Origin of the sequence: Chryseobacterium taiwanense (assembly GCF_000813825.1) — a bacterium.
Lineage (GTDB): Bacteria > Bacteroidota > Bacteroidia > Flavobacteriales > Weeksellaceae > Chryseobacterium > Chryseobacterium taiwanense.
In genome coordinates this window covers 173,015-259,513 of the sequence record NZ_JWTA01000008.1, presented here as the reverse complement: position 1 = coordinate 259,513, position 86,499 = coordinate 173,015, and the positions used below count along the sequence as shown (strand labels likewise).

65 protein-coding genes, 1 tRNA gene and 2 pseudogenes (1 of these 68 running past the window's edge) are annotated in these 86,499 nt (G+C 34.6%); 19 read left to right on the top strand and 49 right to left on the bottom strand.

What is annotated here, in order from left to right:
- Both RM51_RS11720 and RM51_RS11715 read right to left on the bottom strand, forming a co-directional pair.
- Window positions 1-705: M56 family metallopeptidase (locus tag RM51_RS11720; protein WP_039369501.1), on the bottom strand; the 705-nt coding region annotated here is incomplete at its 3' end.
- A 238-nt stretch (window positions 706-943) separates the two neighbouring features.
- Complete coding sequence (locus tag RM51_RS11715; protein ID WP_039369404.1) at window positions 944-1,309, bottom strand: BlaI/MecI/CopY family transcriptional regulator; 366 nt, start codon at window positions 1,307-1,309, stop codon at window positions 944-946.
- Window positions 1,310-1,639: 330 nt separating this feature from the next.
- Between RM51_RS11715 and RM51_RS11710 the strand changes: the two genes are divergently transcribed.
- Window positions 1,640-2,218: a hypothetical protein gene (locus RM51_RS11710; RefSeq protein ID WP_039369401.1), complete on the top strand. Its 579-nt coding sequence runs from the start codon at window positions 1,640-1,642 to the stop codon at window positions 2,216-2,218.
- Between the two features lie 107 nt (window positions 2,219-2,325).
- Here RM51_RS11710 and RM51_RS11705 read toward each other — a convergent pair.
- Window positions 2,326-2,398, bottom strand: a tRNA-Met gene (locus RM51_RS11705).
- 101 nt (window positions 2,399-2,499) lie between these two features.
- Here RM51_RS11705 and RM51_RS11700 point away from each other — a divergent pair.
- The 4 genes from RM51_RS11700 (at window position 2,500) to RM51_RS11685 (ending at window position 7,659) form a co-directional block, all read left to right on the top strand.
- Complete coding sequence (locus tag RM51_RS11700) at window positions 2,500-3,111, top strand: L-threonylcarbamoyladenylate synthase (RefSeq protein WP_039369399.1); 612 nt, start codon at window positions 2,500-2,502, stop codon at window positions 3,109-3,111.
- A 53-nt stretch (window positions 3,112-3,164) separates the two neighbouring features.
- Window positions 3,165-3,923: a peroxide stress protein YaaA gene (yaaA, locus tag RM51_RS11695; protein ID WP_039369499.1), complete on the top strand. Its 759-nt coding sequence runs from the start codon at window positions 3,165-3,167 to the stop codon at window positions 3,921-3,923.
- Window positions 3,924-4,853, top strand: a complete 930-nt coding sequence (gene prmC / locus RM51_RS11690) for a peptide chain release factor N(5)-glutamine methyltransferase (RefSeq protein ID WP_039369396.1) — start codon at window positions 3,924-3,926, stop codon at window positions 4,851-4,853.
- A gap of 304 nt (window positions 4,854-5,157) precedes the next feature.
- Entirely contained in the window at window positions 5,158-7,659 is a 2,502-nt protein-coding gene (locus RM51_RS11685) for a pectate lyase family protein (RefSeq protein WP_039369393.1), read from the top strand.
- Window positions 7,660-7,778: 119 nt separating this feature from the next.
- On the opposite strand, the gene RM51_RS11680 is transcribed toward RM51_RS11685, so the two are convergent.
- The 4 genes from RM51_RS11680 to RM51_RS11665 form a co-directional block, all read right to left on the bottom strand.
- Window positions 7,779-8,432, bottom strand: a complete 654-nt coding sequence (locus RM51_RS11680) for a rhomboid family intramembrane serine protease (protein WP_039369390.1) — start codon at window positions 8,430-8,432, stop codon at window positions 7,779-7,781.
- 11 nt (window positions 8,433-8,443) lie between these two features.
- Window positions 8,444-11,029, bottom strand: coding sequence for a DNA gyrase/topoisomerase IV subunit A (locus tag RM51_RS11675; protein WP_185095006.1), 2,586 nt, complete (start codon window positions 11,027-11,029; stop codon window positions 8,444-8,446).
- Window positions 11,026-11,460, bottom strand: a complete 435-nt coding sequence (locus tag RM51_RS11670; RefSeq protein WP_228375811.1) for a hypothetical protein — start codon at window positions 11,458-11,460, stop codon at window positions 11,026-11,028. The genes RM51_RS11675 and RM51_RS11670 overlap by 4 nt, the downstream gene beginning before the upstream one ends.
- Before the next feature lie 74 nt (window positions 11,461-11,534).
- Window positions 11,535-13,412: a DNA topoisomerase IV subunit B gene (locus RM51_RS11665; RefSeq protein ID WP_039369384.1), complete on the bottom strand. Its 1,878-nt coding sequence runs from the start codon at window positions 13,410-13,412 to the stop codon at window positions 11,535-11,537.
- Between the two features lie 125 nt (window positions 13,413-13,537).
- On the opposite strand from RM51_RS11665, the gene RM51_RS11660 reads away from it, so the two are divergent.
- Both RM51_RS11660 and RM51_RS11655 read left to right on the top strand, forming a co-directional pair.
- A complete protein-coding gene (locus RM51_RS11660; RefSeq protein WP_039369382.1) occupies window positions 13,538-16,480 on the top strand; it encodes a sensor histidine kinase in 2,943 nt (980 codons plus the stop codon).
- Complete coding sequence (locus RM51_RS11655) at window positions 16,449-17,189, top strand: LytR/AlgR family response regulator transcription factor (RefSeq protein WP_039369379.1); 741 nt, start codon at window positions 16,449-16,451, stop codon at window positions 17,187-17,189. The genes RM51_RS11660 and RM51_RS11655 overlap by 32 nt, the downstream gene beginning before the upstream one ends.
- Before the next feature lie 99 nt (window positions 17,190-17,288).
- Here the strand turns inward: RM51_RS11655 and RM51_RS11650 are convergent, their stop codons facing one another.
- Window positions 17,289-18,071: a TIGR00266 family protein gene (locus RM51_RS11650; protein WP_039369376.1), complete on the bottom strand. Its 783-nt coding sequence runs from the start codon at window positions 18,069-18,071 to the stop codon at window positions 17,289-17,291.
- A 103-nt stretch (window positions 18,072-18,174) separates the two neighbouring features.
- Here RM51_RS11650 and RM51_RS11645 point away from each other — a divergent pair, with 103 nt between their 5' ends.
- On the top strand, window positions 18,175-19,323 hold the full coding sequence (locus tag RM51_RS11645) for a methionine aminotransferase (RefSeq protein ID WP_039369493.1): 1,149 nt from the start codon (window positions 18,175-18,177) through the stop codon (window positions 19,321-19,323).
- Window positions 19,324-19,328: 5 nt separating this feature from the next.
- On the opposite strand, the gene cls is transcribed toward RM51_RS11645, so the two are convergent.
- The 11 genes from cls to RM51_RS11590 all read right to left on the bottom strand — a co-directional run bounded on the left by cls (window position 19,329) and on the right by RM51_RS11590 (window position 31,681).
- Entirely contained in the window at window positions 19,329-20,792 is a 1,464-nt protein-coding gene (gene cls / locus RM51_RS11640) for a cardiolipin synthase (RefSeq protein WP_039369491.1), read from the bottom strand.
- Window positions 20,793-20,871: 79 nt separating this feature from the next.
- Window positions 20,872-21,636 (bottom strand): SDR family NAD(P)-dependent oxidoreductase, encoded by a 765-nt coding sequence (locus RM51_RS11635; RefSeq protein ID WP_039369371.1) that lies wholly within the window; start codon window positions 21,634-21,636, stop codon window positions 20,872-20,874.
- A gap of 87 nt (window positions 21,637-21,723) precedes the next feature.
- Window positions 21,724-22,671 carry a helix-turn-helix domain-containing protein gene (locus tag RM51_RS11630; protein WP_039369489.1) on the bottom strand — a complete coding sequence of 316 codons (948 nt, stop codon included), beginning with the start codon at window positions 22,669-22,671 and terminating at the stop codon, window positions 21,724-21,726.
- Between the two features lie 45 nt (window positions 22,672-22,716).
- Complete coding sequence (locus tag RM51_RS11625) at window positions 22,717-23,799, bottom strand: hypothetical protein (RefSeq protein WP_039369368.1); 1,083 nt, start codon at window positions 23,797-23,799, stop codon at window positions 22,717-22,719.
- An 87-nt stretch (window positions 23,800-23,886) separates the two neighbouring features.
- Entirely contained in the window at window positions 23,887-24,978 is a 1,092-nt protein-coding gene (gene ychF, locus RM51_RS11620) for a redox-regulated ATPase YchF (RefSeq protein WP_039369367.1), read from the bottom strand.
- Between the two features lie 238 nt (window positions 24,979-25,216).
- Window positions 25,217-26,815: a glycoside hydrolase family 10 protein gene (locus tag RM51_RS11615; protein ID WP_039369365.1), complete on the bottom strand. Its 1,599-nt coding sequence runs from the start codon at window positions 26,813-26,815 to the stop codon at window positions 25,217-25,219.
- 124 nt (window positions 26,816-26,939) lie between these two features.
- On the bottom strand, window positions 26,940-28,745 hold the full coding sequence (gene typA, locus RM51_RS11610) for a translational GTPase TypA (RefSeq protein ID WP_039369363.1): 1,806 nt from the start codon (window positions 28,743-28,745) through the stop codon (window positions 26,940-26,942).
- A gap of 187 nt (window positions 28,746-28,932) precedes the next feature.
- On the bottom strand, window positions 28,933-29,190 hold the full coding sequence (locus RM51_RS11605) for a DUF1294 domain-containing protein (RefSeq protein ID WP_039369360.1): 258 nt from the start codon (window positions 29,188-29,190) through the stop codon (window positions 28,933-28,935).
- A 54-nt stretch (window positions 29,191-29,244) separates the two neighbouring features.
- A complete protein-coding gene (locus RM51_RS11600; protein ID WP_039369357.1) occupies window positions 29,245-29,451 on the bottom strand; it encodes a bacteriocin-like protein in 207 nt (68 codons plus the stop codon).
- Between the two features lie 318 nt (window positions 29,452-29,769).
- Window positions 29,770-30,864 carry a hypothetical protein gene (locus RM51_RS11595; RefSeq protein ID WP_039369485.1) on the bottom strand — a complete coding sequence of 365 codons (1,095 nt, stop codon included), beginning with the start codon at window positions 30,862-30,864 and terminating at the stop codon, window positions 29,770-29,772.
- Between the two features lies 1 nt (window position 30,865).
- Window positions 30,866-31,681, bottom strand: a complete 816-nt coding sequence (locus RM51_RS11590; RefSeq protein ID WP_052248487.1) for an RNA polymerase sigma factor — start codon at window positions 31,679-31,681, stop codon at window positions 30,866-30,868.
- Window positions 31,682-32,075: 394 nt separating this feature from the next.
- On the opposite strand from RM51_RS11590, the gene RM51_RS11585 reads away from it, so the two are divergent.
- Entirely contained in the window at window positions 32,076-32,300 is a 225-nt protein-coding gene (locus tag RM51_RS11585) for a helix-turn-helix domain-containing protein (RefSeq protein WP_039369352.1), read from the top strand.
- 275 nt (window positions 32,301-32,575) lie between these two features.
- Here the strand turns inward: RM51_RS11585 and RM51_RS11580 are convergent, their stop codons facing one another.
- The 7 genes from RM51_RS11580 to RM51_RS11550 form a co-directional block, all read right to left on the bottom strand.
- Window positions 32,576-33,547: a hypothetical protein gene (locus RM51_RS11580; protein ID WP_039369349.1), complete on the bottom strand. Its 972-nt coding sequence runs from the start codon at window positions 33,545-33,547 to the stop codon at window positions 32,576-32,578.
- The gene (locus RM51_RS11575) at window positions 33,547-35,748 is read right to left on the bottom strand and encodes an AAA family ATPase (protein WP_165585003.1); all 2,202 of its coding nucleotides are present in this window, start codon (window positions 35,746-35,748) and stop codon (window positions 33,547-33,549) included. Before RM51_RS11575 ends, RM51_RS11580 begins: the two co-directional genes overlap by 1 nt.
- A 43-nt stretch (window positions 35,749-35,791) precedes the next feature.
- A complete protein-coding gene (locus RM51_RS11570; protein ID WP_039369343.1) occupies window positions 35,792-38,755 on the bottom strand; it encodes a TrlF family AAA-like ATPase in 2,964 nt (987 codons plus the stop codon).
- Window positions 38,756-38,806: 51 nt separating this feature from the next.
- Window positions 38,807-40,975 carry a DNA/RNA helicase domain-containing protein gene (locus RM51_RS11565; RefSeq protein WP_039369340.1) on the bottom strand — a complete coding sequence of 723 codons (2,169 nt, stop codon included), beginning with the start codon at window positions 40,973-40,975 and terminating at the stop codon, window positions 38,807-38,809.
- Window positions 40,976-40,991: 16 nt separating this feature from the next.
- Window positions 40,992-41,321, bottom strand: a complete 330-nt coding sequence (locus RM51_RS11560) for a nucleotide pyrophosphohydrolase (RefSeq protein ID WP_039369337.1) — start codon at window positions 41,319-41,321, stop codon at window positions 40,992-40,994.
- A gap of 309 nt (window positions 41,322-41,630) precedes the next feature.
- Entirely contained in the window at window positions 41,631-42,272 is a 642-nt protein-coding gene (locus RM51_RS11555) for a DUF6266 family protein (protein WP_039369334.1), read from the bottom strand.
- A gap of 659 nt (window positions 42,273-42,931) precedes the next feature.
- Window positions 42,932-43,195, bottom strand: a complete 264-nt coding sequence (locus RM51_RS11550; RefSeq protein ID WP_052248486.1) for a helix-turn-helix domain-containing protein — start codon at window positions 43,193-43,195, stop codon at window positions 42,932-42,934.
- A gap of 317 nt (window positions 43,196-43,512) precedes the next feature.
- On the opposite strand from RM51_RS11550, the gene RM51_RS11545 reads away from it, so the two are divergent.
- From RM51_RS11545 to RM51_RS11535, 3 genes are all read left to right on the top strand, one after another.
- Window positions 43,513-44,508, top strand: a complete 996-nt coding sequence (locus RM51_RS11545) for a lipase family protein (protein WP_039369331.1) — start codon at window positions 43,513-43,515, stop codon at window positions 44,506-44,508.
- 228 nt (window positions 44,509-44,736) lie between these two features.
- A complete protein-coding gene (locus tag RM51_RS11540) occupies window positions 44,737-45,300 on the top strand; it encodes a thioredoxin domain-containing protein (RefSeq protein WP_039369328.1) in 564 nt (187 codons plus the stop codon).
- Window positions 45,301-45,369: 69 nt separating this feature from the next.
- Entirely contained in the window at window positions 45,370-46,362 is a 993-nt protein-coding gene (locus tag RM51_RS11535) for a phosphotransferase enzyme family protein (protein ID WP_039369325.1), read from the top strand.
- Window positions 46,363-46,435: 73 nt separating this feature from the next.
- On the opposite strand, the gene RM51_RS11530 is transcribed toward RM51_RS11535, so the two are convergent.
- Window positions 46,436-46,978 carry a hypothetical protein gene (locus tag RM51_RS11530; protein ID WP_131667075.1) on the bottom strand — a complete coding sequence of 181 codons (543 nt, stop codon included), beginning with the start codon at window positions 46,976-46,978 and terminating at the stop codon, window positions 46,436-46,438.
- A 584-nt stretch (window positions 46,979-47,562) separates the two neighbouring features.
- Here RM51_RS11530 and RM51_RS11525 point away from each other — a divergent pair.
- Window positions 47,563-48,606, top strand: a complete 1,044-nt coding sequence (locus tag RM51_RS11525) for an alpha/beta fold hydrolase (RefSeq protein ID WP_039369319.1) — start codon at window positions 47,563-47,565, stop codon at window positions 48,604-48,606.
- A 66-nt stretch (window positions 48,607-48,672) separates the two neighbouring features.
- Here the strand turns inward: RM51_RS11525 and RM51_RS11520 are convergent, their stop codons facing one another.
- Entirely contained in the window at window positions 48,673-49,350 is a 678-nt protein-coding gene (locus tag RM51_RS11520; protein ID WP_039369316.1) for a YceI family protein, read from the bottom strand.
- A gap of 302 nt (window positions 49,351-49,652) precedes the next feature.
- Here RM51_RS11520 and RM51_RS11515 point away from each other — a divergent pair, with 302 nt between their 5' ends.
- Window positions 49,653-52,058, top strand: coding sequence for a hypothetical protein (locus RM51_RS11515; RefSeq protein WP_039369315.1), 2,406 nt, complete (start codon window positions 49,653-49,655; stop codon window positions 52,056-52,058).
- A 67-nt stretch (window positions 52,059-52,125) separates the two neighbouring features.
- Here the strand turns inward: RM51_RS11515 and RM51_RS11510 are convergent, their stop codons facing one another.
- The 12 genes and pseudogenes from RM51_RS11510 to RM51_RS11455 form a co-directional block, all read right to left on the bottom strand.
- Complete coding sequence (locus RM51_RS11510) at window positions 52,126-52,485, bottom strand: hypothetical protein (RefSeq protein ID WP_039369313.1); 360 nt, start codon at window positions 52,483-52,485, stop codon at window positions 52,126-52,128.
- A 311-nt stretch (window positions 52,486-52,796) separates the two neighbouring features.
- A complete protein-coding gene (locus RM51_RS11505; protein ID WP_039369310.1) occupies window positions 52,797-53,270 on the bottom strand; it encodes a hypothetical protein in 474 nt (157 codons plus the stop codon).
- A pseudogene (locus RM51_RS11500) lies at window positions 53,267-53,692 on the bottom strand (JAB-like toxin 1 domain-containing protein); the annotation flags it as partial. The gene RM51_RS11505 and the pseudogene RM51_RS11500, both read right to left, overlap by 4 nt.
- Window positions 53,693-53,964: 272 nt before the next feature.
- Entirely contained in the window at window positions 53,965-54,450 is a 486-nt protein-coding gene (locus RM51_RS11495; protein ID WP_039369304.1) for a hypothetical protein, read from the bottom strand.
- A gap of 115 nt (window positions 54,451-54,565) precedes the next feature.
- On the bottom strand, window positions 54,566-55,051 hold the full coding sequence (locus tag RM51_RS11490) for a hypothetical protein (protein WP_039369301.1): 486 nt from the start codon (window positions 55,049-55,051) through the stop codon (window positions 54,566-54,568).
- Window positions 55,052-55,055: 4 nt separating this feature from the next.
- A pseudogene (locus tag RM51_RS11485) lies at window positions 55,056-56,024 on the bottom strand (RHS repeat domain-containing protein); the annotation flags it as partial.
- 196 nt (window positions 56,025-56,220) lie between these two features.
- Complete coding sequence (locus RM51_RS11480; protein WP_039369295.1) at window positions 56,221-56,700, bottom strand: hypothetical protein; 480 nt, start codon at window positions 56,698-56,700, stop codon at window positions 56,221-56,223.
- Window positions 56,688-57,800 carry an RHS repeat-associated core domain-containing protein gene (locus tag RM51_RS19690; protein WP_084111095.1) on the bottom strand — a complete coding sequence of 371 codons (1,113 nt, stop codon included), beginning with the start codon at window positions 57,798-57,800 and terminating at the stop codon, window positions 56,688-56,690. The genes RM51_RS11480 and RM51_RS19690 overlap by 13 nt, the downstream gene beginning before the upstream one ends.
- Window positions 57,801-57,902: 102 nt before the next feature.
- On the bottom strand, window positions 57,903-58,322 hold the full coding sequence (locus RM51_RS11470) for a hypothetical protein (protein ID WP_039369289.1): 420 nt from the start codon (window positions 58,320-58,322) through the stop codon (window positions 57,903-57,905).
- Window positions 58,323-58,325: 3 nt separating this feature from the next.
- Window positions 58,326-61,910 carry a DUF6443 domain-containing protein gene (locus RM51_RS11465; RefSeq protein ID WP_052248485.1) on the bottom strand — a complete coding sequence of 1,195 codons (3,585 nt, stop codon included), beginning with the start codon at window positions 61,908-61,910 and terminating at the stop codon, window positions 58,326-58,328.
- Window positions 61,911-61,918: 8 nt separating this feature from the next.
- Window positions 61,919-64,720: a hypothetical protein gene (locus RM51_RS11460; RefSeq protein WP_165585002.1), complete on the bottom strand. Its 2,802-nt coding sequence runs from the start codon at window positions 64,718-64,720 to the stop codon at window positions 61,919-61,921.
- Between the two features lie 5 nt (window positions 64,721-64,725).
- Window positions 64,726-66,282 (bottom strand): T9SS type A sorting domain-containing protein, encoded by a 1,557-nt coding sequence (locus tag RM51_RS11455; protein ID WP_039369283.1) that lies wholly within the window; start codon window positions 66,280-66,282, stop codon window positions 64,726-64,728.
- Between the two features lie 386 nt (window positions 66,283-66,668).
- Between RM51_RS11455 and RM51_RS11450 the strand changes: the two genes are divergently transcribed.
- The 5 genes from RM51_RS11450 to RM51_RS11430 all read left to right on the top strand — a co-directional run bounded on the left by RM51_RS11450 (window position 66,669) and on the right by RM51_RS11430 (window position 75,231).
- Window positions 66,669-69,065 carry a hypothetical protein gene (locus tag RM51_RS11450; protein ID WP_131667073.1) on the top strand — a complete coding sequence of 799 codons (2,397 nt, stop codon included), beginning with the start codon at window positions 66,669-66,671 and terminating at the stop codon, window positions 69,063-69,065.
- A gap of 78 nt (window positions 69,066-69,143) precedes the next feature.
- Window positions 69,144-71,267: a Tex family protein gene (locus RM51_RS11445; protein ID WP_039369277.1), complete on the top strand. Its 2,124-nt coding sequence runs from the start codon at window positions 69,144-69,146 to the stop codon at window positions 71,265-71,267.
- Window positions 71,268-71,402: 135 nt separating this feature from the next.
- Complete coding sequence (locus tag RM51_RS11440) at window positions 71,403-71,747, top strand: hypothetical protein (protein ID WP_131667072.1); 345 nt, start codon at window positions 71,403-71,405, stop codon at window positions 71,745-71,747.
- Window positions 71,748-71,787: 40 nt separating this feature from the next.
- Window positions 71,788-73,026, top strand: coding sequence for a hypothetical protein (locus tag RM51_RS11435; RefSeq protein WP_039369271.1), 1,239 nt, complete (start codon window positions 71,788-71,790; stop codon window positions 73,024-73,026).
- 315 nt (window positions 73,027-73,341) lie between these two features.
- Window positions 73,342-75,231, top strand: coding sequence for a serine hydrolase (locus tag RM51_RS11430; protein ID WP_084111092.1), 1,890 nt, complete (start codon window positions 73,342-73,344; stop codon window positions 75,229-75,231).
- 97 nt (window positions 75,232-75,328) lie between these two features.
- Here the strand turns inward: RM51_RS11430 and RM51_RS11425 are convergent, their stop codons facing one another.
- The 9 genes from RM51_RS11425 to RM51_RS11385 all read right to left on the bottom strand — a co-directional run.
- A complete protein-coding gene (locus RM51_RS11425) occupies window positions 75,329-75,505 on the bottom strand; it encodes a histone H1 (RefSeq protein ID WP_039369265.1) in 177 nt (58 codons plus the stop codon).
- A 190-nt stretch (window positions 75,506-75,695) separates the two neighbouring features.
- A complete protein-coding gene (locus RM51_RS11420; protein WP_039369471.1) occupies window positions 75,696-77,210 on the bottom strand; it encodes a TSUP family transporter in 1,515 nt (504 codons plus the stop codon).
- Window positions 77,211-77,215: 5 nt separating this feature from the next.
- Complete coding sequence (locus RM51_RS11415) at window positions 77,216-80,092, bottom strand: TonB-dependent receptor (protein WP_052248483.1); 2,877 nt, start codon at window positions 80,090-80,092, stop codon at window positions 77,216-77,218.
- A 137-nt stretch (window positions 80,093-80,229) separates the two neighbouring features.
- A complete protein-coding gene (locus tag RM51_RS11410) occupies window positions 80,230-81,903 on the bottom strand; it encodes an NADPH-dependent assimilatory sulfite reductase hemoprotein subunit (protein WP_039369262.1) in 1,674 nt (557 codons plus the stop codon).
- A 29-nt stretch (window positions 81,904-81,932) separates the two neighbouring features.
- Window positions 81,933-83,645 (bottom strand): diflavin oxidoreductase, encoded by a 1,713-nt coding sequence (locus RM51_RS11405; protein ID WP_039369259.1) that lies wholly within the window; start codon window positions 83,643-83,645, stop codon window positions 81,933-81,935.
- Window positions 83,635-84,480 (bottom strand): uroporphyrinogen-III C-methyltransferase, encoded by an 846-nt coding sequence (gene cobA / locus RM51_RS11400; RefSeq protein ID WP_039369257.1) that lies wholly within the window; start codon window positions 84,478-84,480, stop codon window positions 83,635-83,637. The genes RM51_RS11405 and cobA overlap by 11 nt, the downstream gene beginning before the upstream one ends.
- Window positions 84,481-84,501: 21 nt before the next feature.
- On the bottom strand, window positions 84,502-85,413 hold the full coding sequence (cysK, locus tag RM51_RS11395; protein ID WP_039369255.1) for a cysteine synthase A: 912 nt from the start codon (window positions 85,411-85,413) through the stop codon (window positions 84,502-84,504).
- Window positions 85,414-85,446: 33 nt separating this feature from the next.
- Window positions 85,447-86,277, bottom strand: coding sequence for a serine O-acetyltransferase EpsC (epsC, locus tag RM51_RS11390; RefSeq protein WP_039369253.1), 831 nt, complete (start codon window positions 86,275-86,277; stop codon window positions 85,447-85,449).
- 3 nt (window positions 86,278-86,280) lie between these two features.
- Window positions 86,281-86,499: the end of a sulfate adenylyltransferase subunit 1 gene (locus RM51_RS11385; RefSeq protein ID WP_039369249.1), read on the bottom strand. It continues 1,020 nt past the right edge of the window; the window shows 219 of its 1,239 coding nt (coding positions 1,021-1,239); its start codon lies beyond the right edge, outside the window — the gene reads right to left on this strand; it ends in the stop codon at window positions 86,281-86,283.

Genomic DNA, 86,499 nt, shown 5'->3' with positions numbered 1-86,499 from the left:
CTCTACTCCGGAAAAGTGACTGGCTAAAAGCATCTGCGCAAATGCTTTCGTGTCCGATTGTTTTACGGCTTTTTTATCAGCCAGATATTCGTGTATTAAATTAATTTCTCTTTTAATAAGATGGTAAAATGGATTGAACCAAAATACCGAGGTAATAATTTCTAAAATGATCTTATCAAACGTATGTTTCTGTTCGATATGAACCATTTCATGCTTTAAAATCTGCTTTCCTATTTCTGAATTCAATGTGATGGAATTCTTCCAGAAAAGGTTTTTAAAATAAGAAAAAGGAGCATCTGTAAGGTCTGTACGGTAAAAGTTGATCCCTTCGATGTTTTCTCTTTCAAATTGAGTTTTCAGTTCATATATTTTGAAGGTTCCATAGATGAATTTTCCTAAAAAATACACGGAAACGATTCCTAAAACTGAAAAAGCGGCTGTATAATATAAGTTTTCATGGGTATTTGTGTTTTCTGAAGGATTAAAGTTCTGCACTTTATCGATCAGCATATAGATATTCTGATTCACCTCAATGGTAAAATCTTCAAGCTTTATCAAAGGAAGCAATAACGAAATCAGTATCGAAAATAACAGATAAAACCTATTGTAATGGTGAAAAGTCTTGTCCTTGAGCGAGAGATAATAGTATCCCAACAAAACGCCTGAACAAATGATCACTTTTAGGATGTAAAATAACACTTCCATGATTGGGTAATTGCTTTAATCAAATGATAATATTGCTTGTCATGCTCTTTTCAAAGGTGGTTTTCCCTAAAATATAGAGATCAACCAATCCCATAGCTGAAAAAATAATTCTATAATAAATGCTGTCATTGTTTATGTTTTTATAGAGGTTACTATTCTGTATCTTCTTCGTTAACGTCTTGTCTTTTAAAGACAACTGAACCCATCAAAATGTTACAGAGCAACCTCTTTTTAAATGTTAGCTTTTCTTTTTAAGCTCATTTAATAACATTTCCAAGTCTTCCACACTCATTTCATTTTTTTCTACCAGAAAAGAAACTGCACTTTTATACGAGCCTTTAAAATAATTTTTCACAAGACTTTTCATTGTCTTTCCAGAATATTGTTCTTTAGTTACTAAAGGAAAATACTCATGTTGTCTTCCGATCACATTATAATCCACAAATTCTTTATCCTTCAATACTTTTAATATTGTAGAAACTGTATTGGTATGAGGTTTTGGTTCAGGAAATAAATCAAGAATATCTTTTAAAAATCCTTTTTCTATTTTCCATACATATTGCATTACCTGTTCTTCCGCTTTCGTAAGAGTTTGAATTTTCATATCCCAATGTTTAATACTATTATTATATAGGTATCATTCTATATCACTAACAAATTAGTTATACAAATATAGAATTAAATTCTTTTCGAACAACTATTTTTCTAGTTATAAAGATTGATAAAAATATAACTTACTTAAAATCAATTAAATAAATTTCAATTTAAGTCAATAATTTTATAAAAAACAAATATTATGATATATTTATTCTTCACAAAAAATGCTTTATTACACTAAAAATCCTTAAAACATGTTAAATTTTATTAAATAAAATTAAAATGAAGTTGTCAAAACTGAGAAAATATATTTATTTTAGTGGCTTAAAAATTTCTCATGAAAAGATATAATTTATTGATTGTACTATTACTACTTGCTTTTAATGTAGCGACTGCACAAAAAAATTCTCCTGCAGCAGACTTCAGCGCGATAGGAGAAGCTAAAACAAAAATCGAAAATACGGTTCCTTTGGTTCTAGAGCACCTAAAGGTTATTGCGGATAAAGAAGGAGACAACAGCATTTATACCAACGGAAAAACTGCATTAGGAAAAGAGTATGCAATTTTACAATCTGAATTTTGGTTATATAATGGGAATATGTCTAACTGTATTCTGAACAATTCTTCGAAAAAAGCGAAGAAATGTATGCAGTACCACACGCAGTATTTAAGAAATACATTCATCAACTACAACAACTACATTAGCTACATCACAAAGAAAAACGGATATATCGGAGTAGACAGTGATATTAAAAAAGATTTCACTCCTTCAGAGATTACTAAAAAACTGGGTGACGCTTATTATGTAGCAAGCGAAGCTTCACAAAGAATGAAAGGAACTCAAAGAAAAGAATTCTTAGAGCAACCAAAATCTGATGATTATAAGCTTAGACCTTATACTGAGGTAGCACAATAATATAAAATCCCACTTTAAACGGTGGGATTTTTTTATGTCTAAAAGTTTTACACTTCATCAATAACAAAAAAGAGAATTACAAATTGTAATTCTCTTTTTATTTTTAGTAGCGGGAACCGGACTCGAACCGATGACCTTCGGGTTATGAGCCCGACGAGCTACCTACTGCTCCATCCCGCGATATTGTGATGCAAATATACGACAATATTTTTAAAATCCTAATTTTTCTTTTAAATAAAGGATTTTTATGGAAACTATTTTATTATTTGTATCTTTGTTATATGGCAAAAATACTAAGAATCTACCCAGAAAACCCACAGGAAAACCTTATCAATGAGGTGATTAAAACCTTGAATAATGGCGGACTCATTATTTATCCTTCCGATACAATTTATGCATTGGGGTGTAATATTTTTGACATCAAAGCCATGGAAAAACTGGCTCAACTGAAAAAAATCAAACTAGAAAAGGCTCAGTTCTCTATCATTTGTAATAATCTAAGCCATCTTTCGGACTTTACGAGACCTATTGATACTTCGGTATTCAGATTTTTGAAAAGTCATCTTCCGGGGCCGTTTACCTTTATTCTGGAAGCCAATAAAAGTTTGCCTTTGGCTTATAAAGGACATAAAACCATCGGGATTCGTGTTCCTGACCACTCTATTCCACAACTGATTGTTGAAAAACTTGGGCATCCCATTGCTTCTACTTCGATCAGAGATGATGATGAGATTATTGAATATTCTACCGATCCTGAGTTGATTGCAGAAAAGTATGATCATCTAGTAGATATCGTCATTGATTCCGGATATGGAGATAATATAGCTTCAACGATTGTGGATCTTACTTCTGGTGAACCTGAACTTATTCGTCAGGGAAAAGGAATTTTATAAATTCCAAGGTCAAAAGTTCAATACTGAACTTGAAAAATTTAACTTCTTTTTTTATGAAAATAATAACATCTCCTGCAAAATTGATGAATGTAGAGAACTCAACCGATCTGTTGAGAAGTACCACTCCAAAATTCATTGAAGAAGCAACATTTATACAATCTTATTTAAAACAAAAATCTCCAAAATATCTTTCTGAACTAATGGAAATTTCGCCAAAACTGGCAGATGAAAACTGGGAAAGAAACCAAAAATGGAAAGCAAAACCGGGAACTAAAGAGTCTGCTCCTGCAATGTATGCTTTCACCGGTGAAGTTTACAGAGGATTAGACGCAAAAACTTTAGACAAAGATGCTGTAGACTATTTGCAGAAAAACTACAGAATGCTTTCGGGTTTATACGGACTTTTAAAACCTTCTGATAAAGTAATGCTGTACAGACTTGAAATGGGACGTCCTTTTGAATTCGATCAGTATAAAAACCTATATGAGTTCTGGAAAGAAAAAGTAACAGAGCAACTGAATACGGAAATGAAAAAGAACGAGATTCTGCTTCATTTATGCAGTAATGAATATGGAAAAGTAATTGACAGAAAAAAGCTGAACCATAAAGTGATCGATTTTGATTTCTACGAATTAAAAGACGGAAAACTTAAAACAATTGTTGTGTATACAAAGCATGCAAGAGGTTTGGTGGTAAGATTCTGCGCAGAAACTAATGCTAAAACACTAGATGATGTAAAGGCATTCAACTATGAAGGCTACAGAATTGATGAAGAAAAATCAACAGATACCAACCTTGTTTTTACAAGATAAATGACAATTTTAGAGTTTAAAAGATATTTTAAAGCTGAGCTTTCCGAGCTTTATACAGAATCTGAAAGTGCTTTTTTGTGTTCTGTTTTTGTTCAGAAGGTCGTAGGTTTTGACAGTTTTCATCAAAGAAGATTCTCCCATCAGGAATTACTGATTCAGGATGAACAGGATCTTTTGCAGATTATTTCGGAATTAAAAACCAACAAACCTTATCAACATATTGTAGGAGAAACTGAATTCTATGGAATGAAGTTTTTCGTGAATGAGCATGTTCTGATCCCAAGACCTGAAACGGAAGAATTACTGGAATTGGCAATACATAAAATAAAAGAGCAGTCTGTCATTCTGAATGCAGCGGAGCGAAATGAAGAATCTCAGGATCCAATAACAAAAGATTCCTCACATTCAGTTCAGAATGACAACAAGAATATTTTAAAAATTCTGGATATCGGAACGGGAAGCGGGATTATTCCTTTGGTGCTAAAAAAGCATTTCCCGGAAGCAGAAGTCACTTCTATTGATTTTTCTGAAAAAGCTTTGGAAATGGCTAAAAAGAATGCAGATTTCCATCAGCTTGCCATTAACTTTATTCATACAGATTATCTGAATTTTGAGTTGAAACAGAATTTTGATGTGATTATTTCCAATCCGCCTTATATCGGGATTGAAGAGGAACATGAAATTGCGGATTCCGTTAAAGAATTTGAACCTAAAATGGCTCTTTTCTCCCCTACTTCTGATGCTCTGATCTTTTATCGGAAAATTGCAGAAGATGCTGAAAAGTATCTTACTAACAATGGAGTATTGTTTTTAGAAATCAATCAGAAATTAGGCCCTGAAACTCTGGAACTATATACATCAGGCTTTTCTGAAGCACAGTTAATAAAAGATTTATCAGAAAATGACCGGTTTATTTTTGCAAAAAAATAGTCTTTCCATTTTCTTTTTTACCATATACTATACAATTCATTTTTTGGATTGTATTTTTTTTACCTATACCCCATTATCATTTTCTGAATCATTTTTTGGGAACAATATTTTTCAAAAAAAACGGATTATACGATTAATTAATTCACAATCTAATTATTAAAAACCTCGTTAAACACTACTATTATTGAGAATTTTACAATAATTTTCACCACAAAATGATTTATATTAATTATTTATATATATTTGTGTGTAATCGATTACATTTTATCAATAAAAAATTAAAACCGAACAATAATTATCAATCATGAAAAAAATATTGATTTGTTTTGCATTTGCTGCTAGTACGGCATTTGTAAAATCACAAATAACGATTACGCAAACTGTAGGCTGGCTAGAATCTGCCTATTTAAAATGGAATCCTGTAAGTAACGCAGAAAGTTACAGAGTCTATTATTCCGGAAACGGGATTACGGATAAATTGATAGACAGTCAGCTTATAAGAAGCTATGGTTCTTATTTCAGAGCCGATATTCCGGGATTGAGTGCCGGAAATTACACCTTCAAAGTTGTTCCTGTCATCAACAATACAGAAGGAACAGGGACTACAACTTCTTCTGTCACTGTATTGGCACAAGACCGCACTGGTTTTGCCCATAGTGACGGTAGAATCCCGGGAGCTTATAATTTAGACGGTACTTTAAAAGCTAATGCGGTCGTTCTCTACATAACTCCGGATACAAAAAATACCGTTTCTCTAAATGTTACCGGAGCGAATTCCAATCCTTGTGTTGGGCTTCAAACAATATTAGACGGTTTCAAAAAAGGAAATGACACCCGTCCTCTTGCGGTAAGATTTATTGGAAACATTACAGATCCAAGTTATTTACTGAATGGGGATGCGGTAGTGGAAAACAACAAAAATGCTTCGAGCTCCATCACTTTAGAAGGAATCGGATCTGATGCTGTGATTAACGGATGGGGAATCAGACTTAAAAATGCAACGAATATTGAAGTCCGAAATTTAGGATTTATGCTTACGGATGCAGGTGAAGGAGATAATCTGAGCTTACAACAGGACAACACATACATTTGGGCACACAACAATGATCTTTTCTACGGTAAACCCGGTGGTGATGCTGATCAAGCTAAAGGTGACGGTGCATTGGATGCCAAGAAATCAACCTATATTACATTTTCCTACAATCACTTTTGGGATAATGGAAAAAGCTGTCTTCTGGGGTTAAGTGAAGATACAACTTCTGGTCTTTATATCACTTATCATCATAACTGGTTTGACCATTCTGATTCCAGACATCCGCGGATTCGATTTTATTCTGCTCATGTGTACAACAATTATTATGATGGTAATTCAAAGTACGGGGTTGGTTCTACTATGGGATCTTCAGTTTTTGTGGAAGGAAATTACTTTAGAAATTGTAAATATCCAGTTCTTACTTCTAAACAAGGGACAGATATCGCCAATGGATCGGTAGGAACTTTTTCAAGTGAAAACGGAGGTGTTGTAAAGGCCTATAATAATTTTATGACGGGTCAAAATGCTTTTATTCCTTATAATTCTTCTACTGCAGCGAGTCAGTTTGATGCGTATGTAGCATCGACAAGAAACGAAGTTTTAGGTGCTCAGATCAAAGCTTTCCAAGGAGCAGGAACGTACAATAATTTTGATACCAATTCTTCTCTTTACATCAATTCTATGACTCCTGATTCTCCTACGGTAGCGAGAGATAAAGCGATGCAGTATTCCGGTAGAGTTTCCGGAGGGGATATCAGTTGGACATTTAACAATGCTACAGATGATACTTCTGATGCGGTAAATACAGGATTGATGTCTTTGCTTCAAAATTATACTTCTCAAATGGTCTTTGTACAGGGAGAGTCTAGTTCTTCAACTTCGGGGCAAACATTGCTTATTGCCTCCAACAACAGCCAAACTGTTGCTTCCGGAACTGCAATCAGCCCGATGATCTTTACCTGGGGAGGAACTGCAACGGATGTAAGTGTTTCCAATCTTCCAAGTTCAGGGATAAGTTTTGTAAAAAACACAACCAACAAAACGGTAACGATTTCAGGAACTCCGACTTCAAATGTTAGTTTTACAATCACTACAACCGGTACTTCGGGAACTTCAGTTTCGGGAACTGGAAGCATTACTGTAACAACCACCGGAACGAATCCTCAAGGAAATGAAGTTCATAACTTTACCGCATCTGGATTAAGCAGTTCATTCTACAGCTTTACCTCAGCGAATATGAATTCTACGGACGGCTCTGCAAGCTATGACGGAATCACTTTAACCAAGAGATTGAAAATAGAATCATCCACCAATATCTCGTACTCGACAAGTGCAGCTTCATCTTTAACTTTAGTTTTTGATCCTACATTCACGGGAACCATAAAAGTAGATGGAACGTCTTACACAGCAAGTTCCGGTATTGTTAGCATTCCAACTATTGCAGCAGGTTCTCATTCTATCACGAAAGGAAGTGTTGCGAATCTTTATTATATCAAAACTCAATATCAGACAACGACTACTTCAAGGTTATCACAAACAGAAGTTAGCCAACCTAAAGCTATCATTTATCCTAATCCGGTTCAGAACGTATTCAGTATATCTACACCATATGTTATTGAATCTGTAATAATTACCAACAGCACAGGAAAGGTAATGAAAGAAATAAGAGGAAATGTACAAAGAGTAGATATCAGCAATTTTGAAAGCGGTGTTTATTTATTGTTAATTAAAACAAACCAAGGTTTATTACAGGAAAAAGTAATAAAGAAATAATAATAGTCTTAAATATTTGGTTACCGTCTTTATCGTCATGATAAGGGCGGTTTTTATTTCAAAAAAATAACCAATGACTGCTCATTGGTTATATATTATTTAGGAAGAATAGATTGAGTTTAACCTATCCTTTTTTTCACAAAAATCTCATAACTCAAATAAATGAGAGGAAGAGCCATTATACCGATGTATAAAGAGTTTTCCATTGCTCTTTCAGGCGCATTAGCTACTGCATACACCAATCCGAAAAACGCTCCTCCTAAGTGTGCGGCGTGACCAATATTATCATGTTGTCTAGGATTCAGCATCATATATACTGAATATCCAAAGTAAACTAGTCCAAAAAGATATCCAGGAATGGGAATTGGAATAAAGAAAAGATATATTCCTAAATCTGGAATCATTGCAATAGAAGCAAAAAGAATTCCCGAAACTCCTCCACTCGCACCAATTGCGGAATACCATGGTTGTCTCTGATAAATAAACAATGAAAATAAATTTCCTAATAAAATAGATCCGAAATAAATAATCAAAAATCCTAGATTTCCAAATCCCTGCACCACAATTGGACCAAAGAAATACAATGTCAGCATATTAAACACCAAGTGCATAAGATCTGCATGCAAAAAACCGGAAGAAAGTAAACGAATATATTCTTTTCGGTTCAAAATAGAACCAACACTAAATTTATATTTTTCAAAATTACTGCTTCCACTTGGTGCCATAAAGCTTGCAATTGCAGTAATTGCTATAATGATTATTAAAACATTCACTTTTTCAACATTTAATTTTCTGTATTCTCATCACTTTGGAACAGGTCTCCGATTGTACCTCCCTCATCATCTCCTTCAAAACGTTCCGGCTCTTCATAAACTTCCGGTTCCTCTTCTTCAGGCTCAGGAATCGTGATATTAATAGATTTCACCTTAAATTTCGTAAACTGATTTCCGATCGCTTTTATACCTTTTACAGCAATAAACTCATCAATATTTATCGTTTCAGGATCGCGTTCTTTTCCTTTATCTTTTGCAAAAATAATATCTGCAGTCGCATTATTGGCCACAATAATACTTTCTATAAAAGACTTAGAATGTTCCGAAGGCATGAACGTCTGAGGATTCGTATTATTTTCCAGTAAGAATCTTTTGATGAAATAAATTTCTTTCTCACCGTCATAATAAATACAGGTTACCGGTTGCTGCGGTCTCCATTTTTCAAGAACTAAATATTCGTCATCAAAACGGTTTCCGAGGTCAAAGCTTACCAATTTTGCTTCTCCGTTCGTATTGATGGTTAAGATCTTATCGTCTCCTTTAAAGCTTCCCAATAAAGTTCCTCTTACATCTGCATTCAGTCTTCTTACGGTTTCATCAAACCATATTTTTCTTGGGGCTAAAGTAGAAACTCCTTCTTCCTTCATGTCTACTTTCTTCACCGAGTATTTGGTAACCAGATTTCCTTTTGAATCACGTCCTTTAATGGCCAATTCAGAGAAATCGATATCCATCTTATTCTTTCTGATTCTCGGATTTGGTTTCAAAAGTACAGATACTGTTTCTGCTTCTCCATTTGGATTAGCAGAGAAATAAAGTGTTTCTGAACCTTTTTTATCTGAAGCTAAAGGATAGTCTGTATTTCGCGTTACTCCTGTTACGGAAAAACGCTTCATATAATACGGTCCTTCTCTACCTTCGCGATAGATCATGTTGTAAACCGTTCTCTTATCATTTTTCTTCCAGACTGCCACGTGAAGAATATCTTTTCCGATAAACGTTTTGGCTTCTACTTTTACAACTTTCATACTTCCGTCTTTTCTGAAAGTAATGATATCGTCAATGTCTGAACAATCGAACAGGTATTGATCTTTTTTCAGGGAAGTTCCAATGAAACCTTCTTCGAAATTAGCATAGAATTTTTCGTTCGCTACCGCAACTTTAGTTGCATCAATGGTATCGAAAATTCTTAATTCTGTTTTTCTTTGTCTGTCTTTTCCGTATTTCTTCTGAATATTCAGGAAATAATCAATAGCATACGTAATCAGATGTTCTAAATGATGTTTTACCTGCTCTATTTTTCCTTCTAAAGCGGCAATATTTTCTTTAAATTTATCTAAATCGAATCTGGAAATCCTTTTAATTCTGATTTCCGTCAGTCTTAAGATATCTTCTTCTGTAACAGCTCTCAAGAGATGTTTCGTATGAGGCTTTAAGCCTTCATCGATCGTCTTCAAAACGTCTTCCCAGCTTTTAACTTCTTCAATATCGTGATAAATCCTATTCTCAATAAAGATTCTTTCTAATGATGAAAAATGCCAACTTTCCTGCAACTCGTGAAGTTCAATTTCCAATTCTTTTTTAAGCAATGAAACCGTATGATCGGTATTTCTTCTTAAAATCTCAGAAACATTCAGGAACATTGGTTTATCACCAACAATTACACAGGCATTCGGAGAAATGGTAACCTGACAATCAGTAAATGCATATAGCGCATCAATTGTTTTATCTGGTGACGAATCATTAGGAAGATGAATCAGAATTTCAACTTTATCTGAGGTATTATCTTCAATTTTTTTGATTTTAATCTTACCTTTTTCGTTGGCTTTTAAGATAGAATCAATTAAGTCTCCCGTATTTTTAGAAAAAGGAAGCTCAGTAATCATCAAAGTATGTTTATCCACCTGATTGATTCTGGCTCTGGCTCTTACTTTTCCTCCTCTATGACCGTCGTTATATTCAGAAACATCTAAAAAACCTGCGGTAAGGAAATCCGGAAACAATTCAAACTTTTTACCTTTTAAATAGGCAACAGAGGCATTGATAAGTTCATTAAAGTTATGAGGAAGAATTTTTGTAGAAAGTCCTACTCCAATCCCTTCCACTCCCTGTGCCAAAAGCAACGGAAATTTCACAGGTAAATCTATCGGTTCGTTATTTCTACCGTCATAAGATTTCGTCCATTCAGTCGTTTTAGGATTGAAGACAACTTCTAACGCAAAAGGAGTCAGTCTTGCTTCAATATATCTCGCTGCAGCAGCAGAATCACCCGTATAGATATTTCCCCAGTTTCCCTGAGTATCTATCAACAATTCTTTTTGCCCGATTCCCACCATTGCATCGGTAATAGAAGCATCACCGTGAGGGTGATATTTCATGGTATTTCCTACAATATTGGCAACTTTGTTGTAACGGCCGTCTTCCAATTCTCTCATGGAATGCATTATCCTTCTCTGAACGGGTTTGAAACCATCAAATACCGATGGGATCGCTCTGTCCAAAATTACATAAGAAGCATAATCCAAAAACCAATCTTTATAAAGCCCGGAGACTTTTTTCAGGCTCTCACCTTCATGCGAGTTTTCTTCTGTCATCATTTAGTTAACTCTTTTTTCTCGTTATTAGTTTTTACTACTTTATTTAGAGAGAATTTCAAATCTTTTATTTCTTTTTTAGACAGGTATGATATTTCATATTTCAGCATCGTAGAGCCTGTACTCTTGCTGGATACTTTCACATACAGTCTCTTAATCAGAAACATATCTATAATTTCATAGCTGATGAGTTTATATTTTGGAAACTCATCACTTAATGGTTTGTTGATAAAAGGAACGATATTCCTGTTTCTAAAATTCAATGCTTCTCCATCACTGTCATACTCAAAAATCTGCCTTCCGATAAAGTAAAATACACCCAACATTACAGCCGGAATTACAATAAAAAGAAAGCTAAAGTCTCCCAATACATTGAGTCTTTCTTCTAAAAAGAATGCAATTATCCCACCCGCCAATGCCAATAACAACATCATATTAATGAAATTATATATTGAAATTTTACTGCGGTTACTTATTCTCATATAGTTTTTCTATTTTTTCTACTATTCTAATTTTCTTCTACAAGTTCTTTGTTTTGAATGTCCTGATCTTCCACTACCAGATTTTCTAAAATAAAAGTCTGTCTATCCGGAGTGTTTTTCCCCATATAAAATTCTAAAAGCTGGTCTATCGTCTGATCTTTTCCTATCACAACAGGTTCCAGTCTGATATCTTTTCCGATGAAATGTTTAAATTCATCCGGAGATATTTCTCCTAATCCTTTAAATCGGGTAATTTCAGGATTCTTTCCTAATTCATTCAGAGCTTTCACTCTTTCCTGCTCACTGTAGCAATATCTGGTTTCTTTTTTATTCCTTACCCTGAATAAAGGGGTTTGCAGAATATAAAGGTGTCCGTTTTTAATAATATCTGGGAAAAACTGCAGGAAGAAGGTAATCATCAACAATCTAATGTGCATTCCGTCGACATCGGCATCGGTTGCAATAATCACCTGATTGTATCTTAAATCTTCCAGACTTTCCTCAATATTCAATGCAGCCTGAAGTAAATTAAATTCTTCGTTTTCGTATACGACCTTTTTCGTAAGACCATAACAATTCAAAGGTTTCCCTTTTAACGAAAATACAGCCTGCGTTTCTACATCTCTGGATTTTGTAATCGATCCTGATGCAGAGTCTCCCTCGGTAATAAATATCTGCGTTTCTGCTTTTCTTTCCGCTTTCTGATCATTGTAATGCTGTCTGCAGTCACGAAGTTTTTTATTGTGAAGAGATACTTTTTTGGCTCTTTCTCTTGCCAGTTTCTGGATTCCCGAAAGTTCCTTTCTTTCTCTTTCTGAAATTAAGATTTTTCTTTGAATTGCTTCAGCAACTTCCGGATTTTTATGTAAAAAATTATCTAATTTACTTTTTAAGAAATCAATAATAAAAGTTCTTACCGTCGGTCCGTTTGGTCCTATATCGTTAGACCCTAGTTTTGTTTTGGTCTGAGATTCAAAGACAGGTTCTTCCACATTAATGGAAACTGCTGCAACAATCGATTTTCTAACGTCTGATGCATCAAAGTTTTTATTAAAGAACTCACGGATCGTTTTTACATACGCTTCACGGAAGGCATTCAAATGCGTTCCTCCCTGTGTTGTATTTTGTCCGTTTACGAATGAAAAATAGGTTTCAGTCTGCGATTTATCGGTATGCGTAATAGCCACTTCTATATCGCTATCTTTCAAATGAACAATGGGATATAATGTTTCATTTTCCAATTCTTCATCTAATAAGTCTTTAAGACCGTTTTCAGAATAAAATTTTTCTCCGTTGAAAAGAATCGTAAGTCCCGGATTCAGATACGCGTAATTGCGGAGCATTCTTTCGATATACTCTTTTCTAAATTTAAAATGTAGGAAAATTTCAGCATCAGGAATGAAGGAAATTTCAGTACCATTGCGATCTGAAGTTTCTTTTTCCTCAAAGTCTTCCGTAATTAATCCTCTCGAAAATTCTGCCACTTTCATTTTCCCGTCTCGGAAAGATCTTACGCGGAAATAGTCAGACAAAGCATTTACTGCTTTTGTCCCTACCCCGTTCAGACCAACTGATTTTTTGAAGGCTTTGCTGTCGTACTTTCCTCCCGTGTTCATTTTGGAAACTGCATCTACCACTTTTCCCAACGGAATTCCACGACCAAAGTCACGAATGGTAACTTTACCATCGTCCAATTTTATTTCAATTCTTTTACCTGATTTCATTCTGAACTCATCGATAGAGTTATCTAGAATTTCTTTAAGTAAAATATAAATACCGTCATCAGCAGAAGATCCGTCTCCTAATTTCCCGATATACATTCCGGGACGTAAACGTATGTGTTCCTGCCAATCGAGGGTTCTGATATTATCTTCGGAATAGATTGGGTTTGTTTCTTGTGACATATGTAATTTCAGCAATCATACAAAAATACAAATTTGGATAAAATTACATAAGTATTAATCATTTATTTTTTCTTAATTTGAGTCACCAAAAAACAAATTATCATCACAAAAACTAACCTATAATCATGAATACATCAAAGAAAGAAAAGATTTCAACTAAAATAAATATTCTATTATTTATTTTATTCTTTTCTCCACTTTATGTTTCACAAATTCCAGGTTTAATCAACTATAACGAAAGTGACGGATTAATCTGTTCTTATACTTATCGTATGAAACAGGATTACAATGGCTTTATGTGGATAGGTACGGATAATGGTTTATTCCGTTTTGACGGGAAAGAATTTAAACAATATGGCAGAAAAGAGGGATTAAAGAATATTGAAGTGATTACCAGTGAACCTTTACCCAACGGTGAAATTTTCATAGTTCCTTTTCTAAATGATTTTACCTACCTGAAAAATGGTAAAATCATGAATTCCAACTTTAATAAATATCTTTCTAACCCGTTTTCCAGCTATGTTCCAGTTATAACACCCAATGGCAATAAATTATATTTACATAGCCTTCGAGATCCTAAAGATATTTTTATTTATGAAAATGAACAACTCAAAAGATATCCTATATTTATTGATTATAAAGATCGGTTTTTACGCGCTTTCAAATTTGATTACCTTACCAATACCCTATATTTAAAAGGAGACCGAGACAATTATATTATTGCTTACAATGTCATTACTAAAAAACAGGAAATAATCCAAGCCAGTAAAGGAGAGCCTATTTATGAAAAGAATAATCTCATTGTATTTTATAATGAAAAAACACTCGAGGTTTATCAATTACAAGATGTAACCCACTTAAAAAAAATTCATTCTTACCCATTAACCGGAAAACTCATCAACTCAATTATTGATAAGAATAATAAATTATGGCTCAGTATGGCCAATGGTGGTGTGCTCTACTTCAATCAATCATTACTTGATGAAAGCAAAACTTTAGCTCCCCCCATCACATTACTAAAAGACCAGGTCATCCATTATGTTTTTGTAGATAAAGATGATAATGTTTGGTTCAGTTTAAGGAATAAAGGTATTTCTTTTATCAGTAAAGCATTTTTTGCTAACTATATTAATCTGCCATTGAAGAGTAATTCTGAATATATCAAAACAATTACTAAAGATCATGATCAAATTGTTATAGGTTATGATAGAGCTGCCGGTGCCATTTATAAAAATGGGAAACTAAAAGATATTGTACTTGATCCATCAGATAAAACAGAAAATAGAGCTGTATATGCCGATAAAAACATATTACTCTTCGCGCTTTCTTCTAAACTTTTTCTTTATGACATCTCCAAAAACAAAAGTGATATCATAATAGGAGGAGGTCCTAAAAATATAATTCCTTACACTGGTAATTCTATACTCATATGTAACTCTTCCGGTCTATTTATTTATAATTTAAACAGTAAAAAAAGTGATTACCTTTTCACTAAAAGAACATATAATGCTCTTCCTTATACCCAGGATAGTATATTCGTTGGTGATTTTAGTAATTTATACAAGCTTGATGTAAAAACAAAGAAGACTGCTTTATTCCTAAAAGGATATTATTTTACCGATATTAAAAAACTCAACAACAATCTCTATATAGGAGCTACCAATACCAATGGAATTGTCCTTTTCAACAACAAAAGAATATTACAAAAAATTTCGGAAAGTGATGGTTTATTGAGTCATCAGGTAAAGAGAATAGATATTGAAACCCCTACCACATTTTGGGCAAGCACAAACTACGGAATTTCAAGAATTAAATTGAATGGAAAAGATTTAAAAATCAATAATTTCACACAAATAGATGGACTTCCGTCCAATGTCGTAGCCGGTTCTGTGATAAAAAACGATTCAATTTTTATAGGCACTTCTAAAGGTTTAGGTATTTTTTCGATTAAAAAACTTCTTGCACAAAAGAAATTTATTAATAAAAAAGTCATTATCAATTCTGTAAAGATTGGGAACAATGAATATTTTGATCTTACCAAAAAACCGGAAGGATCCACGCCGGATGATGTAGTTTTCAATCTCAGCTTTCTTGACTATGCTTCGCAAGGAAAAATTAATTATAAGTATAAGGTAGCAGGACTTAGCGATGAATGGCAGGTAAGCAATTCCCCGAAAATCATTCTAAATTCTGTCCCACCCGGAAAGTATGTCCTGAAGGTTTTTGGATTAGGCTATAATGGAAAACAATCTCAGACTTCTACTGATCTCGCTTTTGAAATCAAACCTCATTTCTGGCAGACTTGGTGGTTTAAATTAGCATTAACGCTTGTAACACTGGGTATTCTTTTTACAGTTATCAACTTCTATTTCCAAAAAAGACGTAATAAAAAACTGGAAACTCTTAATTATGAAAAGAAAATTGCGGAATTGGAGTTACAGGCCATTAAAGCCCAAATAAACCCTCACTTTATTTACAATTGTCTTAATTCTATTCAATTTTTACTGTATAAAAAAGATTATCTGGAAACAGAAAATTATCTGGAGACTTTCTCACAGATGATCAGAAAAACGCTTCATTATTCGGAAAAGACCTTTATGCCGATACGTGAGGAAATAGAATATCTTTCTTTATACTTAAATATGGAGAAACTCCGCTTAAAAGATTTGTTCGATTACAAAATATCCACCTCTGAGAAAGTAAACAAAAACTGGGTTATTCCTTCATTATTGATACAACCCTTTGTAGAAAATGCCATAAAGCACGGAATTTCTAGCCTTAAAGACCGAAAAGGTTGTATTGAAGTTTATTTTGATCATACAGATTCAACGTTAAGCATAACTATTGAAGATAATGGTGTTGGAATCGGAAATTTATCAAAATCTATGGCTAAAGAGGATTCTTTTGGGGTAAAGCTTTCCCAAAAAAGAATTGAAACTTTTAAACAGCTTTTCGAAACCAGTATTATTTTAGAAATCAAAGATCTTTCAGAATACCAACAACAAGGGACACAAATAAAACTATATATAACACCTTATGAAAACAAAAACACAGGTCTGCATCATTGACGACGAAAAAGACGGCAGAGAATACATTGCTTTACTGCTGGAAAATGAATTTCCGGAGCTAGAAATTGACTTTCAGGCATCGAGTGTTGAAGAAGCATTCATTTATCTTACCAAAAACACTCCGGATATTTTATTTTTAGACATCCAGCTGAATGACGGTACCGCATTTGATCTGCTGTCCAACTTCAAAGAGCTTTCTTCACAGATCATTTTCATTACAGCTTATGAGCACTTTGCCATTCAGGCTATTAAAAACGGAGCTACCGATTATCTTTTAAAGCCTATTAAAAAAATGGATTTCATTATTGCTGTTAATAAAGCTTTAGAAAATATCAGAAAAAACAAAGCGTTTTCATCCAATACGACTCAGACCAATCAGAATAATAAGATCAGCTTACCTACTCTTCAGGGGTTCAAAATGATTACTATTACAGATATTGTAAGATGTGAAGCTGATTCCAGTTATACCACTTTTTATCTGACAGACAAAACCAAAATCATCGTTTCCAAAACCCTTCATGAGTTTGAAGAAACGTTAGCAGAGCATAATTTTTTCAGGATACATCACAAGCACCTGATCAATCTTTCTCATCTACAGGAATACATCAAAGGCAAAGGTGGACAGGTTGTTATGAGTGACAACTCTATCCTAGATGTATCTGTTCGTAAAAAAAATGATTTCCTTCAAAAGGTTGATGCTTTAGACTAAACTCATATTAAAATCACTTACAAAAAGTATTTAAAATAATAGATATTTAGAAACAAAAAGGCTGTCTTTCGACAGCCTTTTCTTATATCTTTAATCTCATTAAAATCCGTCCCCATCCAAGAGATTACCCAAACCTCCTAAAATACTTCCCTGCTCTTTATTTTTAGTTGTTCCGTATTGTAAAATTCTACTAGCTAATCTTGAAATAGGCAAAGTCTGAATCCATACCTTTCCGGGACCTCTTAATTGGGCAAAAAACAATCCTTCCCCTCCGAAAATGGTATTTTTGATTCCTCCTACAAACTGAATATCATAATCTACCGTATGCGTAAAACCAACGATACATCCTGTGTCAATTTTCAGGATTTCTCCCGGCTGAAGATCTTTTTCGATCACGTGTCCTCCACTGTGGACGAAGGTCATTCCGTCACCTTCCAATTTTTGCATGATAAATCCTTCTCCACCAAAAAGACCTGTTCCTAATTTTTTCTGAAATTCAATTCCAACAGTAACTCCTTTAGCCGCACAAAGAAAACTGTCTTTCTGACAGATCACTTTACCTCCAAGTTTACTTAAATCAAAAGGAAGAATTTTTCCTGCGTAAGGCGCGGCAAAAGTCACTTGCCTTTTATCTGAAGAAGTATTCGTAAATACCGTCATAAAAAGGTTTTCTCCCGTAAGCATTCTTTTTCCCGCAGAGAAAAGTTTCCCCATTAATCCCTTTTCTGTTCCGTCTCCGAATAAGGTTTCCATCTGTATCCCGTCTTTCATCATCATAAAACTTCCCGGTTCTGCAATTACGCTTTCTTTAGGATCCAGCTCAATCTCTACGCATTGCATTTCTTCCCCGTAAATTTTATAATCTATTTCATGATTAATCATAGTGTTCAAAGTAATTTTAAGTTATTCGCTACAATATTAACATTTTTTACATTCCGTTTTGAAAAAATAAATTAAATTCGATGTGATTAAAAAATTTCAGTTCATGATTCAACTTCCTTTATCCAAACTTTCCAATATCGGAACTACTATATTCAGCCAGATGACGCAGCTTGCCAATGAAAATGAAGCCATCAATTTATCTCAGGGATTTCCTGATTTTATGCCCGATGCTGAACTACTGAATTACGTAGATCATTTTATTAAAAAAGGATTTAATCAATATGCTCCCATGGGAGGAATGATCGGTTTAAAGGAAGAAATAGCCAGAAAAATTGAAAATTCTCATCAGGCGATTTACCATCCGGATACAGAAATAACGGTAACTTCTGGCGGAACACAGGCTATTTTCACGACCATTGCCACTTTTGTAAAAAAAGAAGATGAAGTGATTATTTTTGAACCTGCTTATGATTGCTACGAGCCGACTGTTGAGCTTTTCGGAGGAGTTGTAAAACGTTTCGAAATGAAAGCTCCTGATTATGAGATTGACTGGAATGCCGTTAAGAATTTGGTATCAGATAAAACCAAGATGATTATCCTGAACAATCCCAACAATCCTTCAGGAAGAATTTTAAAGGAAAAAGACATTCAGGAATTAATAAATATCGTAAAAGGAACTTCTATTTTAATTCTTAGCGATGAGGTCTATGAGAATATTGTTTTTGATGGAAAGCAACATCTGAGCATCTGTAAATATCCTGAATTAAAAGAAAGAAGCCTTTTGGTAGCCTCGTTCGGAAAGTTATTTCATGTTACAGGCTGGAAAGTGGGTTATTGTGCAGCTCCTAAAAACTTAACCGATGAATTCAGAAAAATCCATCAGTTCAATGTTTTTTCTGTCAACACACCGATTCAAATGGCTTTGGCTGAATACATGAAAAACGATGAACATTACACTCAACTCAATCAGTTTTTCCAAGAAAAAAGAGATTTTTTAAGACAAGGTTTAGCAACTACCTCTTTCGAACTTTTAGATTGTGAAGGAACGTATTTCCAAGCTTTGAAGTACGATAAGATCTCCGATAAGAATGATTTCGACTTTGCCAGTGAACTTACCATCAATCATAAAGTAGCAAGTGTTCCGTTCTCTTCTTTCTATAAGAATAAACTGAATGAGCATGTCATTCGTCTGTGTTTTGCAAAAAAGCAGGAAACGTTGGAAAAAGCACTTGAAAATCTATCTAAAATATAATTCTATCACATCAATGGAGAAAGAAGCCTTGCCAAATGTTCAAAAAAGACTTTATGTTTAGGCCTTTTTCTCCATTCATTCAATGACAGTTCTTTAGAGTCTTTCATATCTTCAAAGAAAATAGCTTCCAACTTTTGATTGATCTCCTGATCAAAAATCAGTGTGTTGACTTCAAAATTAAGCTCCTGGCTTCTCACATCCATATTCGCTGTTCCTACACTTGAAAAATCATCATCCACAATCATGGTTTTGGAATGGATAAATCCTTTTTTATAAAAGAATATACGGACTTTATTCTCCAAAAGTCCTTCATAGTAAGAATAAGCAGCTGAGTTTACGATTACAGAATCTCCTTTTTCAGGAACCATCAACCTCACATCCAATCCTGCCTGTGCCACCTGTTTTATGGCATTTAAAATTGTTTCTACAGGAATAAAATAAGGCGTAACGATATATACTCTTTTTTTTGCAGATAAAATGGCAGAACTTGTGCTCAACATAATTACGGGACTTGTATCCGGTCCGCTTGCGGCAACCTGAACCAATTTATTCCCTTCATACTGGTCATCATAATCGAAATAATCTTTTGATAAATGAGGAATCTTTTCTGTAGCAAAAACCCAGTTGGTAAGAAAGAGAAACTGAAAATAAAAAGCCGAATTTCCTTTGAGATACAAATGAATATCGCGCCAGTATTGTTTGGAATTAGGATTGATATATTTGTCGGAAACATTAATTCCTCCCGTAAAAACTTCTTTACCGTCGATGATGATGATTTTACGGTGATCCCTATAGTTCACCCTGTTTGCCAAAAGCCTGAATGTAATTTTATTCACGGGAGAAACTTCAATTCCTGCACCCTGTAGCTTTTTAATCATTTTTTTGCCGATTTTTCCACTTCCCATCGCATCATACAAAAAACGGATCACAATCCCTTCTTTGGCTTTAAGGATAAGTAATTCCGCTAACTGATTACCAATACCATCGTTTTCATAAATATAATATTCTAAATGGATATGGTGTTTTGCTTTCCGAATACATTCAAAAACCTTGGCAAACTTTTCTTCTCCGTTCACCAATATTTCTACTTCATTTTTAGCCGATAAAGGAGAATGCGCTGCATTATACAGAAAATTGATGGTTGTAATATATTCTCTCAGCTGATCTCCACTTACTTTTAAAGATTCCGAATGGGTCTTTTCAATATAATTCTGAATATCCTTGTAGATCTTCTCATTGATCTCAAACTTGAAATTGTAAAATTTATTTTTCCTGTAGTTCACCCCAAAAACAAAGTAGATAATGATTCCCACCACCGGAATGAAAATGATCAACAATAAATACGCTAAGGTTTTACTGGTGGTTTTAGTGTCCATAATAATCTTCCCCGCCAGAAGAATAACGGCGGCAAAATAGATTACTTCCAGAATAAGTAAAATATATGGGAACTGATCTAAAAATTCTTTCATCATCAAAATATGATACCCCTATTTTTACATTAGCCTAATAAAGATATAAAAAAAGCGGTAGAAAACTACCGCTTGATTTTTAAAAGAACATTCCTCCCGAAACTTCTATTCTTTGTGCATTAATCCATCCCGCTTCATCTGTACATAGAAAAGCAACTACACCTCCGATGTCATCCGGCAACCCTGCTCTTCCTAAAGCAGTATTTGACGCTACCAATGCATTCACATGTTCATCATCTCTCGTTCTTCCGCCTCCGAAATCCGTTTCTATTGCTCCCGGAGCCACTACATTTGCCTTGATTCTTCTTGCCCCCAATTCCTTCGCCATATATCTCGTCAACATTTCTACTCCCGCTTTCATTGATCCGTAAACTGCTGAACCTGGTAAAGCAAATCTTGCCAGTCCCGAAGAAACATTTACAATTCCTCCACCGTTATTGATGAAAGGCAAAAACTTCTGAGTCAGGAAAAACACTCCTTTGAAGTGAATATCTACCATATCGTCAAGCTGTTCTTCAGTCACCTCAGTTATTGGCGAATACAGCGCTGTTCCTGCATTATTTACCAAGTAATCAATGTTGCGGCTTTCTGTATTTGCTTCCAGATGATCTCCGACCTGTTTTATAAACGCATCAAAGCTTTTGATATCTTTTGTATCCAACTTATAAGCGATCGCCTTTCTTCCCAACGCCTGAATTTCTTCAACAACATGATCAGCTTCTTCTTTATTACTTCTGTAGGTAATAATCACATCAAGTCCTTTTTGAGCGATTTTAATAGCTGAATTTCTTCCTAATCCACGGCTTCCTCCTGTAACTAATGCGATTTTTGTTCTTGTTTCCATTTTTTGTTTGTTTTTGATGGGACAAAGTTCTGACAATTCTATGGTGAAGTGTTTGCTCGAATCAAACTGAAATTTGCAAAATTCAAATCACGAACGAAATTCCAGCGGAGCGAGTGATGTTTTCTTTTTAAAGAAGTTTGAAAAATGGGCTATTTCTTCAAAACCCAACGAATACGCAATTTCTGAAACGTTCCATTTGGTCTGTTTTAAAAGTATTTTGGCTTCCTGCACGATTCTTTCGGCAATGATTTCAGTAGTCGTTTTTCCGGTGCTTTCTTTGAGTTTTTTATTGAGATAATTAACATGAACCGACAGTCGATCCGCATAATCTTTTGCACTTTTCAATTGCAATCTCTGATCTGAATTCTCAATCGGAAACTGTCTCTCCAACAGCTCTATAAACAATGAAACCACACGTAATGAGGCATCATTTGAGGTTGACAGTTTAGAAGCTGGTTGTAACTTTTGTCCATAATGAATCAGTTCCAATACGTAGTTTCTAATTAGATCATATTTAAAGATATAGTCCGAATCGATTTCTTTTTTGATCTTGCCATACAATAGCTCGATCTCATCTGCCAGTTCATCATCAATTTCAAACAAAGGAATATTTCCCGGCTGAAAAATTGGTAAGTCTTCAAGGGTACTGTGAGATTTGTCTTTTATAAAGAAATCTTCTGTAAATACACAAAAGCTCCCCGACTGCTGCGGATCTTCAGGAACCCAGTGATAAGGGACTTTGGGAGTAGCAAACAACAAAGCATTCTTTTGAATCTGAATAACTTTATCTGCATACTCTGCACGGTTACGTCCTCTGATCAGGCTTATCTTATAGTATTTCCGTCTGTTATAAGGCATTTCAGCCGTCGTCTTTACCCTTTCAATGGTTTGGGCAATATCAAATACATTAAAATGACCGATATCTTTATGAAGCCCTTTAGGAAAGATCGTTTCTATATCTGTTCCGAGTTTCGCCGTCATTTCCTTATAGAAATCATCCAGCGAAGTATATGAAGTATGGGCAGTCTTTTCCATCATGTTGATTTGTAAAAATCAAATGTACAAAATAATCTCAATCTATTAACTTACCGTTTGCGAAATCAAATTGAAAACCCATTTCCCATTCCTCCATACTGCCGAATATCCGTTTACAGAACCTCCTGATGCTTCATGAATGTAGAACTTTTGAGGATCATTTTTATCTTTTTGAATTAAAGAATAAATTGTTCCAAAAATTACTGTTGAGCGAACATAATAAGGTTGTTTCTCTTTATTCTCAGAAAAAATAAGAACTTTATATTCTGGATTTACCTTTTGAAAATACTCACAGTCGGATTCATAAGCAGAAATAAAATAAGACATATCCTTAAGTTTCTCCTGTACCATCCCTAAATGCTGTGACATCATATTTTCATATAAATCAGTAAACTTGTTTTTCTCTGATTTAAAAAGGGGATTATGATCTTTAAAATCAGTAATACCGTCTCCGTCTGTATCCTTATTGTGAGGGTTTAATCCAAAGCTTTCTTCAAAAATATCATTATAGCCGTCTTCATCCGAATCTTGTTCTAAAGTTTTTAAATCTATTGTAAATAATTTCCCGTCTTCAATAGCTGAATAATCATCATGACCGGGAAGCCCCGGAACTTTAATGATCTTTACCAAACTGCCTTCAAGCCGAAGAAAACCATCTTTTACAATAGGGTTTTGCTGAAATTTATTAAAATAAAAATGACTGAAACTTAATCCTAAAAAATAAGCAGAAGGTTTGTCTTTTTCAATTTTCAACAACCAAAATCCAAGATTATTGGCACCCAAAGCATATTTAACGTTACCATCTGTTTGTTTGAATGAATAATAAAACTGTCCTAAAAATTTTTCGTTAAAATCTGAAAACTCGGTCTCCATTTGTTTCCAGTAATCTTCAGAATATCTATTTATCTTAGTATATTCTAAACTATCCTGTTGAAAGCTTCTGTATTTTTTGAGATCTATAATCCTGAGATAATCTGGTTTATGATCGAGAATCTGTTTTACCGTATAAGGTTCCTTCTCAACGTATCCTTTAAAATAATTATCATTTTCCTTTAAAAAACATTTTTCCTCAATGCTTTTAGAACATGAAATCAGCAAAACAAAAATGCTCAGGTATAAAATCTTCATTTATTACAAGTTTCCGGTAGAAATGCAAAAAGCGCTCCCAAAATACATCGGAAGCGCTTTTCATTTATAACTAACTTTAATATTTTCTTATACGTTGAATCTAAAGTGCATGATGTCACCATCTTTCACGATATATTCTTTACCTTCTACAGAAAGTTTTCCGGCTTCTTTTACCTTCGCTTCAGATCCGTACTGCATATAATCATCATACTTGATTACTTCTGCACGGATGAATCCTTTTTCAAAGTCTGTATGGATTACTCCTGCCGCTTGAGGAGCTGTCCATCCTTGTCCAATAGTCCAAGCTCTTACTTCTTTAACTCCTGCTGTAAAATACGTCTGAAGTTTTAATAAATCATACGCTTTTCTGATCAAACGGTTTACTCCCGGCTCTGTAAGCCCTAATTCATCAAGGAAAATCTCTCTTTCTTCGTATGTTTCCAGTTCATTGATATCTGCTTCGATCTGAGCTGCCAATACTACGGTTTCAGCGCCTTCTCCTTTCGCCATTTCTTCAATTTTAGCAATCCATTCGTTTCCGTTTTTAATAGAGTTTTCGTCTACATTACAAACGTAAAGAACTGGCTTATTTGTCAACAACTGAACTTCTCCAATTACTGATGCTGTGAAATCATCCGTTGCAAATTCTCTTGCATTTCTACCATCTTCAAGGTGTTTCTGAAGATTCTGAAGTGTTTCATACGTCAAAATATCTTCTTTCTTTCCTGATTTGATGAATTTCTTAGCTTTTTCCACTGCTTTTCCTACAGTTTCCAAATCTTTTAACTGAAGCTCAATATCAATAATTTCTTTATCTCTTAGCGGATCTACCGAACCTTCTACGTGAACGATATTCCCGTTATCAAAACATCTTAAAACGTGGATAATAGCTTCACACTCACGAATGTTTGCCAAGAACTGGTTTCCTAATCCTTCTCCTTTGCTTGCTCCTTTTACAAGACCTGCAATATCAACAATCTCAACAACAGCCGGTAAAACTCTCTCAGGTTTTACGATTTTTTCCAATTCAAACAATCTTTGATCCGGTACAGAAACCGTTCCTAAGTTCGGCTCGATCGTACAGAAAGGATAGTTTGCAGACTGTGCTTTTGCGTTGCTCAGACAGTTAAAAAGAGTTGATTTACCTACATTCGGTAAGCCTACGATTCCACATTTCATAATGAAATTTTATTTTTTAATTATAGTGTTATGAACCTTTCAGTTTCATATCGTAAAATTCTAAGTTTAAAGCTCAAGATATTTTATAGTAAATTTACTATTCAGCACCTTGCACTTTCAGCGTGCAAAGATAGTGAATTTTAAGAGAGTTTCATAATAAAAAAAATCTGTCAGGTCTTGACAGATTTTTATGAGGTAAGAAAAGTATTTTATCCACACTTCTTTTGAATGAGAAAAACTATTTCAGTTTTTTCGCCATATAATCACTTTCATTCCCTAATCTGTCGATTGCTTTTATCGCAACAGCAGTCAGCGTTTTACCGTCTTTAAACTTTGGAAGTTCTTTTGAAAGCTGGTCTAAGGTTAAGATCTCTGTTTCCCAAACTCCGTTATATTGGCTAAAAAGTACCCATTGAAAGACTTCTCCAATATTTTTAGTACTCCAATTTACCTGTACAATGCTTCCGCTTTCCGTACTGAATATTGTAGGTTTCTGTAAAGGAGCCGATACAATCCATGGTGTTTTAGGCACTAATGCTTTTTCTTTATAGGGTCCGTTTTTCAACGTAGGCAGCATATTCGCATTTTTTGTTAATCCAGCAATGCTCCAGTGAATTTCTCCCGCATCATTTTTTAGAACTTGTCTGGAAATCTCAATCTGATTTTTAATTTCCGTCGGTCGGTCAGGAGATCTTACTTCAACGGTATTTAATCCCGGCCAAAGATGACGTTTCATGGTATTTTCAGACTGCCACCAATTGAGTAAAGCTTCAAATCCCTGTCCTTTAGAATCGATGGTCCAGTATAACTGAGGCGAGAAATAATCTACCCAGCCTTTATTCAGCCAAAGTTTTGCATCAGCATACAGCTCGTCATATTGTGAAGATCCTGTAATCCCTTCCGGATAACCGGGTTTCCAGATCCCGAACGGACTGATTCCGAATCGTACATAGCTTTTCTCTGCGTGAATTTCTTTATAAATCCTTTCAACAAACTTATTCACATTATCTCTTCTCCAGTCTGCTCTTGTTAAGGTTCCGCCACTGCTTACATAGGCATTCCAGGTTTTATAATCCGGAAAATCGGCTCCCCTGTTGTAAGTAGCATAAGGATAAAAATAATCATCAAAATGCACTGCATCAATATCGTATCGCTTTACAATATCTTTTACCACATTAGAAACATGCCCCTGTGTTTTCGGATCGGCAGGATCCAGCCAATACATTCCGTTTTTTAATCTGATGACAATATCCGAAAGCTTGTTAACCATTGATAAACTGTTGGGTGTTCCTCCATTGGCGTGATGGGCACGGTAAGGATTGAGCCATACGTGAAGTTCCAATCCTCTTTTATGCGCTTCTTCAATCCAGAACTGTAAAGGATCATAGTTCGGATAAGGTGCTTTTCCCGTTTCTCCTGTTAAAAAATAAGACCAAGGTTCAAGATTACTTGTGTATAAAGCATCCGCAGAAGGTCTTACCTGAAAAATAACGGCATTGAAGTTATTCTCTTTCAGCATATCCAACATGCTGATTGCTTCTGCTTTTTGCTGATCAACCGTTAAGGTATTTCTTGAAGGCCAGTTGATATTCGCCACACTTGCAATCCATGCTCCTCTGAACTCTCTTTTAATGTCAGGAAGATTGGTTCTGAAATCTTCTTCAGACGGGATAACTGCTGTTTTAACTACCCCTACGGAATCTTTTTGTACCGAGGCGACAGGTTTTGCTGTATTTTTATTTTTTACGGGTTTTGTGGTATCCGCTAAAGTTTTAGAACTGCTGCATGAAGCGAAAGCTCCCAGCAAGAAGATTAGTTTTAATTTATTCCCTTTCATCGTTTGAAAAACTGCCTTAAATTATATTTCGATCAATTAAAAATGAAAAATACTCATTTTCTTCTAATCCCTACTAAAAAAGCCCCGAAAAAATCGAGGCTTTAGTATCTATAAGAATTTCAGATTATGCTTTTGCTGATCTTTCCACTCTTTTTCTTTCTTCTTCAGAAAGTAATTTCTTTCTCATACGGATGAAGTTTGGAGTTACCTCGATCGCTTCATCAGCCTGGATATATTCCATACATTCTTCAAGAGAGAATAAGATTTTTGGTGCAACACCAGTATCTTTATCCTTACCAGAAGCTCTCATGTTGTTCAGCTGCTTAGCTTCTACGATGTTTACTACCAAGTCACCCGGCTTGTTTTGTTCACCGATAACCATCCCTGCATAGATTTCCTCACCCGGATCTACGAAGAACTTCCCTCTATCCTGTAGTTTAGCAATAGAATATTCTGTTGCAGGACCTTGCGTTTTGCTGATCAATACTCCATTGTTTCTTCCAGGAATAGCACCTTTGAAAGGCTTGTATTCTGTGAAACGGTGTGCCATAATAGCTTCCCCTGCAGTAGCCGTCAACATCTGAGAACGCAATCCGATCAAACCTCTTGAAGGAATTTCGAATTCCATGTGCTGCATCTCCCCTTTTGTTTCCATGATGTGAAGATCTCCTTTTCTCTGAGTTGCCAAGTCGATTACTCTAGAAGCGTACTCTTCAGGAACGTCAACTACCAAAGATTCGTAAGGCTCACAGCTTACTCCGTCGATTTCTCTCAAGATAACCTGCGGCTGACCGATTGTCATTTCATACCCTTCTCTTCTCATCGTTTCAATCAAAACTGACAAGTGAAGAATACCTCTACCGAAAACTAGGAAAGTGTTTGCATCATCAGTCTGCTGAACTCTTAATGCTAAGTTTTTCTCTAATTCTTTCGTTAATCTTTCTTTCAGGTGATTAGAAGTTACATACTTACCATCTTTACCAAAGAAAGGTGAGTTGTTGATCGAGAACGTCATGTTCAATGTAGGCTCATCAATTGCCGTTCTTTCCAATGGTTCAGGGTTTTCAAGATCTACGAAAGAATCTCCGATCTGGAAAGCATCGAAACCTACTACCGCACAGATATCTCCGGCTTTTACTTCAGTTACTTTTTTCTTTCCTAATCCTTCGAAAACGTATAATTCTTTTACTTTTCCTTTTACCACTTTTCCGTCTGCCTGCGCAAGACCGATCCATTGAGATTCCTTAATCTCCCCTCTTGTTACTTTTCCGATCGCAATTCTTCCTAAGAAAGAAGAGAAATCTAGAGAAGTAATCTGCATCTGAAGGTTACCTTCAGTTACTTTCGGTGCAGGAACGTATTGTAAAATACCATCCAATAATGGTAAAATATCTTCAGTTTGTTCTAATGAAGTGTTGAACCAACCTTGTTTTGAAGAACCGTAGAATGTTGGGAAATCCAACTGCTCTTCAGTAGCCTCAAGATTGAAGAACAGGTCAAATACCTGATCGTGAACCTCATCCGGACGACAGTTTGGCTTATCAACTTTGTTGATTACTACCAATGGTCTTAATCCTAATTCCAACGCTTTCTGAAGTACGAATCTTGTCTGTGGCATTGGTCCTTCGAACGCATCCACCAACAAAATAACTCCATCAGCCATTTTCAATACTCTCTCTACTTCTCCACCAAAATCGGCGTGACCAGGAGTATCGATTACGTTAATTTTCGTGTCTTTATAAGTAACAGAAATATTCTTAGATAAAATCGTGATCCCTCTTTCTCTTTCAAGATCGTTGTTATCCATAATTAATTCTCCACTCTCCTGATTTTCTCTGAAAATATTGGTAGCGTGGATGATTTTATCAACCAAAGTAGTCTTACCGTGGTCAACGTGTGCGATAATCGCAATATTTCTAATGTTTTGCATAAAAGATTTTTACGGGTGCAAAAATAGTGATTTTTAATGAAAAACTCACTAATAAGTTTTGTTAATTAACAAATTCATAATGAGAAGGTTAAAAGAAAAGCTATTCTTAAGCTTCTACAATTGAGTTCATTATCTATATATTTCTATCAAAAATTACGAATATGAGATTAAGTTTTTATGACCAATCTCAATACTTTTTTCCAAAAAAGTAAATCAAAGCGGCCTGAATTAAAACAATCAATCCCATTTTCAGCAAAAATGAAGTCTTGGAAATTTTATGTCTGAAAATGAGCATAGCGGCAATTGATCCGATGGTTCCACCCAGAAAAGAAATCCCCAATAAGGTAGTTTCCGGTATTCTTCGCCGATGTACAATCGATTTTCTTTTGTCTAATCCAAAAATAACGAAGCTGAAAAAATTAATAAGCAATAGATAATAAAGCATTGCGGCAAATCTAAATAAAAAAAGAGTGTTACAAAAACACTCTTCTTATTTTATTTATACACATGCCATTACTTCGCATGGATCCTGTGGTGGCGCTTCACCACAAATAATATCAAAGGTTCCACAGCTACTGGAATCTCCGGTTCCCCATCCCCACTGCACAACACATGTGATTGGATCTTTACATCTTACCATTCCTTTAGCAATTCCTCCCTGAATTGATTTCATTTCACTGCGTGAAACTTTTTTTAGTTTTTTCATGATCTATTTTTGATTAGTTTGAATGATAAATGTATAAAAATATTTTCAGGAAAAAAGGGTTTTGGTAAAAATATTTCATTTTTTGATGAATTATTTATTTTATGTTAAATCAAACATCACAATACATTATATCATAAATTTCATCTATTATTGCCGCACCATCTTACAAATCTTTTGTGTTCGCCATCAGGCACTCCTCTAACCCCACAAGTTTCTGAAGTATAAAAAGAACCCACGCCGTTGTATATACTACTAAAGTATTTAGTGAGCTTTCAAGACCTCACCCTACGGGTGTACAAGCACCCTCGCTATTTTTTTTTATCCAATAATCAATTCAATGCCGGCTTTTTCTGCCTTGTACTTTATTTTTGTCTGTAATTCATAATAGCTCCAGTTGCGCAATACAAATTCCTGATCTTTGGCAATTCCTATCTTGCCTTCCTGATCTTTAAGAATTAATGTACCCGCTTGCTGCCGGATGCAGAAATCAATCAGCTGCCGACTGTAAACGTGAAGCCGATCACTTACATATCTGCTTTCCATATTTTCTGTTCTATACAATGCCTTTTGTTTTCGTTTGACTCCATTTCCTGAACGTGAATAAGCGATACCATCCTGAACTCTTTTCTGACCTGCCTGAATGGCCAACCTGCGGTATAAAAACTCCTCTTTTGAGCCAATATTGATTCGCACATTGTTAGCTTTTGCCACTATGGGATGTTCCAGAGACAGAGAAGCTTCCGCAATGATTTCAGGTTTTAAATGATTCTTTTCTTTTTCAAATTCAAAAACGGCGAGCCAAAAGATTTTACCTGCTTTAAGCTGAACCTGCGATGTGCAGAGCTTTATCTCTTTTTTTAGCAGGCGTTCCATGATCAGTCGTTTATCAGAATAGTCCTTTCCTAAATAGGTTTTAACCGGAATTGCAAACATATTGAAGCAAAACGCTTTCTTTTCGGGATCATATCTCATTTTGCTTATACATTTGACAGGAAGTGGAATGGGAATGTCTTTTTTGAAATTTCTCAGTGATTTTGTTCCCTGCCAATAATCGGCTTTGTTTTTAGAGAAGGTTGATTGAATCGTATTGTTCAGGCTTCCCAAAATATCGGTGGGGATTCCCCCTTTGAATCGGTCAAAAACCATCCTTGCTGTGCTGTTTGTTTTCGAACGGTTAAACATTCCCATTTCATCTTTGCTTGCATCAGCCAGTTTATATTGGATTTCTTCTGTTAGGTAAAAAAAATCCTTGATCATTTCCTGAACATACAGATGGGAAGCGATTAAGTTAGCTGCCCGGAAACAGCGGTTCTGATATCGGTAGAGCTTTTCCCACATCTCATTTTTTTGATCTAATGGAGCATCGATCAACAACTGAATTTTTCGGGTCAGTGTCATTGTAGATTTTTCCATATCAAATTGGTATTTCAGCGTTGTTTCGATTCTGTACATATTGATAGGCATACAGAAACTCGCGATGCACTTCCTTTTCAGAAAGTTTGAGTTCTCGTGCAATGTCTGCAAATGAAGATTTCTGTTCACATCTTCTACGCATAATTTCAATTTGTTGACTGCTGAGGTTTTCTGACCATTCTTCATTACTGGAAGTTTTTTCCTGTGGCTGTTCAAAAGAACTTTTATTAAGAATTTTCCTTAGATCATCAATGGCTCTGCTTACCTCATTGCCGATGTCTTTAACACTACTTCCCATTGCTTCTGCAATAGGTTTGTATCGGAAGCCATATTGAAGGCATAGCTCAATCAGGTGTTTTCTTTTAGGATTTATCACCTTTAAGACCTTATTGACTTCATCAAAATCTTTTTGATTGGATTCCTGACGAATAAGATGTTCTTTGTCTTGCAGAGGATCATAACCGACAAGATAATCCTGATAATTTTCAAAACTTTCAAGGGAAGCCGTTAAGCGTGCGAATTTATTTTTCGGAGTATTGAAATAGGTTATACAGTCTCTTTTCAGAACGAACCGTAAAAATCCCAAAATATGATTTGGGGTTTCAATAGAATCACGGTGCAGCCAAAGTTTAAGAAACGTATCCTGAACAAGCGTTTCCACCACAAAATCATCTTCAAGCTTTTGTTTTCCAAGCCAGAAAAGAAGTCTTTTGTACCGTAAATGTATATGTTCCAGAGAGGTAGGATTGCCTTTTTTCAGCAGTTCGTACAGCTGAAGATCGGTTAACTTTTGGGGCAAGCATTCATTTTCTTTCATAAGCAATGTTTTTAAGCAAAATTATTGCTGGAAGGAACTGCCTAGATTTCTTATGAATTCTCTACACCATTTAAAAACACTATCTCACTACATTTTGCCCAAAAGAAAAGGCGTGGAACTCAGCTTATTGACTAAAGGCACTGGTATACCCGTGTACGATAAGTGAGCCCACGCCGCGGTCGTGAGCTAAGATACTTATCTTCTCGTACACATTAAAATTACCAATTTTCTAGTCGAGAATCTAAGCAATAGCTTCGAATATTTTTTGAAGTATTGCAAAGTTACCTTTATTGTAACTTATATAGCAAATATAAAACATTTTTCTTAACGTAGGTTAATTCGACTACATTAATTTGTTAAAATCTCATCAATTTGTCTATCCAAAGTGACCGAAATGGATAAATTAGAATTTAGAACTGCATTTGGTAAAAGAATTGAAATGTTTAGGAAAAAACTGAATTTGAGTTATAGAGAGTTGGCTCAAAAATGTGATGTAGATCATAGCAATATCAGTAAAATAGAAAAAGGTGAAGTAGATCTCAGAATCTCTACTATTCAAGAGTTAGCGAAAGGACTAGATGTCCATCCACAGGAACTATTTGATTTTAAATTAAAGTAAGAAAAATTTGTATTAATTTTTAATGAGAGCTGTTTTAGCGATGAAACCTTGATCATCGAAAGAATTCCTTTTGTCAACTATTTAATATTACTGATTATAGGCACACTCAAAAATGGAGTTTTTTGTTAAGATATAAAAAAAATGTTCTATTCTTTATTCTCAAAACAAATTCCACTCTTCAAGTAGTGTTATCTTTGAAAATTGCGATGCGGTAGTTGTTAAATATACAATATTTTAAAATACTAAAATGTGATTAATTAAATATTACGACTAAATTATTTTATTAATTCCAATTCCTTTGCGATATCCATTACTAACTTACTCATTGGTCTTTTATGTATGTCTTTATCCTCAGTATAATTCCCAATTAGTGTCCGTTTGAATAATGCGGGATGTAAGTTTAATTTTTTAAAATTATCTTCCAAGGTTTTTAAATATGAGCTATTATATATTTGACTCTTAATAATTAATTCTTCAATTAAATCAACTTGTGTTTGGTAAACACCTTCGATATGAAACACTTCATTAAATTTCTTCACTCCAGGAACATAAGAGGGTTCTACAAAACTAAATTCTATCTCATTTGAGTCTTTTGTAGTCAAATATTTTGCTTTAGCATTAGAATTTAATTTAAATTTATAACTAGAATTTTTCGTTTTAAAGGCGTTATCAGAATATAACTCTAGTTCAATAGGATTGGTACTTTTTAGTCTGTTACACGAAGCACAAGCAGGATATAAATTAAATAATGAAATACTTAAAAAAGGATAATCATCCTTTGAATGATAATGATCTACATCAAATTTAGCTGAATATTCTTTTTTAGAATTTTTAATTGCTGAAATAGTTAACTGAGAATTACAGTAAACACAAGCTTTTATACCTATTTCTTTAAAATATTTCGGATAAAAAGTATTTCTTAGACGTTTATAGTCAAGAGCAACTAATATTTTATCTTTAATCTTACTTTTAACCATCTTCCTAACACCTTTTACAGTTTTAGGAACCATTGGTACATTTCCTACTAAATCTTTTTCATTATGTAATTTTTTTGAATCCCATAATAGAAAGTCATTGTTATTTATAAAAAGGTTAATTATACTTTTTAAATAATCTTTATCCTTCTTACTGGTAGTTGTAGTATCTAAAGCAGTAAGTTTAGAAATTGCGGCTAATCTTTGCTGTTCAATTTCAGTTTTAAATATTTTCTGAACATCATTAACTTTAGTTTTATGAATCGCAATCATTATTGTCTTAATTTTTCAAGTCTGGCAATTTGAGAATCAATATATTCATTCTTTTCTGAGGGGTAAGCCTCAGTAAATAACTCTATTAAACTAGATGATAGCATAGGCTCACCAATTAATTCTATAATTTTTTTACAATATTCTTTGTTAAACTTAGAATCAAAAATTTCTAGGTTATTTAATTTTATTTTTTTACTTGTTAATTCATTTAAATACTGATTTTTATCTTCTTTACTATTTGAATTCTTAATTAATAGTTGTAATTCATTTACACGGAACTTAAGTTTTTGAATATTTAAAAAATCAATCACTTTGTTAATTTCTGTTTTGGCAAATTCCCCCATAAAACCATTTTTTAAAAAAAACTCATTGGCTAATAAGTCGTGAATGTTTGCTCCAAAAGTATTTTCTGACACTTCATCAAAAATCATTTTACCATCCTCTAATCTTAATATATTTTGACTAGGAATATCTGAAAGAATAAATGGAGAATGTGTAACAAACAGAATATTAATTTTTAAAGTATCAAGTTGGTTATTTATTAATCCTTGAATAATATTTTTCAGTAATAGTCTTTGATACTCCGGGTGAAAGTATAACTCGATCTCATCAAATATTAAATTTGTACAATCATATTTTTTTATTAATCCAGTATTTCTCACAGATTTAATATTATTCAAATGATATAGCACAGTACTAGTAGTGTGAATTAACTGTTGTTCCCCAGAACTTAATTTATCAATTGTAATTGTATTATTTTGAGGGACATTTTCAAGAAATTCATCAACTTCAATTTTTATGGAAAATATTGGTGGAGGTAATAATTCAATAAGAGGTCTATCTTTTCTCACATAATTATTTAGATCTTTAGATAGTGTTAAAATATCGAATTCTTTTTTGTCAGCATATTGATACCAAATATCATCATAAAATCTTATAAAATTTATTACCTGTAATAACTTATTGGTAATATGACTTCTATTTTTCACATCACTTATAAAGAGTAAAAATTTGTCAATATCTACTCTTATTCTTGAATTTATATGTTTATCATCCTTTAAAAATACTTTGTAATCAGGATACTTTTCACAAATAGAAAATATTTTATAAACGATATATTCGTAGCACTTCTCAATATAGGGATTTCTTTTTTTTGTGATTCTAAATTTTAGGAGTGTTTTTAACAATATTTGATCATAATCCCAATAGGTTTTAGGTTTTTTATGTACAATATAATCTTTTATTTGTATGCCATTACTTAATGGATTATGTACACTTCCTCTCCAAAACAATTTAATGTCATTTTGATCAATAATTTTTGATTCTTGCTTAATGCCAAAATCATTTACTGAAATAAAAACAGTTAAATTATGAAAGATTTTATTTTCTATTAAGATTTTTACTGCTCTTCTATTTTCTGTAATCTTTAAATGTGCATCATAATTATTATTATAATATTTTAAAATATTAAATAATAATCGTTGTTGCAATAAATCTTGTTCATTATTTATATCTATTACACCTCCAAACTTACTATTTGCACTTTCTCTTTTGGGATTTATTACTAAAGGAATTTGATAAGAATCATTCTTGTGAAAGAGACCATCAATCCAATTATTGTTTGATTTTTTAAAACTAATAGAATTCCCCAAAGTATGTGGGTTAAAACTATATATAGAATAATTAATTATTAATGTATAAAAAAAGGATTTTAATTTTTCTTTCTCAATTTCAATTTTCTTTGAAATATTTCTAAGTGATTTAAATTTATTATTAACAATACTTAATTCAAAATATTGATTATTATTTAAAAAAAATAATTCTGAATTAATGCCTTTGCTTTCTTCTACAAATTCAATAGATTCTAACTCCGCATCTGTAATAATTTGCTTTTTGCCTTCTAACTCTATATTATTTAAATAATAACTAAACTGATTTATACTTGCAACAAATAGCTCTATTAAAGCACTTTTCCCACTACCATTTTTTCCGACTATTGCTGAAACACTTATGTTTTCTCCAAAAAGATCATTTGGAACTGTAGATTCATTACATATTTCGATGACATTTCTCTTGTTGTTTTCTTTAAATTGGAAATCATTATAAAAGTTATAAATATGATTTACTTTAAGGTTTTTTAAAAACTTTTTATCACAACCAATCGTAGGCCTAACCGCTAATAATTTAAATCCTTTATACATTTTTATATAATTTTTTTCCATAAATAAACCCAAATGACTATTATTAAATATTCTCGTAGTATTTTAATTTTCTTTTGTTGAATGCAGGCATTGCTCCTTCCAAAACTTTTACAATGCATTCGTTAATCTCCGGATTTTCGATCGCACCAGCTTTAAATGAAAATTTATAATTATTTTCTTTGTCGAGTTCAGTATTAATTACCTGTTCGGCATCGGCAACAACTGCTAAATTTGGATTATGTGTAACTAGTATTATTTGTCTTTTTGATTTAGCTTTCTTAATAAATGGAACTAAAATATTTGCAACACTGTGATTATCGAGATTATCTTCTGGTTGATCAATTATTAATGGAATATCATTATTGTCAAGTAATAGGTAAAATATCAATAATAAAGCACCTTTTTCACCAGGAGATAGTTGCTCTAAGTTTTTACTTCCTTGACGTAATTCATAATTATAATCAACAAAATCCAAGGAAAATAAATAATCATATAAGTCAACCACATCATTTACTTGATTTTCAATATTTGTCTGTTTTCCCTCATCTCTTAAATCGGTAAAAAATGGACTTATCAAGTTTTCTAATAATGCAGCAACACCGCCAAAGTTATCAATATCTACATTTTCAACTATTTTTCTATATTGTATTTCAGCATTTTCTTTTCCGTAAAAAGTCCCTGACTTATTGAAAGAAATAAAATCTAAAAATTTTTTCTGAAAATTAGAAGTAAATGTAAAAGAAGCTTCTATTTCTATCGGATATGCAGAAAGTAATTCATTATTCTCATTAATAATATTGTCAATACGTTGTTTTACATTTTGGTATGTGGACAATACAGTACTTTTTAATTCAAAGATCTCTCTTGTCAATTTTAATCTTTCAATTTTTTCAGCTTCTATTTCACTAGTAAGACTTAAACTTAAATAATTCAATTCCTTCTTATAAAACTCCAATGTACCTTGGATATTTGCATTACCAATTATTTTACTTTTAAGATCTTCCCAATTTTTCTTTTCTAAAAGATAGTGTTGATAAACTTTGTCGGCTTCACCTAAAGATTTTTGTATATCTATTTTTCTATCTATATATCCTTTTAAAATGTTCTTTTCAGATTTATAATTAGGATCAGTAGAAGTAGATTCTTCTAATGCTAATTTGTAATCATTATATAACGTACTCTTTTCTGACAATAGTTTGTCTAAATTTTCAAGATTTGACGTTATTGTAATTAATTCATCAATATTAAGAATATCGTATTTAGATAATTCTGGAACTAGACTATTTTTAAAGTCAACAACTTCTTTTACTTTATTTTCAATTCGTTGTTTAAGCGATTTTAACTCATTAATCTCAATTAAAAGACTCAATTTTAACTCTTCAATTCCTTTTATTTTCTCTTCTTGAAGCTTGATGTTATTATTTAATCCTTCAATCTCAACATTGATAATTTTATTTTGTTCCGCATGTTCAGGATTATCATTAGGATTTGAAACAGCAATAGGCTCAATTAAAGCGTTCAGTTCATCTTGCTTCTGCTTTATATGATCTTCAATACTTTTTTTATATATTGGATTTAACTTAACTTCCTTATTGAATATTGATTCATTAATAGCATGTAATTTACCTTTCAATTGAGTAATTTCTTCTTTACTCACACTATTTTTATAGTCAATCAATTCTTTGAAATTTGTCTTACCTAATTTCTCATCTTCTTCCAAGTGAGTAAACACAACATCCTCTATTTCTTTATTGAATCCTTCTACGGATTCATTTGTAATACTTTCAAAATAACCTTGAGGTAAATATTTTACTTTTTCTGTAAATGAATTATCCGTTTTATCATTTAGATTTTTTATACTTTCAGCACCACTTAACCATTTTAGTTTTGCTTCAAAATTTTGTGAGATACGACCATTATTTTCACCAAATTTTTTCTTATTTAAGAATGAAAAATCATCATGATTTCCATTATAGTCCCCGCAGAGCCCAATAATATCTGCTAAAGCGCTTTTGCCATTACCTTTATTACCAATTATAGCAACTAATTCAGGATTAAGTGGAATATCTACTTCATTAAACCATTCGCCATGGGTAGATTGATTATATCCCGAAACCTGATTAATTTTAATAGATTCAATATATTTAGTACGATTTGTTGTTACTCTATTTTCGATAGGGTTTTTATCATTTATCACAACTCTATCTATAGGTTCAACAATTAAATGCTGTAAAGCTTTAAAACTTTTTTCACCTTTAATCCAGCAATATCTATCTGTTGGATTAGAATCTTTATCACGTAATTTTCCGAATGGGTAGTCTAGTTGATGCGCGTCACTACCTTTAATACAAGCAATGTTTTTCCCAACATCGGTAACGCATCTATCACTTAAAAAATAAGAAATCTGTCTGTTGTTTCCTGAGCCTAATATGTGAGCTGTATTAATAATCCCTAATTTAAAAAATCCATCATTGATTGGATCAATAGCGTCAATTCCACCGTATTCATCATAAGGAACCCAAACTAAAAACTTATTTTTTAAAATAGATGAGTTTAATTTTTTAACAGTATCGAAATAATCGAAAGATATTTTACTTAAATCCTCGGCGGTGGTAATATGTCCTAATTTCGATTCATTTCCACCATCAAATTTACATTCTAAACTATTCAATTCTACTTCTAAACTATTGACATCAATATTATTATCAAAAATTATATGAAAATTGATACTGACTCCACCTTCAGTAGCTGTCGAATTTTTGTGATTAATTTTATTATTCATTCTAAACTCCACAACTGGAAAAAGAATTTTCCCTTCAACCCCTCCCAAACTCATAATTTTCTTATATCCTTGTATAGAACAATAATCATTAATTCCTATTACATCAGCTTGGGAAGCTTTCAAATTATCAATTAAAATTGGATAATCAGAATCTGATGCAAATCCTGAAGCTGGTGTATGCACATGTAAATCCCAAATATTCCATTCAGACCCTTTATTTATCATAGTAATAAGTTTTTATAGTTATCAGTTTTAGTTTCTTATTATTTTTTTACTTCATATTATTTTATCAAACACCCCAATCACCCTAAAATTCATCGTCTCCTCATCCCTCAACACAATAGGCTCAAAAGATTGTGTAGATAATGGCTTCAAAGTAATTTCCTCATGATGCCACCCTTCATCATCTATAGTTTTTTTGCTTGTATACTCTTTTATGGTGTAGTTTGCACCAGTTTCACTATCAAAGATATCAGTACCTTCAACCAAAGTGATCAACCCATTACGACTGCCTGTTGTATATTTTTTAAATAAGCACAGACTATCATTGGGAATAACTTTGTTCATAGACTCTCCTACTACTTTGCAGACAAAGTATTCAGTGTGATTGGTGATGTTTTTTAATTCGATATATTTTACTTCTTCTACTGACTGCAAATCAGAAAATTGTCCTGCTGCAATCTCAAGATCATAATAAGGAACTGTAAATTCATTTGGAATATTAACTACAGTGTAGTTTCGCACCTCATCTTTAGAATTTTTAAATGACGGAATGATCTGTGCAAAATATTTTCTCAAATTAGGATTGCAGACATAGATAAATGTGCCTTCAATTCCTCGCAAAAGAATAGTTTTATAGATATTAATTACATAATCCAATAAATCCTCAGGATTGCTAATTGAGTTTTTACCGTTTTTATCCTTATAGTGTTCCTTGTATACAACCAATTGATTGGTCTCAAAATCATAATCTAATTCAGGACCAATAATAACTCCCGTATAATTTAAGTCGTAGCCCTGCGTAGTATGTATGCACCCTACCTCATTGATTGCATTTGGTGAATTCACCCAATCAGTAACGGTACTGTTCCATTGTAATGAGGTGTCATTGATCACGATATCAAATTTTGATCTGTCACTTTTAGAAATCCACTCCCAAGCAAACCCCGCAACCATTCTGGATAATCCTTTTTGCTTTTCTTTCAAATGAATCTGTTCGACCATCTCATTTAAATCATCAAATAATTTGAAATCGTAAAATCCTACATTTTGTCGATTTAGTTCTGTCAGCTCTCCTTTATCAAACAGCTGATGAACCAACTTCACATATTGATTACCACCTTTGACCCTGAATTGGGTAATTAGTTTTTCATTACGAGTACTAGGTAAATGTTTTAAAGCATAAAAACTCTCCGGAGTAGCGTCGGATGGTTTGATGGACTGAAACTGGTCGTAGAAAATAATTGATTTATCACTTTGTAATTGAATCCAGTCCAATTCGGAAGTAGTCATTTTATCCAATCCTAAAAGCTCACTGTTTTTATCAAAAGTTCCAAAATAAGAACCCAGATTAACTCTTCTTCTCAGACGATGCCCCTCATCTACTATGAGTAAATCATATTTCTGTTTGGTAATCTCTGAAGGTCCGATGACCATCTTTTGAGATAAGCCTTTGATATTCTTAAACACATTGGAAATTGTTTTTCTGAAAGAAGCCATAGGTATCACCAATGCCATATTCAAATCTCCATATTTTGCTTTGACATTTTGTAAAAGATGAAACAACTCTTCATCCTCTTCATCAAAATCAGAGTAATTAAAATCATTCAAATCTGTTTTTAAAAGCTTGAACAGAAAAATTGCCAGTATTGATTTACCAGTTCCTGCACCTCCTTCTATCAAACTCACTTTTGCTTTATCATCAAGAAGGCATTGGAGAATCATTTTGAGCCCCAAAATTTGTTCTCTTGATAATGACTTATATGGTGAATATTTGAATAAATCGGAATTATCTATGTAATCAAGAGAATGTCTGGCAATACCCAGGCTCCTTAGTTCAGTCCAAATATCTTTGAACTGTTCCCAATACACTTCTTTTTTCTGATAAAATTGGTGGTTAGAAATACCTAAGTTTCCGTTTTGCAGAGAATACACTCCGTCTGCAGAAATATATTTGATAAGATTTGATTCAACATCCAATGTTGCAGATTTATTGAACCTATCACTTAAAATTAAATTTACAGTACTTAATCTTTGTTTTTTTTTCGTTTTGAAATGTGTTTTTAATCTTGTAAGAACATCCGTTGTTTCTCCTACATATGCTTCCTTGGTTTTGTTTTCCTCTAAAAAATAAACCAGAGGCCAATTAAGAAATTCCCGATGATTTTCAATGATTGTAGATTCTAAAGTATGATCAAAAGAATATTGCTGTATAGAAAAGCTCATTTAAAAAATATTGATTCTACAATTCATTATATTTCGTTGCGTTCCCTTTTGATTTATCAACCGGATATTTTTCTGCATTTTTTCTGATTTTATCCTGAATAATTTCAATAATATTCAAATCATGTTTATCGGCTAAAAGAAAAGCGTACATGAGCACATCTGCCAATTCTTCTTTAAGTTTATCAATCTTAAAATCTTCATTGTTTTTCCACAAAAACAACTCTAAAAGTTCTGAAGCTTCAATAGATAATGCAACCGCCAAATCCTTCGAATTATGAAACTGCTCCCAATCTCTTTCATTTCTAAAGCGCACGATCTCTTTTATAAGTGTATTAAAATCATTCATATTTTATAATTTATGTATAATAAAACCTAAACTTTCAAACCTAATTAAACTGTTTTGACTAAAAATTGTACAGGCTAATCTTCATATTCAAAAACAATATTTTTAATAACGAAAATGGTTTAAGCAAAAGACAAAGACAATTCACTAGCCCATAATCATAGATAAGTTATTAGTTTTACCTCATTCAAATATAACAAAAAGGTAAATTTTATTTTATGGTTTCCCGTATTTTGCCACTATTTTTTTTATAAAAAATGAAGTTATTCTAATAACTAAAAAAATCTCCACCCTTTCGAGTAGAGATTACATTTAAATTAAAGTCAGACTTCCGAGATACGCACTGTTGCAGGCGAGCGTTTCTTTCGCGTTATGAAAGAAGACCCAGAGCTGAATTTCCTTTCCTGCATAATAAGCCGGAAGTGTGACATTTGCCGTTAACACACTCCTTTCCGCCACCGATTCGAAAATCTCAAAACTTCCCAGTTCTTCGCAGTAGCATACAGCATTGGTTAGGTCTGTGGCATCTGCATTGCCCTGTGCCGAATTATCTTCCCAGTTCAGGCTGATTCCGTTTCCGGCTTGCGGAGCGGCAGTTACATTTTGAAATCCTGCCAGATCGCCTTTGGTAATCAGTACCTTGTTGTAGATCAGCTCGGCAACATCTCCTACCATCTGTACTGCCTCATTAATGGTGTAGGAAACCGCCATATTCACTCTCGATTTGGAGCCGCTTCCCGATCCGAAATATTTGGTCTGGATATTTTTAACGGGCTGCAGAAAACTGATCACCAGTTTGAACTTTGTCTGTTGCAGAAGCTGTTTGTCACTGGGAGGTCTGCTGCTCGGTTTGGGCGTACTTCTGATGATATCTTGTCCGCGCCAGTTGGCTCCTACCACCGTTCCTACTTTTCCTGAGAATCCCCCAAGGATTCCTTTTGTTATTCTAGCCATTTGTTTGTGTTTTATGGATTAACTGAGACGAAGGTAGAGCGGAAATTCTCATTTTCAATCCCTTGTGAAAATAATGACCGGCTTTGACGTGTTTTGATTAGTTTTGACTGGTATTGCACCGCATTTCTTCGGGTCTTCTTCGGATCACCTTCGGGTCGGCTTCGGAAAAATGGTACTTTTTCCGAAGAACTTCCGAACAACAGTCGAAGGATTGTTGAAAAAAAATGATTGGATTCTAGATTTTTAATAGTGATTTTTGAAGCTTTTTAAATGTATACTCTTAATCATTCAAATAAAAAAAATGATCATTATATACAATTTCACATTCATTCTGCTGCCTTAATTGTTATGAAACTGTCATTCTGAATGTAACGCAGTGAAATGAAGAATCTAGGCTATCATAAGATTCTTCCTTCGTCAGAATGACAAGAGTTTAAAATTGTATAGAGTCGCCAAAAAATTTTATAGATAACCTTTTGAACCATTAAGAGAATTAAGAGAGTAAATAAATACAAATCCTATTTTTGCATTATCATAATACTGCCTGAAGATATTCTTAATTATCTTCAATCCTGCATATTTTTTACTGGTTTATACACAGTTCTAACGTCTGAACCTTTTGTGGTTCAAATAAAAAAATTCAGCTCCAAAAAATACTCTTATTTTTTGAGAATATCTTTGAAAAACGATTTGGGATAGAATATTTTCCGTCCGATTTTAACGTAGGGAATATTCTGAGATTTCCGGATCCGGAATAAGGTGCTGTCGCTGATGTTCAGAAGCCTTTTGACATCGGCGCTGTCATAGTACTGGGAATCGTGAGTCTGATTCTCCTTTAGGGTGTTTAAAATTTCTTCAAAGACTGCTAAAATGGTATTCAACAGTTCATCATCATACATAGATGTACCTGATCTCTTTTTCATATTGTGTTTTTTAAAATTAAAAGAATCAAGTTTTTGTGTTATATTTCAAACGAAAGAGAATTAAATTTATTGTATCAAAGTTCCGAACACAAAATGAAACAATCATTGATACTTTGCAAAAACAACGGATTATTGTTTCCCATTTATCAAACGACAGCAGAACAATCAATACCGGTTGGTTATATTTTTACCCATTATTAGATCTCTTCATTTATTTTTTATTAAAATTTCTCGGCAACTTAAGTTTTAAAAATATACTACAAAAGTGGTATTTTAAGATCTGCTGTATTAGAGTAATTTAGTGTAAAACTAAAGCTATGAAAAAACTACTGTTCCTTTGTCTCGTTGTAGCAGGACTATATCCTGCACAGGATATTTTACTTTCGGATATTAATCCTTCAAATTTTAATCAGGATTTTTCTGAGTATAACCAAGAAACGGCATTATTCTGTGCACAGATTTCCGAAGTTTCTTATTGGGACGAGCGCAATATCGAAATTCTGAAACAACAGGTAAATCAAACGTATCCCGAAAGCCCGGTAAGTTATCAATTAATTGATGACTCCTATGGGATTCACCATAATCAAGCGCTATTATGGGCAAATAAAAACTTTATGATCGTTGCTTTTAGGGGCACCGAACCTTCCATCCTTAAAGATTGGCTTACGGACTCGAAATATTGGAATTATCAAAATGCGGATGGTTATGATGAAGAATTATCATATATCCCTGCCGGACATGGGGGCTTTAGAAAGTCTCTAATCCGTTTAATGAAAGAGAAAAATTTAGTTGAGGAAATAAAAAAGAAAATTAACGAGGCGAATCCGCAAGCTGATATAAAAACTTTTCCTATTTACTTAACCGGGCATTCTCTAGGTGCAGCATTATCACAATTATTTATTGTTCCACTGCAATATAACCAGCTAAATTTTAAAGGAGCCTATCATTTTGCACCACCATTAGCTGTTACCTGCAAGATGAATACAGAATTACGAGAAAAATATGGTTCAGTTATTTATGATATTGTAAACTACAAAGACTATGTACCAAGAGCCGGACGTAATGGTACTGCTCATTTTGGGAAATTTTATCGCATCTGTAATGATGGTTTGGTTTATAAAGAGCAGGAAGCTTATGTGAAGTTCAGTCTCTCTGAATATTTCAACGAATTTAAACTTCATGCCTTGAAGAGCCATATTGACCTACTGAGAAAAAAAGAGAATATTACAACGTTGATCAATCAAAGATCTGAAGGGAAAGGTCATTTTCCCTGTATGGAACTTAAAGGAAAGGTGAGAAAATTGTGCCCGTAATGATGTCATCAGTAAGTGCTTGGCTTATATTCTAAATAATATGCCTTACAAAATGTGGGGCTATTATTTGTTTTAAAGTAATAACCTTCAGTATTAAAATCTTTAAAATAATTAAACTATAACTGAAAAACAAATCGCAGAAATTGGAAGCGTTTTGACTTATCAAAACTCTACATTTTAAAGGGAATTGTATATCTTTGAGGCTCCTTAAAAACGCTAAAAAATAACATGAAAAAACTCCTGGTTTCTTTATCAATTTTACTTTCATTCGGTATACAAGCACAAAGTGAACAATGTAATCTTCAGCAGTCCAAATTTATTTCCGCTACAACGGTAGACAAAGAAGATCTCATTTGTATTGCAAAAAATTCTCAAAAGCCTTATACCATTTTTTATACCCTTGCTTCCTGGTGCGGACCTTGCCGACTGCATTTACCCGACACTTTAGATCTGGAAAAAACAGGAATGGTAGATGTATTTGTTTTGTTGGTAGAGGCTGAACAGGATCAACGAATCAACAATGCCATCGACTTTATTAAGTACACGGATGAAAAAGTAAAATATGTGGTCTTAAAAGATGAACTCTACGGAACAAAAGTAGGAAAACGAAATAGAAAATTCGTTACCGAAATTACTCCACCCAATTTTGAAAACATCGATGACTATTCAAAAGTTATCCTCATGGATAAAAGCGGTAACACAGTCTACGTAAGCAATTGGAAAGACTATAATAAGGATTGGAAAAATTCAAAGAAAATGTATGAAAACAAGATTATTCCTTTGTTAAAATAATCAGTGAACAATTTAGTTCAACATTTTCAAGAAAATTAGCAACATTCCTCACTGTACCTTCAAGAACCAATGACAGAGATATTCCCGACGATCAACAGTACGATTTCCCCCAATGCAGTTTGCAAGCTTGTTCAACAACAATATGGACTCAGCGAAATATCAGAATACAGCATCATTCGATTGGCGATGAATCATTTATACAGGGTACAAGATGGTGAAACCAGCTACGTTTTCAGAGTGTACACTCACAACTGGCGTACTGAATTGGAAATTGAAGAAGAAATACGGCTTTTAACCCACTTAAAAGAAGATGGCAGACCGGTTGCCTATCCCATTGCGGATCTATTCAACAAGTATATTCAGGAAATCCAAGCACCTGAAGGAAAAAGATTTGGAGTGTTATTCTCCTTTGCAAAAGGTAAAAAGGCAGCAAAGTTCTCGCCGGAAACCAGCTTTCTCATTGGTCAGGCATTAGCCAAAGTTCATCAGTCGACAGAAAATTTTGAACTGAAAAGAATCTCCTACGATACTCAGAACCTGCTTACCAATCCGGTTTTGAGAACAAAAGAATTTTACAGTACGAATGTTGATGAAATTGAATTTTTAGAAAAACTGTCTTCCTATTTACTTCCAAAACTCGAAAATATTGATCCTCTAAAAACAAGATTCGGAAGTGTGCATCTGGATGCCTGGTTTGATAATTTACACATTGACGATAAGGAAGGGATCACATTTTTTGATTTTGATTTTTGCGGCAACGGCTATTTATGTTTTGATATTTCTTATTTCCTGTTCCAGTTGCTTGCCACCCATCTGAACGAAGAGGAATATCAAATAAAAGTAGAAAGCTTTATGAAAGGTTATGAATCCGTAACCGAACTCAGTAATGAAGAAAAGGAATATATCCCTTTTGTCTCTTTAGCAATCATCACCTATTATATAGCGGTTCAGTGTGACAGGTTTGAGTATTGGACCAATATATTTTTGAATGAAGACCATTTAAAAAGAATGGTTGGAAACCTGAAACGCTGGATGGCTTACCATAAGATTGAAATTGAATAAAACCACCGTAATTACGCGGTGGTTTACTCTATAATATTACCTAAAACTTCAAAATCATATTTATTGGATGAAACTATAAAGAGGAGTAATCAATATAATCTTTTGAGAACTTAACTCTTCTCTCTTCCAATGTACTTTTGATTTTTTTAGATTTCTCTTCTGGTAAAATTTCAATAACTTCGTTTTTAGAATTTAAAATAATATTCCAGTAATCCGTACTGTAAGAAAAAGGAGCTTTTGCTACATTAAAGTTTTCATATGGTACTTCCATACCTTTAAATGCATAGTCTAATACATCGTATTTATTTAATGATTTATCAACTATCATTTTATAACCATGAATTGAATATACATTAGAATAGTTGAAACTTTGCAATAATTGAGGATTTATGAAATAAAAACTTATACTTAAATCTTTATTATCATTATCACGAATTTTCGCACCTATTACAATAATGTTTTTTTTACTATCAATTGTATTTTTTTCATTTTTATATTTTATATAACATTCAATCATAGGGATTATAACAGTTTTTGTTTCTTTGTAACTCTGACTTTTACAGGATATTGCTAATAAGAAAAGCAAAAGAAAACTAACTGTACATAACTTATTCATATTTTATTATTTATTTGGACCAACATACATTGCTTTTTTATCATCATATTTTATGTATCCATTACCTCCTGGTTTGGATATTTCCACGATGAAAAGACATGAAAACTTTTAAAGATACCACTATTTGATTTAGCTACTCCTATGTCACCAACAATTCTCTCAAACTGAGGGATTGCCCCCACCTCTAAAACTTGCATTAAAGTTACTCGTGGCAATATTTGAACCTAAAGGATGTGAATGATCAAAGTCAATACCTGAAGCTTGATTCATAATATGAAATGGTTTTTCTCCTAAATTTAGGTATGGTAGGATGTACTACAAGCCTAATTAAAACACTTTCTACCTCTAATTTTTTGTAATAAAACTCTATCTAAAAATATTAAAACGAGCCTTCTTATATAAATGGACATGAAATAAGAGTAGTTCCGTTTGTTCTGACTTTATTCTTTTTTTAAGATCTAAAACTTTCTATTAAAGACATCAATGTCTATTTCAACGCCCAAAATGCCCAGTTCATCTATTTAATAGATGATCAGTCATTAGATATACAATATGTTTGTAACCTAATTACTTAAAAAAATATAATGAAAACACTATCAAATTTTAGCAAAAAAGCAATCATTGCACTTGCGGTAATAATGTCTTTAGCACCAGGTGTATCGTCATTACAGGCACAGCAAATTTCAGAAGGGAAAGAGAGTCCTATTGATACTTCAGCCAGTTCTCAATTTCAAAATACAAAAAAGATTAGGGCAGGTCTGCTTGATGTAGGATATGCAGAGGTTGGGCCAAAAACCGGAAAACCCGTCATATTGCTTCACGGATGGCCGTATGATATCCATAGTTTCGAAAAATCTTCCGTACTGCTAGCTGCAAAAGGATATCGGGTATTGGTTCCCTATCTTAGAGGTTACGGAACCACTACTTTTGTATCTCCGAAAACCATTCGCAACGGTCAACAATCTGCTGTGGCACTCGACATTATTGCCTTCATGGATGCCTTAAAAATAGATAAAGCCATTATTGGTGGTTTTGACTGGGGGGCAAGAACCGCTGATATTATGGCTGTTCTATGGCCGGAGCGTGTATCGGCACTAGTAGCCGTGAGCGGATACCTGATCGGAAGTCCAAAGGCAAATGAAAATCCGCTTCCGCCCAATGCAGAATTCTTATGGTGGTATCAATATTATTTTGCAACGGAAAGGGGATATAAAGGTTATAAGAATAATACAGAAGCTTTTAACAAGCTGATCTGGAAAACCGCATCGCCCAAATGGTCATTTGATGAAGAAACCTACCAACGTTCTGCCAAAGCATTTAACAATCCTGATCATGTGGATCTTGTTATTCATAATTACCGTTGGCGTCTTGGATTAGCTCCTGGAGAAAAACAATATGACGAGCTGGAAGCCCAACTTGCAAAATCACCAGACATCAAGGTACCTACGGTTACCCTTGAAGGTGATGCCAATGGAGCTGCATTTCCGCTTCCTGAAAATTATGCTTCTAAATATAAAGGAAAATATGTACATCATACTTTAACAGGAGGAATAGGGCACAACTTACCGCAGGAGGCTCCAAAGGAATTTGCAGATGCTGTTATTGAGGCAGATTCTTTGTCCAGATAATGTAAATAGATAGAAAAAAGCTGCCTTATAAAAAGGCAGCTTCAAAGATTTTATAGTCTAACAATATTATTTTTTAGCCTTTACATCTACAGCAATTTCGATGTCTTTGCTGATCATCCATTCTGCAGGATCTGCTTCAGAAGTTCCGAATTTGATTCCCCAGTCTGCTCTGTTTACTGTAAATTTAGCCTGAATCGCTGCAGTACCTTCTGCAACATCTACTTTAGCCGGGAATGTAACGTTCATTGTTTTTCCTGATAAAGTAAGGTTTCCGCTTACTGTTTTGTTAGCTCCAGCTACAGCATCTTTCGGTGCTTCTTTAAGATCTGTTACGCTAGTGATTTTAAAATCAGAAGTTGGATTTTTTGCTGTATCGAAGAAGTCAGGGTTTTTCAAGTGCGCTTCAAGGTCAGCCGGTTTTTTATCTTTTTCAGTTACTGAAGCAGGATCTACTTTGATAGAGTTCATATCGATCACAAAGTTTCCAGCTGCTACAGTACCGTTTTCAACGCTTAGGTCACCAGATTTTACGGTAAGAGTTCCCCAACGAGGAGCCATTCCTCCTTTGTGGAATGCTTTCCAGTTTACTACAGAAGCTACTGTATCTACTGCCAATACTTCTCCTTTGCTTTCTGCTACTGTCTGTTCTGTTCCCGTAGCTGCTGCTTCTGCTGATTTTTCTTTGTTACAAGATGCTGCAAGCAATCCTACTCCTACTAATGCAATTACACTAAGTTTTTTCATATTATTTTATTGTTTAAAAAGTTTGTTCTAAATATAAGCAAAATCAAATAGCCAGAAAGGGTTTCATTCTCTTCTCTATTTGAGGATCCAAAGATAAAGAGATAAAAAGGTAAGTTTTATTACCATACATCAATAAATGCAGCCAATTGTTTTTATTTTTCAACATCCATCACTGAAATTACTAATAAACCTCTCCTATTTTTAATAATATTTTAATATACTTTTAAGGTACTGACATTGTATTCGAGTCTTAAATCATGTACTTTTATGTTTAAATATTTCCAACAAATATTGAAGTTGATATGTCAAAGAAACTCATCTCTTTTTTGTTTATTTTACTAGCACTGGGTAATTTTCAGGCACAGGATAAGGCAGAGAAAGCTTTAGAAATATTTTCGGAAAAATATCCTCAGGAAAAGATTCATCTGGTTTTTAATAAAAACAGCTTTGTTGCCGGAGAAAATCTTTGGTTTAAATCTTTTGTTTTTAATGGGTATGAACTTTCGGCAATTTCTACGTCTTTATTTGTAGAATTATATGACAGCAATAAAACGCAGATCAGCAAAAAAATCCTTCCTTTAATTAACGGAAAAGGCAACGGCAATCTTACGCTCCCTGACAATTTAAAAGAAGGAATCTATTATGTCCGGGCTTATACAACATGGATGACCAATTTCAGTGAAGATTTTCAGACCTTACGACCTATTGTGGTGTATAATCCTTCTTCTCCTCAAAAACTGGTCATCAACGATAATTCTCAATGGACAGCCGCTGCATTTCCGGAAAGCGGAACTTTTATAGACGGAATTGCCACCAAATTCGCCGTTAGACTGCAGTCGAAAGGGATTACTCCTTCTGAATGGAGCGGCTATGTAGTGGATATGGAAAAACCTGAGGTGAAAATTACCTCTTTTAAAGGATTTGATCAGAATGTCGGAGCCTTTTCATTAACTCCAACAACAGGAAAAAAATACCAGCTTATTGTCACCGATTCTAAAGGGAATAAACAAACCGTAAATTTACCTCCTGTAGCTGATTCCGGAATCCATCTTCAGGTGACAAGTACTAATGAAGCGATAAAATTTTCTTTACAATCAAAAAATATTGCCCCGGGAACGGTATATAAAGTGATTGCTATGATCAACAATCAGTTGGTTTTCAAAGTGAAGTCGGGAAAAATTCTGGAACAGACCTATACTATCCCTGCCAACCAGCTCATTAATGGAATATTACAACTTACGGTATTTGATGATAAGGAAAATGTTCTGGCTCACCGACTTTGTTTTGTACAGCCCGATCTTTTGAATATTAAAAAACCTACCCTTCAGTCTTTATCTCTCGATCCATCGCCTAGAGCTTCCAATTCGTTTACCATTGCTCAGAATGCTGAAAATGATGGGTATACTGTGCTTGTGCTCGATGGAAATTCTGAAAGTTCAGAAGATGAAAATAGTTTACTGAGTACTTTATGGCTTACTGGTGATATCCGTTCAAAAATCTACAGACCTTCTCAATATTTTACTCCCAACCGTAATTCGGAAGCATTTGATGCTCTTTTACTAACCGAAACCTGGAAAAGATTTGATTGGAAAACTCTATTATCAGGAACCTACCCGATCATAAGCTCGCAACCTCAACCTTATATTTCTTATAAAGGAAAGGTAAGCATTCAGGGGAAACCTGCAGCAAATACTGCTATGAATCTCTTGTTCAGTATGCCGGATAAAGGGACAAAGCTGTATCAGGTAAAAACAGATGCCAACGGATTCTTTACTTTAAGAGGTTTGATATTTGAAGATTCTATTAAGTTTTCTTATCAACTGAATGATCCTAAAATTCCTAAAGAACAGGTTCAAGTCATCTTTCAGCCCGATTATTCTTTTGTTTCTTTGAAAGGCAATTTACCGGGAAGTCATTATACTTTGGTACAGCGTACGAATAACGATCAACCTACCGATCAGGTCAAAAGATATGTGACCACAAAAAATAATCAGAGTTCGATTAACGAAAAAGCAACCCTCATTGAAGAAGTAAAGCTACAAGCGGTAAAAAAAGATAAAACAAAAGAGCTTAATGAAAAGCTAAGCGGTCCTTTATTCCAAAGCGCTAATGAAACCATTTTTGATTTTGTGAACGACAATACCAATACCGCTCAGGGATCTATGAATATCCTGCAATGGCTACAGGGAAGAGTGGCAGGATTAACCCTTGAAATGGATATGGGAAATTATGTTCCGAAATTAAGAGGCAGTACGGTAAACATCTATTTAGATGAAATGAAGATTGATCCTTCACAGGTAAGCACGGTTTCAACAGCGGATATTGCTATGGTAAAAGTGATGAAAGATTATTTCTTAGGTGGTTCCGGCGGCGGTGGCGGAGCTATTGCGATCTATACCCGCAGAGGAGGAATTTCAGGTTCTGCCAACAATGCTGATCTTCCTTCAAAATTAAAACAGATCACCCTGAACGGCTTCGACAAAGAAGTTCCTTTTGTAAGCCCAATATATGGCAACGACAATTTCAATAGTATTTCGCAGGATGTACGAACTACACTTTACTGGAACTCTTCCTTAAAAACAGATCCTAAAGAACCTGCAAAAATACAGTTCTTCAATAATGATGATGCTAAGAGCTATAAAGTGATTATTATGGGGTTTGATGATAGAGATTATGCTCCTGTTTATTATAATGAGGCTGTTAAGTAAGAGTTATTGGTGAGAGGTGAGAAGAGTAGTGTTTTTTTGTTATAATCTACTTGAAAAAACATTATCTCTACTTAATTGTAGCTTTATAAACGTCTGGTATTATATATGAACTTTTAAATTGTATATTTTTACATTTATTTTCTTCATACCATTTTAGCCAATTCTTTAAATCTTCTTTAAATATACCAATAGGATAAGTTCTAGCGTAATTCATAATACTTTCGACCGATACTGGTGCATAATTTGAAATGAAAATTACTGATTTTCTAAATGTCGAGTCTTGTGAAAGAGTAATACTATTTTCGACGTATTTGATATGGTAAAAAAATATTTCTTTAAATTCTAAGTTTTCATGACAATCTATTTTTTGACCAAAACTTTTTAAAGAAAAAAGCATTAAAATCAATAGGAATAATATTTTTTTCATTATTATGGTTATTTATAGCTAAGATTTCCGTCAGTTATACGCTAATCAAATCACTAATAGTTATTTTTTCAAGAGCTTCTACTCTGACATGAGTATTTTTAGTGTAGCTAAGGCGTACATTCCCAAATGCTGTGCGTATAGTTGTAAATATACTTATTATTTTTAGGAATAATTTATCACTAAGTCAGATACACGAGGAATATTCTTTAGCCATTTGCATATGTTTTCTCTTCAAAAATAAACAGGAGTAGGTGGGATCCCCACTCTTGTTATAAGATTATCTTTTTTAATGAATTCTAAAAATCAATGATTTAATTTTTATTAAATTTCTTAAAATAATTTTCATAATTTTCTGGAAAGGTATATAGTAACTTCGATTTTTTATCAAAAATTAATGTGATATTAAATGGATCATAATTTAAGCCTTTTATAGAATTTTCATTAAGATTTTGATAAGAAATAGGAGTAAGCAAAGAATTAAAAATCTTTAAAGAATCTTGCGATACAATAGGAATTCCTTTATAAGAATATATTTTTTCATAATTTAATCCATCTGTCGCTTTACTATCCATAATTGTAATACCAATGCCAAATTTTCCATTTTTATAAAATGCTGTATCTCTGACATTCATAGATGTTAAAATTATAAAGTTATATTTAATTCTATTTTTACTAGAAACTTCTAAAACTGTATCTAAAATATATTCCGCTTCTTTTCTATTAAGTTGAGATTTACAACTCAATAAGAAGTTGGCTAAAAAAATTAATAATATTATTCTTTTCATTTTTTTGTTTTCCCTTTATAAATTGCGTTTTTATCATCATACTGAACATATCCTCTTCCCACACTTTTAACTAAACTAGGACTATACAAATATCTCGTCAAACCATTAGTTTGTGGGTTTCCCTTATCTCCTCCTTTCCCATGAAAAGGATTAATTCCATAACTTGGTTGTCCGTTTGGAAATAATACTGCAAAGCCAGAAGGAGCATAATCACCAATACTTGGATGAGAATGTACATTTTCAGTATGTGTTCCATCTTTTAAAACATGACCTCCAAAAGCGTATGGAGCTAACATTTGTCCAGCGCTTACACTTTGATTGACAGAATGGCTAGTACCAATTATACTAGTACTATACCCATCGGTAAAATTAAATGTATCTTGGGCAAATTCTACTGTTGTATGTTCCGCCGCAAATTCAAAGAATTGAGTAGCAACATCTTAATTCTGTATTTGTAAATAGCTATATATTGAACTCACACTGTCTTCTCTACCATCACTTGCAGGAAGCTCAAAATGCACTGGTTTCACTTCCCCAATCTGCGAATTTCCTTTAGGATTTTGTTCTGTTATATTTATATGTGCAATAAAACATCTATTAAACTCTTTTATTTAGTATATTATCAATAAACGAGAATCATTTAGATTACTCGTTATTTATTTCATACAAAATTTAATTAGCAATATAAAAATATCTAGTACATAGGTATATAAACTTCTACATCCCAGTAACCATTATCTTTTTTAAATGCCCTATAAAATCCTTTACTTGCACTTACCCAATCACGATCTCTAAGTTGTACTGTACCTACTGAAAAAAAATAAGCCTCTTTTTTATTTTTAAAATAAATAGGACTATAATAATTTTTCAAAATAGCCATGCTTTTATCTTTATAAATAAAAGTAGATAGTTTTTCTTTGGTTAATTGAGTAACAATAGAATCCATTTTAGTCAAATCAAACGATTTAACAGAAGACATTTTTCTAATTTTCTCATCTAAAGTTTTATGCTCAATATTCATATAATTTCTATATTCATCAGGAATCCCTAAAGAAAATTCACTACTATTTAACTGTTGACCAGCTAATACTTCCCCATAAATCAAATATTCATCTTTCGTTAATTCTTGTGAAAACAAAAAATTAAAACTTATTACGCATAAAAATAATATAATTTTCATAAGCTATACCTTTGTAAAAGATAGGGTTGATCTTTTAATGTTACTATAAACGAGTAATCATTTAGATTACTCGCTATTTATTTCATACAAAATTTAATTAGAAATATAAAAATATCTAGTACATAGGTATATAAACTTCTACATCCCAGTAACCATTATCTTTTTTAAATGCCCTATAAAATCCTTTATCTGCACTTACCCAATCACGATCTTTAAACTGTACTGTACCTACTGAAAAAAAATATGCTTCTCTTTTATTTTTAAAATAAATAGGACTACAGTATTCCTTAAAAATAGCTATACTTTTATCTTTATAAATAAAAGTAGATAACTTTTCCTTGGTTAATTGAGTAACAATAGATTCCAATTTACTTAGATCTAATGATTTAACAGAAGATATTTTTCTAATTTTTTCATCTAAAGTTTTATGCTCAATATTCATATAATTTTTATATTCATCAGGAATCCCTAAAGAAAATTCACCACTGTTTAACTGTTGGCCTGCTAAATGCTCCCCATAAATCAAATATTCATCTTTCGTTAATTCTTGTGAAAACAAAAAATTAAAACTTATTACGCATAAAAAAAATATAACTTTCATAAAATTACCATTTGTTTAGAAAATAATTAGGATTTGTTTTGTACATAAAATGGAGAATATCACCGTTCCTTTGTAAAAGTTCGACACCTTTAGTATCAATATTATCGGGAACATAATGTAATTCAAAAATATAAGCCCTGTATTCCATGATAGCATCTCTAAATCTTTTGTCGTCTCCTGCATAACGAACTATCGAACTATGTATACTTTGGGAGATATCCCATGCATGCCATGTTTCGTGAATAATATCAATACCTAACTGCAAATAACTTGTAAAAGAATCTTTTCCAAAAGTCATTGTTCCAATATTAGAATCAGGTTCATAAGGAGCAGTCACAGGGTTCTTTTCCAATAAATTAACAATTACTTCAAAGCTCCCACTTGTTTTGTAAAGATATTCTAGTTCAGGCACTTGTTTTATAAACTTCATAATTGACTCTTTATCCTTACCTGGTATACCTTCTTCATCAACCCCTGCCTTTTCAAGCCAGTCTGTAATAATTCCCTCTTTAGACAGCATAGGATTTTCTAAATTCATCAAACTACGTAAGCCTCCGCCTCCGCCTTGACCATCATTACCTAAACCTGTATTTACAATCATCATTCCACTGTCGCTATTCTGGAACATATGAAAATCATAACTCCTTGAACCTCCATTTCCTGTTACACTTGATACAGACCCACTAAAATAAAACTGCCAATAGGCTGTTTGTGCTTCCTGCCCAGTGAAAGTTTGCACTGATCTTCCATCAGGATCTACAAATCGTATCGGATTATTATTCCCGTAATGATAGGGAGTAAATCTTCTTGATTGTTCTGCTAATGGATCTATTACACCCCATCTTCCGATGTCAGACATATACATCCTTGCATCGTAATCATTCCAGCCCGTTTCTTCCTGTAATTCTTTACCATTGTACTGGTATTTATAAGCAGGATTTCCTACTCCTATGGCAGGTCTTTGTTTTAACCCAAAAGGATAGTAGTTGTTTTCTTCAAGAGCTTCTGCGCTGCCATTGGTTTATAAACAAGAGTAGGTGAATACCTACCCTTGTCTTAAGACTATTTTTAAATAGATACTGAAAATCAATGTTTTAAATTTTAAAAACATTCATCACGAACTCTGAAACATCACAAGAAGCAGGGATCAACACTTCTGACAAATTACCCTACTTCAATGGTTTTAATGTTATTGAATTAACCATTTTATTATTGTCTTCTAATATCTTAGTAATAATTTCTTCGTAATTTTTATAATATTTATATTCATATAAATCCATATTTCTAGCATTTACAGTAAAGTCATTAATGACTTGATCTCTATTTCCTTCAAGTGGTAAAATTTTATACGTATTATTTTTTACCAATAAAAGATTACATGTTGTATGAGAGATATTTAAGCGAAGTACATATATTCCATCATTATTGTTAAAATCGGCATTAGTTATGATATTTTTAATTTCGCTTAATTCTTTAAAATTACTTTTCAAGCTTTTTATATGATTATTATTAATTTCTTTTTTACTGTCATAAAATAAAATTATTTTTTCATTTAAAGAATCTTTATAAGAATTTGTATGATTACACGAATAAATGAATGATAATGTTATAACAAATAATAATTTCATTATCTTTTTTAATTTTTCCATTGGTTGAGAATTGTTTGTTCTATTTGATCAGGTTTAACTTCAGATTGTGATCCGTATAATAAATAGTTGGCTGGATCTGCAGCATGTCCTAACTCATGTCCGATATTAGCACTTATTGCACCATTTCTATCTGCTTTATGATATAATTGTTGTACATTATTTAACATACCTTGTTTACCCGCTAAATAATATGATTTTAATAATGCTTTATAAGAGTCGACTCTGCCTTCATAGATTACAATATCAGCACATAAGACTTTTCCTGTAGAGTCTCTGGTTAATTGTGTATTTCCCATTGTAAATTGACTTGTTCCAGCTGATGGTCCTTCACCAGATAATAAGCTAATAGTAGTTGGAATTATAGAATTAATTAATTTATCAAATTGAGCACTTCCCTCTGCTGTTTTTAACATCCAAGCAGCAATTTTTTTATCATCTTTAGATGCATATTTTGTAAAACCACCTTTCCCACTATTAGCCTTAGGGTCATATATTAACTCCCCATTTGTATTCCTCCAGTCATCAGAACTAAACTGAGCAAAATCAAACTGTGAAAAATCAACGCCTCCTGACGTATTAATAGATGCCATTAATTCTTCATAAGTAGGGAGCGATGCTCCTCCTCCTCCACCTTGACCATCATTACCTAAACCTGTATTTACAATCATCATTCCGCTGTCGCTATTCTGGAACATATGAAAATCATAACCCCTTGAACCTCCATTTCCTGTTACACTTGATACAGACATACTGTTATAAAACTGCCAATACGCTGTCTGTGCTTCCTGCCCAGTGAATGTTTGTGTTGATCTTCCATCAGGATCTACAAATCGTATCGGATTATTATTCCCGTAATGATACGGTGTAAATCTTCTGGATTGTTCTGCTAATGGATCTATTACCCCCCATCTTCCGATGTCGGACATATACATCCTCGCACCATAATCATTCCAACCTGTTTCCTGTTGCAGTTCTTTACCGTTGTATTGGTATTTATAGGCAGGATTACTTACTCCTATTGTTGGTGTTTGTTGTTTTAACCCAAAAGGATAGTAATTGTTTTCTTCAAGAGCTTCTGCGCCGTTTCTATTGAAACCTATTCAAAAAAAAGTGGTATTAGCATTGAATACCACTTTCATTTGTATTTTATTAGAAATAATTAATATATTTTTTCAACACTAACAAAAGAAGTAAGTAAATAATTAATTCATTTCTCCTTCGGATACACTTAATATACTCCACCATTCTGGATGTCCGGTAATTCGTTTAAAGGTATATATCATGTATTTCTTTTTTGTTGAATTTACAAAAGAAATAACAGCTAACTCTTCATTAACAATGTAATCTCCTAATAGTACATAATTCTTTTCTTTAGGAATAGTATTAATAATTTTGATGGTTTGTACTCCAGATTTTGATTGATTTTTGAATTCCTTTCCAGTAGAAAATATTTTATTATTTTGATCTACTATTATTATTTTATTACTATTGATAAAACTACTTAAGGAATAAAATAATGTATCACCTTCAAAGAATGAATTCAAACCCTTATATTGTGATTTTGCCACAGAAAATGGAGCTAAACACAAAAATAACGTAAATATTAATATGGCTTTTTTCATAATTTATTTATTAAAAATTTTGTATAAAGTATTAAAATTTTGTTTTATATAAGCATTAAATGCATTTGAGGGAACGCCAGGATCTCCAATTTTTTGTGTCCAACTTCCTGTCAGTTTGCGTTCAAAATAATCACCAGGATCACCACCTAGTTTTTTTGTACGAAATGAAGAATTTGTTTCAGCAGATACTCCCCAATGATTAATTTCATGCCCTATAAAACCTGCCATTTGAACGATGTTGGTAATTCCTTCAATGGTTGTAGTATCCTTATTTGCTGTTTTAAACCAATTAAGTGTATTTATATCCATTCGTATTAAATTTATCGGTTGTCTTGGATTTGAGCCATAAGGATAATCCGCGATTGAAAATGAAGTAGCTTCCTTAAAACCCATTAATGCAAAATCTGTATCACTTTTAAACATTTTAATGAGTTCTTCCATAGAAAATCCTGAAGTATCACTTAGAACACTCATAAACTTTGTATCATTTATTATTTTAGGTAAAGTATTCATCACAAAATCATAAAATTCAGGATAATTTTCCTTATAAAATTTTTCTGCATCCTTATGAAACTGAAAATTTGGAGAAAATCCGCCGCCCCCTCCGCCTTGACCATCATTACCTAAACCTGTATTTACAATCATCATTCCGCTGTCGCTATTCTGGAACATATGAAAATCATAACTCCTTGAACCCCCATTTCCTGTTACACTTGATACAGACCCGCTAAAATAAAACTGCCAATAGGCTGTTTGTGCTTCCTGCCCAGTGAAAGTTTGCACTGATCTTCCATCAGGATCTACAAATCGTATCGGGTTGTTATTGCCATAATGATACGGCGTAAATCTTCTGGATTGTTCTGCTAATGGATCTATTACACCCCATCTTCCGATGTCAGACATATACATCCTAGCCCCATAGTCATTCCATCCCGTTTCTTGTTGCAGTTCTTTACCGTTGTACTGATATTTATAAGCAGGATTACTTACTCCTATTGTTGGTGTTTGCTGTTTTAATCCAAAAGGATAGTAACTGTTTTCTTCAAGAGCTTCTGCGCTGCCACTGGTTGTATTTCGGGTGTAACTAAGACGCACATTCCCCAAATGGTCGGTATAGCTGTAAATATACTTATTATTTTCAAAATTATAATAGCCCTCTGAAGTTGGAACGAACCTCAGAACTGAGTTCACTAAAAATGAGTCTTCTGTCTCATACTGGAAACCGTCGAGGTAGTCGGTAAGCTTATAGGCTTCTGTAGAGCTTTTTACAATTCCGTAGGTATAAAGCTTTTTCAGTTTTACCCCATCTGCACGGTAGGAATATTGAGTGGTGATATTTCGGGTATCTTCTAATCCGAAAAAACCGTCTCTTACCAGATAGGTTTGATTGAAAGTAATATTTTTTGGAAGGTTCAACAGATTATAATCAATCTGTAATATTCCTTTATCAATATGATCTTTCATATTTCCGTTGTCATCATACGCAATGGTATTTCCTGAGATATCGGGATAACCTGCATAGTTCTGGGAACTGTCGGTTACGCTCTGAAGCCTGTTTCCTGAATAGAGGTACGTGAGATCATCAATCTGCTCTTTAATGCCATTACCGTTTTTATAATTTCGCTGAAGATCAGTAATGTTTCCATTGGCATCATAATTCATGGTTTCATTAAAAAAATCAGTTTGAGGAGCCGTTATTCCTGGTTCCTTGTATAATCCTGCTAATAATCTGTTGTACTGATCATATCGGTAGCTGTATTTTTTCAGGGTATTATCACCGGTACTTTTCCAAATCATTTCGGTGATATTCCCATTGTAATTGGCAGGCGCCACTGAAGCATCGGAAGTAGAAGCAAATTTCAACTCGTAGCCAAAAAGCTTCCCATTCAAATTGGAAGGGTCATTAACCTTGGTGACCGTTCCTCTAATGTCGTAAGTATATTCAATATCCTGAAGACCATTCCCTACTGATTTTTTGGAAACCTGCCCAAGTTCGTTGTATGTATATTCCGCAAGAAGCTCTTCGTTGTTTCCGTTGACCTGATGGTAGTGCTGTCTTACTCTGTACTGATCGTCATAGGTAAACCTTTCTTTGATAACGGTTTCATTACTTGCATTTGTTTTTTTATGGAAAGTATTGGCACGCAATACCGCTCCTGAAAAATCAAGCTCTTTTTCGGTATTGGTGTAGCCTCCCAAATAGTTTATATTTCGGCTTCCGACAGGTCTCAGCAAGGCATCATACCAGATATGGGAAGCAGACCAGCTGTCATCATCCAGATTTTTGACATAGGATGAAGTCGGCATCGATTTCAGGTTCCTCATACTATTGACTCCATTACTGGAAAATGACTGCGTAGTATTTTTCATATAAAACGCTAATACTTCCGTAAGTAAAGGATAGTTACCACCTCCCAACCCGTTAAAAGGATAGGTATCGTAATAATTAACTGAATAAGGAGTAAATACTGCAGAAGGATAAGCGGTATTGGTATAAAAGATCTCCTGCCCGTTCAGGGTAAAAGCAGTCGTACTTCTGCTTTCATTATTCAGTTCTTTTGCATTGGCATTACTTTGCTCCTGCAATCTTGTACTTCCTGTAAACTGCCCGCTATACACTACCCTTCCATATTTATCGTAACGGGTAAACAGCCATGTGTTAGGATGAGCAGGATTATTTCTCATATTGGTATCCTGAGAGGCTACCAAACGGTTCTGACGGTCATAGACCATATATTCCCAGCCTTTGCCCGGCAGTTTCTTTTCTACGAGCCTGAATTTATTATCATACACATATCGGTAGCAGAGATCATCCAGAATCTGACCTGTTACGGTATTGCCGTTTGCTGTGATCTGCTGATCGGCTTTTGGAGAGATCACAAAAGCAAGCTGTCCGTAACTATTATATATGTAATAGGTATCCAGCTTATCGGCTCCTTCTCCTTTTCTCAATAAGATGGTTTTCCCTTCAGCATTCTTAAAGTCTGTAGTGATGTTTCCATTTTCATCGGTTACTCTGTTCTTAGAAAGCTGATTGGCATTATAATAAGAAATATTATTAATATTGGTGGTAAGGGTAGCATTACTCCAAGACATCGAGGTGTTGTATTTCTTTACCTGATCCCCTGTTATATTGGTGAGATACTGCATCTTATTGGTATGACCTGTTGACATCGCCCATTCTGTTCCGGGACCGGCAACTTCGAGTACTCTTGCTAAGGGAGAGCTTTCCAGCTTCTGGTCGGAAAATGCATTAGCTACTCCGTAATAAGTGTTTACGGTATTTTCATCTGTGCCATGACCGGAATTGCTAGTTGTCACTGGAACGGGTAACAAAGTTTTGGTAGCCCTTCCCTGATGGTCATACACTATGGGCACGACCAAATCTTTTCCCAGAGGGGTTGCTTTTACCTGAATGACTTCTTTAGCTCTTCCCAAGCCGTCAAAATACTGTACGGTTTCTGTTGTTTTACTTCCGTCCGCAGAAAGATATACTTTCGTAGAAACATAATTTTCGCCGGCTGTTGGTGTCTGTGCCCAAATGCTTTGTGCTACAAACAACAAAAGGAATATAATTAATTTTTTCATGATGATGGTTATTGTTTGTAGTTATACTGATATTCTTTTATGATGTTTCCGTTGACATCTACTGTTTTTTGGAGTCTGTTGTAAGCATCATATTTGTAAAGCTCCATGATTCCGTTAGGCGGTATAGTCGTTGTAATTCCTATTAATGGATTATGGGTATAACATGTCACCATAAAATTCTGAAGGGCGGTATCATTTTTAAAGGTATTCAATGCATCAATGAGAGCCAGCTCTTTTGCTTCTTCTGTTGCAACTAAGGCATCGGCATCTTCGTTGGAAGCATTTACGATAGCGGTAATAAGTGCCGTAGGAATATCTGAAAACTTAGCGCCTTCTATTTTCGCAATAGGCAATGTCTTATTATACCCATAAATAATGGTTGTCGGTACTCCTGTAGAGCCTACTTCCGGAAATGCAGTATACTGAACAGGGTTTCCTTTATCATCATAAAGATCATACGAGATATTTTTCACCGACTGCGAAAGATCATCCGGCAAAAAGCTTATCTGAGAGGTAGGATAAAAATGGGTAGTATCTTCATACAGGGTTTTACCCTTGGCAATCACCACACCGTTTTTCTTGGTCTCAGAAGTAATAATCCTGTCTCTTACATTGGCAATCCAAAGCCGAAGATCACTTGCTTTGGAGTAGGTGTAATTCTCTTCCACTACATCTCCATCGGGAGTGGTGGTCTTTTTGTTGATGATATTAAGATCTTTTGTATCTCTGGTAGATTCTGCGGTCGTAGAAATCTGACCTGATCCTGTAAATGAAGTGGAAAGATTCACCTGTTTTCTGATCACCGAATTTTTTACCTGTGTAGTGGAAGAATAATTATTGAGCAGATAAAAGCCTCCTATAGGATAATATTCAAACGTATTTTCTTCCTGTGCTACCTTTGTATTGGCTGCATCATACACTTCTCTTTTCTCTAAAAGCCCATACCTTTGGATATTGTAATGTGCAAGATTATCCCCGGTAAAATTACCGTCCGCATCTACATTTTCAGGAACGTCTTCCAGTCTTTTAAAATAATATTGTGTGCGACCTTTATTGGTTCCTACCGTTTCTGTTACGTTTTTATAAACAATCGGATTGTCCCCCTCCAGATTGTAGAGCCTTCCGCTTGTCAGGTTGTTATTATCAAACAGCTGATAAGAGTAGTTTCTTGTTTCGGTAGGTATCACCACATCATGATCCAGAAATTCAATCTTTTTTATACGGACTCCGTTTCCTGTACTGTAATTAGGTAAAGGAAGAGATTTATAACGTATTCTTTTCACGTTCACCGTTCCTGCTCCTCCAGTTCCTATGAACTGATAGGTATTGGAACCCGGCATAAAGATCTCGTTTCCTGCATTGTCATAGATTCCTGAAACCAATTTTACATCTGCAGTGGGAGTCATACTCGGATCCCATGCGGGGCTATCGGTATACAAGACATCCACATTCACACAGTACATCAGATAGCTGGCTCCCTGTGCATCGTCCGGATTGGCACTCAGCTGGAACGTGCCACTGTAGCCGTTATGACTGTCGAAACTAAAGGTTCCTACATCTTCCAGAATCTGAGCATCGCGATCCCCTAAAGTATAAGGTGGGATATAATTGGTACTCCAATCAAATTCTAAAGGATCATAGATATTGGTCTTCTTCATCCCATAGGTATTGGGTTCAAATTCATACCGGGTCTTCCCTCCTGTAGGATACTGTATGGTACTGAGTAGGCCGATCCCCAGATATTTAGGATTTTCATCTTCATTAGGTAAGCAATTGCATGCCAGATAGGACCAATAATTCTGACTAAAAGAACTTGTGTTGTATTCGAAACTGGTTTGCTCAAAGAGATCACCTGTACCATATTTTCTTACTGAACGCAGGATTCTTTTATCATACAATGAGTTATCATAGCTCTCCGCACCGCAGGAAGAAATACTGAGATCATGGTATGTATAGGTTCCTATATCATTCTGAAGGGTATATTTCTGAATGGTTTTTCCGGCTTTGTTTTTCAGATCAACACGTTGAAGCCAAAAAGGGTCAGACATCTTCGTACGTAAATCGGTATCCAGATTGTACGTCAATTCAATGGAGCCGTAATCCGGCGAAGTGATCTTGCTTAGCTTCAGACTTTTTACTCTTATTAGTGACGCGGGATTCAGAAGATAATTATCTTCAATATAATCAAATGTTAAAATATCAGCCTGCTGCACATCTTTCACCTTAGATAAATAATAGGCAGAGGTATAATAGGTAGGGGGAGACTGGCTTCCCGAATAAGCTCTATCTGCCTTATCAAATAAAAACTCATTTCCTGACGGGTCTATGATCTTAAAGCTGTTGCTGCTCTCTGTATAGGTAATCTGGAGTTTATCGTACGTAAGAGGAAGAACGGTCTTCACTCCCTCATCATTAGGTTTTAGCAAAAACTTTCCACTCCTGCCCATAAAGTTATAATAATAAGCTTCTGTAGGAATACCGTTATAAGGATTGGTTTCCCTGTATATCAAACAGCTTCCCCCATATAAAGACCATCCTGAACCCACATCGGTAGCTTTGTTTTTCTTGAACGAGTTATTGGGATGATAGGAAATTCCGATATTAATCCCTAACGAAGAACTGCGAGCCGATAATGAAAAAAATGGGATATTGATATCCGGGATCCCTGTAGATAAAGAAACAGGGGCATTCACAAAACTGGTGACTGAAGCTGCCGAAGGTGCAGACATATAACTTTCTCCACTCTGAGAAAACAATGAACCAGAACATAAAATGAAGGTCAGTAATGGTATATAATTTATTTTTTTCATCATGTTTATTTCTTAATCAGTTTAGCATTCTCTGTTTTGTTCGTATCCGTTTTTATGGTAATCAGGTAAGCTCCCTGAATCAATGGCTGAGTATTGATCTTGGTTACCTTATTCTTGGTTTTCAGACTCTGAAGCTGTCTTCCTGCCATATCATACATCGTAATATCCGCTTCCTTGAAATCAAAGCCAATCTCTACATAGGCATAGTCTGATACAGGATTCGGGTAGATCTTGATATCTTGTTTCTCTATCAATTGATCTACCTGCTGATCTCCCAGTTTTACGATCTTCCAGTTCTCTTTTCCTAATTCTTCTGCACTGGTTCCTGCAAGAATAATAGAGCCATCTCTATTAACTGCCACGGCTGCCAGCCGTTCTTCTCTTTTTCTGGATTCTCCTTTTACATGTTTTCTCCATTGCTCATTTCCGTTCTCATCAACATAAAACATCCAGAACGTCTCATCATCAGTTTCTACTCTTCCTTCTGCCTGAGTGTAGCCTCCCAGTAAAACTCCTTTAGTTAAATCTTTATTTTTTTCTCTTTCGTTATGACCTAAGATCACATGCATTCCCATGAGAACATCTCTATTTTTGAAGTTGTAGGATTTCTGCCAGATTTCTTCACCTCTTTCATTTAAGGAGATCAGCCATAGATCGGTTCCTTCTTCTATACCAACGGTTTTATTACCCGATCTTTCTGAACGACTTTCACCTCCTATGATAAATCCTGAAGTCGTCATCGCTAGTGTTCTTAGGTGATCATCTCCTGTTCCTCCATAGTTCTTTTCCCATTCTACTTTTCCGTCTTTGTTCAGCTTAATGATCCAGTAGTCGCCTTCGCCATAATTCTCAGTCTTCTTTGATCCTCCTGCATTACTTCTTGAATACATTCCGAGTAAAACTCCTCCGTCTCTTGTAGGAATCATTTTTTCTACTTCGTCTAAGCCTTTTCCGCCCAGAATGAGTTGAGAGAGTTCTTTTCCATTTTTATCGAGTTTAACGACAAGGACATCTTTGGAACCATAGCCTTGTGGGGAATTCTGAACATTTCCTGCCACAAAGAACCCTAAATCGGTAGTTTGAATTACGGCTCTGGCTTCTTCATCGGAAGTACTTCCTATGGTTTTCTGCCACAATTCATCCCCGAATTCATTGATTCGAATCACCCAGATATCTGAGCCTCCTTTGGAATCTTCTTTTTTATCGAGACCTTTTCCAGAGTAAGTGGTACCCGCTAGAACGAAGCCACCTTCTTGAGTAGAAAGGGATGCTGAAAGGTAATCGTGGTTTTTACCAGCGAAGTATTTTTCCCAGACTTCTTCTCCCTGTTGGTTGAGTTTCACCAAATGGAAATCGTAGCCGTTATTCTGTTTGTTGTCTGTAGAGAGCTTTTTGGATTGAATGGAACTTCCTGTAATTAAGTACTGAAGGTCCACTGTTGGAGTCACCTGACTTAAGAAATCCTGAGTACTGGATTTGATGTCTTTCTGCCATAGAACTTCCTGAGCCGAAACGCTCAAAACAGTGCATAAGAAATATGCACCCATATAGAGTTTTTTCATCCCGTGTTTATTTAAGTTTTATTGTTACTAATTTTTTAACGCTGCAAAAATATCACTTTTACTTCACATAGATAAGATGTATTTTAAAATAATTTTGAATTTTATCGCCTTCTGATGCATTTAAAGCCAGTATTGATATTTCTGAGACAAAGATATTTATGCATCACGACAAAGCGTGTCGTTTATAATTTTGATACTACCTAATGTTACTCAAACCAGTAAAGACCGCTCAGAGAACTACTTAATAAAATAATAAAAATCAACAATCTACCGTCTATAAGGACTTATCAAAGTAGTTATCGTTATTTAAATCATTTCTTAATCTGTTAAAAACACATCTTAAGTCACGTTAAAAAAATGTATTTTTACGCCTTAAATAAAAAATGATGAAAAAAATGTTCTTCACATCTTCTTTGATGTGGTCTTTAACTCTTTTTGCACAAGATAAAGCTGAACAAGCCTTAAAAATCTTTGAAGAAAAATATCCTCAGGAAAAAATTCACTTACTTTTTGATAAGAAAAGCTATGTTGCTGGAGAAAACCTATGGTTCAAATCTTTTATCTATACCGGATATGAGCCCACTTCTATTTCTACCAGCCTATTTGTGGAACTGTATGACAATAACAAAACACTTCTTGATAAAAAAATGATTCCCTTGCTTAATGGGGAAGGGAACGGAAGTTTTGCATTGCCTGAAAATATGAAAGAAAATGTGTATTATATTCGTGCTTATACTACATGGTCTACTAATTTCAGTGAAGAGTTTCAGGCGATACGTTCCGTTGAAATCTATAATCCGTCATCTTCAGAAAAGCTGACAATAGATAATTCTTCAGAATGGAATGTTTCTGTACACCCTGAAAGCGGAACATTTATTGATCAAATCAACACAAAATTTGCAGTAAGATTGCATTCGAAAGGACAAAAACCATCAAACTGGAATGGCTATATCACAGAACTCTCTCATCCAGACGCGAAGCTTGCTACCTTCAAAGGATTTGATGAGAATATAGGGTCTTTTAGACTAGCTCCTGAGCTTGGAAAAAAATACCAGCTGACCATTGAAGATGATAAAGGAAAAAAACAAACAGTAAATCTTCCTGACGTCATTTCGTCGGGGATTAATCTTCAAATGGAAAGTAATCCTGAAGTAATAAAGTATTCTTTAGTTTCCAAAAATATGGAACCCGAATCGAAATATACAATCATAGGGACCATCAATGATCAGATCGTTTATAAAGCAAAACTGAGCATATCTGATAAAATTTATACAATCCCTACTGAAAAGCTGGTAAACGGAATTTTACAGCTAAGTATATTCAACGAAAAAGAGGATCTGCTTTTACAAAGAATGTGTTTTATTCAGCCTAAAAATTTACAAGTAAAAAAAGCTGAACTATCAAAAATATCTCTTAAAGAGACTCCTAGATCTCAAAATACCTTTAACATTTCAAGCTCTATTGATTCTCCTAATTATACTGTTCTAGTTCTAAATGAAGGAAGTAAAAGTACTGAAGACGAGAACAGCTTTATAAGTACTCTCCTACTGACCGGAGACATCTCTTCCGATCTTGACTCTCCTGCCCAATATTTCAAAAAAGACTCTAATTCTGAAGCACTTGACGCTATATTAATCTCTGAAAAATGGAAAAGATATGATTGGAAAATGCTCATGGCAGGAAATTATCCAATGATAAAGAATAAAACGGAGCCCTATATCTCTTACAAAGGAAAGGTTACAGTCTCAGGAAAACCTTCATCCAATACCGATCTGAATCTTATATTTTCGATGCCAGACAACGGAACAAAGTTTTTTCAGGTAAAAACGGATCAAAGTGGATTCTTTTCTCTTAATGGGCTTATGTTTGAAGATTCTATCAAATTCTCTTATCAATTGAATGATCCCAAGATCCTTAAGGAACAAGTACAGGTGATCTTTCAGCCCAATTACTCTTATATTCCTTTAAGAAAATCATTACCTCAATCTTATTATATTTTACAACCCCGTACTCCAGAAGATAAGGCTTCTCCTGAAATAATTAAATATACGGAAGCCAAGAATATGTATAAAGTAATCAATGAGAAAGCTACTCTTATAGAAGAAGTTAAAATTATAAAGCAGAAAAAAAATCTGACTAAAAAACTCAATGATGAACTGAGCAGTCTAACCTTTAGAAACAGTAATGAAGTAATATTCGATTTTGTAAATGACATCAATGCCGGCTCATATATGAATATCCTTGACTACCTTCAGGGTAGAGTTGCAGGATTACAGATGCAGAAACGGGGGTTCGATGTCACCGCTACATTTAGAGGTGCTCCTATCTCTCTTTTCCTTGATGAAATGCCTGCCTCACCTTCCCAGATATCTTCACTGCCTTCATCAGATGTAGCGATGGTAAAAGTTATAAGAGGTTATTTTGCAGGAGGCACTGGCGGTAATACCAATGGAGCAATTGCAATCTATACAAAACGAGGCGGTATCTCAGGAAGCATTGAAAACTCTTCTAAACCTACCGATTTGAAGCAAATTACCTTAAAAGGCTATGATAAGGAAATCGCATTTTCAAACCCTGACTATAGCAATGAAAACTTTAAAAATATTTCAATAGATACGCGAACAGTACTGTATTGGAATCCGTTCCTAGAAGTCCAACCTAAAGAACCTGTAAAGGTAGAGTTCTATAATAATGATGAAGCAAAAAATTATCGTGTCATCATTATCGGATATGATACCAATAGTTTTCTCCCTATCTATTATGACAATGTATTGAAACAATAATTTTAAAGCCTGATCTCATTTGATCAGGCTTTTTATTCCCATTAAAACTTAGTATTTTTAGCCTCTCAAAAAAATTCAATGAACACCACAAGCTATATACAGCAAACTCTCAATATATCAGAAAAAAGCATCAATGCCACTTTAGAATTATTAGCAGAAGACTGCACCATTCCTTTTATTTCCCGTTACCGAAAAGACAAGACCGGAAATCTGGATGAAACACAGATTGAGCAGATTTCAAAGCTGAATAAGCAGTTTGATGAGATCATTAAAAGAAAGGAAGCCATTTTAAAGTCTATTGAAGAGCAAAACGCTTTGACGGCCGAACTGAAACAAAGAATTGAAGAAAGTTTCGATATACAGGAACTTGAAGATTTGTATTTACCTTTCAAGAAAAGGAAGAAGACTAAAGCGGATGCAGCAAAGGAAAAGGGACTGGAACCTTTAGCAAAGATCATTATGAGCCAGAAAAACAATGATATATTGTTTTTGGCTTCAAAATATCTCAATGATCAGGTTTCCTCTGAAGAAGAGGCTTTGCAAGGCGCAAGAGATATTATGGCTGAATGGATCAATGAAAATATGTATGTGAGAAAAAACCTTCGCCGACTGTTTCAAAGAAAAGCTGTTGTGACATCAAAAGTCGTAAAAGCGAAAAAGGATGAAGAAGACGCCCAAAAATTCTCCCAGTATTTCGAATGGGAAGAAAACCTCAACAGAACCCCGTCTCACCGATTGTTAGCCATGTTACGAGCAGAAACGGAAGGTTTCGTCAAGACTAACGTAGGAATCAAAAAGGAAGAAGCGATTGATTTTATTGAAAATGCTATTATTAAATCCAATAATGAAACGGCAGAACAGATTTCATTAGCGATAAAAGACAGTTACAAAAGATTATTGGAACCGGCCATTTCCAATGAAACGCTGCAGGAAGCCAAAGAAAAAGCAGATAAAAAAGCAATTGAAATTTTCTCGGAAAACTTAACACAGCTCCTACTCGCTCCGCCTTTGGGAGAAAAGAGAATTCTGGCGATCGACCCGGGATATAAAAGCGGCTGTAAAGTAGTGTGCCTAGATGAAAAAGGAGACCTTCTTCATAATGAGACCATCTATCCTCACGCTCCTCAAAATGAAAGCGGGATGGCAATGAAAAAGATCCGTTCGATGGTGAATGCTTATAATATTGAAGCCATCTCCATCGGAAACGGAACAGCAAGCCGTGAAACCGAATTTTTCATTAAAAAAATAGCCTTTGATAAGCCTTTGCAAGTTTTTGTCGTTTCTGAAGCCGGAGCATCCGTGTATTCTGCAAGTAAAATTGCAAGGGATGAATTTCCGACCTATGATGTAACTGTTCGTGGTTCTGTTTCTATCGGAAGACGATTGGCAGATCCACTAGCAGAGCTTGTAAAAATAGATCCAAAGTCTATCGGAGTGGGGCAATATCAACATGATGTAGATCAGACCCAATTGAAAAATGAACTGGATTCTACGGTAATGAAGTGCGTAAACTCAGTCGGCATTAATCTGAACACGGCGAGTAAGTCTTTATTAAGCTACGTTTCGGGAATCGGAGAGAAAATAGCAGAGAACATTGTGAATTACCGAGCTGAAAACGGTGCTTTTGAGGACAGAAAACAATTGAAAAAGGTTCCAAGATTAGGAGAAAAAGCCTTTCAGCAGGCCGCAGCATTCGTGAGAATCAATCATGCTAAAAATCCTCTGGATAATTCTGCAGTACATCCTGAAGCCTACGGAATTGTAGAAAAAATGGCTAAAGATTTGGGGATTAAAACTCATGAGCTTATTGCGAATAAGGAAAAGATTGCCTTAGTACATCCTGAAAAGTATATCACAGAAGACATCGGAATTCTGGGTATTAAAGATATTTTAAAAGAACTGAAAAAACCGGGACTGGATCCGAGAAAAGCTGCCAAAGTATTTGAGTTTGATCCGAATGTAAAAAAGATCACAGATCTAAAGACCGGAATGATCTTACCGGGAATCGTGAATAATATTACGGCTTTCGGATGTTTCGTAGATCTAGGCATTAAAGAAAGCGGATTAGTCCATATTTCTCAACTGAAAGACGGTTTTGTTTCTGATGTCAATGAAGTTGTTAAATTACATCAGCACGTTCAGGTGAGAGTGACGGAAATTGATGAGGCTAGAAAAAGAATTCAACTCAGTATGATTTTGTAACAATACCCTAGTTAAGTAAAAATGATCAACATGTTTTCTTACAAAACGATATTTTCACTACTGATTATAATGTTGTTATTTTCATCATGTACTAATTCACAAAAAGAAAAAAAACAGACTGAGAATGAAATAATAATGGAAAATAAAAACACAACCAATTCCGTTGATATTTTAAAGAACCAAATGTTTGCCTATCAGAAAGAGTTTCATCCCTCCTATTCTAAAGAAGATGTTGTAACGTGCGGAGATATTCTAAACCTTTACTTAGCAGAAATAGAAAAGTCTGCCTCAAAAGAAGAAGGCATGAAAATAGTGAAATCTACTATCGAAAAGCTAAATATTCTCAATGAAAAATGTGAAGGTTCGCTCATTGAAACCATAGAACGTGAGCAAATTTGTGAAATTGTCATCAATGCAAGTGCTAAAAAAGGATATAATACTATGGAAGAAGACATCACAGAAGCTTGGAGGGAATGGTAAAACATTAGGACTAAGAGAATAATAAAAACAAAATAACACCATGAAAAGATCCCTCATTCTGTCTTTCATTCTTATAGTTGGAATGAAAGCTTTTGCTCAGGAAAGCGAATTTAAAATTTACAAAAACGGCTTAATCTATAGTGAAAAAGCAATGGATAAACTAACTCATATTGTAGATTCTTTAAATTTAAAATTTAAAACCTGCGATCTCAGTAAGAAATTCTACTCTAAAGGCCAAACCAACGCTTATATTGTTAAGATGGAAGGTGGGGACATTCAATCAGCCAAACAGGATATGGAAAAACAAATGCCTATTGAAGAATTTATAAAAAAATATCCTAATGCTACGATTGCTAAAAATGCTTTAATTATTAAGAGAAAGTATAAGGATTACGATAATAAAGAAGTTGTAGAATTTGAGGAATTTAACCTTAAGGATAATTATGGTTTCAGTATTACTTCAGAAAACCTAAGTCTTTATAATCAAAACTTACAAAATAAATGGCTTTTTGATCATGATAAGGAAACTTCATATTCTAAAGAATCCTTAGAAGCATTTTACTTTCCCAATCCATTCAGCTCCGAAGAAATTCCGGAAAAGTATGCCTATATGATTGGATATTCTGACTGCCTGATTGATACAACCACTACAAAATTCAAAGATAATCTTAAAAGGGGATCGTCGAATATGCCTAAAAACTGGATGTCTTTTTCAGATAAGAAAAAAAGCAAACTTTTGGAAGAATTGAGAAGTACAAGAGTAATTGGAGGATGCAGTCAGGACATGGGACCCAGAATTCATGCTGTAAACATTGCATTGCTTTCTGCAGAAACTTACAATTGGAATATCTTCCTGAAAGCTCATCTGGACATTATGAACGATCGCTTTGATAGAGTATCAGACGGAAGCTACGCTTGGGGACAAAGAAACACCTATATTCGAGAACTTGAAGAGCTTAATATCAATGTTCTAAAGCTTGTAATGGGAATTTCTTTCAGAGTTGAAAATCCGGTAACCAATCATTATTATGGAAGTATCGGAAGGATAGGAAGGGCTCTTTCCGAATCTCAAAATAAAACAGAAATAGAAAACACAATTCTTGCGGCAATTTCAGATAACAATTTAGACTATTATAACAGATTATTGTTTTTCTTTCTTTTTAAGAATTATAATTCTTATACTACCAATGACACCCAAAAAAAGGTGAATGAAGAAAAACTGTTAGCTGCAATCACTAATTTTCCTGACTATTATACCCAACAACTCAAGGAGTTCTAAACTAAATATCAAAAAACCACTGTTATAATCGATAAACAGTGGTTTTTTATTAATATCATCTATTTTTTCTCATATTTCGTTTTCATTTTGTAAATTAGTCTCTATAAAATCAACAGCTTTATTATTATATTTTTAAGAAACACTAATCCCACTTATAAATATTTTTCTATTAAAAAACATTCTTCCTCAGAATTTTACTGGTTTATGTTTTAAAGTGCCTATAATATGATTTAAGCCTTTTTAAAAACCAGCTCAGCGCCTTTCCTAAGACGATAAAAATTCAACATCTGTTGTCTAAATTTCAATTCTTTAACCATGAAAACTAGCAGAAAAATTACTTTCAGCCACAGGTTGATTCATTTATTTGCTCTATTATCGAGCCTTGGATTGTTTGCCAATTATGTTGCGAGACATAATATGACCAGTAATGAGTATCAGTCTGAATTTAACAAATATTCCGGTGACAAAAAAATGCGGCTTATGGACGTAAGTGGCTATGCTGTAAATGGTACCGCCTACTACGCTGCGATCTGGAGCAACAATACTACAGGTCCTGATTGGACTGCCCGCCACGGATTATCAGAGGCCCAATACCAAACTACCGTTACCGATTTAAAAAACAAAGGATATCGTCCCAATAGAATTAGCGCTTTTTCTGTAAATGGGATTCCCTATTTTGCCTGCATATTTTACAAACCTTCCGGAGCTTGGGTAGCCCGACACGACCTTACTCCCGATCAATATCAAGCTGAATTCAATAATTGGAATAAAGAAGGATATAGACTGATAGAAGTATGTGGCTATACCAAAGGAGGCTCTACCCGATATGCTGCTGTCTGGGAGAAATCTACAGGACCTGCTTTTATTGCACGCCATGGTATGACCTCAGAAATATATCAGTCAGAATTCAATAAGCAATGGAACAACGGTTATGTACCGGTAAGAGTAAGTGGATTTGAAGTGGCTGGAGAAGACCGTTATGCTGCAATTTGGGAAAAATCAACAACCGGAGTATACGCAAGACATAGAATGACCAACCAAAATTATCAGGCAGAATTTGATAATGGCTGGTATCAGGGAATGCAGCTTACCCATGTTTCTGGATATACAGTAGGAGGTAAACCTCGATTTGCTGCGTTATGGAAAGGAGGATCACTGAGCTTCAAGGATGCCAGTCTAATCTACAATAAAGTAAACACTTACATGCAAAACTCAGCAATTCCGGGTCTTTCTATTGCGATCATGAAAGACGGAAAACTGGTTTGGGCAAAAGGTTTTGGCCTTATGAATACCACTGAGGGTACAATGGTTTCGCCTAACAGCTTATTCCGTATTGCAAGTGTAAGCAAGCCTATCACTTCTGCAGCTATTATGAGGCTTACCGAAACAACAAATTTGAAACTCAGCGATAAAATTTTCGGACCTAATGGTCTTTTAGGAGATATTTGTAGTCAATCTGATGCTTGTATAGACAAAACCGATTTAGAAAAAATAACAGTTCAGCATTGTTTAGAGCATACTACAGGATGGGTAGATGATGCAGTTTGGAATGAATACCAGCTCAACAATGCAGATATTATAAAATGGGCGGCTAAAAATTACGCTCAACCCAATACTCCGGGTTCAGAATTTAAGTATATGAATTTTGATTACTTTCTATTGGGAAGAATTATTGAGAAGAAAAGCGGGCAAACCTATCAGAATTATATAAAATCTAATATCCTAAGTAAATGTGACATCGGTGATATGTATATCGGGGCAGATACCCAAGCTGCACAAAAGCCCAATGAAGTAACCTATTACGGAGGAAATCCTTATAATCTTAAACTGACAAGAATGGATGCCAATGGCGGATGGATAGGAAAACCGATGGATCTTTTAAAGTTTTTTGCAGGAATAGATAAATTGCCTAATAGAACCGATGTTCTAAAATCCGGAACCATAGACGTGATGAGAACCATTTCAACAGCAAATAATGCCGGAGATTATGCAAAAGGACTAAAAGTAAATGGTGACTGGTGGATGCATAATGGCTGTATGCCCGGAACGTTATCCAGTCTTGTACACTTCAAAAATGGAATAAGCATTGCTATTGTCATCAACACTAGACCTAGCAATGACGAATGTACTTGGAGCGGAATGTATCCACTTATTGATGAAATTCAAAAATCGGGTATTATTTGGCCTAGTTATGATTTGTTTTAATATTAGCAATTATATAAAATAATCTCTCTTTTATTTTCTTTTATAAGATTAGTAACAAGCAAAAAAAACCGGCTTAAATAAGCCGGTAAAGAAATTTTTATTTTTTAGATTCTTCAACAGAAACTTTTCTGAAATCTTTGAACAATTTGCTCAATTCCAAAGCTGCTTTACGAGCTCTTGTACCAGCTGCTTTGTTTCCTTTTTCAGCTTGTTGGTTTGCTTCAGTTGTAAAAGTTTCGAATTCCGCGTTGATTTTTTCAATAAGTTCTTTCATGTATTTAAAATTTTAGGCTGCAAATATAGGCTTTCAGGCGGATGTAGCCTAGTCTGATTAAAAAAAATTAATATTTAACTCTAAAAAATCATAGAAAAAATGAAAACTTAAAGAAATAAGGCTGAAGTCTGCTCATAATAATCTATTATTATTCGTTTTTTACTTCTGCTAAAAGGCATCATCTTTATTGTTAGAATAAGGATTTGATAATCGTAATAAGACTCATCCCTACCACAACTACTCCCACTACAAAAAACATTTTTTTCGTAGGCAGCTTAGAAGTAAGCATTGCAGAAAACGGAGCAGTAAATACGCCTCCTAAGAGAAGTCCCAATACAATATTCCAATGATGGATCCCAATGGTAAAGATAAAAGTGATGGCACTTGTTATCGTCAATAAAAACTTAGCCACCGTTGAGCTACCTACCACATATCTTGGGGTTCTCCCCTCTTTAATCAAAGTCCCGGTAACTAATGGCCCCCATCCTCCTCCTGCAAAGGAATCTATGAAACCACCGATAAATCCTAATATTCTGAGATTGGTTTTTCTTTTGGACTTCACAGTACCTTCTTTTTTTTCTTTAAAAGCATTCCTCAAAATATTCAATCCTAAGTATAACGTATAAAAAGCGATAATAGGTTTTACAATATGCGCATAATATTCGCCGTAATGAGATAGCGTTAATGCTCCCACGACAGAACCTATGATTGCCAAAGGGAACAACACCCAAACCATTTTTTTATTGACATTTCCGAGCTTGTAATGACTGACACTTCCTGCCGCCGTGGTAAAGGATTCCGCAGAGTGAATACTCGCACTAATGACAGGTGGAGGTACATTCAGCAGCAATAAGATCGTCGTACAGATTACGCCATATCCCATTCCCATTGATCCTGCTACAATTTCTGCCAGAAACCCAGCCAATAGCATCCAGTAGAAAATATGACCGTCTTTATTAAGAAAAACCTTAATATCTCCTGAAAGATTAAATTGATAAATAATAATTCCCAATATCCCAAAAAGAATTAGAACACCGATGATTCCAAGATAAATATTGGCTCTTTTCTGTACGGTTTGAGTGATCCTGATCAGGTTTTCTATTTCCAGATCCGGTTCTTTACTCTTCGTTTCTTCATGCAGATATTCTGTAGTCAATCTATTAAGCTCTTTGACTTTGTAATTAAAATCACCTTTCAATTGGTTGCGAATATCCTGCATATTATCCAATACCTCATCCATTTCATCAGGAATACTTTCTGTTAAAATTTCACGGACTCTTTTAGCGATTGTCGGGGATTTTCCATTGGTGGAAATGGCAATTTTAAGATTTCCTTTTCTGACAATTGATCCTAAATAAAAATCGCATAATTCGGGTTTATCGGCAATATTGACCAATAGATTATAATTATGAGCATCCTTTTGAATCTGCTCTGCTAACGCAATATCATTCACAGCTGCAATCACAAGTTCTACATTATCAAAATCATGGTTTTGATAGGCTCTTTCATGCAGCATTAAATTAGGAAACGTTTCCTGTAACTCTTTAATTTCAGGGATAATTTCTTTAGCTACCAGTTTTATGGCAGTTTCAGGAGAATTTGCTAAAACCGATTCCAACTTTTCAAAGGCTATCTTTCCTCCGCCAACAATCAGTAATGAAAGTCTTTCAAGTTTCAAAAATACCGGATACAACGTATTATTCATCTTCATTACAGTTTTAAATCATAGGTAAACGCCAGATAATATAATCCTCCAATTTCAGGACCTGCCGCATATTGAAAGTAGCGACGATTCAGCAGATTGGTTGCCCCTGCTTTTATCTGGACTTTAATTTCAGGAATTCTCCAGGTTGCCTGTGCATCGATGGTATAATAGGCAGGAACTTCCCCTGAAGCCAACGGACTTTCCCACAAAAATCTATCCTGCCATCTTGCAACAACCGTAAACCCAATATTTTTGAAGATTTCCCTGTTGCCTACACTTACATTTATCGTCCATTTAGGAGTATTGAAAGCGGTAATAAACAGATCTGATCTATTGGAAGTTAAAAGGTCATTATAAGAAACATTGGCATTCACATTATAATTTTTAACAAGGTTATAACGGATTCCCAACGAAGTTCCATAACTTTTATACGTACTGTTGCTGTTGGTGTATACTCTGTATCTGTCTTGTTTGGTACGATCAAGCATATCAAGAACGGCTTGATCTGTTCCTACTGTTCCATTTTTAGGAACCGATACTTCTACCTGCCCCAAAAAACCTTCATAAATGTTGTAATAAAAATCCCAATCTAAGACTAACCTGCTGTTAAAAAACACTGATTTATAGCCTACTTCAAAGGAATTGATCTTTTCAGTCTGTAATTTTTGCAAATTAGCGACCACCAAAAGATTTCTATTGCTCAAAGCTGCCTGATTTTGAGTTGCTCCACCATCTACTGCTGCATTCACCGCAGAAGTGAACTGATCGAGAGAAGCAAGAGTATAAGAATTTTCTAAATATCCTAATCCTTCGTTCACTTTTGCCAAACCTCCTACTCTTCTCACATTTCCGTTATTTACAAAAGAAAGCGCTTCGAATAATGATGGAAAACGATACCCGTTTTGAAATGATGCTCTGAAATTGTGCTGATTCACCGGAGAATAGACCACACTTATCCTAGGATTGAATTTAGCCTCAAATTCAGGATTTTGGTCAACTCGCAATGCCACGTTCACTTTCAATTTATCTTCAAAAAACAACTTGGTAATTTGTGCAAAAACTCCGTATTTCTGGTAAGTCACATCGTTACCAAATGTCCCGTCTGATAAAGGAATATTTCTTTCACTTACTGGTCTGTCAAAATCCACAAAGTTATTTCCATCCGGAGTAATGCTGTACAAACGGTAATCAACTCCTGCCAAAAGACTGAATACTTTTACCAGTCTGCTAAAATCATAAGTAAGCTCTCCTTGATAAAAACGGGATTTTTGTTCCAACTTTGCTCCTCCTGTTGCCGGAGCTCCTACAACGCCTCCGTTTGCTGAATCCCAGTTGTTAATGCCAATAATGGTATTTTTTAACTGTTCAAAAGCAGCGGTACCGGGAACAACTCTGTTTTTATCGGCTTCCTGTCTTGCTAAAATAAAAGCATCATTCAGATTAACTCCTGCATTCAGACTGTTTTGCAAAGCGGTCTGAAATAGGTTACGCCAGTTTGCATTGGAAAGATTGGAAAGATCCAGATTATCAGCCAAAGGTTTAAGATTGTAAGAGTCTCCTGTATTTTCAATAGAAACATAGGCTCTGAAAGTCAATTCTTTTCCGGTAAGCTCTACTTTATGGTTCTGAACGGTCGCATTTTGCAATCTGATTTTATTTCCTCTCTGGAAAGTTCCATCCAACAATCCATATCTGTATACATAAGAAGTTCTCCACTGATCTCCGAATCGATAGTATAGTCCTGCATCAAATTTGATGTTCTTCACTTCCGGATTTACTAAGTCTTTTTCAAGATACCCTGTTCTTGCTACATTAAACGTGGTAGACTTCCCGTTATAGTTTACTTTTACAGCAACCCGGTTGTTTCTTTCATCTCCATATTTATTCCACAAATCTTCTGCAGGATTATTGGAGAGTGAGAAATTAGGATTAGCAGTAATTAATGAATTGGGATTTTGATCGGTTTGGTTATCTGAAATCCAGTCGACCCCATTGAAATAGGATGCATTGATCTTTACAGCCAGATTTTTATTGAAAGCTTTAGCAAATCTTATGGCACTTTCTCCCAAAGGAGCCGTCTGGTGATTCATATTATCGACATGGTTTACTCCGCCACGAAAATACACGCTCAATCCTTCTGATGTAAAAGGATCTTTTGTCTGAAGGCTCGCCAATCCGTTGATCGCATTCATCCCATACAATGCAGAAGCCGCACCGGGAGTTACTTCCATAGATTGAATATCGAGTTCTGTCGGACCTATAGCATTTCCTAGGGGAACTCCCAATGTTGCCGACTGCACATCTACTCCGTCTACCAATTGCATAAAACGGAAGTTATTGGGTGAATTAAATCCTCTGGAATTAGGAACTTTTAAAGTAAGACTCGAGGTTAAAAGCTGTAATCCTTTTACATTTTCCAAGGTTTCGTAGAATGAAGAAGCCGGACTTTCCCGAATGGCTTTAATATCTATTTTTTCAATAGCAATGGGTGATCTCAGTACTTTTTCAGGAACTCTTGAGGCAGAGATTACCACTTCATTGATAATCGTATTCTGAGGGTTTAATTCTATCGCAATTTTATTAGATAAAGAAAGGATTTCTACGGTCTGGCTTGCAAAACCCTCTTTGTTGATCACAATTCTGAAAGGGATTTTAACTCTTGTTCTCAGGTTAAAATGCCCTTCCTGATCCGTTAGTGCAGAATCTTCTGTATTTTCCACTTTTATTTTTGCTCCTGCAAGTCCTTTATGGGTATCAACATGAGTAATGGTTCCGCTGACTTCTATAAGTTGTTGCTGTGCCTGTAAGAGGGTAAAGAATAAAAATGTAAATAATAAGATGCTAGTTTTGAGAGTAAGGTTATTGGGTTTGTTCTTTTTCATTAATGATTATTTTTAGGTTAATAGGAATGTGGATGCGATATTTATTACTAAACAGCACATACACATTCGAATCCCTAAAAACTGATGATAGAGTTGCCTGAATTTCTTCTGACGGTAATACTTATTGTTCATTATATTTATTTTATGGTTTGCAGATAACGATAGGAAAAGTCACCAAAGGTTTCTTCGGTTTCCTTTTCCTTTACATAAATTCCAAAAAGTTCATCCAACGTAGCTAGAATTTCACTTTCACCTATATTTTCTTTGAATTTTGTGTTAAGGCGTAATCCCAATCGATCACCTCCAATATGAAGATTGTATTTACCATACGCAGTCCCTACAAAACCGATTTCCGCATTGGGAGATCTCCCGCAACCGTTTGGACATCCCGTCATACGAATGGTAATATCGTCCTGTAAAAGACCATATTTCTCTAAAACAGGTTCTATTTTTGTGACCAAAGAAGGTAAATAACGTTGTGCTTCTGCCAAAGCCAGCGAACAGGTATTTAACGCGACACAAGCCACAGAATTTTTACGCAAAGCACTCGCGTTGTCAGTCGCATCGGAAATTCCGAAGGCTTTCAAAAGGCTTTCAATATGTTCTTTATCTTCTTCCTGAATATCTGCAAGCAGAAGGTTTTGATTACAGGTAAAACGGAAGTTCACTTTTCCGGTTTCAGCAATTTTTAACAACCCTGATTTCAGTGGATATTCTTCTATATCCAACACTCTTCCATGCTCAACAAATACGGTATAAAACCATTTTCCTTCATGATTTTGTACCCAACCGTAACGGTCTTTTCTCTGTTCAAACTTAAATTCTTTAGCCGCTTCAAAAGCAAAGCCTGTTCTTTTTTCTACTTCTTTTCTATATGAATCGATTCCGAGTTTATCGATGGTATATTTAAGTCTGGAGAGTTTTCTGTCGCTTCTGTTTCCGAAATCACGTTGTACCGTTATAATTTCATAGACCGCTTTTAGTGCTTTTTCTTCCGTATCTACAAATCCCAACAGGGAAGCAAGACGCGGATAGGTGGCTTCATTTCCGTGAGTAGCTCCCAAACCTCCTCCTGCAGCAATATTATATCCGATCACTTTATTGTTTTCGATAATCGCGATTAATGCAATATCATTAATGAATACATCAACATCATTATTCGGCGGAATGGCGATTCCTATTTTCAATTTTCTGGGTAAATACCGATCCTGATATAAGGGATCTTCCTCCGCTTTTCGGTCTATCAGCAATTCATCATCAATCCAGATGTCATAATAGGCTTTGGTTTTTGGCAGACACATTTCACTTATTTTACCCGCCAGTTCATAGACTTCCTGATGCAATGGTGATTCGGATGGATTTGAGGTACAGGTCACATTTCTGTTAACATCTCCACAAGCTGCGATCGAATCCAGATGTTGCAGATTAAACTCTTGAATAGTTGGTCTTAAATGAGATTTCAGAATCCCATGCAATTGTATGGTTTGTCTGGTCGTAATTTTTATGGTTCCCGTAGAATGTTCTTTTGCGACTTCATTCAGCCCTATCCATTGCTCAGAAGTTAAAAAACCTCCCGGAAGCCTTAATCTGATCATATAGGAATACAGCCATTCCAGTTTTTTAGCCACACGTTCTTCTCTTCGGTCTCTGTCATCCTGCTGATACATTCCGTGAAACTTAATCAGTGTTTGATCGTCTTCTCGTATGGCTCCGGTGAAATCATCCGAGAGGCTCTCCTTCAAAGTTCCTCTAAGACCATTACTTCCGGTTTTAATTCTTTCTACCGGTGAAAGGTTATCTTTATTGTTCATTGTTTGTTTTACTTTTTATTCAGAATACATTAATACACGTCTTTGGCATACCGCCCGTTGAGTTCCATTTCTTCAAGATAAATACGCGCTTCGTCTTTGTTGCGTTTTCCCTGGTCCTGAATAATATTCAAAAGGGTTTCTTCAACATCTTTACTCATAGGATCTTTGGTTCCGCATACATAGAGAGAGGCTCCAGCTTCCAGCCAATTAAATATTTCATTTCCTTTCTTCCTGATTTTATCCTGAACATATACTTTTTGAGCGGTGTCCCTAGAAAATGCCATATCTAAATTATTAAGTGTTCCTGTTTTCATAAAATCAAGAATTTCAGATTGGTAAAGAAAATCAGAAATAAAATTCCGGTCTCCGAAAAACAGCCAATTTCTTCCTTCGCCTCCTACCGCATCTCTTTCCCATAAAAAAGATCTGAAAGGGGCAATGCCTGTTCCGGGACCAATCATAATAATGTCTTTATCTGATTGAGGAAGTTTAAAATGTTTAGCTTCCTGAATATAAAATTCAACAGCATCTCCCTCGTTAAATTCACTTAAAAATCCGCTACATAATCCGTTTTGCTTTTTATCATCAATAAGGTATTCCGATTTGGCAACCGTAATATGAATTTCAGTATTTCCATGGGCTTCAGGAGAAGAAGAAATAGAATATAAACGCGGCGCTTGATAGGTTAAAATGTTAATAACTTCTTCAAATTGAACTGCATTTTTTACAGGGTATATTTTAAGCAGATCCAGAAGGCTTAAACGAACTTCGGGAATCTGGTGTCCTGTAATATCAGCATATTGAGCTACCGTTGTTTTTAAAAGATAACTGATATTTAGATGCTTATACAAAAGCTCATCTACACTGGCAGTAATTTTCGTGGTTTCAATCTGTTTTTCAGCATTAATACCCGTCAATTGAATGATTTCTTCCACTACAGATCTAGGATTATAAGGCAATACACCTAAAGCATCTCCCGGACTGTACATAATCGGCTCCTCCGTTTCTATTTCAATATGGTACGTTTCTTTTTCTGAAGTAATATCGTTAAGGTTAATCACTGCCGAAATTTGTCCCTGATATTTTTTTCTACCCGTAGATTTTTTCGGAATAGAAAGTGTTGATTGACTTTTTACTGAAGTTTTTGTGAGAACTTCATAGATATGCTCAATCCAATGACGAGCTTCATCCTCATAATCAATATCGCATCTTTTCAATGGAATAATTCGCTCGGCGCCCAAGATTTCAAAACGGAAATCAATCTCTTCCCCGGTTTTGCAAAATTGAGGATAGCTACTATCTCCCAAAGCCAGAACTCCGAATTTCAACTGATTAAGCACCAATTCATTTTCATGAATGTAATCATAAAATTTCTTAGCCAGAATAGGTGGTTCTCCTTCTCCTTGTGTACTGATCACTACAAAGAAAAATTCTTCTTTTACAAGGTCTTTAGGTTTATATTGGGAAAGGTCTGCCAGTTTCACCTGAATTCCTTTTTTCTTGATGATTCCGGCAAGTTCTGTTGCCAGTTTTTTACTGTTTCCCGTTTCTGTACCGTAGGCAAGTGTTATTTTCTTTACGGAAGTTTCGCTTTCCGGATTGGTCTGTTGCAAGGAATGTTGAATGACTCCACTGGTTGCTCCTGCAAGTCCCGCCAAATAACCGCTTGCCCAGATGGTTTCATCTCTTGAAAACTCTCCGGATATTTGCTTGAGAATATTAAATTTAGTTTCAGACAGCATATTGAAAAAAGTTTTGTGTGGCTGGAACAAGACTTCCATTCACCACCGATTTAAAATAAAGACCTTCATGCTCTGCATTTTCCAGCCAGGAAAATTCTTCATGCAGATTAACTACTTTTCCGATTACCACCAATGATGGGGAAGCAAAGTTTTTATCTGCAAAATTTGTTTTGAAATCATCAAAAGAGGAAGTGTACACTTTTTGATAAGGCGTAGTTGCCTGTTCAATAATGGCAATTTTTTTCTCTCTTGAAACATTAAGCTCAACAAACTTTTCTACAAGATTTGAGAGGTTTCCTTTGGACATATAAAATACAAGTGTATCATTCGTTACAGCCAGCTCTTTCCAATAGTTCTCATCCAGAATTTCAGATTTATAATAAGTAAGAAACCTTACGGAGGTAGCGTAGTTTCTTGCCGTCAAAGGCATTCCTGCATAAGCAGCAGCACCTAACGCAGCTGTAATTCCGGGGATGATCTCATAGGAAATTTTGTTTTCTTTTAAGGTTTGCAATTCATCCAGAATATTCGAAAAAATAGAAACATCTCCTCCTTTCAGTCGTACTACCTTTTTATTCTGAAAGGCATAGTTAACCATCAGTTTATTAATAAGAGATTGAGGAGTAGACGCATTTTTACTGCATTCTTTTCCTACATATATAATTTCTGCATTTTTATCTGCATAATGCTCTAAAATTTCCGGGCTCACCAAACGATCGGACAGGATAATATCTGCTGCTGCAATCGCTTTAACTGCTTTCATCGTGATCAAATCAGGGTCGCCGGGTCCTGCACCAATAAGGTAAACCTTTGGTGTTTTAATAGTCGTTTTCATTGTAAATAGGGATATTAGAGGTTAGAAGAGTCCTTCAACGGACAGATATCTCTCTCCTGTATCGTAATTAATTGTTAATATTTTTGAACTTTTCGGTATTTCCGGAAGCTGTTTAGCTACTGCTGCTAAAGCCGCACCTGTAGAGATCCCAACAAAAAGTCCTTCTTTTTTCCCTGCATCTATCGCATACTGAAAAGCTTCATCTTTTCCGATCTTGATGATTCCATCCAATACGGTAGTATCTAATATAGAAGGAACAAATCCTGCTCCTAATCCCTGCAATGGATGTGGTGCCGGTTCTCCTCCACTTAAAACAGGAGACAACTCAGGTTCTACTGCAATTACTTTAATATCAGGATATTTTTGTTTCAGTGCTTTTGCAATTCCTGTAATATGTCCTCCTGTTCCTACACCGGTAATTACATAATCTAATCCATCAGGAAAGTCATTCAGAATTTCCTGCGCCGTGGTTTCGGTATGAACTTTTACATTGGCAGGATTATCAAACTGTCTCGGAATCCAAGAATTAGGGGTTTCTGCTGAAAGTTCATTCGCTTTTTCAATAGCTCCTTTCATTCCTTTTTCTCTAGGAGTCAACACAAATTCTGCTCCGTATGCTTCCATAATTTTACGGCGTTCCACACTCATACTTTCGGGCATGACCAAAATAAGCTTGTAACCTTTCACTGCGGCTACCAAAGAAAGTCCTATTCCTGTGTTTCCACTTGTAGGCTCTATGATTATGCTTTCTTTATTCAGCAATCCTTTTTCTTCTGCATCTTCAATCATTGCCAATGCAATTCTGTCTTTAATACTTCCTCCCGGGTTACTTTTTTCAAGTTTAATCCAGATTTCATGTTCAGGACTGAACAGCTTATTAATTTTTACGATGGGCGTATTCCCAATTGTTTCTAGTGTGTTTTGGAACTTCATACCGTTTCAATTTTATATTGTCTTTTATTTTTTTTATATAACAAAGGTTAAGGATTCCGGCAACGAGCTATTATCCTTTATTTTTATTTCACTTTTATGGTAGACCAGAGAATGAGAAGGAACATCTTGTGTAATCCATACATTTCCTCCAATAATACTTTCTCTGCCAATGGTTGTATCTCCTCCTAAAATGGTAGCTCCGGAATAGATAATGACATGGTCTTCAATATTCGGATGTCTTTTTTGGTTGGCTTTTTCTTTGGAAACATGCAAAGCACCGAGGGTTACTCCCTGATAAATTTTTACATGATTGCCAATTACAGTCGTTTCTCCTATCACGATTCCCGTTCCGTGATCGATAAAGAAATGCTCTCCTATCTCTGCTCCGGGATGAATATCTATTCCTGTTTTGCTGTGTGTATATTCAGAAATAATACGCGGCAGTATTTTTATTCTCTGATTCCACAGTTGATGGGAAATCCGGTATCCATACGTTGCAAAAAAACCGGGATAGGAAAGAAGAATTTCTTCTAATGATTCTGTAGCCGGATCAAACTCTAAAATAGCTTCTGCATCTACAGTCAGCATCTCATAAAGTCTGGGCAAAGCTTCAGAAAACTGATCAACATGCTTTTCAGAAAGCGTTTTATCTTCAATGATGCTATTGATCAGATTTAAAAGAATCTTGCGGAGTCTTGTAAAGTCTTTTTCTAACTGCTCCTGAGTATTTACAGACTGTGGAAGAAAAAGTACTTTATAGAGCTCTTCAACAAAAATTTCTGCTTCATTTTTATCAAAGAATCCTAAAGAATTTTGTTGTTTCTTTTTGAAAACTTTTTCAATAAAGTCATCTGATTTTTCCATTACTTATTGAATTATGCATGCCGCAACCGTTGAGTTTGAGGTTTCATCGACCAGAATAGCCGATCCCGTTCTCTTATTATTGATAAAACTATCGAAAACCAGAGGTTGAGCCGTTCTAAGCGTTACTTTTACAATCTCATTAAGCTTTATATCTCCTTCAGCTTTTTCCTTTACGAGAGTGTTGACATTAATCTTGTAATCAATCTCCTTCACTACCGCTTT

What these genes read in the sequence shown, in the direction of transcription:
- RM51_RS11685 (WP_039369393.1), top strand. Translation starts at nt 5,158, where the DNA reads ATGAAAAAAATATTGATTTGTTTTGCATTTGCTGCTAGTACGGCATTT.
- RM51_RS11570 (WP_039369343.1), bottom strand. Translation starts at nt 38,755, where the DNA reads ATGATAAATAAAGGGTCTGAATGGAATATTTGGGATTTACATGTGCAT.
- RM51_RS11575 (WP_165585003.1), bottom strand. Translation starts at nt 35,748, where the DNA reads ATGTATAAAGGATTTAAATTATTAGCGGTTAGGCCTACGATTGGTTGT.
- RM51_RS11545 (WP_039369331.1), top strand. Translation starts at nt 43,513, where the DNA reads ATGAAAAAACTACTGTTCCTTTGTCTCGTTGTAGCAGGACTATATCCT.
- RM51_RS11605 (WP_039369360.1), bottom strand. Translation starts at nt 29,190, where the DNA reads ATGCTTTATTATCTATTGCTTATTAATTTTTTCAGCTTCGTTATTTTT.
- RM51_RS11540 (WP_039369328.1), top strand. Translation starts at nt 44,737, where the DNA reads ATGAAAAAACTCCTGGTTTCTTTATCAATTTTACTTTCATTCGGTATA.
- RM51_RS11435 (WP_039369271.1), top strand. Translation starts at nt 71,788, where the DNA reads ATGAAAAGATCCCTCATTCTGTCTTTCATTCTTATAGTTGGAATGAAA.
- RM51_RS11455 (WP_039369283.1), bottom strand. Translation starts at nt 66,282, where the DNA reads ATGAAAAAACTCTATATGGGTGCATATTTCTTATGCACTGTTTTGAGC.
- RM51_RS11560 (WP_039369337.1), bottom strand. Translation starts at nt 41,321, where the DNA reads ATGAATGATTTTAATACACTTATAAAAGAGATCGTGCGCTTTAGAAAT.
- RM51_RS11650 (WP_039369376.1), bottom strand. Translation starts at nt 18,071, where the DNA reads ATGATTAATCATGAAATAGATTATAAAATTTACGGGGAAGAAATGCAA.
- RM51_RS11415 (WP_052248483.1), bottom strand. Translation starts at nt 80,092, where the DNA reads ATGAAAAAGAACAAACCCAATAACCTTACTCTCAAAACTAGCATCTTA.
- RM51_RS11465 (WP_052248485.1), bottom strand. Translation starts at nt 61,910, where the DNA reads ATGAAAAAATTAATTATATTCCTTTTGTTGTTTGTAGCACAAAGCATT.
- RM51_RS11410 (WP_039369262.1), bottom strand. Translation starts at nt 81,903, where the DNA reads ATGAACAATAAAGATAACCTTTCACCGGTAGAAAGAATTAAAACCGGA.
- RM51_RS11450 (WP_131667073.1), top strand. Translation starts at nt 66,669, where the DNA reads ATGAAAAAAATGTTCTTCACATCTTCTTTGATGTGGTCTTTAACTCTT.
- RM51_RS11535 (WP_039369325.1), top strand. Translation starts at nt 45,370, where the DNA reads ATGACAGAGATATTCCCGACGATCAACAGTACGATTTCCCCCAATGCA.
- RM51_RS11440 (WP_131667072.1), top strand. Translation starts at nt 71,403, where the DNA reads ATGGAAAATAAAAACACAACCAATTCCGTTGATATTTTAAAGAACCAA.
- RM51_RS11670 (WP_228375811.1), bottom strand. Translation starts at nt 11,460, where the DNA reads ATGATGTTGTTATTGGCATTGGCGGGTGGGATAATTGCATTCTTTTTA.
- RM51_RS11585 (WP_039369352.1), top strand. Translation starts at nt 32,076, where the DNA reads ATGGATAAATTAGAATTTAGAACTGCATTTGGTAAAAGAATTGAAATG.
- RM51_RS11615 (WP_039369365.1), bottom strand. Translation starts at nt 26,815, where the DNA reads ATGAAAGGGAATAAATTAAAACTAATCTTCTTGCTGGGAGCTTTCGCT.
- RM51_RS11595 (WP_039369485.1), bottom strand. Translation starts at nt 30,864, where the DNA reads ATGGAAAAATCTACAATGACACTGACCCGAAAAATTCAGTTGTTGATC.
- RM51_RS11505 (WP_039369310.1), bottom strand. Translation starts at nt 53,270, where the DNA reads ATGAAAAGAATAATATTATTAATTTTTTTAGCCAACTTCTTATTGAGT.
- typA (WP_039369363.1), bottom strand. Translation starts at nt 28,745, where the DNA reads ATGCAAAACATTAGAAATATTGCGATTATCGCACACGTTGACCACGGT.
- RM51_RS11445 (WP_039369277.1), top strand. Translation starts at nt 69,144, where the DNA reads ATGAACACCACAAGCTATATACAGCAAACTCTCAATATATCAGAAAAA.
- RM51_RS11420 (WP_039369471.1), bottom strand. Translation starts at nt 77,210, where the DNA reads ATGAATAATACGTTGTATCCGGTATTTTTGAAACTTGAAAGACTTTCA.
- prmC (WP_039369396.1), top strand. Translation starts at nt 3,924, where the DNA reads ATGACAATTTTAGAGTTTAAAAGATATTTTAAAGCTGAGCTTTCCGAG.
- RM51_RS11655 (WP_039369379.1), top strand. Translation starts at nt 16,449, where the DNA reads ATGAAAACAAAAACACAGGTCTGCATCATTGACGACGAAAAAGACGGC.
- ychF (WP_039369367.1), bottom strand. Translation starts at nt 24,978, where the DNA reads ATGAAATGTGGAATCGTAGGCTTACCGAATGTAGGTAAATCAACTCTT.
- RM51_RS11430 (WP_084111092.1), top strand. Translation starts at nt 73,342, where the DNA reads ATGAAAACTAGCAGAAAAATTACTTTCAGCCACAGGTTGATTCATTTA.
- RM51_RS11550 (WP_052248486.1), bottom strand. Translation starts at nt 43,195, where the DNA reads ATGAAAAAGAGATCAGGTACATCTATGTATGATGATGAACTGTTGAAT.
- RM51_RS11515 (WP_039369315.1), top strand. Translation starts at nt 49,653, where the DNA reads ATGTCAAAGAAACTCATCTCTTTTTTGTTTATTTTACTAGCACTGGGT.
- RM51_RS11530 (WP_131667075.1), bottom strand. Translation starts at nt 46,978, where the DNA reads ATGAATAAGTTATGTACAGTTAGTTTTCTTTTGCTTTTCTTATTAGCA.
- RM51_RS11520 (WP_039369316.1), bottom strand. Translation starts at nt 49,350, where the DNA reads ATGAAAAAACTTAGTGTAATTGCATTAGTAGGAGTAGGATTGCTTGCA.
- RM51_RS11700 (WP_039369399.1), top strand. Translation starts at nt 2,500, where the DNA reads ATGGCAAAAATACTAAGAATCTACCCAGAAAACCCACAGGAAAACCTT.
- RM51_RS11635 (WP_039369371.1), bottom strand. Translation starts at nt 21,636, where the DNA reads ATGGAAACAAGAACAAAAATCGCATTAGTTACAGGAGGAAGCCGTGGA.
- epsC (WP_039369253.1), bottom strand. Translation starts at nt 86,277, where the DNA reads ATGGAAAAATCAGATGACTTTATTGAAAAAGTTTTCAAAAAGAAACAA.
- cysK (WP_039369255.1), bottom strand. Translation starts at nt 85,413, where the DNA reads ATGAAGTTCCAAAACACACTAGAAACAATTGGGAATACGCCCATCGTA.
- RM51_RS11675 (WP_185095006.1), bottom strand. Translation starts at nt 11,029, where the DNA reads ATGATGACAGAAGAAAACTCGCATGAAGGTGAGAGCCTGAAAAAAGTC.
- RM51_RS11590 (WP_052248487.1), bottom strand. Translation starts at nt 31,681, where the DNA reads ATGAAAGAAAATGAATGCTTGCCCCAAAAGTTAACCGATCTTCAGCTG.
- RM51_RS11510 (WP_039369313.1), bottom strand. Translation starts at nt 52,485, where the DNA reads ATGAAAAAAATATTATTCCTATTGATTTTAATGCTTTTTTCTTTAAAA.
- RM51_RS11405 (WP_039369259.1), bottom strand. Translation starts at nt 83,645, where the DNA reads ATGCTGTCTGAAACTAAATTTAATATTCTCAAGCAAATATCCGGAGAG.
- RM51_RS11580 (WP_039369349.1), bottom strand. Translation starts at nt 33,547, where the DNA reads ATGATTGCGATTCATAAAACTAAAGTTAATGATGTTCAGAAAATATTT.
- RM51_RS11425 (WP_039369265.1), bottom strand. Translation starts at nt 75,505, where the DNA reads ATGAAAGAACTTATTGAAAAAATCAACGCGGAATTCGAAACTTTTACA.
- RM51_RS11715 (WP_039369404.1), bottom strand. Translation starts at nt 1,309, where the DNA reads ATGAAAATTCAAACTCTTACGAAAGCGGAAGAACAGGTAATGCAATAT.
- RM51_RS11625 (WP_039369368.1), bottom strand. Translation starts at nt 23,799, where the DNA reads ATGAAGATTTTATACCTGAGCATTTTTGTTTTGCTGATTTCATGTTCT.
- RM51_RS11600 (WP_039369357.1), bottom strand. Translation starts at nt 29,451, where the DNA reads ATGAAAAAACTAAAAAAAGTTTCACGCAGTGAAATGAAATCAATTCAG.
- RM51_RS11660 (WP_039369382.1), top strand. Translation starts at nt 13,538, where the DNA reads ATGAATACATCAAAGAAAGAAAAGATTTCAACTAAAATAAATATTCTA.
- cobA (WP_039369257.1), bottom strand. Translation starts at nt 84,480, where the DNA reads ATGAAAACGACTATTAAAACACCAAAGGTTTACCTTATTGGTGCAGGA.
- RM51_RS11525 (WP_039369319.1), top strand. Translation starts at nt 47,563, where the DNA reads ATGAAAACACTATCAAATTTTAGCAAAAAAGCAATCATTGCACTTGCG.
- yaaA (WP_039369499.1), top strand. Translation starts at nt 3,165, where the DNA reads ATGAAAATAATAACATCTCCTGCAAAATTGATGAATGTAGAGAACTCA.
- RM51_RS11645 (WP_039369493.1), top strand. Translation starts at nt 18,175, where the DNA reads ATGATTCAACTTCCTTTATCCAAACTTTCCAATATCGGAACTACTATA.
- RM51_RS11460 (WP_165585002.1), bottom strand. Translation starts at nt 64,720, where the DNA reads ATGAAAAAAATAAATTATATACCATTACTGACCTTCATTTTATGTTCT.
- RM51_RS11565 (WP_039369340.1), bottom strand. Translation starts at nt 40,975, where the DNA reads ATGAGCTTTTCTATACAGCAATATTCTTTTGATCATACTTTAGAATCT.
- RM51_RS11555 (WP_039369334.1), bottom strand. Translation starts at nt 42,272, where the DNA reads ATGGCTAGAATAACAAAAGGAATCCTTGGGGGATTCTCAGGAAAAGTA.
- RM51_RS11490 (WP_039369301.1), bottom strand. Translation starts at nt 55,051, where the DNA reads ATGAAAGTTATATTTTTTTTATGCGTAATAAGTTTTAATTTTTTGTTT.
- RM51_RS11480 (WP_039369295.1), bottom strand. Translation starts at nt 56,700, where the DNA reads ATGGAAAAATTAAAAAAGATAATGAAATTATTATTTGTTATAACATTA.
- RM51_RS11495 (WP_039369304.1), bottom strand. Translation starts at nt 54,450, where the DNA reads ATGAAAATTATATTATTTTTATGCGTAATAAGTTTTAATTTTTTGTTT.
- RM51_RS11630 (WP_039369489.1), bottom strand. Translation starts at nt 22,671, where the DNA reads ATGGAAAAGACTGCCCATACTTCATATACTTCGCTGGATGATTTCTAT.
- cls (WP_039369491.1), bottom strand. Translation starts at nt 20,792, where the DNA reads ATGAAAGAATTTTTAGATCAGTTCCCATATATTTTACTTATTCTGGAA.
- RM51_RS11470 (WP_039369289.1), bottom strand. Translation starts at nt 58,322, where the DNA reads ATGAAAAAAGCCATATTAATATTTACGTTATTTTTGTGTTTAGCTCCA.
- RM51_RS11710 (WP_039369401.1), top strand. Translation starts at nt 1,640, where the DNA reads ATGAAAAGATATAATTTATTGATTGTACTATTACTACTTGCTTTTAAT.
- RM51_RS11665 (WP_039369384.1), bottom strand. Translation starts at nt 13,412, where the DNA reads ATGTCACAAGAAACAAACCCAATCTATTCCGAAGATAATATCAGAACC.